Annotated in this window: 101 protein-coding genes and 2 pseudogenes (2 of these 103 running past the window's edge); 66 read left to right on the plus strand and 37 right to left on the minus strand. The window is 43.8% G+C overall.

The window, feature by feature from the left end:
• The 3 genes from J699_RS11495 to J699_RS11490 all read left to right on the plus strand — a co-directional run.
• Positions 1-2,422, plus strand: the 3' portion of a protein-coding gene (locus J699_RS11495; protein ID WP_032867673.1) for an acyl-CoA dehydrogenase. The gene continues 47 nt to the left of window position 1, outside the view; 2,422 of the gene's 2,469 nt are visible here — the last part of the coding sequence; its start codon lies beyond the left edge, outside the window; its stop codon occupies positions 2,420-2,422.
• Between the two features lie 215 nt (positions 2,423-2,637).
• On the plus strand, positions 2,638-2,748 hold the full coding sequence (locus J699_RS19625; protein WP_005229212.1) for a hypothetical protein: 111 nt from the start codon (positions 2,638-2,640) through the stop codon (positions 2,746-2,748).
• Positions 2,749-3,031: 283 nt separating this feature from the next.
• Positions 3,032-5,026: an esterase/lipase family protein gene (locus J699_RS11490; RefSeq protein ID WP_032867671.1), complete on the plus strand. Its 1,995-nt coding sequence runs from the start codon at positions 3,032-3,034 to the stop codon at positions 5,024-5,026.
• Here the strand turns inward: J699_RS11490 and J699_RS11485 are convergent.
• On the minus strand, positions 5,016-5,732 hold the full coding sequence (locus tag J699_RS11485; RefSeq protein WP_050441679.1) for a hypothetical protein: 717 nt from the start codon (positions 5,730-5,732) through the stop codon (positions 5,016-5,018). The genes J699_RS11490 and J699_RS11485 overlap by 11 nt on opposite strands.
• Positions 5,733-5,781: 49 nt before the next feature.
• Positions 5,782-7,953, minus strand: coding sequence for a TonB-dependent siderophore receptor (locus tag J699_RS11480; protein ID WP_032867667.1), 2,172 nt, complete (start codon positions 7,951-7,953; stop codon positions 5,782-5,784).
• 434 nt (positions 7,954-8,387) lie between these two features.
• Between J699_RS11480 and J699_RS11475 the strand changes: the two genes are divergently transcribed.
• Entirely contained in the window at positions 8,388-9,479 is a 1,092-nt protein-coding gene (locus tag J699_RS11475) for an amidohydrolase family protein (protein ID WP_032867664.1), read from the plus strand.
• Positions 9,466-10,308: an SDR family NAD(P)-dependent oxidoreductase gene (locus J699_RS11470; protein WP_032867662.1), complete on the plus strand. Its 843-nt coding sequence runs from the start codon at positions 9,466-9,468 to the stop codon at positions 10,306-10,308. Before J699_RS11475 ends, J699_RS11470 begins: the two co-directional genes overlap by 14 nt.
• Before the next feature lie 115 nt (positions 10,309-10,423).
• Here the strand turns inward: J699_RS11470 and J699_RS11465 are convergent, their stop codons facing one another.
• On the minus strand, positions 10,424-10,711 hold the full coding sequence (locus J699_RS11465; protein WP_032867660.1) for a DUF1330 domain-containing protein: 288 nt from the start codon (positions 10,709-10,711) through the stop codon (positions 10,424-10,426).
• 56 nt (positions 10,712-10,767) lie between these two features.
• Positions 10,768-11,429, minus strand: a pseudogene (locus J699_RS11460) (GntR family transcriptional regulator).
• A gap of 152 nt (positions 11,430-11,581) precedes the next feature.
• On the opposite strand from J699_RS11460, the gene J699_RS11455 reads away from it, so the two are divergent.
• From J699_RS11455 to J699_RS11410, 10 genes are all read left to right on the plus strand, one after another.
• Positions 11,582-12,184, plus strand: coding sequence for an amino acid synthesis family protein (locus J699_RS11455; RefSeq protein ID WP_032867656.1), 603 nt, complete (start codon positions 11,582-11,584; stop codon positions 12,182-12,184).
• Entirely contained in the window at positions 12,153-12,944 is a 792-nt protein-coding gene (locus tag J699_RS11450; RefSeq protein WP_032867654.1) for an alpha/beta fold hydrolase, read from the plus strand. The genes J699_RS11455 and J699_RS11450 overlap by 32 nt, the downstream gene beginning before the upstream one ends.
• 24 nt (positions 12,945-12,968) lie before the next feature.
• The gene (tgnA, locus tag J699_RS11445; RefSeq protein ID WP_032867652.1) at positions 12,969-13,901 is read left to right on the plus strand and encodes a flavin-dependent trigonelline monooxygenase reductase component; all 933 of its coding nucleotides are present in this window, start codon (positions 12,969-12,971) and stop codon (positions 13,899-13,901) included.
• A gap of 2 nt (positions 13,902-13,903) precedes the next feature.
• Positions 13,904-14,941, plus strand: a complete 1,038-nt coding sequence (gene tgnB, locus J699_RS11440; RefSeq protein WP_032867650.1) for a flavin-dependent trigonelline monooxygenase oxygenase component — start codon at positions 13,904-13,906, stop codon at positions 14,939-14,941.
• 11 nt (positions 14,942-14,952) lie between these two features.
• Positions 14,953-16,422, plus strand: coding sequence for a (Z)-2-((N-methylformamido)methylene)-5-hydroxybutyrolactone dehydrogenase (gene tgnC, locus J699_RS11435; protein WP_032867648.1), 1,470 nt, complete (start codon positions 14,953-14,955; stop codon positions 16,420-16,422).
• 312 nt (positions 16,423-16,734) lie between these two features.
• Positions 16,735-18,129, plus strand: coding sequence for a purine-cytosine permease family protein (locus tag J699_RS11430; protein WP_032867646.1), 1,395 nt, complete (start codon positions 16,735-16,737; stop codon positions 18,127-18,129).
• Between the two features lie 30 nt (positions 18,130-18,159).
• The gene (locus J699_RS11425; protein ID WP_032867645.1) at positions 18,160-19,329 is read left to right on the plus strand and encodes a hypothetical protein; all 1,170 of its coding nucleotides are present in this window, start codon (positions 18,160-18,162) and stop codon (positions 19,327-19,329) included.
• Between the two features lie 133 nt (positions 19,330-19,462).
• Positions 19,463-20,920 carry an NAD-dependent succinate-semialdehyde dehydrogenase gene (locus J699_RS11420; RefSeq protein WP_032867644.1) on the plus strand — a complete coding sequence of 486 codons (1,458 nt, stop codon included), beginning with the start codon at positions 19,463-19,465 and terminating at the stop codon, positions 20,918-20,920.
• Entirely contained in the window at positions 20,917-21,312 is a 396-nt protein-coding gene (locus tag J699_RS11415) for a carboxymuconolactone decarboxylase family protein (protein ID WP_032867643.1), read from the plus strand. Before J699_RS11420 ends, J699_RS11415 begins: the two co-directional genes overlap by 4 nt.
• Before the next feature lie 725 nt (positions 21,313-22,037).
• Positions 22,038-23,738 (plus strand): NAD-dependent malic enzyme, encoded by a 1,701-nt coding sequence (locus J699_RS11410; RefSeq protein ID WP_032867640.1) that lies wholly within the window; start codon positions 22,038-22,040, stop codon positions 23,736-23,738.
• A gap of 77 nt (positions 23,739-23,815) precedes the next feature.
• On the opposite strand, the gene J699_RS11405 is transcribed toward J699_RS11410, so the two are convergent.
• Complete coding sequence (locus J699_RS11405; RefSeq protein WP_004771166.1) at positions 23,816-24,238, minus strand: Lrp/AsnC family transcriptional regulator; 423 nt, start codon at positions 24,236-24,238, stop codon at positions 23,816-23,818.
• A 222-nt stretch (positions 24,239-24,460) separates the two neighbouring features.
• Here J699_RS11405 and J699_RS11400 point away from each other — a divergent pair, with 222 nt between their 5' ends.
• The 11 genes from J699_RS11400 (at position 24,461) to J699_RS11350 (ending at position 37,668) form a co-directional block, all read left to right on the plus strand.
• The gene (locus tag J699_RS11400; protein WP_104021888.1) at positions 24,461-25,735 is read left to right on the plus strand and encodes a Glu/Leu/Phe/Val family dehydrogenase; all 1,275 of its coding nucleotides are present in this window, start codon (positions 24,461-24,463) and stop codon (positions 25,733-25,735) included.
• A gap of 83 nt (positions 25,736-25,818) precedes the next feature.
• Entirely contained in the window at positions 25,819-27,024 is a 1,206-nt protein-coding gene (locus tag J699_RS11395; RefSeq protein ID WP_032882793.1) for an aspartate aminotransferase family protein, read from the plus strand.
• Positions 27,025-27,045: 21 nt separating this feature from the next.
• Positions 27,046-28,089: an arginine N-succinyltransferase gene (gene astA / locus J699_RS11390; protein ID WP_005229222.1), complete on the plus strand. Its 1,044-nt coding sequence runs from the start codon at positions 27,046-27,048 to the stop codon at positions 28,087-28,089.
• The gene (astD, locus tag J699_RS11385) at positions 28,089-29,558 is read left to right on the plus strand and encodes a succinylglutamate-semialdehyde dehydrogenase (RefSeq protein WP_032882794.1); all 1,470 of its coding nucleotides are present in this window, start codon (positions 28,089-28,091) and stop codon (positions 29,556-29,558) included. The genes astA and astD overlap by 1 nt, the downstream gene beginning before the upstream one ends.
• 32 nt (positions 29,559-29,590) lie before the next feature.
• Positions 29,591-30,931: an N-succinylarginine dihydrolase gene (gene astB, locus J699_RS11380; RefSeq protein WP_032867635.1), complete on the plus strand. Its 1,341-nt coding sequence runs from the start codon at positions 29,591-29,593 to the stop codon at positions 30,929-30,931.
• 33 nt (positions 30,932-30,964) lie between these two features.
• A complete protein-coding gene (gene astE / locus J699_RS11375; RefSeq protein WP_032867633.1) occupies positions 30,965-31,939 on the plus strand; it encodes a succinylglutamate desuccinylase in 975 nt (324 codons plus the stop codon).
• Positions 31,940-32,108: 169 nt separating this feature from the next.
• The gene (locus J699_RS11370; RefSeq protein ID WP_009514674.1) at positions 32,109-33,599 is read left to right on the plus strand and encodes an amino acid permease; all 1,491 of its coding nucleotides are present in this window, start codon (positions 32,109-32,111) and stop codon (positions 33,597-33,599) included.
• Positions 33,600-33,860: 261 nt separating this feature from the next.
• Positions 33,861-34,511: a paraquat-inducible protein A gene (locus J699_RS11365; RefSeq protein WP_032867631.1), complete on the plus strand. Its 651-nt coding sequence runs from the start codon at positions 33,861-33,863 to the stop codon at positions 34,509-34,511.
• 23 nt (positions 34,512-34,534) lie between these two features.
• A complete protein-coding gene (locus J699_RS11360; protein ID WP_416202134.1) occupies positions 34,535-35,278 on the plus strand; it encodes a paraquat-inducible protein A in 744 nt (247 codons plus the stop codon).
• A 36-nt stretch (positions 35,279-35,314) separates the two neighbouring features.
• Positions 35,315-36,973: an intermembrane transport protein PqiB gene (locus J699_RS11355; protein WP_376746141.1), complete on the plus strand. Its 1,659-nt coding sequence runs from the start codon at positions 35,315-35,317 to the stop codon at positions 36,971-36,973.
• On the plus strand, positions 36,973-37,668 hold the full coding sequence (locus J699_RS11350; protein ID WP_032867627.1) for a PqiC family protein: 696 nt from the start codon (positions 36,973-36,975) through the stop codon (positions 37,666-37,668). Before J699_RS11355 ends, J699_RS11350 begins: the two co-directional genes overlap by 1 nt.
• 222 nt (positions 37,669-37,890) lie before the next feature.
• On the opposite strand, the gene J699_RS11345 is transcribed toward J699_RS11350, so the two are convergent.
• Positions 37,891-38,655: a membrane protein gene (locus J699_RS11345; protein ID WP_032867625.1), complete on the minus strand. Its 765-nt coding sequence runs from the start codon at positions 38,653-38,655 to the stop codon at positions 37,891-37,893.
• A gap of 161 nt (positions 38,656-38,816) precedes the next feature.
• Here J699_RS11345 and J699_RS11340 point away from each other — a divergent pair, with 161 nt between their 5' ends.
• On the plus strand, positions 38,817-39,389 hold the full coding sequence (locus tag J699_RS11340; protein WP_032867622.1) for an undecaprenyl-diphosphatase: 573 nt from the start codon (positions 38,817-38,819) through the stop codon (positions 39,387-39,389).
• An 85-nt stretch (positions 39,390-39,474) separates the two neighbouring features.
• Here J699_RS11340 and J699_RS11335 read toward each other — a convergent pair whose 3' ends face one another.
• Genes J699_RS11335 through tssH form a run of 6 tightly spaced genes read right to left on the minus strand, consistent with a single transcriptional unit; the run spans position 39,475 to position 47,044 of the window.
• Positions 39,475-40,443 carry a M15 family metallopeptidase gene (locus J699_RS11335; RefSeq protein WP_165569294.1) on the minus strand — a complete coding sequence of 323 codons (969 nt, stop codon included), beginning with the start codon at positions 40,441-40,443 and terminating at the stop codon, positions 39,475-39,477.
• Between the two features lie 3 nt (positions 40,444-40,446).
• Positions 40,447-41,043, minus strand: coding sequence for a hypothetical protein (locus tag J699_RS11330; RefSeq protein ID WP_032867620.1), 597 nt, complete (start codon positions 41,041-41,043; stop codon positions 40,447-40,449).
• A gap of 11 nt (positions 41,044-41,054) precedes the next feature.
• On the minus strand, positions 41,055-41,864 hold the full coding sequence (icmH, locus tag J699_RS11325; RefSeq protein WP_005284332.1) for a type IVB secretion system protein IcmH/DotU: 810 nt from the start codon (positions 41,862-41,864) through the stop codon (positions 41,055-41,057).
• A 10-nt stretch (positions 41,865-41,874) separates the two neighbouring features.
• Positions 41,875-43,239, minus strand: a complete 1,365-nt coding sequence (tssK, locus tag J699_RS11320) for a type VI secretion system baseplate subunit TssK (protein WP_005229252.1) — start codon at positions 43,237-43,239, stop codon at positions 41,875-41,877.
• 16 nt (positions 43,240-43,255) lie between these two features.
• A complete protein-coding gene (tssA, locus tag J699_RS11315; protein ID WP_416202132.1) occupies positions 43,256-44,347 on the minus strand; it encodes a type VI secretion system protein TssA in 1,092 nt (363 codons plus the stop codon).
• A 24-nt stretch (positions 44,348-44,371) separates the two neighbouring features.
• Positions 44,372-47,044 carry a type VI secretion system ATPase TssH gene (gene tssH, locus J699_RS11310; RefSeq protein WP_032882795.1) on the minus strand — a complete coding sequence of 891 codons (2,673 nt, stop codon included), beginning with the start codon at positions 47,042-47,044 and terminating at the stop codon, positions 44,372-44,374.
• Between the two features lie 375 nt (positions 47,045-47,419).
• Here tssH and J699_RS11305 point away from each other — a divergent pair, with 375 nt between their 5' ends.
• The 18 genes and pseudogenes from J699_RS11305 to J699_RS11225 all read left to right on the plus strand — a co-directional run bounded on the left by J699_RS11305 (position 47,420) and on the right by J699_RS11225 (position 65,519).
• Positions 47,420-48,124 carry a hypothetical protein gene (locus tag J699_RS11305; RefSeq protein WP_032867612.1) on the plus strand — a complete coding sequence of 235 codons (705 nt, stop codon included), beginning with the start codon at positions 47,420-47,422 and terminating at the stop codon, positions 48,122-48,124.
• Between the two features lie 19 nt (positions 48,125-48,143).
• Positions 48,144-48,647, plus strand: coding sequence for a type VI secretion system contractile sheath small subunit (tssB, locus tag J699_RS11300; RefSeq protein WP_005229256.1), 504 nt, complete (start codon positions 48,144-48,146; stop codon positions 48,645-48,647).
• The gene (tssC, locus tag J699_RS11295; RefSeq protein WP_005229258.1) at positions 48,640-50,121 is read left to right on the plus strand and encodes a type VI secretion system contractile sheath large subunit; all 1,482 of its coding nucleotides are present in this window, start codon (positions 48,640-48,642) and stop codon (positions 50,119-50,121) included. Before tssB ends, tssC begins: the two co-directional genes overlap by 8 nt.
• 51 nt (positions 50,122-50,172) lie before the next feature.
• Positions 50,173-50,676, plus strand: coding sequence for an Hcp family type VI secretion system effector (locus tag J699_RS11290; RefSeq protein WP_004654761.1), 504 nt, complete (start codon positions 50,173-50,175; stop codon positions 50,674-50,676).
• Positions 50,677-50,750: 74 nt separating this feature from the next.
• Complete coding sequence (gene tssE, locus J699_RS11285) at positions 50,751-51,227, plus strand: type VI secretion system baseplate subunit TssE (RefSeq protein WP_004771197.1); 477 nt, start codon at positions 50,751-50,753, stop codon at positions 51,225-51,227.
• Positions 51,228-51,239: 12 nt separating this feature from the next.
• A complete protein-coding gene (tssF, locus tag J699_RS11280; protein WP_032867610.1) occupies positions 51,240-53,048 on the plus strand; it encodes a type VI secretion system baseplate subunit TssF in 1,809 nt (602 codons plus the stop codon).
• The gene (gene tssG / locus J699_RS11275; protein WP_032867608.1) at positions 53,012-54,007 is read left to right on the plus strand and encodes a type VI secretion system baseplate subunit TssG; all 996 of its coding nucleotides are present in this window, start codon (positions 53,012-53,014) and stop codon (positions 54,005-54,007) included. The genes tssF and tssG overlap by 37 nt, the downstream gene beginning before the upstream one ends.
• Positions 54,007-55,431, plus strand: a complete 1,425-nt coding sequence (locus J699_RS11270) for a hypothetical protein (RefSeq protein WP_032867606.1) — start codon at positions 54,007-54,009, stop codon at positions 55,429-55,431. The genes tssG and J699_RS11270 overlap by 1 nt, the downstream gene beginning before the upstream one ends.
• Positions 55,432-55,459: 28 nt before the next feature.
• On the plus strand, positions 55,460-59,269 hold the full coding sequence (tssM, locus tag J699_RS11265; protein ID WP_032867604.1) for a type VI secretion system membrane subunit TssM: 3,810 nt from the start codon (positions 55,460-55,462) through the stop codon (positions 59,267-59,269).
• A 37-nt stretch (positions 59,270-59,306) separates the two neighbouring features.
• Complete coding sequence (tagF, locus tag J699_RS11260; protein WP_009514829.1) at positions 59,307-60,266, plus strand: type VI secretion system-associated protein TagF; 960 nt, start codon at positions 59,307-59,309, stop codon at positions 60,264-60,266.
• Positions 60,267-60,268: 2 nt separating this feature from the next.
• Complete coding sequence (locus J699_RS11255) at positions 60,269-61,036, plus strand: OmpA family protein (RefSeq protein ID WP_032882796.1); 768 nt, start codon at positions 60,269-60,271, stop codon at positions 61,034-61,036.
• A gap of 33 nt (positions 61,037-61,069) precedes the next feature.
• Positions 61,070-61,333, plus strand: coding sequence for a PAAR domain-containing protein (locus tag J699_RS11250; protein WP_005229270.1), 264 nt, complete (start codon positions 61,070-61,072; stop codon positions 61,331-61,333).
• Between the two features lie 168 nt (positions 61,334-61,501).
• Complete coding sequence (locus J699_RS11245; RefSeq protein ID WP_032867600.1) at positions 61,502-61,954, plus strand: hypothetical protein; 453 nt, start codon at positions 61,502-61,504, stop codon at positions 61,952-61,954.
• Positions 61,955-61,984: 30 nt separating this feature from the next.
• Complete coding sequence (locus J699_RS0218620; protein WP_032867598.1) at positions 61,985-62,395, plus strand: NF045616 family extracytoplasmic (lipo)protein; 411 nt, start codon at positions 61,985-61,987, stop codon at positions 62,393-62,395.
• 58 nt (positions 62,396-62,453) lie between these two features.
• On the plus strand, positions 62,454-62,864 hold the full coding sequence (locus tag J699_RS11240; RefSeq protein WP_032867596.1) for a hypothetical protein: 411 nt from the start codon (positions 62,454-62,456) through the stop codon (positions 62,862-62,864).
• A gap of 571 nt (positions 62,865-63,435) precedes the next feature.
• A complete protein-coding gene (gene modA / locus J699_RS11235; RefSeq protein WP_032867593.1) occupies positions 63,436-64,206 on the plus strand; it encodes a molybdate ABC transporter substrate-binding protein in 771 nt (256 codons plus the stop codon).
• A 4-nt stretch (positions 64,207-64,210) separates the two neighbouring features.
• Positions 64,211-64,905: pseudogene (gene modB / locus J699_RS11230) on the plus strand (molybdate ABC transporter permease subunit).
• Positions 64,902-65,519 (plus strand): ATP-binding cassette domain-containing protein, encoded by a 618-nt coding sequence (locus J699_RS11225; protein ID WP_032867589.1) that lies wholly within the window; start codon positions 64,902-64,904, stop codon positions 65,517-65,519. The pseudogene modB and the gene J699_RS11225 overlap by 4 nt, the downstream one beginning before the upstream one ends.
• Here J699_RS11225 and J699_RS11220 read toward each other — a convergent pair.
• Positions 65,514-65,780, minus strand: coding sequence for a metal/formaldehyde-sensitive transcriptional repressor (locus tag J699_RS11220; protein WP_032867587.1), 267 nt, complete (start codon positions 65,778-65,780; stop codon positions 65,514-65,516). The genes J699_RS11225 and J699_RS11220 overlap by 6 nt on opposite strands.
• Positions 65,781-65,836: 56 nt before the next feature.
• On the opposite strand from J699_RS11220, the gene dmeF reads away from it, so the two are divergent.
• Positions 65,837-66,796, plus strand: a complete 960-nt coding sequence (gene dmeF / locus J699_RS11215) for a CDF family Co(II)/Ni(II) efflux transporter DmeF (RefSeq protein WP_032867585.1) — start codon at positions 65,837-65,839, stop codon at positions 66,794-66,796.
• Positions 66,797-66,842: 46 nt separating this feature from the next.
• On the opposite strand, the gene chrA is transcribed toward dmeF, so the two are convergent.
• From chrA to J699_RS11160, 11 genes are all read right to left on the minus strand, one after another.
• Complete coding sequence (gene chrA / locus J699_RS11210) at positions 66,843-68,195, minus strand: chromate efflux transporter (protein ID WP_032868256.1); 1,353 nt, start codon at positions 68,193-68,195, stop codon at positions 66,843-66,845.
• Positions 68,196-68,197: 2 nt separating this feature from the next.
• The gene (locus J699_RS11205) at positions 68,198-69,121 is read right to left on the minus strand and encodes a chromate resistance protein ChrB domain-containing protein (protein WP_032867583.1); all 924 of its coding nucleotides are present in this window, start codon (positions 69,119-69,121) and stop codon (positions 68,198-68,200) included.
• A gap of 106 nt (positions 69,122-69,227) precedes the next feature.
• Entirely contained in the window at positions 69,228-69,515 is a 288-nt protein-coding gene (locus tag J699_RS11200; protein ID WP_005284390.1) for a DUF971 domain-containing protein, read from the minus strand.
• Positions 69,505-70,497, minus strand: coding sequence for a HEAT repeat domain-containing protein (locus J699_RS11195; protein WP_032867581.1), 993 nt, complete (start codon positions 70,495-70,497; stop codon positions 69,505-69,507). The genes J699_RS11200 and J699_RS11195 overlap by 11 nt, the downstream gene beginning before the upstream one ends.
• A 12-nt stretch (positions 70,498-70,509) precedes the next feature.
• Positions 70,510-71,331, minus strand: a complete 822-nt coding sequence (locus J699_RS11190) for an ABC transporter ATP-binding protein (RefSeq protein WP_032867579.1) — start codon at positions 71,329-71,331, stop codon at positions 70,510-70,512.
• A 1-nt stretch (position 71,332) separates the two neighbouring features.
• Positions 71,333-72,175, minus strand: coding sequence for an ABC transporter permease (locus J699_RS11185; protein ID WP_032867577.1), 843 nt, complete (start codon positions 72,173-72,175; stop codon positions 71,333-71,335).
• Positions 72,176-72,303: 128 nt separating this feature from the next.
• Positions 72,304-73,713: an ABC transporter substrate-binding protein gene (locus J699_RS11180; RefSeq protein WP_032867575.1), complete on the minus strand. Its 1,410-nt coding sequence runs from the start codon at positions 73,711-73,713 to the stop codon at positions 72,304-72,306.
• A gap of 10 nt (positions 73,714-73,723) precedes the next feature.
• On the minus strand, positions 73,724-73,969 hold the full coding sequence (locus J699_RS11175) for a 4Fe-4S dicluster domain-containing protein (protein ID WP_005229296.1): 246 nt from the start codon (positions 73,967-73,969) through the stop codon (positions 73,724-73,726).
• 10 nt (positions 73,970-73,979) lie between these two features.
• Positions 73,980-75,719, minus strand: a complete 1,740-nt coding sequence (locus J699_RS11170; RefSeq protein ID WP_032882797.1) for a fumarate reductase/succinate dehydrogenase flavoprotein subunit — start codon at positions 75,717-75,719, stop codon at positions 73,980-73,982.
• A gap of 44 nt (positions 75,720-75,763) precedes the next feature.
• Positions 75,764-76,516 (minus strand): GntR family transcriptional regulator, encoded by a 753-nt coding sequence (locus J699_RS11165; RefSeq protein ID WP_032867572.1) that lies wholly within the window; start codon positions 76,514-76,516, stop codon positions 75,764-75,766.
• A 252-nt stretch (positions 76,517-76,768) separates the two neighbouring features.
• On the minus strand, positions 76,769-77,713 hold the full coding sequence (locus J699_RS11160; protein WP_032867570.1) for a LysR family transcriptional regulator: 945 nt from the start codon (positions 77,711-77,713) through the stop codon (positions 76,769-76,771).
• 92 nt (positions 77,714-77,805) lie between these two features.
• Here J699_RS11160 and J699_RS11155 point away from each other — a divergent pair, with 92 nt between their 5' ends.
• Positions 77,806-78,447, plus strand: a complete 642-nt coding sequence (locus J699_RS11155) for a LysE family translocator (RefSeq protein ID WP_032867567.1) — start codon at positions 77,806-77,808, stop codon at positions 78,445-78,447.
• A gap of 46 nt (positions 78,448-78,493) precedes the next feature.
• Here the strand turns inward: J699_RS11155 and J699_RS11150 are convergent, their stop codons facing one another.
• The 4 genes from J699_RS11150 to J699_RS11135 form a co-directional block, all read right to left on the minus strand.
• Positions 78,494-80,464, minus strand: coding sequence for a family 2A encapsulin nanocompartment cargo protein cysteine desulfurase (locus tag J699_RS11150; protein ID WP_032867565.1), 1,971 nt, complete (start codon positions 80,462-80,464; stop codon positions 78,494-78,496).
• A complete protein-coding gene (locus J699_RS11145) occupies positions 80,439-81,371 on the minus strand; it encodes a family 2A encapsulin nanocompartment shell protein (RefSeq protein ID WP_032867563.1) in 933 nt (310 codons plus the stop codon). The genes J699_RS11150 and J699_RS11145 overlap by 26 nt, the downstream gene beginning before the upstream one ends.
• A gap of 233 nt (positions 81,372-81,604) precedes the next feature.
• Complete coding sequence (gene epsC / locus J699_RS11140) at positions 81,605-82,561, minus strand: serine O-acetyltransferase EpsC (RefSeq protein ID WP_104021889.1); 957 nt, start codon at positions 82,559-82,561, stop codon at positions 81,605-81,607.
• A gap of 35 nt (positions 82,562-82,596) precedes the next feature.
• A complete protein-coding gene (locus tag J699_RS11135; protein WP_009514629.1) occupies positions 82,597-83,106 on the minus strand; it encodes a rhodanese-like domain-containing protein in 510 nt (169 codons plus the stop codon).
• Positions 83,107-83,513: 407 nt separating this feature from the next.
• Here J699_RS11135 and tauA point away from each other — a divergent pair, with 407 nt between their 5' ends.
• The 4 genes from tauA to tauD are packed head-to-tail and all read left to right on the plus strand — an operon-like array spanning position 83,514 to position 87,095.
• Positions 83,514-84,554, plus strand: coding sequence for a taurine ABC transporter substrate-binding protein (tauA, locus tag J699_RS11130; RefSeq protein ID WP_171070833.1), 1,041 nt, complete (start codon positions 83,514-83,516; stop codon positions 84,552-84,554).
• Positions 84,555-84,563: 9 nt separating this feature from the next.
• Positions 84,564-85,355, plus strand: a complete 792-nt coding sequence (locus J699_RS11125; protein WP_032867556.1) for a taurine ABC transporter ATP-binding protein — start codon at positions 84,564-84,566, stop codon at positions 85,353-85,355.
• Complete coding sequence (gene tauC / locus J699_RS11120) at positions 85,352-86,233, plus strand: taurine ABC transporter permease TauC (RefSeq protein WP_032867553.1); 882 nt, start codon at positions 85,352-85,354, stop codon at positions 86,231-86,233. The genes J699_RS11125 and tauC overlap by 4 nt, the downstream gene beginning before the upstream one ends.
• 16 nt (positions 86,234-86,249) lie before the next feature.
• Complete coding sequence (gene tauD / locus J699_RS11115) at positions 86,250-87,095, plus strand: taurine dioxygenase (protein ID WP_032867550.1); 846 nt, start codon at positions 86,250-86,252, stop codon at positions 87,093-87,095.
• A 287-nt stretch (positions 87,096-87,382) separates the two neighbouring features.
• Here the strand turns inward: tauD and J699_RS11110 are convergent, their stop codons facing one another.
• Positions 87,383-88,474, minus strand: a complete 1,092-nt coding sequence (locus J699_RS11110) for an AraC family transcriptional regulator (protein ID WP_032867549.1) — start codon at positions 88,472-88,474, stop codon at positions 87,383-87,385.
• Between the two features lie 62 nt (positions 88,475-88,536).
• On the opposite strand from J699_RS11110, the gene J699_RS11105 reads away from it, so the two are divergent.
• From J699_RS11105 to J699_RS11095, 3 genes are all read left to right on the plus strand, one after another.
• A complete protein-coding gene (locus J699_RS11105) occupies positions 88,537-90,285 on the plus strand; it encodes a neutral/alkaline non-lysosomal ceramidase N-terminal domain-containing protein (RefSeq protein ID WP_032867547.1) in 1,749 nt (582 codons plus the stop codon).
• Positions 90,282-91,568: a D-arabinono-1,4-lactone oxidase gene (locus J699_RS11100; protein ID WP_032867544.1), complete on the plus strand. Its 1,287-nt coding sequence runs from the start codon at positions 90,282-90,284 to the stop codon at positions 91,566-91,568. Before J699_RS11105 ends, J699_RS11100 begins: the two co-directional genes overlap by 4 nt.
• Positions 91,569-91,837: 269 nt before the next feature.
• Entirely contained in the window at positions 91,838-93,001 is a 1,164-nt protein-coding gene (locus J699_RS11095; RefSeq protein WP_032867542.1) for an alanine racemase, read from the plus strand.
• A 63-nt stretch (positions 93,002-93,064) separates the two neighbouring features.
• Here J699_RS11095 and J699_RS11090 read toward each other — a convergent pair whose 3' ends face one another.
• From J699_RS11090 to J699_RS11080, 3 genes are all read right to left on the minus strand, one after another.
• Positions 93,065-93,433 (minus strand): hypothetical protein, encoded by a 369-nt coding sequence (locus J699_RS11090; protein ID WP_032867540.1) that lies wholly within the window; start codon positions 93,431-93,433, stop codon positions 93,065-93,067.
• A 145-nt stretch (positions 93,434-93,578) separates the two neighbouring features.
• Entirely contained in the window at positions 93,579-94,820 is a 1,242-nt protein-coding gene (locus J699_RS11085; protein WP_032867538.1) for an OmpP1/FadL family transporter, read from the minus strand.
• 263 nt (positions 94,821-95,083) lie between these two features.
• Positions 95,084-95,524: a universal stress protein gene (locus J699_RS11080; RefSeq protein ID WP_032867536.1), complete on the minus strand. Its 441-nt coding sequence runs from the start codon at positions 95,522-95,524 to the stop codon at positions 95,084-95,086.
• Between the two features lie 248 nt (positions 95,525-95,772).
• Between J699_RS11080 and J699_RS11075 the strand changes: the two genes are divergently transcribed.
• Together J699_RS11075 and J699_RS11070 are read left to right on the plus strand one after the other, a co-directional pair.
• Positions 95,773-96,063 carry a hypothetical protein gene (locus J699_RS11075; protein ID WP_005284460.1) on the plus strand — a complete coding sequence of 97 codons (291 nt, stop codon included), beginning with the start codon at positions 95,773-95,775 and terminating at the stop codon, positions 96,061-96,063.
• A 107-nt stretch (positions 96,064-96,170) separates the two neighbouring features.
• Positions 96,171-96,662, plus strand: coding sequence for a DUF2505 domain-containing protein (locus J699_RS11070; RefSeq protein WP_005229336.1), 492 nt, complete (start codon positions 96,171-96,173; stop codon positions 96,660-96,662).
• A gap of 49 nt (positions 96,663-96,711) precedes the next feature.
• Here the strand turns inward: J699_RS11070 and J699_RS11065 are convergent, their stop codons facing one another.
• Entirely contained in the window at positions 96,712-96,915 is a 204-nt protein-coding gene (locus tag J699_RS11065) for a hypothetical protein (RefSeq protein ID WP_032867533.1), read from the minus strand.
• Between the two features lie 132 nt (positions 96,916-97,047).
• Between J699_RS11065 and def the strand changes: the two genes are divergently transcribed.
• The 3 genes from def (at position 97,048) to J699_RS11050 (ending at position 99,576) form a co-directional block, all read left to right on the plus strand.
• Positions 97,048-97,533 carry a peptide deformylase gene (gene def, locus J699_RS11060; RefSeq protein ID WP_032867531.1) on the plus strand — a complete coding sequence of 162 codons (486 nt, stop codon included), beginning with the start codon at positions 97,048-97,050 and terminating at the stop codon, positions 97,531-97,533.
• Between the two features lie 144 nt (positions 97,534-97,677).
• On the plus strand, positions 97,678-98,955 hold the full coding sequence (locus J699_RS11055) for a glutaminase (RefSeq protein ID WP_032867529.1): 1,278 nt from the start codon (positions 97,678-97,680) through the stop codon (positions 98,953-98,955).
• A 150-nt stretch (positions 98,956-99,105) separates the two neighbouring features.
• A complete protein-coding gene (locus J699_RS11050; RefSeq protein ID WP_005229340.1) occupies positions 99,106-99,576 on the plus strand; it encodes a hypothetical protein in 471 nt (156 codons plus the stop codon).
• 93 nt (positions 99,577-99,669) lie between these two features.
• Here J699_RS11050 and J699_RS0218625 read toward each other — a convergent pair whose 3' ends face one another.
• On the minus strand, positions 99,670-100,242 hold the full coding sequence (locus J699_RS0218625) for a hypothetical protein (protein WP_032867525.1): 573 nt from the start codon (positions 100,240-100,242) through the stop codon (positions 99,670-99,672).
• Positions 100,243-100,433: 191 nt separating this feature from the next.
• A complete protein-coding gene (gene metH / locus J699_RS11045) occupies positions 100,434-104,120 on the minus strand; it encodes a methionine synthase (RefSeq protein WP_032867522.1) in 3,687 nt (1,228 codons plus the stop codon).
• A gap of 438 nt (positions 104,121-104,558) precedes the next feature.
• On the opposite strand from metH, the gene J699_RS11040 reads away from it, so the two are divergent.
• The gene (locus J699_RS11040; RefSeq protein WP_032867520.1) at positions 104,559-106,187 is read left to right on the plus strand and encodes an inorganic phosphate transporter; all 1,629 of its coding nucleotides are present in this window, start codon (positions 104,559-104,561) and stop codon (positions 106,185-106,187) included.
• A 484-nt stretch (positions 106,188-106,671) separates the two neighbouring features.
• On the opposite strand, the gene J699_RS11035 is transcribed toward J699_RS11040, so the two are convergent.
• On the minus strand, positions 106,672-107,661 hold the full coding sequence (locus J699_RS11035; RefSeq protein WP_032867518.1) for a Tim44 domain-containing protein: 990 nt from the start codon (positions 107,659-107,661) through the stop codon (positions 106,672-106,674).
• A gap of 98 nt (positions 107,662-107,759) precedes the next feature.
• Positions 107,760-109,148 (minus strand): DNA repair protein RadA, encoded by a 1,389-nt coding sequence (gene radA / locus J699_RS11030; RefSeq protein ID WP_032867516.1) that lies wholly within the window; start codon positions 109,146-109,148, stop codon positions 107,760-107,762.
• A 361-nt stretch (positions 109,149-109,509) separates the two neighbouring features.
• Here radA and J699_RS11025 point away from each other — a divergent pair, with 361 nt between their 5' ends.
• The 6 genes from J699_RS11025 to J699_RS11000 all read left to right on the plus strand — a co-directional run.
• Positions 109,510-111,018, plus strand: coding sequence for an alanine/glycine:cation symporter family protein (locus tag J699_RS11025; protein WP_032882798.1), 1,509 nt, complete (start codon positions 109,510-109,512; stop codon positions 111,016-111,018).
• 283 nt (positions 111,019-111,301) lie between these two features.
• On the plus strand, positions 111,302-112,714 hold the full coding sequence (locus J699_RS11020; RefSeq protein ID WP_032871928.1) for an amino acid permease: 1,413 nt from the start codon (positions 111,302-111,304) through the stop codon (positions 112,712-112,714).
• Between the two features lie 143 nt (positions 112,715-112,857).
• A complete protein-coding gene (lptM, locus tag J699_RS11015) occupies positions 112,858-113,094 on the plus strand; it encodes an LPS translocon maturation chaperone LptM (protein ID WP_005229357.1) in 237 nt (78 codons plus the stop codon).
• A 22-nt stretch (positions 113,095-113,116) separates the two neighbouring features.
• Positions 113,117-114,367 carry a diaminopimelate decarboxylase gene (gene lysA / locus J699_RS11010; protein WP_032867515.1) on the plus strand — a complete coding sequence of 417 codons (1,251 nt, stop codon included), beginning with the start codon at positions 113,117-113,119 and terminating at the stop codon, positions 114,365-114,367.
• A gap of 6 nt (positions 114,368-114,373) precedes the next feature.
• Positions 114,374-115,228 (plus strand): diaminopimelate epimerase, encoded by an 855-nt coding sequence (dapF, locus tag J699_RS11005; RefSeq protein WP_032867514.1) that lies wholly within the window; start codon positions 114,374-114,376, stop codon positions 115,226-115,228.
• 77 nt (positions 115,229-115,305) lie between these two features.
• Positions 115,306-115,343, plus strand: the start of a protein-coding gene (locus J699_RS11000) for an ADP-ribosylglycohydrolase family protein (protein ID WP_032867513.1). The gene runs 886 nt beyond the window's last position; 38 of the gene's 924 nt are visible here — the first part of the coding sequence; it begins with the start codon at positions 115,306-115,308; its stop codon lies off the right edge, out of view.

Below are 115,343 nucleotides of genomic sequence, written 5' to 3' on the forward strand. Positions count from 1 at the left end.
GATTTGGGCTCTCTTTTATTTTGAAGCCAGTCGAACTGTCGGTAGTGTGCTGGCAATTGTCACTGCCATTTTGTGTAGTGTGCTGATTACCCCATGGAGTCTGTTACTGGGTGTACCTATTATCATCGCCAGTATTATTCTGCTGATTACGCCATTGCGTGATGCTTTGATTAGCCGACCTGCTTTTAAAGTGCTGTCCAATGCCATGCCGAGTATGAGTACCACTGAACGAGAGGCTCTGGATGCCGGTACCAGCTGGTGGGAAAAAGAACTGTTTATGGGGGCGCCGGATTGGGAAAAGTTTGATCAATATCCTTATCCCGTGTTATCGGCAGAAGAACAGGCTTTTTTAGATAACGAAGTACAACAGCTGTGCTCAATGTTGGATGAGTGGCAGATTCATCATCAGGACAAGGACCTACCGCCAGAGGTGTGGCAATTTATCAAGGACAATGGCTTCTTGGGGCTGATCATTCCAAAATCATTTGGTGGCAAACAATTTACGCCCTTTGCGCAAAGTCGCATCATGAGCAAAATTGCTTCGCGTTCACTGACTGCTGCGGTGAGCTGTATGGTACCCAATTCGCTTGGGCCAGGGGAGTTGCTGCTGCACTATGGTACAGAGGAGCAAAAACAACGTTATTTACCCGGGCTTGCTAATGGTACCGAAGTGCCTTGTTTTGGTTTGACCAGCCCTGAGGCGGGTTCGGATGCTGGGGCGATCCCGGATACCGGTGTGGTGTGTCATGGGCAATATCAAGGCCAACAAGTATTAGGCCTGAAAATGAATTTCTCCAAGCGCTGGATTACCCTGGCTCCGATTGCAACCGTGATTGGTCTGGCCTTTAAGTTATATGATCCGGAAGGTTTGCTGGGCGATAAAAACAAGGTGGAATATGGCATTACCTGTGCCTTGATTCCGGCTGACCATGAAGGCATTCAGATTGGGCCCCGCCATAATCCGGGTGCGCCTTTTATGAATGGTACGGTTGAAGGTCGTGACGTATTTATTCCTTTGGACTGGATTATCGGCGGTCAGCAAAATGCAGGTAAAGGCTGGCGGATGCTGATGGAATGTTTAGGAGTAGGACGTGGTATTTCATTGCCTGCCTTGGCAACCGCAGCAGGGGAAATGAGTTATCTGTTGGTGGGTGCATTTGCCAGTGTCCGTCAACAGTTTAAAATTTCGGTTGGGCATTTTGAAGGGGTACAAGAGGCGACCAGTGATATCGCCAGTGATGCTTATATGCTGGAGTCATTCCGTTATCTGGTGACCTGTGGTTTGAACCAGGGCGGAACCCCTGCGGTAATGACCGCCATGGCCAAATACTATGCCACCGAAACCATGCGTAAAGTGGTCAATCATGGCATGGACGTGGTGGGTGGCCGGGCGATTCAGTTAGGCCCACGTAACTTCCTTGCCCTGACTTATCAATCCATTCCCGTTGCCATTACTGTGGAAGGCGCCAATATTCTGACCCGTTCTCTGATGATTTTCGGTCAGGGCTCAATGCGTTGCCATCCTTATCTGTTTGAAGAATTGCAACTGTTACAAGCTGAAGATAAAGCGGCCGCTTTTAAGGAATTTTCGCCATTATTGTTTAAACATCTGGCCTATACCTTCAATCGTGCAGCCAAAGCACTGGCATTTTCGATTACGGGTGGCTCAGATGAGGGCTCAAAACATGCCGATGATTTTTCGAAAGCCTATTATAGTAAAATCAACCGTTTCAGTGCCGATTTTGCCTTAACCGCCGATATGGCGCTGGGAATTCTGGCGGGCGATTTAAAGCGTAAGGAAATGCTGTCTGGACGTCTGGCTGATATTCATGCGCATTTATTTATTGCGACGGCAATCCTGAAATATTATGAACAGGGCCAACGTACCGAGGCAGAACAGAAACATGCCGAATTGGCCTTGAATAAAGCCCTGTATCAGGTGCAAGAAGCCTTCTTTGGCTTCTATGATAATTTTCCGATGCCGCTTGCCGCTGCTATGGTAAAACTGATCTGTTTCCCATTTGGCCGTCCTATTGCAGCGCCGTCAGATCAATTGAAGCAAGAGGTCGCGCAATTGATGATGCAGGAACATGCATTCCGGGAGCAGTTGAAGCAACATGTCTATTACAATACGGATGCCAACGATGTGATGGGACGGATGGAGTCTACATTCCAAAGCCTGTTACAGCTACAGCCGTTGTGGAACAAGTTTAAAAAAGCCGAATCCAAAGATCAGTTTAGCGGTCTCACCTTTGAAGCGCATATTGCCAATGCAATCGAGACAGGTTTTATCAGCACTGCTGAGGCGGAGTCACTTTTAGACTACAATGCCAAACGTTATGACAGTATGTTGACGGATATTTTTGATGAGCATTTAGTCGATGACCTGCCGTTGGAAAATCCTCATCTTCGCAACTTATGATTGAATCGTGTAAGCACAGCTTGAAGCAGTCCTGAATGTATCTGAGATGAAGCGTCATCTACGCCTCTTTTGCTTATGTTCAGGGCTGTTTTCATAACAGTCTCGAGTTTTTAAGCTCATCTGTTATATTTTTTTTAGAAAACTCTGTGTCTTTTTTTGTTCTGTTACTTCCTGCACTATAACAGTATGAGTTGAGCAAAGCCAAAGGTGCCGATATGAGTTTTTTGAAAAAAAAGAATAATGCCAGTTTTGTATTTTTCATTATTACACTATATGCCTTTTTGGGCTTTGGTATTGGCTATGTAATCTGGGAATATCTGTTATAAGCTCATAGGCTTGAGCGCTGTCCGGTTTTTACATGCAGAGCTGGCTGATTCAGTTCCCAGCTTGAGATGGCATATTTCTATTCTTGTGATCCAGCTAAACCATCGAACCAGACCTTCGATGGTTTTTTTATATCTTTAATGGGTTGTTCTAAAATAAAAACGAAATGTTTTAACACGATGGCTGTGTTGTTGCTGAATCTTTGGCATATTAGAAGCAGATGCGCAAGAACAGGAAAACAGGTTGGGTGCGCGATGCGGCTTAATCAGTCTGGAGCTTGAGAAAATGGGGCGATATAAGCAACTATTGGCCAAATTGGTGCTGCTTGGCTTTATTCTTTTCAGCTTATCGGCCTGTCAGTTGGTGAAATTGCAGCAACGAAGTTTAGGTGCCTCCTTAACCGATAAAACCCAGACCATACTGACCCGATCCCAGTTGAGTGATGCCACACAAAATAGCTTGCTGCTGTCCGGAGTTCCGGTCGAAGCTTGTCTAAGTCAGCCTGAGCAATGCGTACAGAGATTACAACAGAAACTGGCCGACAGTCCTGAACAGCGTTATGCCGCAGCCAGTGAGATTTATCTGGCACGGGCCCTGCAACTCGGTCAGGAGAAAAATTGCCAGATTGCATTGGCTCAAACGTCGCATTCAGCACAGCAAAACCGCTGTCTCGATGAAGTCTTAAGTTTGCTTGATCAAAGTGTTCGCTTTAGCTTTGCCTATTTATTTGCAACGCCCTCTACACCACAGAAACGTATTTTTGATCAACGCCAGACCCAGGTTCGGCTTTTTTACAATGTTGCTCTGTCACGTTTGATCACTACGGCCTATTTACGGCATCGATTTACCCGCTTTCCTCAGCAGTTACAGATTAACCAGCGACATTATCAGTTCAATTTTGATCATTATCCGGAACTGGCGAACACCGATATCCAGTTATTGCAGTCTAGCTACAATATGCGGTTCTCCGGATTTTACAGCGTTAACCGACGCGATGGTCTGGGCTCGGAATTTGTTCTGGTGGCCAAAAATCAGCAGTCTTCAAGCCCTGATTATATTTATGATCCTGAAAGCTATTATGCCGGTAAAGAAAATCCTTATATTCATGTGGCCAGATATCTGTCGGTCACCGCCGTGGCTCAGCCTGCGCCCAATACTTCGGTCGAGCAGTTACTTGATGCGGCTCCCTTGCAGATCCAGCTGATCGATCCGTTCCGTTATGACCAGCTTCAGGTGGCACAGCAGGACTATTTACTTACTGCCAATTATTCAGCACCTTATGGTCTGTGGCTGGCTGAAAACAATCTGGGCGGAACCGGCTATAAAACCCTGATCGATCGCAAAGAGCAATTCAGCATGCCACATCTGTTCATGCTGGAACCCTATAATCCGGATAAAAAAATCATTATTTTTATTCATGGGCTGGCCAGTAGTCCAGAAGCCTGGATCGCCTTGACCAATGATATCCTGGGAGATGACAGCTTACGTCAGCACTATCAGGTCTGGCAGGTTTTTTATTCCACCAACATGCCGATTCTTGAGAGTCGTGCCCAGATTTATGCTTTGTTAACACAGGCTTTTGCCATGCATGATCCGCATGATGCTGCCATGCAGGATGCGGTACTGATCGGACACAGTATGGGGGGCATTATCAGCCGGTTACTGATGGGGCGGGGGGATATTCGCCAGCAGGCCGTCGAGGCAATCCAGAATGATCAGGCGCATGACTTTATTTTTTCTGCTGCGGTGAGCAAGCGTTTTATGTTCCGTCCGATTGAAAATATTAACCGGGTGATTTTTATTGCCACCCCGCATCAAGGAACAGCCTACGCAGATCGCTGGTTTACCTTGGCTTTGCGCAAGATAATTCATTTACCGGCCAAGTTCTTAACGGCGGCTGAGCTGGCGGGGGCAGACCACAACATCAATATTCATCAAATGAAGAAAAATCTGGCAGCGGGGATTATCGAAAACGGTCCCAGTGATTTAAGTTATCAGTCCAAATTCATGAACATGACTCAGGCCATCCAGCCGGTACAAGGGCTGGCTTATCACTCCATCATTGGCAATACCACCCGGCATCAGGAGCCAGATAAAATGACTGATGGCATCGTGCCGTATAGCAGTTCGCATCTGCCAGGCGCCATCTCGGAAAAAGTCATTCAGGGCGGGCATTCGATTCAGGAACAGCCCGAAGCGATTCTTGAGTTAAGACGGATTTTAAAACAGCATATGCAATTGCATCCGCTGGGGCCACTCGCACAGGCTGTTAAGGATTAACTGTTTTGGTATTTTTCCACTGAAGGGGCGGTTGATCGAGTAACCATTGAATGGCGGCATCGAACAGTTTGAGACCATCCTCTGAAAGATTGGTAAATGTCTCATTATTGAGAAAGAACATCAGCCGTTTTGCTGGTGCCAGCGATTCATAGTCCATGGTTGCACCTTTTTCATAGCCCCAGATGGCCACTTTTTCGGGCTGACCATAAATTGTCGCAATAATGGTCGCGCCTAAACCCGGCTTGCCCCAGCTCATGGGTGCCTGTGCTTGATAAACGTTGCGAGTTCCCGCAGGAAGATGCGCAGAGAGGGAATGCGGTGCATTGACCAGCCACAGGTAACGTTCTTTTTCGACTTCGCCAAAATCGGTATCAATTCTTTTACCGGTCATGGCCAGATCATCGAGATAATCATTTTCCCAAGTCATTAGTGGAATGGGGAGTTGGCGCCAGCCTGTTTTTAAATTTTTGGATGCAACCGTTGAAGAAAGGATTACCAGATCAGGCTGGTTTAACTTGCTCGGCGAAACTGATTGATCCAACATCTCGACATGGTAGCCTTTGCTTTGCAAGTATTTCTGAATGGCGATATCGGTACTCGCTGACGCACTGTTCAGTTGTGAGATCAGCACAATTCGGGTTTGGGCATACACAGTAGAGCTCAATAGCAGGCCAAGCAACACAAGGATGGAAAGAAACGTTTTCATCTTGATCTCAAACAAGGGCAGTGAACCCATCACTGCCTTGACTCCATAATTAGAATTTAAAAGTGGCACGCAATAGTGCTTGGCGAGCGTCACCTTGTGATACTGCCAGATTATTGACGCTGGCTGTATAGTAGGTTTTATCGAAGATATTATTTAAATTAAACTGGAAGTTCACCGCCTGTTTGGCAATGGTGGTGTCATAGCTGATAAAGGCATTAGCCAGTGCATATTCAGGTAGGTCAAAGGTATTCTCTGAGTTACCGGCACGTTTACCGACATAATTACCGCTCAAGCCCAAACGTAAATGACCATTGTAGAGTTCGCCATAGTTATAAGCCAATGCCAGAGACGCTGTATCTCGTGCTACATTATTTAAGCGGTTACCTTGCAGACCAGTTTCATCTTCAGTGACTTTGGCATCGGTATAGGCATAGGTCAGGGTGGCGTCGAGTTGATCGGTTATACGTCCTGTGAGGTCGAGTTCAACGCCTTTGGAACGGACTGCACCTGTGGTGTGTAGTTCTACCTCTTTGCTGGATGGGTTGGTGATTTTGGCAAGCACATTACGCTTTTTAATATCGTACAGCGCAAAATTGGCCTTAATACGATCATTGAATTCGTATTTTGCACCAACTTCATAGGATTTTGCCTGTTCCGGTTGGACATCCGAGTCAATCACAGCATTACCCCCTAAAGGCGCAATCGAGGAGTTCGGTTTGAGTGACTCGGTATAGCTGCCATACAATGAAAGCTGGTCATTCCATTTATAAACTAAACCTGCATGCGGTAGCCAGGCATCATCATTGGTGTTGGTATTTTCCTTAAACGGTCTGCCGCGGCCAGCATTTTGTTGATAATTCAGATAACGTCCACCGAGTACGGCAATCCATTTTTCATTTAAATGAATCGCATCCTGCAGATAAAAACCATAGGTATGCAATTTATCGGTTTGATCACTATCGGATGCAATGATATTACGTGATGCTTCCACAGCGCCAAAATCCGGATTTAAATAATCTAAAGTTGAGTTAGCTCCACGGACCATATCAGGACGGAAATATTTGCGGTACTCAATGTCTGAACCGATTTGAATATCATGTTTTAAACCGAGCAGATTGGCTGAGCCATTGAGATAGGCTTGGGCATTACTATCTACACTCTCTGCATTTAAGGTCGCATCGGTACGACGCTTCACCGTATGATTCTTGGTATCTAACGAGGTAACACGTAACTGGTTGGCATCATAGGTTTCATAATTGTAGGTATAGCCGAAATGAGCTGACCAAGTATCATTAATTTGATGATCAACCAGCAATTGTGCCAGATGATCTTCACCTTTCATCTGGTTAAAGGCTTCATCCAGACGCTGGTATTTTGAGATCGGCAACGCTTTTTTAGTGTTGGGATCAAAAATGGTGGAGCGATCAAAAGGAACATCAAAATGACGATATTGATAGCTGAGATTGACTTTGGTCTGACCATTGTCCCATGCCACCGACGGCGCAATTAAAGTCTGTTTGAGATTACCAAAATTACGCCAATAGTCTGCATCAGAATGATCGACAATAAAACGATAAGCAAAGTTACTATCATTAATTGCGCCTGTTGTATCCAGACTTGCACCCACACCATTTTTACCGGCCGCAAAGCCTGAACCATAAATGGCCATTTCGGTTTTCTGGGTTATTTCAGGTTTTTTAGTCACTACATTGACCACACCGCCGGGGTCCATAATACCGTAAAGTAGGGAGGCTGGGCCTTTTAACACTTCAACCTGTTCAACCGCCGCATTCATGGTACGACCTTGTACAATCGGCATGCCATTCACGGTAATTGAACCATCACGATTGTCACCAAAACCACGTTTCATCACCGTATCTTGGGTGCCGCCCAAGGTGTTGCCTTGGGTAATACCGCTGACTTGGGTCAGTGCATTATCCAGATTCGCAGGCAGATAATCTTTGACATATTGTTTGGAAACCACATTGACCGTTTGAGGCGCCTCTAGATTGTTGTGCTTACCTCTTAAGGTCGATGCGGTTTGTGTTCCGATATAGCTTGAGCTGGATTCCGCTTGTACTTTGATGGTGTCTAGCTGCGTGATTTCTGGCGTTGTTATGTCTGCCCAGCTCAGCACAGGAAGACAAGACACAAGCAATGAACCGCTATACTTTAAAATTTCAATCGTGATGAGATTTTTACGCGGAGAAAATGCAGACATAAGAATACCTGAGCGATAACGAAAAGCGGGTAGAGACTGAAAAGAAACGACTTTCAATTGAATGACAATGTTGGCCAATACAGCGATAAAAGCGTGCTCAGTATATTTAAATAGGAATCATTTACAAGAACTTGTTGGAAAGATATGCCCTTGGAAAATTAACAGATTGATAATGCATGAGTTATTTTTAGATTTTTATTCGGTCGTGTATCGACAATAGAACTAGATAATAAAATGATTTAATTTATTGAAATTCATCATAAATTTATATATTTAGAAAGGATGCGGTAAAAAATAAATGAATCGTATTCATACTGTTATATTGAAATAAATCATTTTATTCATACTGACTTGTTCGGTAGGCTACAGTGATCAAATAGGATAAGTTAGATAAAGCATCGCCATTTTTAAAAATAATGATATCGAGTGAACGCATGGAAGAATTAGGCTTTTCGATCATTGATCCGCATATTCATCAATGGGATCCTTATCACACACCGCATTCCGCTGCTTTATTGGTAAAAGCTTTAGGCAAATATCCTGCTGTTATGGATCGCGTAGTGCGTTTGGTCAAACCTAAGCCTTTATTAGAAACTTTAGGGATAACCCGATACGCATTGAATCCCTATTTACCCATGCAATATCAACAGGATAGTGCTTTATTTCCTGTAGAGAGCGTGGTGCATGTTGAAGCGAACTGGCACCATCACACAGGCTTTGGAGTAGTGGAAGAAACTCACTGGATCAAGCAATTAGAGTTTAATCGTCACGGTTTAAAGCTGAGTGCTATCGTTGCCGCGGCTGATCCCAGAGACCGAAAGTTCAAAGACATTCTTAAAGCTCATCAGCAGGCCAGCCCACTATTTCGGGGCATTCGTAAAATGGCGGCCTGGCATGAGGATAGTGGTATTTATCGATGGTATGATCGGCCGCATCTTTATCGTGACAAGAAATTCTTAAAAGGTTTTGAACAGCTGGCAAACATGGATCTATCTTTTGATGCATGGGGGTATTCCACACAGTTAGCAGAAATTACCAGTCTGGCGAAACAATTTCCTGACACCCGGATTGTGGTCGATCATCTGGCGACACCTGCTGGCCTGTTTGGGGCCGTGGGTAAGAAAACGGGAATTACAGCATCGCAGCGTGAGGCCATTTTTAAACAGTGGCAGCAAGACATAGCCATGCTGGCTGAACAGAAAAATGTCTATGCCAAAATTTCAGGCTTAATGATGCCGGTATTGGGACATCGCTTCTATCAACATAAACGTACTGCGACAACTGCTGAAATCTTCAATTTACTGTCACCCATGATTCAACATGCCGTTCAGGTCTTTGGTATCAACCGCATTATGTACGCGTCTAATTTCCCGATGGACAAAGTCAATGCAACACTCAGTGATCTGGTTCAGGCTTATGTCCAGATACTTCGTCCTTATGGTGAACAGGCAATGTATGCCATGTTTAGACAAAACGCAGCCCATTTTTATCAACTTCATCTAGAGTCTAGCCATGAAAAATTTTAATCAGAAAGTCGCAGCCATTACCGGTGCAGGTTCAGGGATTGGTCGACAACTTGCTGTTTTACTGGCACAGCAAGGCGCCCATTTGGCTTTGAGTGATGTCAATGAACAGGGCCTGCAAGAGACCAAGGCCTTGTTACAGCAATATCCTGTCAATGTCACCCTGACCCAACTCGATGTTTCAGATCAAAAAGCGGTAAGTGAATGGGCAGAACAGAGTTTTAAAGCACATGGCAAGATTAACCTGATTTTTAATAATGCCGGTGTAGCACTGGCGAGTACCGTTGAAGGGATGGATTATGAGGAACTGAAATGGATCTTAAAAATTAACTTTTGGGGTGTGGTTTATGGTACCAAAGAATTTCTGCCTTATTTAAAGCAAAGTGGCGAAGGGCACATTGTGAATATTTCCAGCCTATTTGGTTTGACGGCTCAACCGACCCAAAGTGCCTATAATGCAACGAAATTTGCGGTTCGTGGTTTTACCGAGTCATTGCGCCAAGAGCTCAAGCTGCAACACAATGGCATCAGCTCGACCTGTGTGCATCCTGGCGGGATTCGAACCAACATTGCCAATAGTGCACGTATGAGTGACAGCATTCGGGCTTTGGGCATGAATCCAGCTAAAGCCAGTCAAGCCTTTAACAAAGTGTTGAAAACACCACCTGAACAAGCTGCCAAAATTATTCTTGAAGCTGTGAAAGCAGATAAAGCACGGGTACTGATTGGAAATGATGCCAAAATCATTGACCTGATCCAGCGGATTACCCCGAGCCATTACTCACATGCATTGAGTTTCTTTAGCAAGAAGTCCAAGAAAAAACGGGCTTAAAAGTCGGGGTGATAGGGATTAAAGTGAAACTGATATCCAATTGGAGTCAGGTGACTTTGGTGTTGGAAACGGCATAAAAGAAGATGTAAAGAACGCTCTTTTATGCCGTTTCAGCTTAATTCAGACTCTCTACAATATTGATCATCACATCAGCACAATCTTTACGGGCCAGGCGTGCTTTCAAATATTCTTCTGAATGGTAACAAGCCTGCGCTGTTGCTAAGTCAGCAAATTCAATAATGACATGACGCTGATATTCTGAACCTTCCAGGCAAGTCGAATTACCGCCTCTGGCAAGAAACTTTGCTCCATATTTTTCAAAAGCATGCGGTGCCAAGGCCATATATTGTTGATATTGCTCCAGATCATGGATGGTAACGTGAGCAATCCAGTACGCAGACATGCTTATATCCTTATGTAAGTTAAGGCTTCATCGGCCTTAGGGTTCCGTTTTCGTGATTAACTATTCAAAATATTTTTTGCCACAGATGCGGCTTCTGCAATATGTTCCGCAACAGCTTGCTTGGCTTTATCGGCATCTTTATGTAAGTAGATGGCTTCACACATATTTTTGATACGTTGGTAACCTGAAATTTCACGTTTGCTGGATTTCATGGTCATGGCGCGAAGACGGCTAATGCGGCCATTCAAGCGTTGCACTACTTCCCAGGCAATATAATGTTTTGCGGTGGTAAAAATGGTTTCATAAAGCTTTGCAGAAGTGGCAATAATCAAATTGATATCATCTGCGGCAAATGCCTGTTCAAGCTCTGCCAATAAGTGCTGCAATTGCTGGGTGGTATGATCGGTCAGATTTTGGGTGCAATCTGCAACCGCACTTTGCTCGAGTAAAAGACGAATCTCATAGATTTGTGAGGCAATTTCCCAGTCCAGTAATGAAACAATCGGACCTTTATTGGGCAAAATTTCAACCAGACCTTCTGCTTCCAGATAGCGAATCACTTCCCGCACCACAGAGCGGCTTACACCCAGTTCTTCACAGAGTGTCCGTTCAACCAGTCTTTTTCCAGAAGGAAAATAACCTGTAATAATGGCATTACGCACTTTATCCAGACAGAGCTCGCGTAAAGTCACAGGCGGGTTTTAATTTTAAGATTCATAGAAATTCATCTTTCCATATTTCAGTAAGGCAGAATTTTGTTACATGTTCTTTGCTTAAAAAGAGCATAGCAAACTCTTGCTTTTTTTTCATTATGTATTATGGTATACCATAATACGAATGACAAGATAAATTCACACGCAAGGAAGAACAATGAATCTAATCCGTAAAACAGTGCTCCATGTGGAAACCACCTATATTGATGGTGGCAAAGCAGCACCCACACCTTTAAAAATGGTAGCAGCAGCAGCTGTGATCAAAAATCCTTGGGCAGGTCAGGGCTATGTTGAAAACCTTGCACCTGAAATCCGCCGTATTGCACCTATCCTGAGTGAACATTTGACCCAACTGATTCTTGACGAAGTTGGTTCTGGCGAAGCAGTACAAGCCTTTGGTAAAAGTGCTGTAGTCGGGCTGGAGGGTGAACTTGAACATGCCTCTGCACTGATTCATACCCTGCATTTTGGCAATACTTATCGCAGTGCAGTGGGAGCAAAATCCTATCTGGCATTTAATAATACCCGTGGCCCAGCCAATGCGCCGATCTTGATTCCAATGATGGACAAAAATGATGAAGGACGTCGTTCCCATTATTTGACTTTACAATTTGCAATTCCAGATGCACCTGCTGCTGATGAGCTGGTGGTGGTGATTGGTGCTGCGACAGGTGGTCGACCACATCATCGTATTGGAGATCGTTATCAAGATTTGGAAGAGTTAGGTCATGATCTCAAAAACCCTGCAGCTGTCAAATAACCGTATTGCTCATTATTTTGAGCAGGGCGAGGGAGAACCGCTGGTTCTGATTCATGGTGTTGGGATGCAAGCAGCAGCATGGTATCCCCAGATCGAATTCTTCTCGAAACACTATCGGGTGATTTCAGTGGATATGCCAGGCCATGGACAAAGTACCAAATTAGCAGATGATGCCCAGCTACAGGATTTTGTAGACTGGAGCATCGAATTGATTATCGCTTTGGATGTTGGCGCTGTGAATTTGGCAGGGCACTCCATGGGATCTCTAATTACCACAGGCGTCAGCGCAACCCGTCCTGATTTAGTCAAGCGTATGGCTGTGCTCAATGGGGTCTATAAGCGTTCAGCAGAAGCTAAAGATGCCGTGATTCAACGCGCCGAAGCGTTAAAAACAGGTCATATCGATATCGAGACCCCATTACAACGCTGGTTTGGTCAGAGTGAGGTTGAACGTCAGGCTGCCTCAAAGGTGAAATCTTGGTTACAGCAAGTGGATATGTCGGGTTATGCCACTGCGTATGCTGCCTTTGCACAAGGTGATGCAGTGTATGCAGATCAATGGCCAAAAATAGGATGTCCTGCCTTGATTTTAACAGGTACGGGCGATCCCAACTCTACTGCGGAAATGGCAATACAAATGGCCAGTCAGGCGCAAAAGGGTAAGGCGATCGTGATTGAGAATGAGCGTCATATGGTCAACCTGACGGCTCCGGATCAAGTCAATAGTGCAATGCAAGCGTGGTTGGAAACCAGCGTCTAAGTTGCTCAATGAAGGAATATGGCAATGAGTGAAATGGATACAATAAACAAGATACGTGAACTACGTGATGCTTTTGGCTCTTTTATGACGGGCGTTACCGTAGTGACGACCTGTAAAGATGATGGAATGCCATTAGGCTTTACCGCAAACTCTTTTGCTTCGGTGTCTTTGGACCCAGCTTTGCTACTCGTCAGCATTGCCAAGACATCAAGCAATTATCAATACTTTGCAAATACAAAACACTTTGCCATCAATATTTTGGCAGAAGAACAAAAGGATGTGTCGAATACCTTTGCCCGTCCAAGTGATGACCGTTTTGCAAATCTTGCATGGACAAAAAGTGAATACCAAAACCCGGTTATTGATCATGTCAGCGCATGGTTTGACTGTACCACCTATCAAATCGTTGATGCAGGTGACCATGCCATTCTGATTGGTAAAGTTGAAAATTTTGCTTCGGCAGGTTTTGCAGGTCTTGGTTATTATCGTGGTGCCTATTTTACGCCAGCGAAATCATCTACCGATGTCATTTCAAGCATGAAAGTGATGATGATGGCCTTGATTGGTCATGAGAACCAGATTCTACTGGAACAAACTGCGGACCATAAATGGACTTTGCCACATCTGGTGGTCGATAAAGATGGCGCGGAAAAAGCCTTGGAAAAAATCTTTGCAGCTTATCAACCTGATGCATCAGCAAGTTTTATTTATTCAGTGTATGACGATGTGACGACACAGCAGCAATATATTGCGTTCTTGTGTAATACCCCGGTTGCAACTGCATACAAAGGTCAATTCATCGATTTGAATGATCTTGAGCAGCTCACTTTTGTAGATGGCGCTTTGCAAAGCATGTTGATGCGTTATCGCAAAGAAAATTATCTTAAAACTTATGGTGTTTATTACGGTAATCAAACCAGTGGTACGGTTCGTCAAATTGTTAAAGAGGAAGTTTAACTATGCGTTTTTCATTATTTGTACACATGGAACGTGTTTCTGATCAGCAAACGCAGAAACAGCTTTATGATGAGATGATTGAACTGTGCCAGATTGCGGATCAGGGAGGTATGCATGCGATCTGGACGGGTGAGCATCACGCCATGAATTTTACCATTGCACCGAATCCGTTTATTAATTTGGCTGATCTGGCCAATAAGACCAAAAATGTGCGCTTGGGTACAGGCACAGTGGTTGCTCCTTTCTGGCATCCGATTAAGTTGGCAGGCGAAGCGGCCATGACCGATATTATTACCAACGGTCGTTTAGATATCGGGATTGCACGAGGCGCTTACTCATTTGAATATGAGCGGATGGTCCCGGGGATGGACGCATGGAGTGCAGGGCAACGTCTGCGTGAAATGATTCCTGCCATCAAAAATCTCTGGAAAGGCGACTACGAACATAAAGGCGAGTTTTGGCAGTTCCCAAAAACCACCTCTGCACCACAACCTTTACAACAGCCATTTCCTCCAATCTGGGTGGCGGCACGTGATCCAAATAGCCATGAATTTGCAGTACAGAATGGTTGTAATGTACAGGTCACACCGTTGCATTTTGGCGATGATGAAGTTGAGAAACTGATGGGGCATTTCAATGCCGCTTGTGAAAAGTTTGCTGATATTCCACGTCCGGAAATTATGTTACTCCGCCATACTTATGTAGCAGAGAGTGAGGCAGATGCACAAGTTGCAGCAGAAGAAATTAATGCCTTCTACAATTATTTTGGTGCATGGTTTAAAAATGAGCGTGAAATTAATCAAGGTCTCATCGCACCAATCAGTAAAGAAGAAATGGCTCAACATCCTTTCTATACGCCAGAAGCCATGCGTCAAAATAACGTGATTGGTGAAGCGCAGGAAGTGATTGAACGTTTAAAAGCCTATGAGGCGATGGGATATAACGAGTATTCATTCTGGATTGATACCGGAATGAGCTTTGAACGTAAAAAAGCCTCGTTACTCCGTATGATCAATGACGTGATGCCTGCATTTGCATAGGAGAGAAGAGCATGACTTCTCAATTCCAGTTATATATTAATGGTCAATTTGAAGATGGTGCTGCCCAGTTTGACAGTATCAATCCGGCAACAGGACAAGTCTGGGCCAAAATGCCGGAAGCACGCCGTGATGAAGTGAACCGTGCTGTGGCAGCTGCCACTCAGGCTTTACAGGATAATGCCTGGGCGGGATTAACGGCTTCTCAACGAGGTAAACTGCTTTATAAACTGGCAGAGCTGATTGAACAAGCGGCGCCACAACTGGCTCAATATGAAACCAGCGATACAGGCAAAATCATTCGCGAAACTTCAAGTCAGATTGCCTATGTCGCCGAGTATTATCGCTATTACGCAGGCATTGCTGACAAGCTTGAAGGCAGTTATTTACCGATTGATAAGCAGGATATGCAGGCCTGGACAATCCGTGAACCTGTCGGCGTGATTGCCGCGATTGTGCCGTGGAATAGTCAGCTTTTTCTTTCTGCGGTAAAGCTGGGGCCAGCTTTGGCTGCTGGATGTAGCGTGGTGCTGAAAGCGTCAGAAGAGGGTCCAGCACCGTTACTTGCTTTCGCGCGTTTGGTACATGAAGCCGGTTTTCCAGCAGGTGTGGTTAATGTCATTACCGGTTTTGGCCCCGAATGCGGTGCAGTGTTAAGCAGTCATCCAGATGTTGCACATGTGGCATTTACCGGAGGCCCTGAAACAGCACGGCATATTGTGCGTAATTCTGCTGAGAATCTGGCAAAAGTATCGCTTGAGTTAGGTGGCAAATCTCCGTTTATTGTATTTGCTGATGCGGATCTGCAAAGTGCGGTCAATGCTCAAGTTGCTGCAATTTTTGCGGCAACAGGGCAGAGTTGTGTTGCAGGTTCACGATTACTGGTTGAGGCAAGTATTAAGGATGAGTTTGTGCAGCGTCTGGTTGAGCGGGTACAAACCATCAAGATAGGTTTGCCTGAAGATATGGCAACGGAATACGGGCCCTTATGCACATTACGTCAACGTGAAAAAATTGAGCAGGTCGTGGCTAGCTCAATTCAGCAAGGCGCAAAATTATTAACAGGCGGAAAATCCTCGCCAAGAGCGGGATATTACTATCCGCCAACCATTCTGGATTGTAGTGATGTCCCACAAGCAGATTGCGTCATGACTGAGTTATTTGGGCCAGTCTTGTCTGTGGTGAGTTTTAGTAGCGAAGCAGAGGCGGTTCAAAAAGCCAACAATACCCCTTATGGACTGGCAGCAGGTGTGTTTACCAACAACTTGAGCCGCGCACATCGTATGATCAAAGCCATTCGTTCAGGCATTGTCTGGTTGAATACTTATCGCGCCGTTTCTCCACTGGCACCTTTTGGCGGTCATGGTTTATCGGGTCATGGTCGTGAAGGTGGAGCAGATGCCGTGCTGGATTACACCACCACAAAAACGGTCTGGTTACGGACCTCGGATCAACCGATTGATGATCCTTTTATAATGCGATAGCGCTACAAAAGGTCGAGTTCAGGATTGCTAAATTTCAAGGATGAAAATATGAAAATACAGAACGCTGAAATTCCATAATCTCATGCCGGGTGAGAAAAACTAGATTTTGTTGAGCATGTTTCATGTCTCGACTAGACCTCTTTTATCTTTTTTCCCGTGCTTCCATACCTATCGCTCAACAATGAGCTGAAAACAATAGAAATAAATGTCAGGTCATCCGGATATGGCACTGGCAAGGCAGGTTGTGAAACCTACGTTTACTCTCACGAATTGCTATTGAGGAAATGAGTTCCTCAAAGAGAGATTAAGGATATGAGCCAAAATGAGAAAAATGCTTTCGCGATAGAAAGTCATTCAATTGATTATGTGGGTCCTTCGGAACGTCACGGAAAAGTTCGGGATCTATTCACTTTGTGGTTTTGTACCAATATTGCACCTTTGGCTGTGATTACTGGTGCAATGTCCATGTTAACCTTTAACTTAAGCCTAGTTAGTGCATTGGCCGCGATTTGTTGTGGTCATTTTTTTGGTGCAGCTATTCTGGCACTGACTTCAGCGCAGGGACCACAGGTGGGTATTCCACAAATGATCCAGAGCCGTGCACAGTTTGGACGTTATGGTGCGTTACTGGTTGTATTATTTACCACGTTAATTTATCTCGGTTTTTTTATTTCTAATATTATTCTTTCCGGCAAGACACTGCATACCGTTGTGCCAGCGATCCCTGTGGCAACTGCGACGGTGATGGGTGCGATTGCTGCAACCACGATCGGTATTGTTGGCTATCACCTGATTCATAAGTTCAACAAGATTGGTACCTGGTTTATGGGCGGTTCATTGTTAATCGGTCTGATGATCATGATTCCGCATATTAATGCAGAGGTCTTGGCCAAAGGATCGTTTAACCTGAAAGGCTGGTTTGCCATGTTTGGCTTATGTGCGGTCTGGCAAATCAGTTTCTCACCTTATACCTCAGATTATTCGAGATATTTGCCTAAAAGTATCGGGATTTATAAACCCTTTATCTATACCTATTTAGGCGCGGCGCTTGGCACCATCTTTGCGATGAGCTTTGGAACGGTTGCAGTCAGTATTGGCTCAAGCACCGATGCCATGGAAGCCGTTAAATCTGGAACAGGGCTATTTGGCTATGTGCTGATGATTTTATTCCTATGCAATATTATCGGACACAATGCCATGAACTTATATGGTGCAGTGCTGTCTTGTATCACCTCGATTCAAACTTTTGCGGGGCAGTGGATGCCAAGTAAAAATGTGCGTATCAGTTTGTCCATTCTTGTTTTAATTCTGGCGACCTTTACCGCACTTTGGGCTTCGAGCAACTTTATTAGCTTCTTCCTTAATGTCATTTTTGCCTTGTTATTTATTCTGGTGCCTTGGGTATCGATTAACTTGCTGGATTTCTATGTCATCAACAAGAAATCTTATGATATTGCCTCTATTTTCGCTCAGGACGGTGGCATCTACGGTAAATTCAATGTCAAAGCCTTAATCGCCTATTTCTTAGGTATCGTGATTCAGATTCCTTTCCTCACCAATGCTTTCTTTACCGGGCCATTTGCCAATATTGTTCCTGATGTCGATATTTCATGGGTGATTGGTTTGGTGGTGAGCTTCGTGGTGTATTACGCCTTTAATCTCGGAAAGATTAAGTGTAATCGTCCTGCATTTAATGCAAATGCATAAGCGCAACTGGATGAGAAAGGAATCTGGAATATGAAAAAAATTGATTTGCAGTTCGCCCTAACCACGGTTTTGCTGGGCATGATCTCGTCAAGTTATGCGGGGATCAGTTTTGGAGATGCGACAGCCGATGCGGGCAAGTTGACGATATCGGGTTATGTCCGTGCCAATTATCAAGACAAGGATTTTGGTGAAGCAGCATCTGAACATAAAATACGTTTTGATGCAGCACAGCTCAAACTGGACTATGAACGTGGGCAGTTATTTGGACATGCTGAATATCGTTGCTATCAGTACGATACCTTATGTGATTTTTCGAGTTTGATTGATGCTTATGTTGGCTATCATCTGAATCAGACTGATCAAGTGGTGGTGGGTATGCAACCGATTGCTTTTGGGCCTGCACGGTTCTGGGGCAATAGTTTATATGGCAGTATCAATACCACAGCAGGTTTAGAAGATGTGCATAATCTGGGTTTAAATTACCACTTTGAATTACCGAGCGCGACTCAATTTGATGTCGGTTATTTTGCTACAGATGCAGGTCATTACGAAGGAAGTACGCGAGACTCTGGACGCTATACGGCCAATTATGTGAGCTCAAATGACAGTAGTAAAAGCGATCTACAGGAAAAAAATATGTGGGTGGGGCGTATAACGCAAGATATCTCTTTAGGGCTAACTGGCTTAAGCACCCAAGTTGGCGGCTCTTACTGGACTTCGGAAATTGAAAATAAAACCATGTCCAAAACAGGAAGACGTAACGCCTGGGCATTATTTAGCACATTTAATTATGGCAATCTGGGACTCACATTAACGGGCGGGAAAAATGATGTCACGAATAAAGACTCATTTGACTCTGTAGCTTCACTCATGGGTTCATACGACAGCGAATATTATGTTGCCAACAAAGCAACGTACTATACCGCTGATATTGGCTATGCCTTTAAAAATGTCAAACAGATTGGCAATATTACGCCTTATTTCATGCATAGCCGTTACAACAAAGATCAGGCTGGCGCACAAGATTCGACCCGTAATATTCTGGGTGTGGCAATCGACCATAAACAGCTTTCTTTGGTTGCTGAATATATCATGAGTAAAAATGATCCCTTTATTGGAGGAACTCAAGACTCGCTGGCGCTGGGCGATGATGGGAAATGGAACAAATTATTAAACCTGACATTGTTCTATTCTTTTTAGGATGAGTCATCAAATTCGGACGACCGAAAATTTTTTTCAAGATTTATTTGGTATGCCATAATACAAGATGGAATGGTTTCCAGATTTTTCATCATCTGTTGAACTATTCCAACGCCGATACAGGATAACGTGTATGCAACTTCAACAAATGCAATTATTCCACCAACAAGCGCTTATTGCTGGACAGTGGTGTGATGCTGACAACCAGCAAACTTCAGAGATTTATAATCCTGCGACACAAGAAATGATTGGTACTGTGCCGAATATGGGGAAAGCTGAAGCGGACCGTGCCATTCAGGCAGCTGTGGAGCATTGGGCAACATGGAAAAATAAGACCGCCAAAGATCGTTCCATTATTTTAAAGAAATGGTTTGATCTCATGGTCGCACATGCCGATGAGCTGGCATTTATTTTAACCAGTGAACAGGGCAAACCTTTAGCAGAGGCCAGAGGAGAAATCCTCTACGCCGCCAGCTTTGTAGAATGGTTTGCAGAAGAAGCCAAACGGGTCTATGGGGATACCATTCCAAGCCCATATCCTGATGCGCGTATTATTGTGAGCAAGCAGCCGATAGGTGTCATTGCCGCAATTACGCCGTGGAATTTTCCGGCAGCCATGATTACCCGTAAAGTTGCACCCGCTTTGGCAGCAGGATGTCCTTGTATTGTAAAACCTGCACCAGAAACACCTTTTACGGCGTTAGCTTTGGTTGATCTTGCTATTCAGGCCGGTATCCCCGCAGAAATTTTTAGTGTCATTACGGGGGATGCCGTAACCATTGCTGATGCGATTTTTGAAAGTGATGATGTACGCAAGTTCACCTTCACTGGCTCCACGCCTGTGGGGAAATTACTTTACCAGCGTTCAGCTCAGACCCTGAAGAAAGTCTCTCTCGAGTTGGGTGGCAATGCGCCGTTTATTGTGTTTGATGATGCAGATCTGGATGCCGCGATTGAAGGGGCATTGATTGCTAAATATCGCAATGCTGGGCAAACCTGTGTTTGTGTAAATCGTTTTCTGGTTCAGGACGGTATTTATGAACGCTTCATTACCGCATTAACTGCCAAAGTGAATGCTTTCGCCATTGGTAATGGACTCGAAGCTGGAAATGAAATTGGCCCTTTAATTAATAGCAATGCCGTGAAAAAAGTGGAAGCACATGTTGCAGATGCTTTAGCCAAAGCCGGACGTTTAATTACAGGAGGCAAGCGTCATCAGGCGGGCGAGCTGTTTTATGAACCGACCATTATTGCCGACGCGACAACGGAAATGGATGTTGCAACTCAGGAAACCTTTGGGCCTTTAGCCGCAGTTTTTAAATTTAAAACGGAACAGCAGGCGATAGACATGGCGAATGCGACTGAGTTTGGTCTAGCTGCTTATTGTTATACCAAGGATTTAGGACGAGCATGGCGCATGAGTGAGCAACTTGAATATGGTATGGTGGGAATTAATAAAGGCCTGATTTCCAATGAAGTTGCTCCTTTTGGCGGGATTAAACATTCAGGTTTAGGCCGAGAAGGCTCAAAATACGGCATCGAAGATTATCTTGAAATCAAATACACCTTATTTGGAGGATTGAATCCATGAGCAATGAAAAATTTGAAAAAGGTTTAGCAATCCGTAAACAGGTGCTTGGAGAAAGTTATGTCAATAATTCAATCAACAATGCAGATGACTTTAATCTACCTTTGCAGGAATTGGTAACCGAGTATTGTTGGGGTGCCGTTTGGGGGCGTGAGGAGCTAAGTAAGCCAGAACGTAGCATGATCAATCTGGCTATGATCTCTGCGCTCAACCGTCCGCATGAACTTAAACTTCATGTCAAAGGCGCATTACGTAATGGGGTGCCGAAAGAAAAGATCCGTGAAGTACTACTACAGGTTGCAATCTATTGTGGCGTGCCTGCTGCAGTAGACAGTTTCCGGATTGCCAAAGAAGCAATTCAGGAATTTGAACAAGAAAATAACTCGGGGTTATAGGGATTTTGTCTGCACTTCAAATCCAAATAATGATGAAGTGCAGATTAAATTATTGCGAATTTCTATAGGTATGGAGTTAATCGGAAGCTGAGTTTATTCTGACCAACAACGCCCTAATCGGTGTTTATATATGAATAATCTTCTTCGCTAAAACCAGTACAGGCTAACTCAACTTTAATATGTCTAATTTTATGGATGAAGGCATTGCCCATTGTAAACAAGGAGGATATATAGTGAGCAATGCTTTCGCTTAAGATCATATAAAACTGAACTTTATTTGCAAGAGATAGGGAAATATTGTCCCATATAGTATGCTTTTAAATACTTTGTGGGTTATGAAGGATGCTCATGCTATTTGCATAACAGTACATAGCTTGCAGTAACTAAGACTCAATAATTAAAACAACAGATTTACAGATGAGCTGTGCTTTCAGTGATTTAAGTCAGAAGAAAGTTGCACATCATCATAGTTAAAACGATTTCACAACAATTCTATGGTCGACTTAGAAGAAAAATAATTCAAAATGTTACGTGGTTGTTCAGAAAACGATCCAAAATAGGTACTACTATTTATTTAATAAATGTTTAGCCACTTTACATACGGTCAGATTATTCGGTTTTAAGCGCTGATTGGTGTAAATTATTCACTTCGCCAAAATTCTTTTTTTATAAGAATTTAAGCAACGAAATTTTATATATTTGACGGATAATCTCAAGAGTAAGGTATGCCTGCGAACCCGAGTAAAATCAAAAAACCTTTATATATTCCCTATGCGGGGAATGCTCTTTTAGAACTTCCGCTGTTAAATAAAGGCTCTGCTTTCTCTGAAGAAGAAAGAGAAAATTTTAATTTACATGGTCTGGTTCCATACAATATTGAAAACATTGAAGAGCAAACTCAACGCTCTTATCAACAGTACCTTTCATTTGACAGTGACCTAAATAAGCATATTTATTTACGAAATATCCAAGACACCAATGAAACCCTGTTCTATAGCCTATTGAGTCAGCATTTGGATGAAATGCTACCGATTATCTATACCCCAACGGTGGGCGAAGCTTGCCAGCGTTTCTCTGATATTTATCGTCGTCACCGTGGTATCTTTATTTCTTATCCAGAACGAAAATACATTGATCAAATTATTCACAATGTGAATAAGAAAAATGTCAAAGTCATCGTGATTACAGATGGCGAACGTATCTTAGGTCTAGGTGATCAGGGCATTGGCGGTATGGGTATCCCGATCGGCAAATTATCTCTGTATACTGCCTGTGGTGGTATCAGTCCTGCCTATACCTTGCCGATTACTATTGATGTCGGAACTAACAACGAAGAATTGCTGAATGATCCAATCTATATGGGCTGGAAACAACCGCGTATTCGTGGTGAGCAATACTATGAATTCGTTGAGCAAATTATTACTGCAGTGCGTCAGCGCTGGCCAGATGTACTGATCCAGTTTGAAGACTTTGCGCAAATGAATGCGATGCCGTTATTAACCCAGTATCGAGACAAGATATGCTGTTTTAATGACGATATTCAAGGCACGGCTGCTGTAACAGCAGCAACCCTGATTGCGGCTTCTCGTTCACAAGGCAAGCAGCTTAAAGACCAAACCATTACTTTTGTTGGTGCGGGTTCGGCAGGTTGCGGTATCGCAGAGCAGATCGTTCGTCAAATGATGGATGAAGGGCTAAGTGATCATGAAGCACGTTCACGTATCTTTATGGTGGATCGTTTTGGTCTGATGACCGACCAACAGCCAAATTTACTCGATTTCCAGCAAAAGCTGGCGACACCAACCAGTGCCATCAGTGACTGGGAATATACGGGTGAATATGTTGGTTTACTGGATGTAGTGAAAAATGCCAAACCGAGTATCCTGATTGGTGTTTCTGGTCAGGCGGGCTTGTTCAGTGAAGAAGTGATTAAAACCTTAGCGAAATACTATAAACATCCGATCGTTCTGCCACTATCGAACCCGACCTCACAAGTGGAAGCACAACCTAAAGATATTATCGAATGGACAGATGGCGCGGCGATTGTTGCTACAGGTAGTCCATTTGCGCCTGTTTATTATCAGGGCAAGGCCTATAGCATTGCACAATGTAATAACTCCTATATCTTCCCGGGGATTGGTCTGGGTGTCATTGCATGTGGCGCAACGCATATCAGTGACTCTATGCTGATGGCTGCTAGCACGGCTTTGGCAGATTGTTCGCCGCGCCTGAAGAACCCGGTAGCGGATTTATTGCCGAATATTAATGATATTCAGCAAGTGTCCAAGTTTATTGCCTTTAAAGTGGCAAAAGCGGCAATGGCCGATGGCTTGGCCGTTCCGATGAGTAATGATGTGTTGAAAACAGTGATTGATGATAATTTCTGGACACCAGAATATCGCAGTTACCGTCGTGTCACTGCTTAAGCGATAAGTGATTTTTTAAAGGGCGCATGATCATTTCGATTGTGCGCCCTTATTGATGTCGGCAATCTTTGACTTGATCAGGTTTTATAGGTCGACAGTAAAATACTGGTTTCGCTATTGTAAATACCTGAAATATTTCGGATTCGCTCCAAAGCCTTATCAAAATTTTCCAGACTGTCGGATTGTAACTCGACAAGAATATCCCATTTTCCATTGGTGGTATGCAGACGCTCTACCGCAGATTCGAGTCGCAATTCGCGGATCACGGCTTGGGCTTTGGTCCCTTCCACCATAATATTCATCCATGCCCGAATGATATTCTTCTCTGCACTGGGGCGGAAGCGCACCGTGTAACCGGTAATAACGCCAGTCGATTCCATATATTCAATTCGTTTCTGTACGGTTGCGCGTGACACCCGTGTTTTGGCCGCCAGATCGGTAATGGACATCCGTGCATTGTCTTTGAGTAATCCTAATATAATATGATCGATATTGTTCATTTTGATATTTACTATTAGCAAATTGATAAAAAATAATTCATTTTAATCATTATAACGAATTTTGTGAATCAATTTGATTCTTAATAATAATCTTATACAAAACCCCAAGCATTTTTGATTCAGTGAAAAGAAGCACAATGCCGATTAGGGAGGATGGGGTAGGACGCCCTGAAAAAAAGGGAATCTGTGAATAACAGGGACAATTGATTAATTAAGGAATAGATGATGTCTTTATCATATGCGGCTCAAAACGGTAGTGCTTGGCAAACCTTTCTCACTCAAGTTGATCGGGTAGCCCCTTATCTGGATGCCGACCTCAGCAACTTTATCAACACACTGAAAACCCCAAAACGTACCTTGATTGTTGATGTTCCAATCGTGATGGACGATGGTTCAATCCGTCATTTTGAAGGCTATCGTGTCCAGCACAATTTGTCACGTGGGCCGGGTAAAGGCGGTATTCGTTATCACCAAGATGTTGAATTAAATGAAGTCATGGCATTGTCTGCATGGATGACCATTAAAACGGCTGTATTGAATCTGCCATTCGGTGGCGCGAAAGGCGGTATTCGTGTGAATCCAAAAGAATTGTCGACACGTGAACTCGAGCGTTTAACGCGCCGTTTTACCAGTGAAATCAGCCCAATTATCGGTCCACAAATTGATATTCCTGCGCCAGATGTCGGTACCAATGCCAACATTATGGGCTGGATGATGGACACTTATTCAAGTATCAAAGGCCATACGGTTACAGGTGTGGTCACAGGAAAGCCCGTTCATTTAGGCGGTTCGCTGGGCCGTGTTCGTGCCACAGGTCGCGGTGTATTCGTAACCGGTATGCAGGTTGCAGAACGCATCAAATTACCAGTCGAAGGCAGTAAAGTGGCTGTACAGGGCTTTGGTAACGTAGGCAATGAAGCAGCCTATCTGTTCAGCCATGCAGGCGCAAAAATTGTGACCGTACAAGACCATACCGGCACCATCTTCAATGCAGAAGGCTTGGATGTGAAAGCCCTGCAAAAACATGTGGTGGAAACGGGTGGCGTAAAGGGCTTTGCCGATTCAACTGTGATTTCGGATGAAGAATTCTGGACAGTTGATATGGATATTCTGATTCCAGCAGCACTGGAAGGCCAAATCACGGTTGAACGTGCACAAAAACTCAAAGCCAAAATCGTGCTTGAAGGTGCCAATGGTCCAACTTACCCAGAAGCTGATGATGTTTTCGTGAGCCGTAATATTACCGTTGTTCCAGATGTAATCTGCAACGCCGGTGGTGTAACCGTCAGTTATTTTGAATGGGTTCAGGATATGGCGAGCTACTTCTGGAGCGAAGACGAGATCAATGAACGTCTGGACAAATTGATGATTCAGGCGATTGCGGATGTCTGGAATACCGCCGCACAGAAAGAATGCAGCTTGCGTACCGCAGCTTATATTCTGGCGTGTGAACGTATTCTGAAAGCACGTAAAGAACGCGGGATTTTCCCGGGCTAATCAGTCCCTCAAACAATAAGCGTAAAGGGCTTGTTGAGTATTCAACAGGCCTGAAGATTAAAAACAGGAAGTGAGTAAATAAAATGAGCGAAGTCGCAATTACACGTAGCAATTTTAATGATTGGATGGTGCCAGTTTTTGCCCCGGCAAATTTCATTTTAGTACGTGGTGAAGGTTCTCGTCTTTGGGATCAAAACGATAAAGAATATATTGATTTCGCAGGCGGGATCGCGGTAAACGCTTTGGGTCATGCACATCCTGTGGCAGTCAATGCCTTAACCGAACAAGCGCAAAAGTTATGGCATATTGGTAATGGTTATACCAACGAGCCAGTGTTACGCCTTGCAAAGCAACTGGTTGACAGTACCTTTGCCGACAAAGTCTTTTTCTGTAACTCCGGTGCAGAAGCCAATGAAGCGGCGTTGAAACTGGCACGTAAAGTTGGTTTGCTCAGCGGCAATGCTAACAAGAACCAGATTGTTGCGTTTAAAAATGCCTTCCACGGTCGTACTTTATTTACCGTAACGGCGGGGGGGCAGCCAAAATATTTTCAAGACTTTTCACCATTACCAGGTGGCATTGAACATACGGCATTTAATGACCTTGAAGCAGCCAAAGCCGCGATCACTGAAAATACCTGTGCCGTGATTGTTGAACCGATCCAGGGTGAAGGTGGTGTGCTGCCAGCAGATATCGAATTCCTGAAAGGCTTACGCGCGCTGTGTGATGAAAAAGGTGCGGTACTGATTTTTGATGAAGTCCAAACAGGGGTTGGCCGTACCGGTTCGCTTTATGCTTATATGAATACGGGTATAACGCCTGACATTTTGACCACAGCAAAAGCATTGGGCGGTGGTTTCCCGATTGGTGCCATGATCACCACAGATCATTATGCCAACATGTATGCCGTGGGTGATCACGGTACCACCTATGGCGGCAACCCATTGGCCTGTGCCGTGGCAGGTGCGGTATTTGAATTTATCAATACACCAGAAGTGTTAGACGGCGTAAAACAGCGTCATCAATATTTCATTGAAGCCTTAAATAAAATCAATGCGCAATATGGCCTGTTCAAAGAGATTCGCGGTCAAGGTTTATTAATTGGCTGTGTGCTGAAAGATGAACATGCTGGTAAAGCCAAAAATATTGTGACCTTAGCGGGTGAAGAAGGTTTATTGGCTTTGGTTGCAGGGGCTGATGTGGTTCGTTTCACACCATCATTGATCATTCCTCAACAGGATATTGATGAAGGTCTAAACCGTTTTGTTCGTGCATTAGCACGCCTCTAAGTCTGCTGTGAGCATCTAACCATGATGATTGTTAGACATGCAGCGCATCGGGACTTAGATGATATTTATCGTTTAGCGCAACGAGCGGGGGAGTCAGGCATTGGCCTGACCTCCTTACCACAAAATAGAGACATTCTGGCTGAACGTATTACACGCACCACGCGTACTTTAGCGGGACTGACCGAAAAGTGTGAGGCAAGTTATCTGTTTGTACTGGAAGACACCAGCATTCGCAAAATTGTGGGTGTGAGTGCAATTGAAGTTGCAGTCGGGCTCAATGAACCCTTTTACAACTTTCGTGTGGCAAAACAGGTGCATGCGTCTAAAGCCTTAAATGTGTATAAGACTCTGGATACCTTGTTTTTAAGCAATGACCACACCGGTTGCAGTGAGCTCTGCACCTTATTCCTTGATCCTGAATATCGTAAAAACCAGAACGGTAAATTTTTATCCAAGGTCCGTTTTCTGTTTATTGCAGCCTTCCGTTCTTTTTTTGAAGAGCGACTGATTGCAGAAATGCGGGGGTTTTCAGACCAGAATGGGCGGTCACCCTTTTGGGATTCACTCGGTTATCTGTTTTTCAATATGGATTTTGCCGCAGCGGATTATCTCAGCGGTGTCGGGCAAAAAGCCTTTATCGCGGAGTTAATGCCGAGATTTCCAGTCTATGTGGACTTGCTGTCTTCAGAGGCACGTGAGGTGATTGCAGAAGTGCATCCCCATACACTGCCAGCAGCCAAAGTGTTGATGTCTGAAGGTCTTAAATATCAGGGTCATGTCGATATTTTTGATGCGGGACCAACACTGGAAGCTAATACGGCCGAGTTACGGGCGGTGAAAGAAAGTCGGTTGCTTAAAGTCAGACTCACTGAGCAGGTCGAAAGTACCGAGACGCATTTTCTGGTTGCCAATGACCAATATAAAGATTACGCCGTGCTGCTGATCAATAACAAAGTCGATGATAGCGAGACTTTGCATTTAACCGCAGCACAAGCACAGGCACTGAATATTGCTGAACACGATGAAGTACGGGTTTTAGCATTAGAAAAAATGGAGAACAACTAATGTCACAAGGTGCATTATTAATTGATGGTGCTTGGGTACAAGGACAAGGAACCGCATTTCAAAAAACCAATCCGGTCAGCAATCAGCAAATTTGGGCGGGACATGAAGCCAGTCAGGCCAATGTCGAACAGGCATGCCATGCCGCACGTCAGGCATTTCCAGCTTGGGCACGCTTAGCACTAGAAGAACGTATTGCAATTATTGAGCGCTTTGCGGGCTTATTGGAACAAAATAAAACCCAGTTGGCTGAAGTGATTAGTCAGGAAACCAGCAAACCGCTTTGGGAAACCTTGACTGAAGTACAGTCGATGATTGGTAAAGTGGCGATCTCAATCCGCGCTTATCATCAACGTACAGGATTCAGCGAAACTGAAATGCCAGATGGCGTGGCGTCATTACGTCATCGTCCTCATGGTGTTCTGGCTGTATTTGGTCCCTATAACTTCCCGGGTCACTTACCGAATGGCCATATTGTTCCTGCGCTGATTGCCGGCAATACCGTGGTGTTTAAGCCAAGTGAACTCACCCCTTGGACAGCGGAAGAAACTGCAAAATTATGGCAGCAAGCAGGTCTGCCAAAAGGTGTGCTGAATATCGTACAAGGTGGACGCAGCACCGGTGAAGCACTTGCTGCGGCTGAACAGATTGACGGTTTGCTGTTCACGGGCAGTGCCAATACGGGTTATCACTTGCATAAACAAATGGCAGGTGCTCCTGAAAAAATTCTCGCCTTGGAAATGGGCGGCAATAATGCCCTGATCATTGATGAAGCAACCGATATTGATGCGGTGGTGAATTTAGCTATCCAGTCTGCTTTCGTTTCTGCGGGACAACGTTGTACCTGTGCACGCCGTATTATCGTTAAACACGGTGCCAATGGGGATGCCTTCATACAACGTTTTGTTGAAGTCGCTAAAAACCTGGTGGTTGGGGAATGGAATGCAGAACCACAACCGTTTATGGGCGGGGTGATTTCTGCACATGCCGCAGAACAGATGTTGGCAGCACAAAGCAAACTGATTGCTTTGGGTGCAAAACCATTGCTGCAAATGACGCGTCCACAAGCAGACAGTTCATTGCTTACGGCGGGGATTTTTGACCTTACCCAAGTGACCGATATCCCTGATGATGAATACTTTGGTCCATTGACCACGATTTATCGTTATCACAGCTTCGATGAAGCCTTGAACCTTGCCAATAACACCCGCTTTGGTTTGGCCGTGGGTCTGGTGTCACCTGACCGTGATTTATTTGATCGTGTATTGATTGAAGCGCGGGCAGGGATTGTGAACTGGAACAAGCCATTAACAGGTGCATCAAGTGCGGCACCATTTGGTGGAGTGGGTGCATCAGGTAATCACCGTGCCAGTGCTTTCTATGCAGCAGACTATAGTGCATGGCCAATGGCATCACTGGAAAGTGACAGCGTTACTTTACCTTCAAAATTATCACCGGGCATTGTGCTGTAAGTCGGCTTGTATCGGGACACAGGGAGAAAAAAATGTCAGGTTATGAAATTAATTTTGATGGTTTAGTGGGACCGACCCATCATTATGCGGGTTTATCGTATGGTAATGTCGCATCGACTAAAAACCGGAATAACGCATCCAATCCGAAATTGGCCGCAAAGCAGGGCTTGAAGAAAATGAAAGCGCTTGCGGATTTGGGACTCAAGCAAGGCGTGTTTGCCCCACAAGAGCGTCCGCATGTGCCAACGCTGCGCCGTTTGGGTTTTACCGGCAGTGATATTGACGTGATTACCCAAGCCATGCGCACTGCACCAGCATTGTTATCATCGCTCAGTTCAGCATCATCGATGTGGACGGCGAACTCCTGTACGGTGTCGCCTTCAGCGGATAGCGCGGATGGTCGCATGCATTTTACTGCGGCAAACCTGAATAATAAGTTCCATCGATCAATTGAGCATCATACGACCACACGTATCCTGCAAGCAATGTTCAACAATGATGTATATTTCGCGCACCATGAAGCATTGCCTGAAGCAGCACTGTTCGGTGATGAAGGTGCAGCCAATCATAACCGCCTCGGTGGTGCTTATGATCAGGCTGGTGTACAGGTCTTTGTTTATGGTCAGCAACAGCTCGGTGGAACTGTGGCACCGCAGAAATTCCCTGCCCGTCAAACCCGTGAGGCAAGTGAAGCGATTGCGCGTTTACATCGTCTAGATGCCAAACGCACGGTGTTCATTCAGCAGAATCCAGATGTGATTGATCAAGGTGTATTTCATAACGATGTGATTGCGGTGAGTAATCAACAGGTGTTGTTCCATCATCAGCAGGCTTTTTTAAATCAGGCCGATGCCTTGCATGAAATCCGTGAAAAAATGGCGGGGATCGGGCAAGACTTTATCTCGATTGAAGTGCCGGAAAATCGGGTGAGTGTCGATGATGCAGTTTCGACTTACTTGTTCAATAGCCAGATTCTGACCCGTGTAGATGGTGGCATGAGCATTGTGGTACCCGAAGAATCACGCCAGAACAAAGCCGTGTGGGACTATTTGAGTGACATGATTCAAATGGGTACGCCTATTGATGACATCAAGGTATTTGATTTGCGTGAAAGTATGCGTAATGGCGGTGGTCCTGCATGTTTACGCTTGCGTGTGGCGGTGAATGACGCGGAACTTGCTGCGGTGAATCCAAACCTGTTTATGAATGATGCATTGTTCAAAACCCTAAATCAGTGGGTCGATCAGCATTATCGTGACGAGTTAACCCAGGACGATCTGGCCGATCCAAATTTATTGATCGAGAGTCGTACTGCACTGGATGAACTCACCAAGATTCTGGGTTTAGGTTCGGTTTATCACTTCCAGAGATAAACATTTAATAACGGCTTTTAAGGATGAAAGTACATGGTTGATCTACTCGCATTGACTTTGGCGCAACAGCCACCTGAGCAAACGCAAGGTGAAACAGCTGGATTTACATGGCAATGGCTTGGTGAAGGGCTATTGCAATGTACGCCAAAAACGGCTTATCGAAAAACCATCGTACTTTCTGCCGGTATTCATGGCAATGAAACGGCACCGATCGAACTGCTGGCACAGATCATTCAGGATGTGTTTGCCGGTCAGCTGGCTTTGGCGGTTCGTGTGCTTTTCGTATTGGGCAATCCCGCTGCAATCCGACAAGGGGTTCGTTATCTTGAAAATGATATGAATCGCATGTTCTGCGGTGGATATCAGAATTTAATTCAGGATCAGGAAACTGCTCGGGCTGCACAATTGGAGCAGGCGGTAGCAGCGTTCTTTGAACAGGATCAGCTTGCGACGCAACGTTATCACTATGATTTGCATACCGCTATTCGCGCTTCGTTATTGCCCGTATTCGCCTTATTTCCGTATCAGACACGGCCTTATGATGACTTCCTGATTCAAAGCTTAAATGCTGCCAATCTGGATGCGTTGGTCTATCACAATGCGGCTGGAAAAACCTTCACCCATTTCAGCACTGAACGTTTTCAGGCCGCCAGCAGTACTTTGGAATTAGGCAAGGCCAAGCCGTTTGGTGAAAATGATTTGGCTGAATTTGCCAGCACTGACCTGATGCTGCGTGCTGTACTTGCAGAGCAGCCTTTACCGATCAGACAAAAATCTGCCATTCGCCAGTTTAAGGTGGTGGATTCCATTTTAAAGCAAAGTGACGATTTTCAGCTGAATCTGAGCGCGGATGCACCGAATTTTTCTACCTTCCAGCAAGGTGAAGAGATTGCAACACAACAAGCCGGGGCCTATATTGCGCATGATCAGCAAGTCTGGATTTTATTCCCGAACCCGAATGTGAAAACAGGGCTTCGGGCTGGGTTGATATTAAAAGAAATCAAATAAGCCCTCGCTAGTGCAGTGGCTAGATGCCGTTATGGAATAGTAATACATGGAGTTTGAATATGGATGTTCAGTAGAACAAAACGCCTCAAGCAATATCATCTAGATATTCGTTTTTATGAATCAAAAGCAAGGACAGGTTGTCATAAGAATACAGTTGGAGTGACCGTGTATGAGTAACAATAACGAAAAGACATTTCCATCAGGCCAGGCCCTGAGTGGACAATATGTACCACAGCAGGATGTCGCCAGTTTAGCGGGGTCTTCTAGCGCAGAGATTGAAGTCGGCAAACCATTGAAACGTGCCATGACCAAGCGTCATCTGGTGATGATTTCATTGGGTGGTGCAATCGGAACCGGATTATTTTTAGGCTCGGGCGATGTGATTTCTCAGGCGGGTCCCGTGGGCGCGATTTTTTCTTATCTGCTGGGGGGCGTGATTGCTTACATGGTGATGCTGTGTTTGGGCGAGTTGGCAGTACAGATGCCGGTTTCAGGTTCGTTTGGTGAGTATGCCAGAACCTATATTGGCCCAGGAACGGGCTATATGATTACCTGGTTGTACTGGCTGACCTGGACAGCAACGCTAGGCACCGAATTTACCGCTGCGGCCTTACTGATGCAGGAGTGGTTTCCTTCTATTTCCATGTGGACGTGGACCTTATTATTTGCAGGGCTGGTATTTACCCTGAATGTCAGCTCTACGCGGCTATTTGCGGAATCCGAATTCTGGTTATCTTTGGTCAAGGTCTTGACCATTATCTGTTTTATTGGCTTGGGCTTGGCAGCAATTTTTGGCCTGATTTCCTATCATGGGCATGAGTCAGCACCTTTATTTAGTAAATTGACTGAACATGGCTGGTTCCCGAATGGTATTTTCCCAATTTTTGCGACTATGCTGATTGTAAATTTTGCCTTCTCAGGCACGGAACTGATCGGCGTTGCGGCAGGGGAGGCAGAAGAGCCAGCCAAAACCGTACCAAAAGCCATCAATGCGGCCATCTGGCGTTTATTGATTTTCTTTGTCGGGACCATTGTGGTGATCTGTGCATTATTGCCTTATGAAATGGCAGGTTTAAATGCCAACAGCGTCAGCAATAGCCCATTTGTTACGGTCTTTAACTACATCGGCATTCCATATGCAGAAGACATTATCCGCTTTGTGATCATTACTGCACTTTTATCGGCTGCAAACTCGGGGTTATTTGCAGCTTCACGCATGATGTGGTCATTGTCTGCCAAGAATCAGTTGCCAAAAGTATTTTCAAAACTGACCCGTTCAGGCACACCGATTATTGCGATTATTGTCACCATGTTTGGCGCAATTCCGGGTTTATTGTCAGAACACTTTGCCCCTGAAACGATTTTCAAGAACTTACTCGGTGTTGCTGCTTTTACCATGGTGGTGGTGTGGATTTCGATTTGTGTGTGTCAATTTAACTTCCGCAGACAATGGATCAAATCAGGTAAAACCGTTAAAGACCTGAAGTTTGCTGCACCTTTGTTTCCGTTAACTCCAATTTTAGGCGGTTTATTCTGTGTGATCACCTGTATCAGCATGGTGACGGATCCTTCGATGCAGGTCGGTTTTGTCTGCTGTATCCTGTTCATTATTGCCTGTTATGCCAGCTACAATATTTTTTATAAAAACAAAATCAATTAAGTTATAAGTTTCATCTAAAAATTATATTATCGACGGAGAGCTGCTAGATATTTTCTAGTGCCTCTCCGTTTTTTATGGATCAACGTTTTAAAATGCAGTCAGTCACGCTTCGATCTGCTGATTGGATTTAATAAACAATTTAATTGCTGATATGTTTATATATTGTGTAACAATGATCGCCTGTGGTTGTGATTGTTAAAAGAAAAGGTATAACTGGTATACGTTTAAACACGAAAGAATTTTTACAATGGGCAGGGCATTATGGCGAATAAAAATAATCAGCCCTTAGCAATCGGTCAGCAGGTCAGACTGTCTGAACTGGCAGGTTGTGAAGAATGTGATGCGATTTACCGCAGGGTTGAGCTTTCATCTGGCGAACGGGCTTACTGTACCTGTTGCGGTGCAGAATTGTATCGTAGAGGTCAGTCCTTTTCCGCGCTGCTGGCTTTAGTGATTACGGCATTAATCGTGTTTGTGATTGCCAATAGTTTTCCCATCGTGATTGTGGAGTTGCAAGGCAATATCTCACAAACGACCTTGATCGGTGCGGCATGGACCATGTTCCATATCGATCGGGCACTGGTCGGGATATTGATCCTGATCACCACCTTTATTGTGCCTTTGGTCGAGCTATTATTGCTGAGTTATGTGCTGTCTTGCATTAGTCTCTTTCAGCGTCGACCAAAATATTTAACCCCAGCACTCCGAATGCTGTTTTTATTCCGGACTTGGGGCATGGTTGAGGTGTTTCTCATTGGGGTGCTGGTCACTTTGGTCAAACTGGTGGGGATGGTGACCGTGATTCCGGGGGTAGCGCTGTGGGCATTTACCTTATTAAGTGTACTGTTGGTCTATATTGCTTCGGTTAAGATCAAGGATCTCTGGGACGAAGTGGATCGGAGTCTTGGATGAACAACAACGAAGATGAAATTGGAATGATGGCGCCTCATCTTGCTGCCGCTGATTTAAAAGTTAAAAACTATCTCAGGGCAAAAGATGTTGGCTTGATCCAGTGCCATTGCTGTGGATTACTCAACGCTGCTGCGAATAAACAGGTGGCACAAGATCATCTACATTGTTGCAGATGTAATAGTCGCTTGCATGTACGTAAGCCACAAAGTTTAAATCGTACCTTCGCTTTGGTGATCGCAGCTGCTATTTTATATATTCCAGCCAATGTAATGCCGATGACCGTCACAGATTCATTATTGGGTCGCCAGCAAGACACCATTATCAGTGGGGTCATTTACTTTTGGCAAAATGGCGATTATCTGGTGTCTGTGGTCATTTTTATGGCCAGTATCTTTATCCCGATTTTAAAATTACTGATTCTGGTTTTTTTACTGGTTGCCGTCTCTATGCAGTCTTCGGCAAAACTGCATTTTTCACCTGAACATTGCGCATTGCTGTACCGGATTGTTGAGTTTATTGGACGCTGGTCCATGATTGATGTATTTGTGGTGGCATTATTGACTGCCTTGATCCAGATTCAGTCGCTTGCCACCATTCTGGCTGGGCCGGGTGCTGTGGCTTTTGGGGCGGTGGTGGTACTCACCATGTTTGCTTCCATGAGTTTCGATCCGCGGATTATCTGGGATAATTATTTCAAGGCAAATGCGGTGCATGATCCACAGGCTGAGCATTTAAAAACAAGCACGCTTCATCAACTGAAAAGTTAAAACTGTAAAACCCTGTTTTTGACCCATAAAAGAACGATCACTATGTCAGAAAATACACACAATAGCCAAGATTCTGAAGAGAACCTGACCGAGTTAACTCAGCAGGATCCGGTTCTCGCGGAACCTGAAAAAAAGAAAGGCCGCTGGAGACCTGCGCTGATCTGGCTGGTTCCTTTTATCGCCCTGTTAATCGCGCTTTCACTTGCTGCCAAAGCGGTGCTGGATACTGGCCCAACCATTCAGGTGTCATTTCGTACAGCTGAAGGTTTAGTCGCTGGAAAAACCACGGTGCGCTATAAACAGGTGGATATTGGTCTGGTGCGCCAGATTGATTTGTCTGATGATCGTTCCCATGTCATTGCCAAAATTGAGCTGCGCAAAGATGCCAGTAATTTTGCGGCCAAAGATTCACGTTTCTGGGTGGTACGACCGCGTATTGGCACAGGTGGAATTTCCGGCATTGATACCTTGCTTTCGGGTGCCTATATTGGTGTGGATGGCGGCAAGGCAGAAGAAAAGCAGGAAAATTTTATCGGACTTGAGGTGCCTCCAGTAGTGTCCTCAGATATTCCCGGAAAAGTCTTTTTCTTAAAAGCACAGGATTTAGGTTCACTGGATATTGGGGTGCCGATTTACTACCGCAGAATTAATGTCGGGCAAATTACCGCATATAAGCTGGCGAATGATGGCAAAAGCGTAGAACTGCAAACATTTATTCAATCACCTTACGATAAGTTCGTGACCACCGATGCACGGTTCTGGCAAGCCAGTGGGGTGGATGTCACCCTGAATGCTTCAGGCTTTAATTTAGACACGCAATCTCTTGCCAGCATTGTGGCGGGCGGTATTGCATTTGGCTATCCAGAGAACTCTACCGGTGCGATTGCGCCGAATCACAGCTATTTTAGTTTGTCTGACTCCCGAAAAGAGGCGATGAAAGAACCGGATGGTAAACCTCGCCCGATTATCATGTATTTTGATCACTCGCTACGCGGCTTAAGTGCTGATGCGCCGATTGATTTCATGGGGATTGAAATAGGCAATGTCAAAGCCATCAATGTAGAGTTTGACCAGAATTATACCCAGTTGCGTATGCGCGTGGATGCGGTGATTTATCCATCACGTTTGGCGCATGGTAAAGAACTTGATCCGGATGGCGAAATTTTCAGGAAATTCATTGCAAAAGGCTGGCGTGCTCAAATGCGTACCGGCAATCTGTTAACGGGTCAAAACTATATTGCATTTGATAAATTTCCAAAAGCCAAGCCTGCTGCTTTGATCATGCGTCCAGATGGGCGGGCCGAGGTGCCAACCACTGCGACAGAGCTGAGTGGATTACAGGCACAAGTGTCACAGATTGCCGATAAGGTGAGTAAGTTCCCGCTTGAAGAGATTGGTCAGGATGTGCGTAAAACCTTAAACAATATGAATACCACCATCGAATCAACTGACAAACTGGTAAAACAGCTGGATGGCAAAGTGGCCCCTGGTTTACAGGCCACCCTGAATGATGTGCGTAAAACCATGCAATCCAGTGAATCGATCCTATCCAGTGATGCACCAATGCAGCAGGACGTGCGTAAGGCATTGCAGCAAATGACCAGAGCAGCGGCATCTTTGCAGTTAATGGCCGATTATATTGAACAACATCCTGAATCGCTGATTCGCGGAAAAAAAGCAGAGAGCAATAAATAATGATGACACTATCTAAACAAGCATTCACTGCTCAAAAGATGATACGTGGTGCGGGCATCGTTGCTGCGACTTTATTGATTGCTGCATGTTCTGGATCACCTACGCCGAATTATTATACCTTGGCCAATAAAGTTACGCCTTTGCCGAGCTCCAGAGTGAAGGTGATTGAAGTCTTGCCTGTAGGCTTACCGGATCGAATCAATCGCGCACCGCTGGTGATACAGGAAATTAATGGCCGTTCAAATATTCTGGATAATGAGCGCTGGACCTCAACCTTAGGGGCAGAGCTCAGAGATAATTTATCGGCAGGCTTACAGCAAAAGCTTGGTGCGGTGGATCGCTATAACAGCGGCATGATCGGTGGAAAGGTATCTTATCGTGTGGCAACCGACTTTTCCCATTTTGATATTGTGAATACTACTTCTGCCAATACCAAGAATGTTGAAGTTTCGGTGGCATGGATTATTAAACGTAACGATCCGAATATCACCATCGATCAAAACTCTACCCAGAATCAGCAGTTGGCTTGCCGCATGACATTCAGCCAGCCTGTCAGCGCCAGCAATAACCAGATTGCACCGATTGTAAGCACGGCAAGTACGTCACTGGGTCGTGTGATTGATGCCATGGCTGTTTCGATTGCTGCATTGGACAGCAAAGTGCTCGTCAGTGTAGCAGGGGCGGTGTGTTCTTAAACTACCCGGAAAAATACATCCAGAGGGCAGTGATCCAAGAAAGATGCTTGCTGCTCAAGCGCATCCATAATTTTACAGGAGGCTGGGTATTATTTTATACAATATCCCATCTGAGCGCTGAGGCAGTGTTAAAATCTCTGTATCTGATAAATAAAGGCATCAGACAATATGTGCGCTGGTGCCTTTTCTATGGCTTTTTAGTGTAGACGGCGCTGTAATGGTTTAATGCGCGGTCGAGGCAGGTTTTGATTTAAAACAGACCAGGCAAACAACAATAAAAGTCAATAACACGAATGAGGCCCCGAATCGGCTTAAATCCAGACCGCCGTGGTTCAGCGGCTTATCGAGAAAATCACCCAGCACAGCGCCGAGAGGTCGGGTTAAAACAAAAGCTGACCAGAACAGAAAGGTTTTGGAAATTTTAGTCCAGTAATAGCCACCCACCAACAGTAACAGTAATGAACCGAAGATCAGCGCTGCCGCTGTATAACCGAGGCCTTGGGTATCAGCTGTCCAGTCACCAAGCGCTGTCCCTAGCGTTTGAGAGAACATAATGGTGACCCAGTAAAAGACCTCGGTCTTTGCGGACTGAACACTGTTTACTGCAATATTTCCACAACGCCAGTACCAGACAGCGAGCGTGCTGATTAATAAGGTGAACAGGATGAGACTTCCACCAAGATAACCGATACCTAAGGAGCGATCGACAAAATCGGCAATCGTAGTTCCTAGGGTTGTGGTTGAAATAATGGTTGCCCAATATAACCACGGTTTATACTGTTTCGCTTTTATCTGCAATGAAACAAGCGCAATAAAAATAACAGTAAAGATACATGAGCTGAGGATATAACCTAAATTCATCGACATCGATAAAGCATCGCCAGCCGTTTCTCCAAGCGTCGTCGCTGCAATTTTTACAATCCAGAAGAGCAGGGTCAGCTCAGGTACTTTACTGAGCGTTTCAGATATCATCTTTGGATTATTCATAAGGTATTCCAAATTGTATTTAGATAAAATTTAAGCGTCTTTTATTAATAAAGACTTAAATAAAATTTATGATTTACTTGTGCATTCATAGAAAAAATTAATTTTGTTTTAAGCTACTTTTTTTATTGTGCCGATATCAAATCATCATGGATCGATTGGCAATGTCAATTGAAGATGTCAATATTGCTTTGTTTCAGTGGGTTAATGCAGCTGCGACTCAAAATTCATTTTTGGATAAAATCGCTATATTTGCTTCGCATAATCTGATTGGCGGTTTATTCGGATTTCTGATTGTTTCTGTCGTGTTTAAGGATAAAAAATACAGAACGCAATTTATAAAGACCTTAATGTTCATATTGGTCGCCTTGCTATTTAGCCAAGTGATCCATGCTTTGTATTATCATCCTCGCCCATTTGCGATGGGGTTAGGACATACGTTGGTGGGGCATGGTTCAACCTCATCGTTCCCGAGTATGCACACACTTACCGTGGCGGCGATTGCCTTTTCTTATCTGTTGTCTGGCTTTAAAAAAATTGCAACTGTCGGGTTATTCCTGGGGGGTATTGTGGGCTGGTCCAGAGTATATGTCGGTGTGCATTTTCCTTTTGATATCGCCGCTTCATTTATTTTCGCCTTTATAATCGTTTCGGTTACAGATTATATTTATGAGCTATGCAAAGCAAAATTGAGCAGAATCGTATCTATTCCGGTATTTGGTGAAAATATAATTTAAATCATATGATTAAAGACTTATGGTGATTTTGGTTTGAAATAAAGACAGATAGGCATGTAGATAATCTGTCTGGATATGTTAATCACTATGAATCACCTGTTCGCGCTGTTAATTGACCTTCAGCAATCAGTTGATCTGCCATTTCCTTGGTTTTCTTTAAACCAGGCATACGATATTCGGTATGACCATAATCCTGAATTGATTTCCAGCGACCGCCCCAGGTCAGGCCAACCGATTCGGCAACCTGGCCATAGAGTTGATAACCCCGCATTGCCCACGGGTCCCGTTCACTAATCACTACTTTACCATTGCGCTTAAAGGCCACATCCGCAGCCAGACCAAACTGGTGGTAACTTTGATAGCCTTTTGCACGCGTGGTATTCGGGTTGCCTGCCAGCATGTTTTGTCGATTCGGACTACGATAACCTTCGAGTAAGACCAGTTCATAGCCATGCTGTTCTTTCATGATTTTAAAGACCATGAGTAAACGCTGTTTATAACGTGGATTAATTTTATCCCATTTACGATCCACCATTGATGAATCCAGACTGCCATGAGAATGAGTCAGCGGCACTTCAATTTGTGACGCGTCGATACTCGGATCAGCTGTATGTTGAGCCTGATAGGCCTGTTCTAAACGGGTTGCCTCTACAATCGCATCTTGAATCAGGGTCTCGTCCACATCTGGTGGAGGGCTCAGCATTTCGCCATTCAAGAGGGCATAGACCTGGGGATCAGTTTCCTTTAAATATTCAGCTTCAATACGTGTAGAACTGATCGGACGGGTAAACGCAAAAATCAGAATACTGGCAAATAAAAAGAAACCTGCAATCAGGATCCACCATTGTTGCAAATGCCAATGCGACTGTAATTTTTCCGGAGAGGCTGCCTGATGCATATGCTCTGCAAATTGCATGGCATTGGCGATTTTCTTTTTCCCGCTTGGGAGTAGCGATTGTAAAAGCTGCGTACATTTGTACCGCAGCTCATAGGACATCAGTAAAGTCAGCCCAATTGTAACCCCGACAAAGCAGAGAAAAATAAACCAGATCATCTGTTATTTGAGTTCATTGACAGCAAAAGGCTTCTGGGTGACTTTAATCTGCACGGTCGCATCAGGTGCTTCAGCTTCAGGTTCTTTTACTGGTGCAGCTTTCGCGGGTTGAGCAGCGGGTTTAACCACTTTGGCTGGTACTGCTTCACTTTTTGCAACGGGTGCTTTTGCTGGAGCTGCCGGTTGAGCTGCTCTGACATGCGGTTCGTTGGCAAAAGGTGAGGCATGTTGCGCTGCTTGGGCCGGTGCAGCCGCTGGTGGTGGCGTGCGCTGGAAGAACTTGTTCAGGTCATTGCTGCCTGGCTGGGTAAAGTTACTGTCTTCTTCTGACTCAGTCGATTCATATTGAACAGGAGCAGCGGCTTCAGTTACCTGTGTGGTCTGTTTGGCGCCAGGAAGTACCGTGGTATTTTCTTCTACAACCTGAGTCGGTTCGACATATTCACTGGATGATCCTGTTCCGGTGGACAGCATAAAGAAAAACAATGTAGTTAAAATAATCCCCGAAATAAATCCGATCAGTAAATAGATCACAGGAGATAACGTTTTTTTCTTATTTGTCTGTAAGATGCGTAAAGAGGTAGTTCTTTCCTGACTCATACTTCAATCAACTAAGGCAAATGGATAGTAATATGTGCTTCTTCCGCTGGCGCTGAAATCACATTTTGATAAGGTGTTAAAGCATTATGATTTTGTTTATTCAGCATAAACTTTAACCCTGCAAAGGCGAGTGCTGCGAATAACAATAAGAAAATCAGGATCCAGAAAAATGGCAGCTCATGATGAATAATATGCTTGATCTGGTCAGGAATCGCGGCAAACGGAGAGAACGCGGCTTTCTTGCCTTTGAGATAATCAATTTCATCACCGACACGTGCCACCAGATGATTGAGGCTTTCCACCGATTCGAGACGATATTTACCTTGGAAGCCTAGCAGTAAGCAGTAATGAAACACTTCAAGCGAGGCCAGACGTTCTTTGCCGCGGCTACGGAGCTGTTCCAGAATTTCAAAAAAGCGATAACCGGCCAACTGCGAGCCAAATAAGCTCAATTGTAACGGGCTGATCAGCCAACTATTTTGCAAGTTAAAGTAAGCTGCATCCTGCTGCGTGGCAATGGTTTCATCAATCAAGGCACAAAATGCATATTTCGCGTCATGAATATCCTCTGCAGAAAATTGCAAACGCTTCGCCTGTTGCTCAAAACGGTTGAGTAAATCCAGAATTTTTTCACGAAAATCACCCGGATTTGAGGGGATATAACGGTTACGAAGCAAGAACACCAAATAAAATCCATCGTGTAACAGATCGATCAGATTCGTTGCTTGGGCCTTATTTTGTGGCTGGTCAGTACTAGGTAAGCCTGAACCGATTTTGCCATCATCAAATAAAGAAGGAATACCCGCTGGATGTTGAGTCATTGTGATTCTCTTAACTATTCATTACAGCAATGAGTTCAATACTAATATCTTGGAAACCGGCTGGTACATAGACACAGATGGATTCTGACTCAAGCATACGTTGATAGAGTTCATGATGCGGTTCAATTTCAAAGTAACTCACGCCGGAACGCACTGGAATTGCGGTTGGGACTTGCATCAAATGATGCAGTGGAACTGCAGGCAGGGCGGCAATCACACGTTGCTCAACGTCAATGGTACTACCCACTTTAAAGCGTAACGGCACGATCTGGATCAGTTCATGGGTTTGCATCATGCTGCTCGAAACTGCAATATAAAGACGTGTATCACGGGTAATCTTGTCAGACTCAAGGCTGCCGACCCAGTAGGATGGACGTGTTTCTTTCAAGGCAATACTGAAATAACGGCTTGAAATAATGGTATCCAGCAAATCTCTCAGAATAACATCGAGTTGCTGGAAACTATCCTGTAGCTGATGATGCTTGTAATGCGGTAAATGGTCGACATCATAAGCGGTTGAGAAGGTCAGCAGGGAACCGGTCAAACGCAATAATTCAGAGAATAAACGTTCTGGATGAATTTGCGGATAATGCAGTAAATGATTCAATCCCGCATAAGCGGTATTCAAGGCATTGATCAACCAGAATGAAACAATATCGCCGGAACGGAACTCGATCAGTTTCTGTTCGTTTTCACGGTTGTTGCTTTGAATGGTTTTAATCTTGGCCTTAATTACATTCAAGGTACGTTTTAAGTTATTGATTAAAGATTCTGACGCAGCCACATGTAAAATCGGTGGAATGAATTTGCTATCCAGCTCGAAAGTCCCCGAACTTTGGCGTTTTAATCGTCCTACCGCCAGATACAGGAAGCCATCCAGGTTCTGGGTCGGTTGAATATGCGGATCAAGCAGTTTGAATTCAGCACGACGACGCAACAAACTCAGCTCAGCAGGGCTGGCATCGGTAAACAGGTCATGGGTTTCTGACAGATAGTTATGATAACGGCTCGACAGCGAGCGGGTTTCATCGGCAATATTTTTCTTATTCGCCTGTAAAATAGGCAGGGCAAGGTAAACAATCATTTCACCTTGCAGATTTAAATCGTCCAGCAACAAGGGTTCTGGTAACAGATCCTGTGCAGGTGCATGGTAGATTTCACCATCCTGCCAGATGATTTCAGCCTCTTCTAAAGCCAGAATATGGGTTGAAAGCTGTACTTCATCAAATTTGAGCTTTTGAACGCCATACGCATGCGGAATTAACGCCCGAACCGTATGGTTCAAGCGTTGCTCGTGGTAGGTGTCCTGAATCTGGAAATGCTGAGGACGTAAAAACAGGCCCTCACCCCAAAGAATTTTCTCTGCTTTAAACATATCGATTTACCAACAATTATTCGTATTCATTCTTTGGTTGCACACCGAGCGTATCCTGCAGCATTTGTAACGGATGCTCATCTTTAATCACTTGGGTTAACCATTCATGTAGTGGCATTTGGCTCCACTTAATGGTTTTTTGCAACATATAGCTCACGGGACTATGCGGTTCATTTTTCTGAAAATAAGTCGCGATTTCCTGTAAAACGCGCATTGCTTGCTCACGATTTTCAACGTGCGATTGAACTTGTGGCTGAAAGGTCGGTTGCGCTTGAGCTACAGTCGGCTGAGCGGTCAGATTGTGTGGTGTCGTGGTCATAGCGGTTTCACTGTCAGTCGCCACGGTTTGAGTTACTTGCTCAAACTGTTCTGTTTTATAAATTTTCTTCAGACTAATATGAATATGATCGAGGCTAGAGTCAATTGCGGCAAAGCTTGGTGAATCCAGACCAAGTAAACCATCCAGCACATTTTTCAGGGTCGACCACTGTTGGAAAATCTCACTGAAATGTTGATAGTTCTGACGTTGGAAAGCTTTGTCTGTATTCAGTAAAGCTTGTTCAAACTGCTCTAGCTCACTGGTACTGCTGGTACTTTCATAATCATCACTCTGTTTACGACGAATATTTTCATGGTAAAGAAAATTATCATAGTCGAGTAAATGATAAAAAGGAGCGTGATTGATCAGTGGGACTTTTTTAATCAGTAGGGGTAACTGGTTAATTAAGCCCTGTAATAATCCAATCCGTTGATCCAGATCATCATCTTCCACTTCTGGATGCAGTGTCAGCCAGTATTGTTCAAGCAAGCGATGACTGAGTTCAAGGCTCTTGGCAATTCCTTCGAAGCCATAGAGATTGGCCCAGGCTTCAGACAGCCAGGTGAGGATACGGATATCTTTACTTTTGCTTTGCAGTAAATCAATTGAGGTGGCTGCAACAAAGTCCCAATCGGCCTGTTTCGGTTCTGTGACCCAATCGCCTTGATCAAGCAGTAGATCATCTTGAGTCCGGGCCTTTTTAATGGCATGGAACTCATTTGAAAAAGAGTAATCTTCACCGCAAGGCGACTGCTCATTAATCGGGTTCAGTAATGGGTTAATATCCATATGTATCACAGTGTTGGCTCAATCTTAAAGTTCAGCTTTCGCTTTTTTGCTGGTACGCTTTTTCGTGGTTTTGGCAACAGGATCAAGTTGATAGATGATTTCATCATCTTTGGTATCAATATTGATCAGTTTCGGCAATTTATGCTCAGCTAAAGCCACCAGAATTTCTGTCGCAAGGGCTGGTAAAACGGTCGAGTTTAAAATGTTATCTACATTGCGCGCGCCGCTATCCACTTCGGTACAACGACTTAAAATCAGTTCAATCAAATCGTCTGAATATTGCACCTGAGTTGCATATTGTTTTTCAATACGTGCAACAATCTTTCCGAGCTTATGTTTGATGATTCGAACCAGTAAATCATCATGTAAAGGGAAGTAAGGCACAATGCGCATACGGCCAATAAATGCGGGCTTGAACTGTTTATACAAGCTTGGCTTTAAATGCTCGATCAAGTCATCCGCATCCGGCCACTCTTCAACAGGCTGATTTAAGCAGGCTTGCATGATGGCGCTAGAACCCGTATTCGAGGTCAGGATAATGGTGGTGTTTTTGAAATCGATGACACGGCCTTCACCATCTTCCAGGGTACCTTTGTCGAAGACCTGATAAAACAGTTCCTGAACGTCGCTATGCGCTTTTTCAATTTCGTCCAGAAGCACAACACTATAAGGGTTACGACGTACCGCCTCAGTTAATACACCGCCTTGGCCATAACCGACATAACCCGGAGGCGCGCCTTTTAAGGATGAAACCGTATGCGCTTCCTGATATTCAGACATATTAATGGTAATGAGATGCTGTTCGCCACCATATAACTCATTGGCCAAGGCAAGGGCAGTTTCCGTTTTACCTACACCACTTGGACCGATCAACATAAATACACCTTGCGGTTTATTTGGATCTTCCAGCTTGGCTTTAGACGTCTTGATGCCTTTGACCAATTGATTCAATGCATAATCCTGTCCCATGACGCGCTCACCGAGCTTATCTTCAAGGCTTAGAATCTGTTTGATTTCATCATTGACCATATTGCCAACCGGAATACGGGTCCAGTCGGAAATGATCTCATTGATGATGCGTGCATTGACACGCTCGAAGACCAATGGGGTCTGACCTTGTAACTGAGTCAGTTGATCTCTTAAAGCAGCGACCTGAGTGCTATGTTGTTCTTTCTCATCTTGCTTGCTCAGTTGCTGGATCTGTTTGACCAAATCCAGTTCTTGCTGCCATTTCACTTCAACATCCTGTATTTCTTTATCTAAAGAAGCCAGTTGCTGATTGAGCTCTTCCAGACGTTCATGATGAATCGGGAAGTGCTGATGTTCATTGCTTAAAATCTGCTGTTCTAATTTCAGGTTATGCTGTTGCGCTTTTAACTGGTCGAGCACCACCGGCTGCGCATTTTGGGTTAAGGCAACACGAGCAGCTGCAGTATCGAGTACACTGACGGCCTTATCTGGAAGCTGGCGCCCGCTGATATAACGGTGAGAAGCCTGAACAGCAGTAATGATGGCCTGATCTTCGATTTGCAGATTGAAATGCTTCTGCATCACCGGAATCATGGCACGTAACATATCAATCGCGACTTCTTCAGTCGGCTCTTCAACCTTGACCACCTGAAAGCGACGACTTAAAGCCGCATCTTTTTCAAAGTACTGTTTATATTCAGCCCAAGTGGTTGCGGCGATGGTTCTTAGTTCACCACGTGCCAAAGCCGGTTTCAGCAAGTTGGCAGCGTCATTTTGCCCCGCCTGACCACCCGCGCCGATCAGGGTATGTGCTTCATCAATAAACAGGATAATCGGGTGTGTTGAAGATTGAACTTCCTGAATCACCTGTTTTAAACGATTCTCGAATTCACCTTTAACACTGGCACCGGCCTGCAACAAACCCATGTCTAATACATGCAGATGCACATGTTTAAGTGCATCTGGTACCTGACCTTGTGCAATCTTTAACGCAAGACCTTCTACCACAGCTGTTTTACCTACGCCAGGTTCACCGGTCAAAATCGGATTGTTTTGACGGCGACGCATCAGGATATCGAGCATCAAGCGAATTTCAAACTCTCGACCAATGACCGGATCAATGCCGCCTTTCTTGGCTTTCTCGGTCAGGTTAATCGTATATTGATCAAGTGCCGGGGTTTTTATGCTGCTTGTTGTGGTCGCCGGATTTTCTTCCGAGGATAGATCCGCAGCGGCAGACGGTTCGGAAGCTGGTTGTTCCGTGCTGTTGCCGCAAATATCCAGAAACTTGTGTTTCATGGTATCAATCGGGAACAGTTCAAATAGACTGGAAGCCCTGAACGCAATCTGTTGTAAATCTGGCGCGGTGAGTAGGGCAATCAGTAAATGACTGCTACGAATCACGGGGGTTTGTTCAGCAGATGCTAGCAACCAGGCCTGTTCAAATAATCTTACAATTGATTTGGCAAAAATAGGGGTACGGGTATTGCCTTTCGGTAAAGAACCTATAGTTTCTTTTAAATCATTAATTAAGGCTTCAGCAGAGATATTATTTTTTTTTAGTAAAATGTGTAAATCATTGGCAGGATTTTGATTTAATAACTCAACCAGCAAGTGTTCAATCTCAATCTCATAATTTAATTGGTTAATACAGTAATTTGCTGACTTTTCTAATGCAGTACGAGTAGGAGGTGATAGTTTTGTAATTAAAACCTTTAAGTTACTCATTTAATACTCACAGTAATTTTTAAATACCAAGTTCTATTCGGTACGTATTAACTTGATATGGTTGTTTTCTCTTAAAAATATTTTTTGAATAAAATCAAAAACTTAACTAAACTCTACACGAGTATACAGATTATTCTACAACAAAAAATGTCACTTTTAAACAAAAAATGCACGTTATTTAAGTTTTTTTTTACAGGAATGTCTGTCATGGAACTTTAATAATGTTAATAAACGTAACTGGTATTGACTTTGTGTGTGTTTTTTTTGTTAAATTCGCGGAAATGATGTAAATGTACAAAAATTGACGAGTAAGAGGGTTTTTTAACAATAATTGTCAGCTCTTCAATTATAAGTTAAATAATGACGAGGCATATTTTGAAAAAAGGTATTGTAATATCAATTCTTTGTATAGCGACTGGTTTAATCGGCAATTCAGTTTATGCTGAAGAGCAGGCTGCGAAACCAATTAAATTAAAAAGCAAATGTATTAAACAGAATCCGTTGGTGGCAGGCCAGACGGATCAAACGCTATTGGGAATTTATCAACAGGTTTGTGATAAAGATAATGCTTCGCGTGTCAATGACCTGTTAGCTCAAGCTGCAATGCGCATGTATGAAATTAAACAGCCGATGAATGCCTTAAAACTGGCGACACAATTACAAGAGCAGAATGTCCGTGGTGTAGCGTTAACCGATGTTGCTTTCTTGGCTAGTGTTGAGCTGGCGAATCAATCGCTTCAGCACATGCGCTCAAGTGAAATGCGTTATTTAAGCAATGAGTTGACGTACCCACCTGCAAAGCAGTTGAGTGACAATATCCGTGCAGCAGTGCCCGCACCTGATACCTCAACCAGCAAAGCCATTACTGACGAATCTTTAAAGAAAGAAGTTCGAAATACTATGTCGAATACAAATACTCGACGTACAACGAACAGAAAAGCACCTACAACCCAACCAGCACGTAATAATGTAACTCGTACTGCTGCACCTAAGCGACCAGCAGCTGCAGCAGCACCAGCGACTAAACAACCAAATACTGTTCAAAAGACAGGCTCGAATCCTTTTGATTCGTTGAAATAATAAGCAAGGGGAGAAAGTTATGGCAAAGAGAGAAAGCGTACAGAAGAAACTGCAACGCATACGTCCTCCTCGTGTACAGCTGACATATGATGTTGAAGTTGGTGACGGTAAAGAGTCAAAAGAATTGCCTTTTGTTGTCGGCGTCATGGGTGATTTCTCTGCTGCATCCGAGTTAGAGAAAACCAAATTAAAAGATAAGAAATTCATCAATGTAGACCTCGATAACATTGATGAAGTCATGGAATCATTGGCACCACGTGCAGCCTTCCAGGTTGAGAATACCTTGACTGAAGAGGGTGGTCGCATGTCTGTTGACCTAACGTTTAACTCGATGGAAGATTTCCGCCCAGAGCAGGTGGTACAGCAGGTTGATCCATTACGCAAACTGGTTGCGGCGCGTGAGCGTTTAACGGATTTGCGCAACAAGATTTCCAATAGTGAACGTCTGGAAGACTTGTTGGATGAAGTATTGAAAAATACCGATCAGGTTCGTCAATTAAGTGCGGAGGCTGACAATGAGTAATTTACAGGCAGCTACTGCTGCAAGTGTAGAAGCTGAATCAGCGAACCTGCTTGACTCCATCGTTGAGCAAAGCCGTATTGCACGTAATGATGATGAGCATGTTCGTGCAAAAAGCCTGATTGGTGAGTTGGCAAAAGAAGTGATGGCCGGAACCATTACGGTTTCTGAAAATATGACCTTGTCGATTGATAAGCGTATTGCCGAGATTGATGCATTAATTTCAAATCAATTGAGTGAAATTATGCACCATGAGCAATTCCAGAAAATTGAATCGACCTGGCGTGGTCTTTACTATTTCTGCCAAGAAACACCTTCTAACTCGATGATCAAGATTCGTATGTTGAATACGACCAAAAAAGAGTTGGTGAAAGACTTTCAGGGTGCAACTGATTTCGATCAAAGCACATTGTTCAAAAAGATTTACGAAGAAGAATATGGCTCATTCGGTGGTGCACCGTATGCGGCCCTGATTGGTGATTTCGAGTTTGATCGTACACCGTCAGATATGTATTTACTGGAACAGATCTCTCATGTGGCTGCTGCGGCTCATGCACCTTTTGTTTCAGCGGCAAGCCCAAGTATTTTAGGCCTTGAATCATTTACAGATATTGATCGTCCACGCGATGTTTCAAAAATCTTTGAAACAGCCGAATACGTGCAATGGCGTTCTTTCCGTGACAGCGAAGACTCACGTTATGTTGCATTGACCATGCCTCACGTGTTGGGTCGTCTGCCATATCATCCAAAAGAGGGAACTGCGACTGAAGGTTTCAACTTCATCGAAGATGTCTCTGGTGAAAACCATGATGATTATTTATGGATGAATGCGGCCTATGCCTTCGGTACCCGTTTAACCAATGCATTTGATATGCATGGCTGGTGTGCGGCGATTCGTGGGGTAGAGGGTGGTGGTCTGGTTGAAGGCTTGCCAGTACATACCTTCAAGACTTCAGATGGCGAAGTGGTATTTAAATGCCCAACTGAAATTGCCATTACAGACCGTCGTGAGAAAGAACTGAGTGATCTTGGTTTCATCCCGCTCGTTCACTGTAAAAATACAGACTATGCTGCTTTCTTTGGTGCGCAATCGACGCAAAAGCCGAAGAAATATGACAGCGATACGGCCAATGCCAACTCTGCACTTTCGAGCCAGATCCAGTACATCATGGCAGTATCACGTATTGCGCATTACTTAAAAGCAATGATGCGTGACAAAGTTGGAAGTTTTGCATCTGCAGGCAATGTTGAAGCCTTCTTAAATGAATGGCTATCTCAATATGTCTTGCTAGATGATGGTGCATCTCAGGAAGCAAAAGCACAATATCCGCTTCGTGAGGCATCTGTAAAAGTTGTAGAAGATCCAGCTCAGCCGGGTCACTACAAGTCTGTGGTTTTCTTAAGACCACATTTCCAGCTGGATGAGTTGTCTGTTTCTTTACGACTCGTGACTGAACTACCTCAGTCCTCAAATTAACAATGAGATCAGCTAGATAATAACTTTAAATAAAATAGAGGTAATGTTTAAATGAAAGATATATATGTTGAGTTTCGTGGCAAGTACAAGGTAGACGGAGAATCTCGCGATTCTGAACACAAAGGTTGGCTTGAAGTTAACTCTTGGTCTCATAACATTCGTCAACCAAAATCTGCGACTTCTAGTAGCGTTGGTGGTCACACTGCTGAACGTGTTGAACACTCAGACATGATTTTCGTTAAAGATTTGGATGCAACTAGTCCAAAACTTTGGGAAGCATGTTCTGCGGGTTACACTTTTGATGAAGTACAAATCGATTACTACCGTGCAAATGGTGACAAGCGTATCAAGTACTTACAAATCAAATTGAAACACGTTCTTGTTTCAAGCGTAACGCCAACTGTCAATGAGGAAGGCGTTCCTACTGAAACATTTGGTTTGAAATATGCTGCTGTTGAGTGGACATATAACCAACAAGACATTAACGGTACTGCGAAAGGTGCTGTTACGAAGAAATGGTCACTTTCTAACAACACAGCGTCATACGCTGCGTAATAGAAACCGTGATGTTCTAGTAGAGGTTAATAGTTGCCTATTAGCCTCTATTTTTCCAAGATTTTTTCTTAAAAATGAATTTAGATCATTTATATCCATACGGCTTCCGGTCAACTTTATTTGATCGTCTGGTGCCTGAGCAGGAAGATTATTTAAGAGGCATGTCGATTCAGCAATTACGAGAGTCTGTTGCTCGGGATCTGGAAGACTTGCTCAATAGTCGGATTGCACAATTTGATCGTGATATGGATGAATATCCACTCGCCAAGAAATCGATCTTGCAGTTTGGAATTATTGACTTCGTTGGCCTGTCAACCGCCAACCCGCTGGATCGGGATAAAATTTGCCAGTCAATCGAGCAGTCAATTGCTGCACATGAGCCAAGATTGAGACAGATAAAAGTCGAGATGCTATTAGATGGTCACAATATGGGTTCACTGTGTTTGAGTATTCAAGCTTACTTAAATATCCATCCTTTATATGAGCCTGTGTTTTTTGACGCTTTACTCAAACCGACAACACAACAATATGTTATTTCTGCCAGAACCTAGTGTGAGCGAACTGTGATAGAGCAACTTTTACCGTATTATGAAAAACAACTACAAGAATTCGGTCAACAGTCCAGAGAGTTCGCGCAGAAGTATCCCAAAATTGCGCAGCGTCTTTCCTTAAATCAGGAACAGATTGATGATCCGCATATAGAACGGTTAATCCAGGCTTTTTCCCTGATCGCTGCGCGTATTGATAAAAAACTAGAAGATAGTTACGACGTATTTACCCACTCACTGTTTGAGGTGATGTTTCCTCAATATTTACGTCATTTCCCTGCCTGTACAGTGGTCAGCTTTGAAGATATTAATAAACTGAAACAGCTCACGGCAGCACATGTCATTCCACAAAAAACAGCCTTGAAATCGCGTAGCTTTAAAGGCGTGCAATGCGAGTTTAATACCACCAATGAAGTTCGCTTATTGCCGATTTCATTGACGCAGCTAGAGTTTCAAACCTCACCCAGTATTCATATGCATTTGAACCAAAATGCGACTTTAAGCCTGAAATTTGAAATTTTTAATGAGGCGCAAAAGTGGATGCTGGATGAGAAACTGTCGATTTATCTGGATGCGATTTCAAACTTTCCATTACAGGTGCTGGACAGTATTTTCCGTAAAGATACCGGCTTTGCGCTCCGTGTCGGGCCGCGCGTGGTAGAAATCAGCAATCCGTTTGAGGTGATGGGGTTTACCGAGCAGGAAAGCCTGTTACCGATTGATCAGCATACCCATCATGCTTATCGTTTATTGATGGAGTATTTCTGTTTTCCTGAAAAATTTAACTATCTCAATCTGGATTTAAGTCGCTTAAAAGGCTTGCTGGGTCAGCAGAATCAGTTTGAAATCCTGATCCATCTCAAGCTCAATTTAAACGATCAGGCGGTGGTACGGAATTATTCCGAGCTGAATGTCGCAAACTTTAAGTTGTTTACCACACCTGCAATCAATCTGTTTGAAAAACAGGCCGAGCCGCAGAAAATTTCTCATACCCAATTACAATATCCACTCATCACCGATGCACATCATCCCGAGCTTTATCAGGTTTATTCGGTGATTGAAATGAATATGGTGCGGGAAAAAACCAATCAGGAACAGACCCATCTGCCGGTATTGCCGTTTTTTGCAATGAGTCATTATCATAATGATAAAGTACAGTTCTTTTATTCGCTGAATTATGTACCCGCACAAAATAAAACCACGCAAATGGGCTATTCAATCGTTTCAAAACATTTGAAACCTTATGAAATTAAATCGGATTTTATTAGTACCCGTTTACTCTGCTCAAATGGCGACTTGCCGCATGAAGCATTAAGTCAAAGTAATAATATCCTGAACCTGAATGACAGCAGCCTGGCACGACGTGCATTAATTTTAAAACGTCCGACTTCGCCTTTCTATTTTGATAAGAATAAAAATGAGCAGTGGCGGATTATTTCTCATCTTTCATTGAATACGCTGGCCTTGATGAAAGGGGATGCCCTGAGTCATGTGAAAGAGCTGTTGGCTTTATATAATTTGCCGCACTCAAAAGAAAATATCTTATTGATTGATGCACTCAAGCAATTGAGCTTTTCAACCACCAATAAACTGGTTAATTCCAAGCCTTTCCCGATGTTCATTCGAGGGGTGAAAGCTGAACTTGCAGTCAACAAGAGTGTGTTTAGAGGGCATAGTTTATATATTTTCAGTCAGCTGCTCAGCCATGTGTTTAATTTGAAAGTTCAGATTAACAGTTTTGTCGATGTGGTCGTAAAAGACAGTCTTAATCAGCAGGAGATATACCAATGCGTGCAGAACGTTGGTGGCAAGACTCTTCTGTAGTCGACCAGATTTTTAAAAAAGCCGGCTCATTTGAGTTTATTCAGTCGACACGGTTATTACGGCATTTACCTGCACCATCCCGTCAGCAGGACTGGTCAGATGATTTCAAATTTGGAACCTCATTTAGTTTAAGTTTCCCTGCCACTGAAATTGAGGAACTAAGTTATCAAGATCAGCGGATTCATTTGACCAATCTGGTGGTCGGTTTAACCGGTACCCAGGGTGCACTGCCTTATACCTATACCAATAAACTCAAGCAGAGTTCCCGCCAGCAACGTCTCGAAATCAAAGCCTTTCTGGGATTGTTTAATCATAAACTCACGACCAAATATGTCGATGCCAGTATTGCCTATAATTTACCGGTACGTTATGAGATTGAACAAAAGAATCATTATCTCGATATTTTACATGCCTTAAATGGTTATATTCGCTCCCAGCATCAGCAGCATGATCTGGATGAATATTTTGCCGAATTTTCTGGTTTGATGCAGGGACAGAATAATACTGCCCATGCCTTGAAAACCATCTTAGGACGGGTGTTTGATACTCAGGTACAGATTCAGGAGTTTGTTAAAGAGAAATTCCAGTTGGGCGATGAACAGAAAACCACTTTGGGCGGCAGTCACCCAAGTTTACTGGGCATTAATACCTTCTGCGGAGATACTGTTGAGCAGATTGACGGAAAAATAGAAATTCAAATTGGCCCATTAAACCGCGAACAGTATCTGGCTTTTTTACCGAATCAGCCGCTGAATAAAAAATTAAAAGATCTGATTCAGACCTGGTGCAGTCCGACCTTGTTTATTGATGTGCGCTTGATTCTCGACAAAAATGAAATTCGCCCGATTTCGCTGGATTCATCGCATGCAATGGGCTTGGGACAAGGTGCATTTTTAATGCCGTCAGAACAATTACAACATAACAGTGAAACGCGTTATGCGCTTTTAGGAGCCGCATAATGATCAAGAAAATCCTGGCGACGTTAATTACCTGTTTTATTCTGGTGGCACTGATTGTGATCTTCTATTGGAGAGATACGCAATATTTACCTGAATCTGCAGACCTGATTAATTACTTCCTGATTCTGCCTGTTGTCATTACCTTTATTTTACTTTCGCCCTGGCTCATCTATAAGGGCTATCAAACATATAAAGAGAGAAAAGAACAGGCTTTGGCCGCTGAGCAAAATAATCATCAGGCAGAAGATGAGCAAGCGCCGATTGCTCAGGCAAGTAAATGGTTGAATGTTAATCTGTATTCTGCTGCGGTCTATAATGCATTGGGTGAAAATGATGCGATCCTGACGGGGATTAAAGAGTTTGCCAGCCCGAAACTGGATCCGCATTTATTGAGCTTTCAGGGATTACCGATTTTATCCTATCGTATTGAGGAGCTGGATCAGCTGTTGGGTCCGGATGACGAGGATGAGTCACAGTTTTTAGCTATTCGCCAACAACGCATCATGGCATTGATTCGACATCAGATCGAACAGCACCATGATGTACTCGTTTCCATCTCTGATCATTTAAAGCGCTCCAGCCTGTTTTACGAAAGTCAGAACTTGCATGAATACCGGATGCATCCTGCATGGATTGATCCCGGATTTTCCGGGGAAGAACAAAGTGAAGAGCTGCAGATCGAGCAGGTCTATCGTTTAGATAAGTTAAATTTACATATTTTGCTGTCTGAGGATGTGGTACATACCTGGAATGACCAAAGTAGTAATGAAATGCTGCAGCGTATTTTTTATGATCTGGGCATCATTCCACAAAAATTCCATATTGAATATCATTTTATCAGTGCCGCATCGACAGAGCAGCAGATGGTCGAGTTAGTGGAGCGCATCCAGAAACAGGCGCATGAAATTTCCTTGATTATTGCTGCAGACTCAGAAATTGATCAGGAAATCGTGGATGAAAAGGTGTGGGGAATGAGTGCCTATACACCTGCCGAGTTTGTCGGTAGCAGTTGTCTGGCGCATCCCGAAGTGCAGCTGATGCAACAACAGCCTTTAAAAAGCTTAAAGCTGGTCGCTCATCAAAATAATTTAGATCAAATATTCAAAGAGCTAGAAATACATGATTTACCACAATATCAAGATGAACAACCTTTTGTACTGGTGGTCGAGGATGCGACCGATATCAAGGCGGTCAAAAAGCTGGAACAGTTTTTTGCACAAAGCCCGGTAGAGCAGCATCACTACCTGTATTGTAAACCGGCTGCTGGACATACCCAGAACGTGGCAAAAGTTTTTGGATTGATGTTGGGGGCACACCTTCCAGATCAACAGGTTGCCTTTGTTTATGGACAAAATTTAAAAGCATTTATTCAAACTTTCCCAGAGATCTCACCGGATCAGGAAAGTGTAGCAATTGCTGATTGATTAACTTTATTAAGAATTTGAGAACTCAATGTATACCATTTTAGGTTATCTGTGGCAGTACATCACTAATCCTAAGGCAATCATTGCTTTGTCCTTGTTTGTGGCGCTTATTTCTTCATATTCGTCCATTCCGCGTCATATCTTCTGGGCGTTGGCAGCGACTTATGCGTTGGGCCTGATTGTGTATGGTATTTACTGGTTGATCCAGCGTAAACGCCATGCTGAACAGGGTGAAGAACTGGCCAATGCGATCGAGCAGGACAGCAAGGCTGAGTACGGACAACAAAAAGATAAAGCCGAATTACAGTTAATCCAGCAACAGATGAAAGAGTCGATCCAGTTGATTCGCAAATCCAAACTGGGCGATAAAAAGGGCAATGCGGCTTTATACGAATTGCCTTGGTATATGGTGATTGGTAACCCAGCTGCAGGTAAGAGTTCGGCGATTTACAATTCCGGATTAAAGTTCCCATTTGAAGAAACCCATCAAAAGATGGTCTCTGCAGGTTTGAGTGGTACACGTAACTGTGACTGGTTCTTTTCTACCGAAGGGATCTTGCTGGATACTGCAGGCCGTTATTCGGTGTACTCGGAAGACCATTCTGAATGGTTGGGTTTCCTCAATATCCTGAAGAAAAACCGTTCTAAAGCCCCGGTGAATGGTCTGATCGTGATTGTCAGTATTGCTGAACTGATCAGCCAGAGTCCTGAAAACTCCTTGAAACTGGCCAAGAATTTACGTGCCCGTATTCAGGATTTAACCGAACGACTTGAAGTGGTGGTGCCGGTTTATCTGGTGTTCTCGAAAATGGACCTGATTGCGGGCTTTACCGAGTTCTTCGATTGTTATGAGTCGCAAGAATACAATCAGGCTTGGGGCGCAACCTTGCCTTACGAGCAGAACTCATCCCAGAATGCGGTTGAATTATTCGAAAAACATTACACGATTCTGTATGACGGTTTAAAGAGTGTAAGTACGACGCATTTAAGCCGCCGTCATTCGCAAAATATTTCTCCAAGTGTGATGACCTTCCCGCTGGAATTCAAAACCCTGAAACCGGCATTAAAAAGCTTTATTGGCACTTTGTTTGAAGATAACCCTTATCAGTTCCAGCCGGTATTCCGTGGTTTTTATTTTACCAGTGCTTTGCAGGAAGGTATTATTGAAAGTCCAATGACGGAAAATATTGCACAGGAATTCCAGCTTCAGCAGGTTCCGCTCAATGGTCAGGACGGTCCGAGTCCATCACTTGCACCGAATCATGGCTATTTCTTGCAAGGCCTGTTTTCGAATGTAATCTTACGCGATAAGGATTTGGTGAAGCAGCATATCAATCCTGCGAAAAAGCGTCAGCGCTATATCGGCTTCATTGCAGCATTGGTCGGTGTTTCACTGGTCTTGGGCGTATGGGTCTGGTCATATCGCAATAACCAGCAACTGATTGCCGATGTGCAGGCAGATCTGGATAAAGTGGTGCATCTGGAAAAAGCTTCTGGACAACAGCTTTCCACCCAGCTTGAAGCTTTACTGATCTTGCAGGAACGCTTGCAACAACTGGATGAGTTCAATGACCATCGTCCACTCAAATTCAGCTTTGGTTTGTACCAAGGCAATCAGTTACGTGAGAGCTTAAAAGCAGAATACTTAAAAGGGATCAAGCAGATTGTTCTGACTCCGACCCAACAGAATATTGCACAATACCTGCAACGCGTTAAGAACAATGAAGCAACCCTGAAAGCCAACCATGCCAATGTGGAAATCAAACAGGTTGCCAAGACACAGCAGTATCTGGAGCCTTCGGATACCAATCCGCAAGATGCCTATAATGCATTAAAAGCCTACTTGATGATGAGCAATCCGGAATATATGGATAGTAGTCATTTAAGTGATCAGGTGTCGCGTTTCTGGCGTTCTTGGCTAGATGCCAACCGTGGCCAGATGCCACGTGGTGAAATGATTCAGGATGCGGAAAAAATTCTTTCTTATGCCATGACCTTGGCCAATCAGGAAGGCTTCCCGATCCTTGAAACAGATGCGCAAGTGGTTGATCAAACCCGTCAGGTACTCTTGTCTGTCATTCGTGGCATGCCAGCGCGTGATCGTGTCTATAACGAAATCAAGATGCGTGCAGCGGTACGTTTCCCGGCGGTGACCGTTGCACAGATTGTGGGTGAGCAAAACCGTTCAATCGTGCTGGGCAGCTATGCATTACCAGGTGTATTTACGCAAAAAGCCTGGGATGAATATGTCGAAAAAGCGATTGATGAAGCGGCGAATAAACCAACAGACAGTAAAGACTGGGTGTTGAATAGCCGTCAATCTGATGACTTGACCTTCTCGGGTAGCCCTGAGCAGATTCGCAAGCAACTGGTTGCCTTGTATAAGCAGGAATATGTGACGGAATGGAAGAAGTTCCTGAGCGGTATTTATTATGCTAAAGCCGATCAGTTTAGCCAGCAGGTCAAGACCATTGATATCTTGGGTGAACCTCAAAACTCACCGATCCGTACCCTGTTACAACGGATCGCGATCGAGACCAACTGGGATAACCCGATTGTTCAAGCTGAGCTTGCTGTCCCTGAAAAAGGCTTTGTGGCCTGGTTCAAGCGTAAAGTCTTGAATAATTCGGATGATAGAGCAGCGGCTCAAGCTATGGACCGTGCGCAAGGTGCAATTTCTCAAGAGTACCAGATGTTCTATCAATTGGTGCGTAAGCGTGATGATTTGCAGGATAAGTCGCTATTTGATGAGTACATGAATAATCTTGCGCAAGTCCGCAGCAAGTTTAATGATCTGAAAACCGCAGGCGAGATTGGCCCAAGTGCGATGGCTTTAGTGAAACAGACCATCAATGACCAAACCTCGGTTTTCAACATCACTCAGAAATATGTGGATGAGAAAATGATGGTAGGTCTGAAGGATACTGACCAGCAGTTATTGCAAAAGCTGTTGATGGGACCGTTAACTCAATCATTTGCCAGCTTGATTGCACCGACACAAGATGAATTGAACAAATTGTGGGGCATTCAGGCCTATCAACCATTCAAAACCAATTTGAGCCAGAAGTATCCATTTAACTCAAGTGTGACTTTACAGGCAACCAGTAATGAAATCGGTCAGATCTTTGGTGAAACAGGTAGTATTGCACGCTTTGTCAAGGAAGCCTTGGATCCATTTGTGATTCGCCGTGGCTATGTGTTGACTTCTAAAACCTGGAAAGATCTGGGCATTAGCCTGAACCCGCAATTTGTAATGGCGTTCCAGCAATATGTGGCGCCAATCAATGGGATGGCGACCGGTAGTCTGGATCAGCCAGCTGCTGCACCTGTATCAAATCAGTCGAACTTCCAGTTCTATCCATTACCGAATCCACAGTATTTGTCGTACACCATTGATATTGATGGTCAGCGGATGGTGTTTGAAAACGGCATTCAGCAATGGGTGAACTTCGTATGGCCGAATCAGGGTGCGATTCCAGGTGCGCGTATTACGGCTGTCGACCTTGAGGGCAAGACCCATACCATTTTCGAAGAGCCGGGTGAATATGGTATTAACCGTTTGATCGATGCGGCACAGCGTAAAGAGCAAAACGGTAGCTTCGAAATGACCTGGACCAGCAAAGCTGAACCATCATTAACCTTAAAAGTGAACTTCCGTCTGATTAGCGGTAATAGCTCAGGCAATATCGGTTCGAGCCGTGGTTATGCTGGCTTGCAACTGGTTGATAAAGTGGTGACAGAGAAAGCGGTACGTGTGGTTTCTGCGCAAGCAACCCCTGCGGGTGCTGCACCAAAGCCACAACCGGCTGCACCTGCTCAGCCAGGAGTCACACCGTAATGTTAGGGACAATCACGGAACATCAGGAGGGGCTGGGATGCAACAAGTGAAGACCACACCTTTGTATTACGGAAAGACACCCGCACGGGGTGACTTTCTGAAGTCCAAAGGGCAATATGCGTTGATTCAGGTGCTTGATCAATGGATCACTGAAGCACTTGAACATGCTATGCGAGCGCCTGACTTCAAACAACGTTATGAGTCTTTACCAGCGCTGGATTTCTTTATCGCCAATCCTGCTGAACCGATGTTTCTGGCAGCCAACCTGATCGCCAGTCAGGATAGCTCAGGGCGAGCATTTCCAATGGTGTTAAGCCAACTGCTGGAAGTCGAACAACCTTATCAGAATCTGTTGCTGGCGCCGTATTATTACAAGTCGGTACTGGTTGATCTGTTCCAGCGTAATCGGGTACTTCGCAGTATCCGTGATACCAATATCATGCTGGAAAAGCTGAATAATCTACCCAACGTGGTTCAGTTATTTACCTCGACCGAATGCAATGGTTTCTATGAAAATCATACCATGCACTCATTTGCACAATTGATGAAGATCAATGTCTATGAACTCGCACAAAGCATGATTGGCTTGGGATTGTTATTGCAGCCGATTTTAAAGAATGGTACCAGTCGCTTAAATAAGGTGTTGATCCTGCCGATCAATAACCATATGTATTGTTATGAAATTGCTGCCTTCTGGGTTGGCATGATTGGACGATTCTTAGGCATTAACAATACCGAAATCCTGATTGGCATTTTGCACCGAGAGGAGCCGATTCTATTTATCGGTTTCCAGGGCGCAGATATCATGGCATTGAGCGATATCTTTACCCAGAATATGCAGAGTGAACATTGGGTTTCATTGATTCAGGCGCAATGGATTGATGCTTATCTGGAGCAAAATGCAGGCCTTGCAACACTCGAACAGTCACTTTGTCAGCGTCAGATGAGCCTGAATCAGGGCTTAAAGCTATTCCGACAAACTTTTTTAGATGAATAAATATGAGAAATAATTTGAAATCTGTATCGGCGGGTTGGGTCTTTGCTTTAACACTCTTAGGCCAAAGTACTGTGCTCAATGCAGCTCCGATCGTGGTGGAAGGCGTAGTGCCGAACGATGCCAGTAAACAGGCAATTCTGGTCAAGATGCAGTCGGTGTATGGCGCCGATCAAGTGGTCGATAAAATTCAGGTCCGTCCAGTGTCAGCACCGAATGGATGGAGTGATTCCGTAACACGTGTGATTACACCTGACTTGAAAAAGGTCAAGCAGGGGCAATTGCGAGTCAGAGGAACACAGGTTGAATTAACCGGCAAAATGACAGACCCGAATGACATTCAACCGACCACCAATAATTTTCAGGCTTTGGTCCAGCAGCCTTATCGTTTTAATGCACAGCTTTCTGTGAATCAGGCAGAGCAAAAAATTATTGATGATGCATTGAAAAACCGAATTATCGAATTTGAATCAGGCAGTGCAATCCTGACAGCGGCAGGACAACAGATTCTGGACGAAATGGCGGTGGCTTTAAACAAGGTGGGCGGCAAGAAAGTCAAAATTATTGGGCATACCGATAGTTCTGGTGATGCTACCAAGAATACGGTATTAAGCCAGCAGCGTGCTGCAGCGGTACAAAGTTATCTGGTCAGTAAAAGTATTGCTGCTGACCGTTTGAGTACGGAAGGCAAGGGCTCTAGCCAGCCTGTTGCGGATAATGCAAAGGCAGACGGGCGTCGGAAAAACCGTCGAATTGAATTTGAAGTGCTTTAACAGTTTAAATACCTACATGTGAGGGATGTGATTATGGCAACACCCTATATAGTTGTTGGTTGTCCAACCACAGGCGGTGGACAGGTGATTAGTGGTAACAGTAGCTTCTTGATTGAAGGGATTCCAATTGCCTGTGTCGGTGACAAGGCCACCTGCCCAAAACATCAAACTGTTGCGACCATTGTCGCTGGCGATCCGAATATGCAGGTGATGGGTAAAGCAGCAGCGCGTGTCAATGATCCTTTATCTTGTGGTTGTAAGTTATTACCGAAGCAGAACTTAGCTGTGAGAGGTTAAAACTTTTTTAAAGCTCTTTGAATAAATAAAGGGCTTTAAAATTTAATCTATTTCGGCAAGGTCGCTGGTTAGAGCAATAATTTGGTCGTTGCATCAGGCTCAACTAAACTGTGTATTTCGCATTTTACTGGACAGATCAATGCTTGATTTTTTAGATGAGCATAGCTGATGTTAAAACAATTGCCTATACTCTTATTGATGGCTTTTCTTGGAGGTTGTAAGGAAAAGCAGACCGAAAATTTTAATTATGAATTTTCAGGTCATCAGCTTTGTGCTCTAAAAACAAGTGAGATGAGCGCTGCTAATGAGTTTGGATTGTTAGATAGTTCATTTAAGTATAAAGAAAATGTTTTTGATGAAAAATTATCGATTGATATATATGAAGAAATTTTAAAAAAATTATCGAATAAACAAAGTAAGTATATTTTCTGTATTGATACTTCAAGCATAAAAGCAGGTACTCTGGAGACACAGATCAGATTGGAAATTAAAAAAGGAAAGTATCTGAGGCAGTATGAATTTATAAATTATTCATGCCTATCGGCACGTAATTCTAAGTTGAATCTATCAAAAAATGAAATTATTAAATGTAATGAAAGTGATTGGGGAAATGATAGGTGATAGATTTTAATTATCTTTTAGAGTTTGAATATGAATAACTATAAATTATTTGTTTTTATTGCTGTTTTTTGTGGGTGCTTAACAGGATGTAATCCACAAAGTAAGGATCTTGATGTAAAACTTATTCAGGATTATTTATGTATATTCACGAACAATCCTAAAACCCATTATGGATATGATAATAGTATTGTAGTATCTGCAGGGAAAATAGATCATACAAGACAATTTAAAAGTAATTATGAGCAGCTTTATAAAAATGGAGTATTGCCTATAAATGAAAAAAGCTGTGCTCAGATACCTATAGATATTTTTGAGAAAAATGTTGTATATGGAATTACTTTGGAAACAAATAAAATTTATCACAGAAAAATTTGTCTGCTTAAGAGTAATGGCCGGATAGTCATAAAATATATTAACTCTAGTAAAAATAATTGTGAGTAATTATTTTAATGATATAAAATTATTTATTTGTCAAGACTTAAAATTCAAAGAGACTATTATGAGTTTTTTGAAGTTTTTTATATATTCAATTATTTTTTTATTGGCAGCTTGTACTAGACAAAAAGTATACTTAGCACCAAGTGCCGAAGGCTATTTATACAATGCTGTTACTAAAGAGCCTTTACGGAATCTCGAAGGTTATGCAAGCTATGCTTCTGGAAATGATCCTTATAATTATGTAAAAACAAATAATGTTGGGAAATTTAAAACGAAACCTATGACATATACTTATCGTATCAATAAGCCTAATTATAAAAACTGGAATCAACCTTTAAGTATATTTATTGAATTTCCAAATTATGAACCAGTTATATTCCAGATTGATAAATTTGTACAAGATCAAAATGCGATCAACCTAGATAAAGAAACTACAGTTAATGTAGGAAGAATTTATCTCAATCCAAAATAAATTATTTTAACTTTTCTCTGCTTACTTAATTTTTTTATTATTTATTGGGTTGGTTAAATAATTTATATGCAAATAAATAATGGTTCTGTTTCTGCTCGAGATATTTTAAGGTGTCTTAAATAGCAAAGATTATTTTTTAATTGAATTGGATAAACGGGATGTAATGAAGGGATAAAGGGAAGGCCTAGTTTTGACTTCTATCAGAATGTTGATATAGGTATTATTCATTTAGATCCAAAATATTAACCTGTTCGGCTTTATTTTGGTTAATAGTATATTTAAAAATATATAATGATAAAATTCTATATATTTTTCTGTCTCATTCCTAAGATAACAATTTATGTTATCTGTTCAAGATAGACAACGACGCCTATTCAATATCATTAACTTGATGTTTGAATAGGCTTTTTTTTGTACCAAAAAGCTGCTTTTAGTACAAATCTTTCAATTGTTGATGGCGTTACAAAGAGATGAAGGATAAAGCCTAACTAAACTGGCGAAATGTTATTTTTAGTGTATCTTTATTCAGCGATATATTTTTAAAAACATATCGAAATCTGAGGACAGGATGATGACAATAACGATGAAAAAATTAGGTCTATACAGTGCCATTTTCGGGGCGGGATTATTGTTTCAGACCCCTGCATTTGCTGCCGAATCAGTTACAGTATATGCCGCTGCCAGCTTAACCAATGCGGTCAATGAACTCGATGTAATCTATCAAAAGAAGAATAAAACCCAGATCAAGACCTCATATGCCGGTTCCTCAACTTTAGCCAAACAGATTGAAGCAGGTGCGCCAGCTGATGTATTTATCTCGGCTGATACACAGTGGATGGATTATTTACAAAACAAACAATTGCTTGCAGCAACAGATCGCATCAATTTATTGGGTAATCGTTTAGTGATGATTACCCCTAAAGATCGGCCGATTAAATTAAAAATGGATAAAGGCTTTGATCCAGGTAAGGTGATTCAGGGCAAGCTGTGTACAGGCGATACCAAAAGTGTGCCTGTAGGGAAATATGCCAAGCAGGCATTGACCTCACTGGGCTGGTGGGACAAGGTTCAACCTCGTCTAGTGGAAACAGAAGATGTCCGTGCTGCCTTAAACTTTGTAGCCCGCGGTGAATGTCAGGTGGGAATAGTTTACGCAACTGATGCTGCCATCAGCAAAGATGTGGTTGTAGCCGGTATCTTCCCTGAAAATACCCATCCAGCGATTATTTATCCTGTAGGCCTGATCAAGAAAAATACCGAATCGATTAAATTCTATAAGTTTTTACAAAGTGGGCAGGCTAAAGCCGTATTTAAAAAATATGGGTTTAGCGTGTCGCAGTAATTGAATGATGATCCTCAGTCCCGAAGAAATTGAAGTCCTCAAGCTATCGTGTAAAGTGGCAGCCGCATGTCTGGTGTTTAGCCTCATTCCTGCAACGTTAGTGGCTTGGGTATTGGCCCGAAAAGAGTTTTGGGGAAAAAACTGTTTGAGACCTTGGTATTCTTGCCTTTGGTTTTGCCACCTGTGGTGCCAGGCTACTTGTTACTGCAATTGTTTGGTAATCGCGGATTATTCGGACAATATCTGGCACCTTTCGGTTTAGAGTTTGCCTTTAACTGGAAAGGGGCAGTATTGGCCTCGGCGGTCATGGGCTTTCCCTTGTTGGTACAATCGATTCGACTGGCGATTGAACTGGTGGATCAACGTTTGGAAATGGCCGCGAAAACCTTGGGCGCATCCTCCCTTGGCGCTTTTATACAGGTGACCTTGCCATTGGCCAGTAGTGGTATTTTGGTGGGTGCTATTTTATGTTTTTGCCGAAGTTTAGGCGAGTTTGGTGCAACCATTACCTTTGTTGGTAACATTGCTGGTGAAACCCGGACCTTACCGCTGGCGATGTATAGCTTGATGCAGCAGCCAGATACCGAAGCAGCGGTGTGGCGACTGATTATGTTGTCTTTATCGGTGGCGTTCTTTGCGCTCTGGTTTGCACAGTGGTTTAGCCGATATCAGAAAAATAAGCGTGGGTATTCAGCATGATTGATTGTCATATACAACTGCAACAAGGGCAATTCTCTCTGGATCAACGTTTTCAATCCGATCAGTTGGTGATTGGCTTGTTTGGGGCTTCCGGTTCGGGGAAAACCACGATATTGCATAGCATTGCCGGATTAATCCGACCGCAATCGGGTTGGATTAAGATTCAGGATCAGATCTGGTTTGATCAAGCTCAAAATATTCATCTCAGTACGCAGCAGCGTCGCGTGGGCTTGGTTTTTCAGGATGCACAACTGTTTCCGCATAAAAACGTCAAACAGAATTTACTGTTTGGTTTTAAGCATATTGCACCACAACAACGTCAGTTTGAAGTGGACTATATTGTTGAGTTACTCAAATTGGGACATTTGCTGGAACGTATGCCGATTAAGCTGTCTGGAGGCGAAAAACAGCGAGTGGCTTTGGGACGAGCATTATTATACTCGCCACAATTACTGCTTTTAGATGAGCCACTGTCTGCACTGGATACGGCGCATAAAGCCGAGATCATTCCTTTTTTTCAACGTGTCAAACAGGAAATCAAGATCCCGATGTTATATGTGAGTCATGATCATGCCGAGATCGAGCAACTGAGCAAGACGATCTGGTATTTATAGATAGCGTTGTAATAAGGTGAAAAACTTTTCTACTTCTTCCTCATCGACATGATCAGCACCTTTTAATACATGTTCTTTTAAGTGTTGTTCGATCAACTGATTCATTAAACCATTCACCGCACCTTTGACTGCTGCGACCTGCTGTAGAACTTCTATGCAGGAACTTTCAGGATTGGTGAGCGATTTCTCGACTGCTGTGAACTGTCCCTGAATCCGCTTAAGACGATTTAAGATTTTCTTATCTTGATGTAGGTGAGACATACTTTTTTCCTAAAAAAAATATATACTAGGGGGAGTATATTGGAAGACTAAAATAAATGCAGCATAGTAACCTAGAACGACGTCATTCTCATCAGTTTGATCAAGGAAATCCCTTGGCGCAAAAAAGAATTTTAATTGCCACCCTTCTAACTGCGGTGATGATGGTCCTGGAAATTCTGGGCGGCTGGTTTTTTAATTCGATGGCTTTACTTGCCGATGGCTGGCATATGAGCTCGCATATGCTGGCCTTGGGACTGGCTTATTTTGCTTATCGTATGGCACGACATTATGCCCACGATCCACGTTTTAGTTTTGGGACTTGGAAAATTGAAATTCTGGCGGGGTATAGCAGTGCGATTTTATTGATGGTGGTCGCGCTGTTGATGGGGATTCAGTCACTGGAGCGCTTATTCAATCCGGTCACCATTCATTTTAATGAGGCGATTCCGATTGCGATTATTGGCCTGATGGTCAACCTGATTTGTGCTTGGCTATTACATGAAGGTGGTCATGATGATCACCATCACCATCACCATCACCATCACCATTCGCATAGCCACCACCATGAAGCACATCAACATGCTCATGACCATCATGATTTAAATCAAAAAGCTGCATTTCTGCATGTGGTTGCCGATGCGGTAACCTCTGTTCTGGCCATTATTGCCTTATTTGCAGCCAAATATTTCGGCTGGAATTTTCTGGATGCTTTGCTTGGAATTGTGGGTGCATTGCTGGTGGCGAAATGGTCTTGGGGGCTGATGGAGGAAACCGGAAAAACCTTGCTGGATGCCGAAATGGGTCATCCTGTGGTCGAGGAAATACGGGAGGTGATTGCCGGGTTTTCACAGGTTGACATTACCGATCTGCATGTGTGGAAAGTGGGGAAAGGCAAGTTCTCGTGTATTGTCGGTCTGGAAACGCCATTGACCGATCTTAATCCTGATCAGGTCAAAGCCGCACTGGCGATTCATGAGGAAATTGTGCATGCCTCAGTCGAAATTCATCATATTTAAGATTGAGTGGCATCGAGTAGGATTTTGCGCTACCCGATGCATCTGCTTAAGCACCGATATATAAGATCAGGCCACAAAAGGCTGAGGCAAATATCACATACAATACATTGATCTGGAATTTGAATAAGGCAATCAGCGCTGCAAGGGTAATACAGGCTGCTTCATAATTAAACGGGTGGTTAAAGCCCTTTGGCCACAGTACATGATAGCTAAAGAATAAAGCCAGATTTAAAATCACCCCGACCACGGCGGCCGTAATGGCGGTGAGGGGGGCTGTGAATTTCAGTTCATTATGGGTTGATTCAATGATTGGTGCGCCTGCCAGAATAAATACAAATGAAAATAAGAAGGTAAACCATGTGACAATTACAGCGCCGAGTGCACCTGCCAAAAACAGCTGTTCAGTACCCAAGACAGCATGATTGTACGTCCCTAGAAAACCCACGAATGCCACAACCATGATCAGAGGACCGGGAGTACTTTCACCCAGTGCCAGACCATCAATCATTTGAGTGGGACTTAGCCATGCATAATGATTGACCGCACCCTGATAGACATAGGGCAATACGGCATAAGCACCGCCGAAAGTGAGTAAGGCGGCCTTGGTAAAGAACCATGCCATCTGGGTATAAGCATGTTGCCAACCCAATCCCAAAGTTAAAAGCAGCATCGGCACACACCAAAGTAATGCTGCAATGAGCAGGATTTTGACGAGATTGCGCCAGCGGAAAATGGCATGGGCTGGCGTTGGGGTATCATCATCAATCAGGGCCGTTCCATAGCTTTTATGACTTTTTTGATGGGCTGCCTGAGCCGTAAATAAATCCGGTTTTTTCCTGCTGAGCAGATAGCCGGTCAAGGCAGCTGCTAAAACGATCAGGGGAAAAGGGACATTAAACACAAAGATGGCAATAAATGCCGCAGCGGCGATCCCCCACATAAACGGATTTTTAAGTGAGCGACTGCCAATACGATAAGTCGCATGAAACACAATCGCCGTGACTGCGGGTTTAATGCCATAAAATAGTCCTGCAATGATCGGTACATTACCAAACTGTACATAAATCCAGGACAGGGCAATCAGGATAAACAGCGAGGGAAGTACAAACAGAATCCCTGCCACCAGCCCACCCGCTGTTCGATGCATGAGCCAGCCAATGTAGGTGGCCAGCTGTTGCGCCTCGGGACCGGGCAGAAGCATGCAATAATTCAATGCATGTAAGAATCTTTTTTCAGAAATCCAGCGTTTGTTTTCGACCAGTTCCTGATGCATCACTGCAATCTGGCCTGCCGGTCCGCCAAAACTGATAAACCCCAGTTTCAGCCAGAACAGCAAGGCTTGCCAAAAGGGTACAGCGGCGATGGGCTGATCGAGCTCATTGATTTTTTTTTGTTGCATGATCATTCTCGAGAAAAATTGGCATAGAGGCCATCAAAGACATAATTAGCGAGTTCAAGTAACTGATGATCATCCGTAATTTTAGTTCTTAAGCCCTGGATGACTTTTTCAATTCCGATTGCTTCGGGTGGCTCCACACCACCAACATCAAGAAAATGCACAATTTCCGCAATCTGCTTTAAAGCAGACTGTTGATGCAGAGCAAAGCTGTGCAATAAGGTTTCAAACGTGACCCAATGATCGATATGACTAAAGCGGGCGCCATCAAAATCAAATCCTAGGGCAGTGGCTGGACAATCGTTTGGTGTGTCTAACCAGATGAAGGTTGCCTCAGGGTCAATAAAATTCTGGATGAGCCAGGCGGATGCTAAACGATCAATCCATAGGCGTTTTCTGGTGGCCCAAACCTTATTTTGAAAGTCCTGTTTGCTTAGTATTTGAATATCGCCATATAGGGCATGCGGTTCATCGGTTTCACCGCAACGTAAAATGCTCTGTTCAACTGCATTCAGTTCCCGAACCGTTTGCTGCTGTGCTTCGGTTGGGAAATAGTCAATTTCAATTAATGCATCGAGCTGCTTGCGTAGCTTGCGGATCTGTTTTAGCAGTTCTTTTTTATCGGTCTGGTTCAGCGCCTGCCGCAGCTGGCTGAGCTGCTGATAGAGTGCCTCATAGTCTTCTTTCCGGTTAAATAGCTGTACGAGATCCAGATGTTCTGAGGCAATGGTTTGAAATAGATAGGCACTGCCATGTTCTGCAATTAAATTTTCAGCAATCGCATCAAACTTTTCTGAATGCTCTACCGGCAGAATATATACCCCATCTCTTAGTGTGGCTGCACCGCAGGCTTTGAGTGATCGCCATACCCGCATCCGTGTTGTGGTGTTCTGGGTGGGGAGGGAGGAAATGAGTAAGGTTATTTTCATGTAATATACTCAACTTATTTGTTAAATATATTACACTTAAATTTTGTTTTATAAATCTAAAAAATTCATATCCTTTTAGGGTTTATATATAAGTTATTTGAATATTTTATGACAGATTCAAGGCTTTTAAAAATGCCCAGGGAAAGATACCTTGGTCATGTCCATCATCAAAACAGATTTGAATGCCGTAACCCTGGGAGTAGATCGCAGAGATGGCAACATGCTCTGGATATTGAATTTCTTGCTGACGTAGGCGTTTGGCTCGACAAAAACCACATGGGCAACTGGCCCTTAGCTGGGCATGGCTAAACTGCTTTTCTGTACCATCCTGCCAAGACAGCAACAGGCGTTGCTGTTCGGTATCGACTTTAAGCTGATCTGGTTCAAGCGACATTTTGTTTCTCCTGAATCAGCGCCAGCCCGATACGAATCGATTTACGTACTTCGGGATCCGGATCTTCTGCATGCTGCAATAAAATATGCTGGGCCTGTTCTCCACCAATTTCCCCTAAGGCGATCGCCACTTCTTTGCGCAGGTTACTGATGTCATGCTGGAAATTTTCCTGAAGTTTGGCAATCGCAGCTTTGGACCGAAGTAAGCCTAAACTGCGGGCCACCGCAATCCGTACTTGCCAGTAAGTATCATCCAGCTGTTGCAACAGTGGCTGTTCTAATTCGAAGGCTTTTAGTTTTCCAATGGTCAAGGCAGCTTCGACCCGCAGTTGCCATGCTTCGGCGGTAAGAGAACTGTGTAAGGCCGATAAAATTTCGGACGTTAAAACTTGACTGGCTGCCAAACCGCCTGTGGCGATACGACGGATTTCAGTTTCAACATCAAACTGGGCAATCTGTGCCAAAGCAGATAATCCTTCAGCTTTCTGCAACCAGCTTAAGCTGCTGACAGCTTCCTTACGTACCAAAGGATTGGCATGTTGTAGCTGTTGCAAAATATCATCAAACAGCTGCTCAGCACGTAATTCCCTGATGGCCCTTAGCACTGAAGCAAGCACAAAGTCATCTTGATGCTTTAAATAACTTGCCAAATGTCCAGCAGATTCGGGATATTTAATTTCACTTAAGCTTTGCGCAGCTGCAACACGCACATTTTCATGGGGATCGCTCAAGGCTCGGGCCAAGGTATTTAAAGACGTTGCATCTTCCCAACCCTCTAAACGGGTGGCTGCCAACTCACGCACCTTGCTGGCAGGATCATGTAACACTGCATGCTGTAACCAGCTTAACAATTCAGTTTGTTCCTCATCAGCAATATTCATCATTGCGACAAAGCGGATATTTTCATCGTCCTGATTCAGTTGAAGGAGATAATCGGCATAATCCGCATCAATATCGGTCAGGAGCGGGTAATTTAAACTCATCTTTTATGCTTCCTAAACAGCGGCTTTCTGATTTAAACCGAGTGGATTTAACCGGCTCAGTTCGGCTTGGGTGGCCTGTTTTAATACTTGAATGCAATGTTTTTTAATTTGGGTAAATTCAGTCGAAGTCACCAGATCAACATGTCTTGGGCGGGGGAAATCCAGTTTGATTTCTTCAATAATACGTCCCGGACGATGACTCATGATCAGGACCCGATCCGCCAGAAACAAGGCTTCATCAATATCGTGGGTAATGAACAGCACCGAGGTCTGAATGCTTTGCCAGATTTCAAGTAGCAGTTCCTGCATCTTTAAACGGGTTTGCGCATCCAGCGCGCCAAAGGGTTCATCCATCAGCAAGACACGCGGTTGATTAATCAGCACCCGTGCAATTTCAACCCGCTGTTGCATGCCACCGGATAACTCGGCAGGATATTGATGTTCAAAACCTTTTAAGCCGACCAGTTCAATCATTTGTGCTGCTTGTTCTTGTCTTTGGGCTTTGGACATTCCTTTCATTTTCAAGCCAAAGCAGACATTGTCCAGTACACTTTTCCAAGGAAAGAGCGTGTGCTGCTGAAATACCAAACCACGATCCGAAGAGGGTTTTTCAATGATTTTTTGATCGAGTAACATGCTGCCCGAGCTAATCGGTAAATGACCTGCCAGTGCACCGAGCAGCGTTGATTTACCGCAACCCGAAGGACCCAGTAAACAGACAAATTCACCCGCCTGAACGTCAAAAGAGACCTGATCCAGTGCCTGAAAGCGTTGTTTATCCTGACCCAGATGCAGGTTGATATTGTTTAAATGAATATGACCGTACTGACGCATGTTATGCCTTCCTTAACTGATACCAAGGGGTAAGTTTTTTACCGAGATAGCGCAGAAAAGCACTGCTGAACATGCCTAATGCGCCAATCAAGAGCATGCCGACAATAATGTCTGCGTAGTTTTGCAAGGTGAAGGATTCCCAAGTGAAATAGCCAATCCCAAGCTGACCAGAGATCATTTCAGCCGTAACCAGACAGAACCAGCAAGTGCCCATGCCAATTGCAAGACCCGTGGTGATACTGGGTAAAGAGCCTGGAATAATCACCTCGCGCAAAATGGCAAACTGACCCGCACCCAGACTTTTGGCAGAAGCAATCAGACGTTGATCCACGCCTTCAACGCCATGAATGGTATTGAGCAGGACTGGAAACAGCGCACCTAAAAAAGTGATGAAAATCATCGAGGCCTCTGAGGAGGGAAACATCAGAATCGCCAAGGGAATCCATGCAACGGCCGGAATCGGACGCAAGATTTCTAAGGGTGGCATCAACAGGGCCGCCAAGGTTTTGGAATAACCAATCAATAATCCTAAAATAACCCCAATTACTGATGCGAGTAAGAAGCCAATCAGCACTCGAGCAATACTGGCTTTGACATGAGCAAGCGCGCTATCCAGTTCGGCAAAAGCAACTAAAGACTGAATCACCTCACGTGGCGAAGGCACATTGGCAAAATTGATTAGCCCTAAATTCAAATGATGCTGTGAAGCCAGTTGCCAAAATACCAGACTAAACACCAGTGACAAGGCACCTAAGCTGTATGAAATGATACGACTTTTTGAAAATATCAGCACAGGGCGGATTGCCTTAGACTGAATCGGTTGGGTATCCGCTAAACTATTCATATTGTTTTCTCCTGAATCTTAAAATCCCCCTAAATCCCCCTTTAAAAGGGGGACTTTTCACGAGTCTAAAGACTGACTAAGATTCGTGAGGCTCCTCCCTTTCTAAAGGGAGGTTGGGAGGGATTTGATCACTTCACCAACTTTTGAGCATTATTAAAGTCATAGACTTTGCCGCCATGTGCTTTGGCCCAATTGTTGGCATCTCCACGCAGTAAGAAGGCACTGATCTGACCGTTTTTATCGGTGGCATACCATGCCAGATTCGCCAGTAATTTGATTTTTAAATTACGGTCTTGGTTGTACACCACACGGATGTTTTTACCGCTCTGCTTTAATTTATTTAAATCTGTAAAGGCCGTTTCAGGTGTAGCATAACTACGCACTTGGGCTTCGCCTTTGACCCAAATTTGTGTAACGCGATCAAAACTTTGAATCGGTTTTTGCGTCAGGGCATCTTTGGCAACGAGAGGCGATTGAGCGTAATTTTTGAGTTGTTGCGCGTAATTCAAGCCCGCACTTTGAAAGGCTTTTTTAATGTATTGATCATCAATGAATTGATTGACATTAATATCAACATCATCACGTCCCAGATATTTCAAGGTGTCGACTGCGGTTTGCGTAGCGCGTTTATATTCAGGTTTCCAGCTCAGGTCACGAGTTTGTACACCGAGAGGTCCATGAAATAAATACACCACTTCGGCAGGGATGCCGGTTTTAGCTGCAATCAGTTCACTATATTTTTCCGGTTGTTTACGGATCAGTTGATCGGCTTCAATGGTCGCGCGTAAATAGGCCTGAATAATTTCCGGATATTGCTGGGCATAGGATTTGCTGGCTAAAGAACCATGAAAGGTTGGGGTCTTGGCCTGTGCGCCGTCGTAAATTTTGCGGGCAAAACCTTGGTAGGGAAATAATTCGGCAAAAGGAACAAAGTCGGCATGGGCATCAATCTTGTTACTTTTCAGGGCTGGGCCTGCCACTTCAGGCGCTTGGGCAATAATTTTAACATCCTTTTTCGGGTCCCAACCTTGTGCAGCAACGGCACGAAGTAATAGACCATGTGCGGTTGAAGCAAAAGGGACCGAAATGGTTTTGCCTTTGAGTTCCTGAATCGAAGTGATTTCCGAATCCACAGGAACTACAATGCCGTTACCACTTCCCGTGGTGCTGCCAGAGAGCACACTCAGGAAAATACTTTCTTTGCCTGTCTTTTTAAAGGCGACACTGTTATTCACCGCGGGGAAGTCTGCCATGGCGCCGATATCCAGACGACCAGCCACCATTTCACTGGTTAATGGCGCGCCAGAGCTAAAGTTTTTCCAGACAATATCGTATTTGGCATCTTTGTATTTACCTGTTTTTGGCAAATATTTAGGCAGTAGATTTAATTCGCGAATCAGCAAGCCGCCAGTAGCACAGTTAATGGTGGTATCTTGGGTACCAATGGCGATGCGGATATTTTCTGCATGTGCCGGGCTAAAGATCAGCAGTAAACTACTGCTCAGAATCAGGCTTTGGGCCAAGTGGTTAAGTCTCATGTAGTTCCCCTCATTTAAGTAAATATGGAATGTTGACCTGAATGGCATCGGTCGGGCAGTCTTTCTCGCATGGCATGCAATACCAGCATTCATCAAACTGCATATAGGCTTTGTTACTTTCTGGATGAATCGCCAATAAGTCCATTGGGCAAACATCAACGCAGACGGTGCAGCCTTTGTCGGCAATACATTTATCTTCATCCACCAATACAGGTGCAGCAGTGCGGTGGGCAATTTCTTTAAAAATAAAAGCCATGTGATGTTCCTTATTCGACTGTTTCAGCGACTAATTTTTTATTGATACGTAGCAGGTTGTAGGAGTTGGCTTCATCTTGTTCAATCGGGATCAGATAGGGCTCAACTGCTTTTTTAAAGCTGACCATATTGCCGTGCAGATCTTTTTTCAGGTGGGCATGACAGAACCAATCCTGATCATTTTTTTCAGGGCAATCTGCACGGTAGTGATAGAGTCCCCAACGGCTTTCTTCACGGAATAGCGAAGCACGCGCGGCCATTTCAGCACAGTCACGAATCACCGCGACTTCAGCAACACGCATCAATTCATGTGGATGGCTGGCATTGATCTGGGCAATATCGGTTTTGATTTCTTCAAAGCGTTTCAGTGCAATTTCAATTTTTTGTCGGGTTTTCGGTGGCTGTAAGTAGTCATTGACCATACGACGCAACTTGTATTCCACTTGTTCTGATGACAGCCCTTCTGGACGGTGTAAGGGTGCAAAAATACGGGCTTTTTCAGCTTCTATTTCATTGGTATTCAATTCTGAATCGGCTTGTGCTACGACATATTCAGCGGCATTGCCCCCAGCAAACCAGCCATAGGTAAAGGCACCGAGCATGTAGTTATGCGGAACGGCTGCCATATCGCCCGCGCTATACAGGCCTTTGACGGAGGTTTCGGCTTTTTCATTGACCCACACCCCAGAAGCACTGTGACCACTACAGAAACCAATTTCTGAAATCTGCATTTCCACCATATCTTGTCGGTAATCGGTGCCACGGCCTTCATGGAAACGGCCACGACTTGGGCGTTCATTGCTATGCAGAATTTCTTCAATGGTTTGAATGGTTTCTTCGGCCAAATGATCCATTTTCAGGAACACTGGACCATTGCCACTTTGCAGTTCTTGATAAAATTCCCACATCATTTGGCCTGACCAGTAGTCACATTCAATAAAACGTTCGCCTTTGCTGTTGGCGGTATAACCACCCAATGGACCTGTCACATAGGCACAGGCAGGGCCGTTATAATCTTTAATCAGTGGATTAATCTGGAAGCATTCCAGATTGGACAGTTCAGCCCCTGCATGGTAAGCCATGGCATAGCCATCACCGGCGTTGGTCGGGTTTTCATAGGTGCCCATCAGATAGCCAGATGCAGGTAGGCCCAAACGTCCGGCAGCCCCACAACACAAAATCGCAGCCTTGGTCTTGATCACATAGAAATCACCCGTACGGCAGTCAAAACCGAGTACACCATTGATGGCACCTTCGGCATTTTTCAGCAGACGGGTGGTGACAATGCGGTTATTGATCTTGACCTGAGCACGTTTCAGCTGGCGATACAGGACTTTTTTAATGTCGTGGCCTTCAGGCATAGGCAGCACATAAGCACCCATGTGATGGACTTTTTTAACCGCGTATTCACCGGTTTGGTCTTTTTCAAATTTCACCCCCCACTGATCCAGTTGCTGAATGGTGGTGAAACTATGCTTGGCATAGGCATAGACGGTGGCTTGATTGACAATGCCATCATTGGCAATGGTAATTTCCTTGGTGTATTGCTCAGGTGTGGCATAACCTGGAATGACGGCATTATTCAGGCCGTCCATGCCCATTGAAATTGCGCCACTGCGTTTCACATTGGCTTTTTCAATCAGTAAAACTTTCAGGTTGGGGTTGGCTGTTTTGGCTTTGATGGCTGCCATTGGGCCAGCCGTTCCCCCACCGATGACGACAATGTCATAGTCCAGTGTAATCGTATTCATGTTGTGCCTTTTTGAGTGCGTTTTAATTCACACGGTTGCTGATGTTAGGTATTTCTTTTTCGATCGACTCTTAAACGGTATTGGAAGGTCTCTCCCGAGAAGTAGAGATATTCGAAGTCAATTGGATGTCCAGCATGATCGTGAGTCAGTCGCTCCACTCTTAACAGCGGTGCGTTGATATCGACCTGTAGCAGTTCACTGAGTTCTTCATCAGCCAGGGTGGCATCAATGTTTAAATCGGCATGTCCCAGGGCAATGGATAAATCCTCTTCGATTGCTAAAAACACATCGCGGGTAGAAAGGTTGATCTGTTGCAAAGCTAAACCAATCGCTTCGGGTAAATAGGTCAGTTCAAATGAAACCGGTTTACGGTTAAGCAGGCGAATACGTTTGATTTCCACCACGGTACTGTTCACTGAAACTTTTAATTTCGATGCAATTTGCGGTGTGGCGGGAATAAAGCGAAATTCTTTGACTACGTTAAACACCTCATGTCCCATATTGGTCATGGCTTCTGCAAAGCCTTGTAACTGGGAAATGTTTTGGAAGGTTTTCGGTGCGCTGACGAAAGTACCTTTGCCTTGAATCTTGTAAACCAGGTGTTCGAGCTGAAGTTGATTGAGTGCCTGACGAATGGTGATACGACTGACATTAAATAATTCACTCAGTTCTTTTTCAGATGGCAATTGCTGATGAATCTGATAGCTCCCCTCGACGATCTGCTGAAGCAGGGCCTGATAGACTTGATCATACAATGGGCGTTCGCCACTTACTTTATTCACAATCGGTTGGTTCATTGAACTTAAACTTGTTATAACAACTTGGTTGTTAGATTAGCGATTATGCAAAATGAAGAAAAATAACTTATGCAGCAAAAAATATCTGTTTTTGTGCATTGTCTATTGCGCAGGATGAAAATAAAGATGCTTTTTATCGTTTTATGAATGGATGATTTCTATTGAGATATAAATGAAAATCAAGATCTTAAGATACATTGATTTTCATTTGGTTTGCTATTGTCACTAGATTTATAAATGAAAGTGATCGTTTTAGCTTGGCGTATTTTGCGGAAATAAGACTGGTTCTGCGGCTAATTTTTCCGCCAGATATTGAATGAACACACTCAATTTAGGTGGAACATGACGGGTAGGTGGATAGAGCAACCATGCACCACCACTGTAATGGGTCTTAAAATGCCAATCAGGTAAAACCTGAACCAAACTCCCTTGTTCTAAGGCATGGCGTGCCACGAAGTAAGGCAAACTGGCAATGCCTAGATGCTGTAAAGCGGCACTGAGACGCACGCCGGTATGATTGGCCGCATAACGACCACGGACTGGCACCGTAATCGATTTCTGTTCCTGCTGGAATTTCCACTTCGAATCATTGGGCTGTTCACCCAAATAAATACATTGATGCTGCTTTAAATCATGTGGATGTTGCGGGATGCCATGTTGCTGCAGATATTCAGGCGTGGCACAAATTAAATGATCAATATCAATCAGTTTTCGTCCCATCAAGCCACCTGGCGGCTGTTCGGTAATACGAATCGCCAGATCGACACCATCATCAATCAAGTCAATGTAACGGTCTTCCAACAACAACTGAATATCAATTTTTGGATACAGTGCCAGGAATTCGGGCAAATGTGGGTGCAGCATAAAATGCCCAACGGCTTTGGGCACACTGATCCGAATTACGCCTTGTGGTTCAATATGAAACTGTCCCGAGCTTTCCATTACCGCTTGTGCCGCATTGACCATGTCGACACAGCGTTCATACACCTGTTGACCACTTTCACTTAAGCGCAGTTTACGTGTGGTGCGATGCAATAAACGTGTACCTAAGGCCCGTTCTAAACGGGCAATGGCGCGGCTCACGGCAGAAGGGGTAGAACCGAGCTGTCGTGCCGTTTCAGAAAAGCTTTCCGTTTCGACAACTTTGACAAAAGTTGCCATTTCATTTAACAGAACCAGACTTTGATTTGTGCTCATGAAGCAAAAGTTATTTGGATTTTGATTGGATTATCGCGCTTTAAAAATCGCAATACAATCTTTTTCCTGTAGTCATGATGGAGATAAATCAAATGTGGCAGTTGTATGGACATGAGTTTCTGGCCTTGGCATTGATCCATTTTATGGCAGTCGTTTTACCGGGTCCTGATTTTATTATTACAGTACGACAAAGTGTGCGATATGGTTATCTAATTGGCTGTATCACTGCAATCGGCATTGGTGTCGGCATTTCGGTGCATGTGTTTTACACCTTGGTGGGTGTGGGTGTGCTGATCCAGCAAAGTGTCTGGTTAATGTCGGTATTGCGCATAGCTGGGGCGGCTTATTTGATTTATTTGGGCTGGCAATGTTTACGCAGTCAACCGAATGCCAATCTGGATATTTTGGCTGGTGAGGCGATGGGTAAACCGAGCTTAATTCAAGCCTTTAATATGGGCTTTTTGACCAATGCACTGAACCCCAAAGCGACCGTTTTCTTTTTGGCGATTTTTACTACCATTGTGAATCCCGCAACGCCGTTAAAGGTTCAAATTGGTTATGGCGTCTGGATGTGTCTAGTCAATGCCGTATGGTTTATTTTGGTCAGCATTATGTTTGCTCAGCCTGTTGTACGGAAACGCTTTTTAGAGTTTGGCGTGTATTTCGAGCGAGTTATGGGCGTTATCTTGAGTGCAGTGGCAATACGATTGATCTGGAGCGTTGCCTTTGCCTGAATAGAAAAAAGACTGCACTGAGGCAGTCTTTTTTATTGGAGTGCGTTTAAGTACTTCGTTTGTTTCTGCTCAGTTGATGTAATACAGACACCAGCAAATCAATTTCTTCCGTGGTGTTGTAAAACGCCAAAGATGGGCGCACCGTCTGTTCCACTCCAAAACGACGCAAGATCGGCTGAGCACAATGGTGTCCTGAACGTACTGCAATGCCATGTTGATTCAGTGCCTTACCCACTTGCTCGGTTGAATAACCTGCAAGGGTAAAGGACATGACACTGGCTTTGTTTTTCGCCGTGCCAATCGGTCTCAAACCTGCAACGCTGCTTAATGCATGTTGACCATATTCCAGTAAGTCATGTTCATAACGGGCAATATTATGAATGCCGAGGCGTTCCACATATTCCAGCGCAGCACCTAAACCCACGGCATCGGCAATATTACCCGTGCCTGCTTCAAACTTGTTTGGAGCCGGTTGATAAACCACTTGTTCAAAGCTCACATCCTGAATCATATTGCCGCCACCTTCCCACACTGGCATGGTTTCCAGAATTTCAGGCTTGGCATAGACTGCACCAATGCCTGTCGGTCCAAACACTTTATGCCCTGAGAATACAAAGAAGTCAGCGTCAATCGCCTGAACATCGGTTGGCATATGCGAAACAGATTGAGCCCCATCAACCAAGACCCGTACACCTTTGGCATGCGCGATTTTGATCACCTCGGCGACAGGAGTGACCGTCCCTAAGGCGTTGGACACCTGGGTAATCGAGATCAGTTTAGTCCGTTCATTAATCAGTTTTGGCAGTTCTTCCAGAATGATTTGACCGGTATCATCCACTGGAATGACACGGAGTTTGGCACCGATTTTTTTGCTGAGCTGGAACCACGGTACGATGTTGGCATGATGCTCAAGATGCGACACGATGATCTCATCACCTTCAGCAATATTCTGCTCTCCCCAGGTCTTGGCAATCAGGTTAATCCCTTCAGTGGTGCCACGAACAAAAATGATCTCTTTGGATGATTTTGCTCCAATAAAACGGGCCACCACATTACGCGCATGTTCATAGGCATCAGTTGCACGTGCTGCCAGTTCATGTGCAGCACGATGAATATTGGAATTTTCGTGCTGATAAAAATAAGCTATACGATCAATCACGCTTTGTGGTTTCTGCGTGGTCGCTGCATTATCAAACCAGACCAGAGGTCGACCATTGACGCGTTCTTGCAGAATGGGAAAGTCACGACGGATCGCTTGAATATCCAAAGGTTGCGCTGCATTGGCAACAAACTGCGGTTGCGAAGGTTGATAATTGCCATAACCTGTGTTGCTTTGTGGCAAATCAAGAAAGTAGAAACCTGATGAGGCATTATTTTGTGCTTGAGTTGAAGCTTGAGAATCTTGTTGCAACAAACTTTTTAGCGCATTGCCATGCGGCAATTGAAATGATTGTGCAGTCGCAAAACTGGCAGCATCAAAGTCAGAGCTAGATGAGCTGGGTGCTGCAAAATCATTTAAAAAATAAAACGGCGATGCCTCGCTTGTTGATGGACGAGACGGTTCAACCAAAGGCACATTCGGTGCGCTATGAATGGCCTGTGGAAAATTTGGTTCAATCGGTGGGCGAGGTAAATTTGCCCCACCGACCACGGGCGCAGAGGCAATGGCACGACGTTCAGGATAATCGGGATAGTTTGGAATATGCTCAGGATATTCAGGATTCAAACTTTTTTCATAGGCAATATGGGGCGCACGACCACTTAATGCTGCTAAAGATTCAGCAGGTTGGGGTTGATGGGGTGGAGTACCGATATTGGGCAGGTCCAGATTCAAACCAGAAGGATGGCCACTGCCAGAGCTTGGCAATGCAGCAAAAAATTCAGTGGCAAGCCTTGAAAGTGTTGCTTCATCCGGGAAGTTGGACGGTGGTTGAACACCGGCCACTTCAGAACCCGTCGGATGACCTTGCCCAGCAGCTGTAGATGAAAGCTTACTTGTAGTTAACTGGGTAGTCATGATATTTGTCCACCTCCACATCTTCGAGTACAGCCAACGCATCCTCAGTCAATACTGCCAATGAGCAATACAGTGAGATCAGATAAGACGCAATTGCATTGCGGTTGATACCCATAAAGCGTACGGAAAGACCAGGGGACTGCTCGCCTGCCAAGCCCGGTTGGAACAAGCCCACCACACCTTGACGTTTTTCACCTACACGGAGGAGCAGGATTTTGGTTTTACCATCTTCCACTGGAATCTTGTTGGATGGAATCAGTGGCACACCACGCCAGGTAATGAACTGAGAACCGAATAAACTGACGGTTGGCGGTGGCACGCCACGACGGGTACATTCACGGCCGAATGCAGCAATCGCATCTGGATGTGCCAGAAAGAAACCAGGCTCTTTCCAGACTTTACGCAGTAAATCATCAAAATCATCTGGTGTTGGCGGGCCATTTAAAGTTGAGATACGCTGTTCATCTGTAACGCTGGCCAATAAACCATATTCGGGATTATTGATCAGCTCGCTTTCTTGGCGTTCTTTAATGGTTTCAATGGTTAAGCGCAATTGTTCTTTGATTTGATCGTGCGGGCTGCTGTAAAGATCGGCAACACGAGTATGGATATCCAAAACGGTAGACACACCATTTAAGAAATATTCACGCGGTTGCGCATCATAATCAACAAAGGTTTGCGGCAATGTAGCTTCATCACGTTGCGTACATGCCACTTGGATGTCATCGGTATTGCTGACACGGTTAACACGATAAATACCTGCTTCAACAGGAATCCATTGTAATAAATGTGTGAGCCAGCGCGGGGTAATGGTCGAAAGTTGTGGAACGGTCTTGGTGGCGTTGGCAAGCTGTCTGGCTGCATGATCGCCAAGTGCAAGTTGGGCTTTGTCGTTGGTTTTTGCCATGAATCAATTTTCCTGTTGTTTTTTGGCTTTGTTAATAAAAAGGGTTGGTTTTATTACAATGTGGTTTAATCATTTATTGAGTTAGACTAGAGCTGATTTATTATTTTTAAAAATATTAATATGAGATAAATAATGCTGAATTATTCTATGCCTCATAAGAATATATTTATAAAAAATAAATATAAAATACGAATAGAGATGTTTTAATTTAAATAACGATCTACTTCATTTAATTAAACTTTACTGTTATGCAAGGACTCGCTGGGGGATTGTAAAATCTGGCTACCTGCTGCAACGCTATGGATGAGCCAGACATTGCCGCCAATAATGGAGCCTTTACCAATGGTGATGCAGCCTAAAATGGTTGCACCCGCATAAATCACCACGTGGTCTTCAACAACCGGATGACGGGCATAATCTTTTTTCAGTGCGCCATCTTCATTGACTTCGAAGCGTTTTGCGCCGAGCGTGACCGCCTGATAGATGCGGACATATTCACCAATCACCGAGGTTTCACCAATCACCACGCCGGTACCATGATCGATAAAGAAGCCTTTCCCAATTTGCGCTCCAGGATGAATATCAATCCCGGTGGCTGAATGGGCCAGTTCAGAAATAATCCGTGAGAGCAGCGGTACACTGTGATAGAGCTGATGGGCGACACGATGATGAATAATCGCTAAAATCCCTGGATAGCAGAGCAGTACTTCATCGACGCTATGTGCTGCGGGATCGCCTTCATAGGCTGCACAGACATCGGCATCCAGTAGACGACGGATGTCCGGCAGGGTGTTGGCAAAGTCCTGCACGATGGTCTGTGCCAAAGCCACCTGCTGTTCATATAGCAGCCTGTCATTATTCGAAATGGGAACCGGTTTGACTCGACTTTTGGCTTCATAATTTAAAGCCAGTTTGACCTGTGCAAACAGGGCATTCAAAACCCGGTCAAGCGTATAGGCAATATAATAATCTTCTGTTTCCTGACGCAGCTCACTGGGTCCAAGCCGCATTGGAAATAGAATGCCGCACAGATCATCCAGTATTGATTTAAGCGCCTCTTTGGAGGGAAGTTCGCGTCCACCAAATTCCTTGATACGGTGTTGCCGCTCCCGCCATTCGTGTCGTGCTTGTTGTAAGCCTTCGACCACCGGCTGTATTTTCCATTGGCTCACGAGAGTTCCTTGCAAAATGAGGGGTTAAAAAACATCAAGCTTCAAAGGTCATATCAATCTTGTAGCCAAGGTAATTGATGAATACGCCAGCCATTGCTTTGATTTCGTTGTTGCTGTTCGTTCAGATCGCCTTCGAAGCCTTCTAGCACGTTATAGACTTGGGCAAATCCGGCACTAAAGGCCGCAGTCGCGGCCAAAGCCGAGCGTTTACCACTACGGCAGAGTAAGAGAATGGTTTTGTCTTTGCCGACCTTGCTATCCAGTTCTTTCAGGAAACGTGGATTTCGGTTGAATGAGGTACCGGTTGCCCACGCGACATGGACACTTTCAGGCACATAACCGACAAATTTACGTTCTTCATTGGTGCGGACATCCACTAAGATGGCATGACCTTGTTGAACCAGAAACCATGCTTCAGCAGGCGGAATACTGCCGGTAAAATCAAGTTCATTGTCTTCTGCATATTGTTGTGCGCGTTGCAGGATATCTTGTGGGTCGTTTGAAGAACCGTCTGAAGTGAAGTTGGATTCTGCAGCTTGAGCAGAATCAAATTGAGCATTCATTGTTATAACCTTTATATACATCAGCGGGATGATGTTTTTATCTTAGGACTGTTTTTATATTCAGGAAAATAATCAAAATTTATTTATATATCTATTTTTGATAAATAATGGGTATTTATTAACTTATTCAGAATATGATTTAAAATGGTTTTTTTAATAAATATATTTATTAGATTTAAAGATGAAATTATCAGGAATAAATATTTTACTTTTCCATTAAGTTACATCATAAATATTTAAAAAGGGGAGTTTGGAAAATTAAATGCAAGAGCACTGAAAAATATCGCTATTGATGATAAAAACAGCATAAATTGTCTAAGACTTATTCTTATCTCATAAAGGAATAAGTAACTCACTTTTTCTTATTTTTAATCATAAGGCATGCCGCATACCATAAGCCTATATTGTTGAAAGATCATCTAATTATGGGCATCAAGAACACCAAGCCGCTAATTGTTACAGCGATCGTCCTTGTGGCGATTGTTGCTTTTATTGTCTATCAAAATCAAAAAGATGCTGCGCCTATTCAGTCTAAAAACAACAAGGCAGTGGTGATTGCCTATCAGACGGGTGTTGATCCAACCAAGGTTGCACAGGCCAATGGTGATTATGAACGTGACAGTAAGCAAGCCATTCAATGGCGTAAGTTTGATGCAGGTTCAGATGTGGTCAATGCATTGGCTTCGGGTGATGTGGTGATCGGCAATATCGGTTCCAGCCCGCTGGCCGCTGCAGCAAGCCGTGATTTACCGATTGAGGTCTTTCTGGTGACGGCGAAATTAGGTGGTTCGGAAGCATTGGTGGTGAGTAACAAATCCGGTATCAAGAACCCGCAAGACCTGATTGGCAAAACCATTGCCGTGCCATTCGTTTCAACCACACATTACAGCTTATTGTCAGCACTCAAGTATTGGAATATTGCCGATAATCAGGTCAAGATTATTAACTTGCGTCCACCTGAAATCACGGCTGCTTGGGAGCGTGGTGATATTGATGCCACTTATGTCTGGGAACCTGCATTAAGCAAAGTCAAAGCTAGTGGGCATGTCTTGACCGATTCGAAACAGGTCGGCGAGTGGGGTGCACCAACTTATGATTTATGGGTGGTACGTAAAGATTTTGCTGAAAAAAATCCAGAATTCTTAAAAGCCTTTGTGCAAACCAGCTTAAAACAAGTTGAAGCGTATCAGCAAGATCCGAAAGCATTTGAACAAAATGCCGATAATATTCAGAAAATTGCTCAGCTGACAGGCTCTGATGTGAAAGATATTCCTTTACTGTTATCTGGCAATATTTATCTGAATGGCCAGCAACAACACGCGACTTTAGCGGGTGAGTTTGCCAAAAATATTTTTGATACCGCAACATTCCTAAAAAGCCAAGGTAAGGTGGATCAAGTCAAACCTGATTATCAAGCGAATGTCACCACCCAATTCTTACAGCCATAGGAGATCGAAATGAGCGTATTAGCTGCCGAGCATCTTCATTTAACCTTTCCCAAACAGACCGTGCCTGTTCTTCAAGATATCAATCTTAAGATTGAGGAAGGCACCTTGACTGTGGTTTTGGGTGAGTCTGGCTGTGGTAAAACAACATTGCTGAATATCTTGGCGGGCTTTCAACAGCCAAGTTCAGGCCAGATTACACTGGATCATGAAGTGGTGACTGCACCCGATGCACGTCGTGCGGTGGTGTTTCAGGATCATGCGCTGTTACCTTGGTTAAATGTCTCTGAAAATATCGGTTTTGCTTTACAGCTCAAAGGCTTGAAAGCGCAAGAAATTCAACAGCAAGTCGATGCAATCCTGAAAATTGTGGGTTTAAGTCACGTGGCTCAAGCCAATATCTGGGAATTGTCAGGGGGCATGAAACAACGCGTCGGTATTGCACGTGCCTTGATCAGCCATGCGGCATTCATTTTGCTGGATGAGCCTTTTGCTGCGCTGGATGCCTTTACCCGTGAAACCATGCAGCAGTTGGTACTGGATTTATGGATTGAACAAAATAAATCGTTCTTCCTGATCACACATGACATTGAGGAAGCGCTTTTGCTGAGCAATCAGCTGGTGTTGATGACGGCGCGTCCTGGAAAAATCATCGAGACTTTAAAACTGGATTTTGCAGAGCGTTATAAGCAAGGTGAATCAATCCGTGCGATTAAGTCGGATTCACAATTTATCCAGTTACGTGAGCAACTGTTTGAACGCTTACGCGTACAGAAACAGGCAGGACATGAGGTGGCTGTATGACCGGTCAAGCAAAAAACACCACTTATGAGCTGAGCAAGGCAGAACAACTGCAAGCGACCAACAATGCACAGCCGGATTCAATCTTGAATTCAATAGGAGCTTTTGTTGCTCGTCATCGCAGTTTGGTACTCAGTCTTTCCAGTGTACTGAGTGTATTGGTGATCTGGTATCTGATTACGGCATTAAAAATTGTCCCAAGCCTGTTTTTACCAAGTCCACAAGCGGTATGGCAGAAGTTTCTTGAAGTCAGCCAGCAAGGCTTTATGAAAGCCACCTTATGGCAGCATCTGGCTGCGAGTATTTCTCGGGTCTTATTGGCCTTGGTTGCCGCGATTGCGATTGGGGTACCTTTAGGTTTATGGATGGGACTGAATAAATGGGTGCGTGCCGTGCTTGATCCATTGGTTGAGTTATTGCGTCCGATTCCACCTTTGGCTTATTTGCCACTCTTGGTGATCTGGTTCGGGATTGGTGAAACCACCAAAGTGCTTTTGATTTTCTTTTCGATTCTTGCACCTGTGATTATCAGCAGTACCCATGGCGTATTGAGCCATCAGCTCAATCGTGAGCGTGCAGCTTTATCTTTGGGAGCAAGCCAGTCGCAGGTATTCTGGCATGTGATTCTGCCGACGGCATTACCGCATATTTTAACGGGTGTCCGTATTGGTTTGGGTGTAGGCTGGTCAACCTTGGTGGCTTCGGAATTAGTTGCAGCAGATCGGGGCATTGGTTTTATGGTGCAGTCGGCGGCACAATTCCTGATTACCGATACCGTGGTTCTCGGCATTATTGTCATTGCGATTGTCGCAGTAAGTTTTGAATTGTTTTTGCGTTGGTTACAGAAGCAATTATCTCCTTGGTATGGCCAACAGTTATAAGTGTGAGTAGTAGAAGATGACGTTAAATATTGAAGTTATTAAACCAACAATCGGTGCCATTATTCACGATGTTGATTTAAACACGGCTGATGAAAATACTACACAACAAATTCAACAGGCTTTGCTGGATCATCATGTGATCTTCTTCCGCAATCAGCAGCTTGCCCCTCAGGCACAAGCTGAATTGGCGCGTGGTTTTGGTTCTTTGCATATTCATCCGATCTATCCATCGGTAGACAATGTCCCTGAAATCATTGTGCTCGATAGCTGGAAACAGGACTTGCGTGACAATGAACTCTGGCACACTGATGTGACTTTTAGCCAGAAACCGCCATTGGGCTGTGTATTGCAAGCCATCAAGATTCCACCTGTAGGCGGTGATACCCTGTGGTCGAGTGGCGCGGCGGCATTTGCTGCCTTGGATCAAGACTTGCAGCAAAAGTTAAAAGGTTTAACCGCAACCCATGACATCCGTCAGTCTTTCCCGATTGAGCGTTTCGCGCATAATGATGTTGAACGTCGAAAACTGGAAGAAACCTTTAAGCGTAATCCTCCTGTGGTTCATCCTGTGGTGAGAACGCATCCGGTCACGGGTCAACCGATTTTGTTTGTGAGTGAAGGTTTTACTACCCGTATCAATGAGCTGGATGAAACTGAAAGCGCTGAATTGCTACAGTATTTATTTGCGCATGCCACCAATGAGCAGTTCCATTTGCGTTGGCAGTGGCAGGCAGGGGATGTAGCGATTTGGGATAATCGTTGTACGCAGCATAAGGCCTTATTTGATTATGGTGATGCGCATCGAATTATGCATCGTGCCACGATTAAAGGTGATGTACCATTTTATCAAGCGGCAAGTTAAAATTTAGTTTTGATTTTTTGCTTCGGTGGAATCTTACAGAGATCTCATCTTATTTTTGGATAAGCCTTCAGCTGGAGTTACTTTTGTTTCGGCAAAAGTAACCAAAACCATTGTCATCCACAAAACCTGTTTACTTCCATCATCTTTTTAAATTAATCGCAGAAATGGCATTTGATTAATCTCACGCAGGTTGTGGATGACCTGTAGCACCAGTGATTCCTGAGAAAAGTTCTATATAAAATGGTAGATAGCAACAATTAATCCAAAATTTTCAAAGTGTTATTTAATTAAAAATGAGCCTCTTGTTTATAGATCGAAGGCGCTTGTCCGGTCCAGCGTTTAAAGGCACGTCGGAATTCACGTAATTCGCTAAAACCCAGTTGCAGGCTAATCTCACTCATCGACAGGTTCTGTTCAATCAGTTGCTTGGCCTTGCGTTCCAGTACATTCTGCCGGATTTGTTGAAAACTCAAGCCCTCTGCTAATAATTGCCGTCTTAAATGGCGTTCGCTGATCCGTAAATGTTCAGCAGCGTGTTGCATCTCAAAACGCTCAGGTAAATGCTGTTCAATCAAATGATCAAGTAAATGCACATAGCCAACCTGATTGAGTCGGTCGATTTCTTTTAGGGCTTGTTCACAGATCTGGATGGCAGTTGCATAGTTAGCGGGGCTGTAATTTTTTAAGCTGCGTTGCAACAGGCGGTGACTAAAACGCATGATATTTTTATCACGGTTAAACTGGATCGGGCAGCCAAACAGATCGTGATATTGTTGTTGATAGTCGCTTGGGAAATAGCTGAGTTCAAGGCTGATCACATCCTCATGATCACCCAGCATTGCATTTAAACAGGTAATGATACTGCTAAATAATTCATCATAGAAAAAGGCTTTGAGTGCATTGCAGGGATAGGGTTCAGTGACTTCCAGCTCACACAGATCAGCATGGATGGAAAAGTTGATATTCAAGACGCTGCCAGAAATCCGATGGTAGCGCAGCGCAATGTCCAAAGCATCTGCCACGGTTTTACACGATTGCATGGCAAAGCCCAAAATTCCCATCGAAATTAGACCTTCACTACTGCCAAGTTTTAAACCGAGGTCGGGTTGCTGATAGGTGGTTATGGCTTGCCGAATAACATCACAGAGTTGGGTAAAACGAACCACCCCTTGGGTTTGCCGTATTTGTGCAATGTCCAAACCTGAATCTTGAAACCATGCGGCATAATCCCACTGCTGTTGCTCTGCATAATGAATCAGGCTCGCCAGAATGGTGGGTAGAATAAACTGTTGTTGCTCATTTTTATCGCTGCTGTGTATAGACATAAGTCCGTTTAGCCCCCCAAAGAAAAGTGTCTTTAACCCTGTTGGGTATCGCATAATTTTGATTAACTTTCAACATGCTTTAAGACAGTTAGAAAAAGAATCGAAAGGAAGTCGTAATGTATCAGGTGGGTTGGGACAAGCAGAAAATCAAAATCACAGCGAAAGGCTATGCCATGTTTGGTTATGGGCAATGGTCACATCGGGCCTATGAGCAGCGTACAGCTTTATTTGCCAGAAGTGTCAGTATTGTCGATCAGCAGCACAACCGACTGTTGATCTGCTGTCTGGACGTAGGTTGTATTACCCATGCCATACGCAGCCAAACTGTAGCGCAACTTACACAAATTCTAGATTCGCAATTTGATGAAAATCAATTGGTCCTCATGGCAACCCATACCCATTCTGGTCCTGGCGGTTGTGGCTATGAAGCTTTATACAATATGCCGACCCCTGGTTTTGTACCTGAACATTTAAACGCAATAGTAGAGGCGATTGTACAGAGTATTCAAAATGCAATTGCATCTGAACAAGATACCGAGATTTTTTTAGCGACTCAGCATTTTCCAGAACAGACGCCTGTGGCGTGGAATCGTTCGATCAAAGCTTATAATCATAATCCTGAAGTTCAGCCATGTACCGAAGCTGAAACGCATTTAGCTTTGAATCGTGAAATGCAACTGATTGGTTTCTATCGGGAACAAAAACTACAGTCCTTTATTTCCTTATTCGGGGTACATGCAACCTGTTTGGGGAATGCCTTAAACGCCTATGATGGCGATAATAAAGGTTATGCAGCCGCATTTTCCGAGCAGGCTTTAACTGAGCAAGGGATTCAAAATCCAGTGACGATTTTTGCTCAGGCAACTGCAGGGGATGTATCACCGCATTTTCATGGCAAAGACCAACTCAAGATTCGCAATAAGATCAAAGGCGAGCAGGAATATCAGTACGCGCAACAAAATGGTCGTTATCAAAGTGAATTGGCTCTGAATGGCTTACAGCAGAATATCCCTAAAAATTTGCAAAAAGTTGAAGGCAAGATCGATGCTGTTTTGTCCTATGTCGATCTGAGTAATATTGAAATTCCAGATGAGTTCGCAGCGGGGCAAAAGTATGCCAAGACCAGTCAGCCTTGTCATGGCACCGCATTTTTTGCAGGCACACCTGTCGATGGTTTAGGCGCACCCAAACCCTTAATTATGGGGATGCAGTTTTTAGCCGATCAATTTCGCAAACAGAAAACCAGGCATTCCAATGCAGCTGATTTTGTAGTGTATCAGCAACTGTATGCCTCTCAAGGGCCGAAACAGATTGTACTGGAAGCGGGTGCCAAAAAGATTTTAGGTCAACCGATTGGTTTTCCGCCCGGTATTCTTGATCCGTTGATTGCAGAAATGAATCGACAAGTGAAAGCAGGAGCGATTCAGCACAGCCCTTTAGTTCCCAGTGTAGTTCCATTACAGATCGTGCGATTAGGTCAATTGGCTTTGATTTGCTGTCCAGGAGAATTTACCACTATCGCAGGACAGCGTGTGGTTGATACGGTTAAACAGACGCTTGCCGCACAGGCTTCAATTGAAAGCGTCTGGTTAGCATCCTACTGCAATGATTATATGGGCTATGTCACCACCTATGAAGAATACCAGGTGCAAGCCTATGAAGGGGGACACACCTTATTTGGTCAATGGACACTGGCTGCCTGTCAGAGCAAATTCAGAGCATTAGCAGAACAATTAGGATTAGAAAAAAACAAACGTCATTACGATGAAATGACAAGACCACAACCGATTCCAGTGCAGGAACTCGCAAAACGCAGCAATCATGGCAATGTAAAAACTGCCGTTAGCCAAGGAGAGGCAGTATGAGTAATCTAAAACAAGGCATCTGGACGAACTGGTCAGGTTTCCAAAAGTCTATGCCGCAACAGATTTTACAACCAGCCAATGTGCAAGAGTTACAGTCGATTGTTAAATCACAGCAAAAAATACGGGTAGTCGGTGCAGGACATTCTTTTACGCCGTTGGTGTGTACCGATGCCACCTTGTTGTCTCTGGATCATATTGCAGGCATTGCATCGACGGATCTTGACCGATGCCAGAGCAGTATTTATGCAGGGACCCGTTTATATGATCTAGATCAGCACTTACAGCAGCACTCGATTAATCAGGCCTTGATGAATCAGGGCGATATTGATCAGCAAAGTCTGGCAGGTGCGGTTTCTACAGGGACACATGGCACAGGTGCAGATTTACATTGTATTTCGGCCTATGTTGAAGCTTTTGAGCTATTGACGGCTTCTGGTGAAATCCTGCAATGCAGTCGAACAGAGCATCCTGAAATCTTTGCCGCAGGACGGGTGTCTTTGGGGAGTTTGGGTATCCTGACTCAGATCACCATGCAAAATCGGCCGCGTTATAAACTGAAAGAGCATATTCAATTGTGTCCAGTAGAAGACATGATGCAGCATATTCAGCAATGGAAGCAGCAGCATCGACATATCGAGTGCTTTGTGTTTTCCCATGAAAAGCAGTTGATGCTGAAAACCTTGGATGAGACCGATGAAGCGGTTTTGCCGCGTAAGGAAAATTTCCCGTCTGACGATACGCTGCTGACCCTTTGTTCCGAGTTAACCAGAAGCTTTCCTGCACTGAATCCGTATTTACAGAAGTTATTAGGTATTTTTGTTAAACCGACCACCTATGTGGATTGGTCGAGTAAAATCTTTCCGACACCGCGTAATACCAAGTTCAATGAAATGGAATATCAGATTCCTGTAGATCGTGGAGTTGAATGTCTGGATGAAATACTGCATGCCTTAAGAAAGTATAAAGTGGCCACCTTTTTTCCACTCGAATTTCGCTTTGTGAAGGGGGATGATATCTGGCTCAGTCCGTTTTATCAGCAAGATTCCATTTCAATTTCAGTGCATCAATATCACAAACAAGATCCGAAGTTAATTTTTGAGGTAGTTGAGCCGATTTTGCAGAAATATCGGGGTCGTCCGCATTGGGGGAAAATGCATACCCTGAAAACGACTCAATTACGGACTTTATATCCAAAGTGGGATGATTTTATGGCGTTGCGTCAGCAGCTGGACCCAGAAGCTAAGTTTTTAAATCCTTATCTGGAAAAGCTGTTTTTAGGTTAGTTCTAACTTGGGTTGGACTTAAATGTTTATTGAATTTATTGAAAAATAATTAACTTTACGGAGTCTTACCGAGTTTTTATCTATTTTAAGATAAGCCTGCGGCTTGCCTTACTTTGGTTTCGCCCTAAGCAGCGTTTCAAGCCTCGTAAGATGTATTTTTCTTGCGCTTTGCCAAAGCTTTAGTCGCTTTGGCTTGCTCAGGTTGTAGATAACATTCCCTCATATCGGATGGTTTTATAGAATCACGATTAAATAAAAAAGGTATAGCCATGTTGGATCATTATTTTAAACAACTCAATCTGGACCTGAAAAAACAGGGGATTGCGACTCCACAACTGATTGTCGATGAAGCCGCGTTAAAACAAAATATCCAGCATGTTCAGATTCGCCTTGCTCACGCCAAACATTTAAAAGCACGCCTGGTGGTGAAGTCATTAGCCAGTCTGGATTTACTCAAGTTGTTATCTGCCCAGATCAACACCCAGCGTTTTATGGTATTTCATCAACCGCATATTATTTCGATATTAGAAAATTTTGCCGAAGCCGATATTTTGTTGGGCAAACCGATGCCGGCTCAAGCGGTACGCCATTTTTTTCAACAACATGCAGCATGGTCGAATGCCAATATTCAGTGGCTGGTGGACACCCAGCAACGTGTGCAGCAATATCTTGAGATTGCCCAGACCTATTCGCGCTGTCTAAAGCTGAATATCGAGATTGATGTCGGTTTACATCGTGGCGGAGTTCAGTCGACCCAACAACTGATCGAAATCTTAAAGCTGATTGAGCGAAATCCACAGTATTTAAAACTTTCTGGCTTGATGGGCTATGATGCGCATGTCACCAAAATCCCTGCCATCATTAAAAAACCTGAACTGGCTTATCATAGCTCCCAACAGACTTATGCGCATTATCAGCAGCTGATTAAAAAACAGTTCCCAACCTTGTGGAATGAGGCGTTGTGTTTTAATGGCGGTGGCAGTCCAACCTTTAGCTTGCATACCACTGCAAGTGTCTGCAATGACTTGTCTTTTGGTTCAATGTTGTTAAAACCAAGTGATTTTGATAGTGATTTTTTACAGGCATTGCAACCTGCATTATGGATCGCTGCACCTGTGCTTAAGGTATTGCCATTTACCCAACTGCCTTCGATGTCGTTACTGGATAAATTGCCGCATAAATGCAAGGCGCTGTTTATTTATGGCGGCTACTGGCTGGCTGATTATGTTTATCCTAATCAGTGTCATACCCATGCCTTATATGGGCGCAGCAGTAATCAGGAGCTGGTCAATGTACCGAAGAATTGTGATATTCAGGTCGATGATTTTGTGTTTTTAAGACCCACACAGAGTGAGGCGATTATTCCTCAATTTTCCGAGTTAAAACTGTATCGCACACATGCTTTTGAGACATGGCAAACTTTTAGTGAGTGACCATGAGTCACCAAGCTTTGCTCATCAATATTTGAGCTAAAAGCTTGCCGTGTACCCTGAATTTTAAAACAAATCGGCCAAATGACAGCTTTTTGCTTCAGTCAGGTTTTCAATGGAATCGACCAATAGAATATTGATATCTTTTTCACTTTTATACGCCGCGATCACTTCTGCATAAATCGGTTGTTTTAGTTTGGTGGCGTTGGAGAGAAAATCTGATACCGCCTTTTGCTTAGACCAGTCGGCATCTTGTAACACATATTCATTTTGCGCGATATCGCATCGCGTTAACATGGCCTTGTTATTCTGAATAGTTAAGGTACCCATAAAAATATCCATGCTCTCTTTGGGATCAGGCGAATTGGCAAAAGTTGTGAAAGGAAAAACTAAGCCAGATATAAATGTTGCAAAGACAACAGCGATTTTTTTCATTGGATTTTCCTGAAGATGACATTCATTATTAAAATAATACTTTGAGATTTTAATCTCATAGGTGGATTGAATGCCAGAAAATAGCCAAGTAAGCCCAGGAATTAAATCGGATCATGCGCCTACTTGGCTGGATAAGACTGAATGACTAAAAGCGATAACCCATCTTCAAACCATAGCCAATGGCGCTGTTATCTTTAAAATCGGCTTGTTCAGCAACCGGTTTGATTCCCGGTACAGGAATGTAATAGGTACCGTCTTCGGCCACCACATCGCCTAACCAGAAGTATTTAACGCCTGCGGCAATAAAGTAGTTCGGGGCAGGATTAAACTGGGCACCTAAGCCAATCCCCCAAGAGCCTTTGGTGGGGTTCAAGGTGGAGGCCGGATCGCCTGTACCCGAGTCCCAACTGACTTCTGTGGAGGCACTCCATTTTTCAGTAAATTGATGTCCGAGTCCGAGATTGACCGTCCATTGATCTTTTTGGTAGCTATCCAGATCAAAACCACCGCTATAGCTGCCTTCGCTGATCAAGTCAGTCAGGTATTCGGTGACTGCGCCAAACTGGGTCGGGCGGATGTGAAAATCTTTCCAGTTGACCCAACGTAGATTGCTATAGAGCAATGTGTCTTTATACACACCCGTCTGAAAATCAATATTCACGGACTGTGGTGTGCTAATTTTAGTCTTGCCCGGTGTGGTGACTTCCAGAGGTTCACCAAACATGGTTTCAGTCACCTGCATATCGTGGTCGATCTTGGAGCGATAGGTCACTGCGGCTTTTAAGGCAATATCCGGGATCTGATAACTCAACCCTGCCAGCCAGCCCACCGCGTGATCCTGTTTAAATTTGGCATCATAACCATTAAAGGCTTCACTGTATGAGTTACCACGCAGCGCGACATTACCTTTGACCGATTGATAGACAGCACCGCCATAGAGTTGAAAGTTGCTAAATGGACTGACACCCAAAAGCATGCTAATGCTTTCAGTATCAACATTGACCGATGTGCCTTGATGGGTGAATTCATTGTCCGAGAAGGTATTATTGGACTGCATCGGATAAGTAATGTCCGCACCAAAAGGCTGGTCATAGAGCAAGCCAAAGCTGATCCGGTCGGTCAGTTGCAGCTTCAGCGCAGCAGCATAATATTGAAAGCTGTTGCCCATATTGCCTGAGTTCAGGTTTTGCGGATCATTGACCAGTTCAGGACGATTACGGATTTTTCCTGAAATATCAGGATCGACTGCTGTGGCACTAACCTCGACATAATTGCCATTTTCCAGAAAGGGTAAAATAGATTGGCCGGATTGATCCAGTGCCGCAGCATGATTGAGGGTGGCGGCAAATAGGCTACAGATGCCGATTAAAATTGGATTGCGTTTCATAGAGATCATCCTTGGAAAACCGTGTCTTATTTTTAGCGCTGATATTTTTATTAACGGTCATTTTTTCTATTAGCAGTAAATTGATTTCACTCAATATTTTTAAATAGAAAAGCAATGTCCATGCTTGTAGTGAAGCATTTTTTCAAGAGCGGGAATAGGGTTGTAAATGTTCAGGATGGGGGGCTAAGCGGTCAATTTTTCTTTATTTTGATAAGAAAAAAACCTTGTGATCGGGCACAAGGTTTATGAAGCAAATGGGGGGATTATTGCTTGACGATGAGTACCGGAATATGTGATTCAGTTAAAACTGCACGGGCCACACTACCGAGCAATAAACGTTTGACGCCTGTACGTCCATGTGAGCCCATCACAATCAGGTCGGCACCGACTTCGTCGGCAACAAAAATAATGCCTTCACTGGCGGAACCATGATGGATTTTGGTCTCGACCTGAATACCGTCTCGCACAAAGGACTGGGCAATATCCTGCAACTGGGTTTTAGCGTGTGCTTCAGCCTGCATAAAATAATCGGTTACTGCAGGGGCCAACTGGTAAAAATCAACGCCTACAAAAGGGTCAACCACAACCACACTCAGAACGGTCACTTTTGCTCCGGATAGTTTGGCTAAAGATAATGCATGTTGAACCCCTGCATAAGAAATTGGAGAATCGTCGACCGGGACTAATATATTTTGATAGGACATCTTATAGTGCTCCTTTATGGTTATAAAAAATGATAAAGCATAAGATGTTGATAACATATTGAGCTGGCGCGAGCAAATCAGTACAGACTGAATCTGTATGATAAAACTGAAAATAATCTACAAAAACAGCAGAATCCTCCGCAAAATAGAGCGATAAGAAAATCTCTGTATTTTTGTAAGTCAGCTTAAGATGAACCTGAGTGCCAGCGACAACCTTTCAACTGTATTTGAATGAATAAGGAATTTTTGTGTTATTGAGTCTAGAGGCATTTAAGCAACAAAAATTTGACCAGATGGCTGCGAAAATCATGGCTGATCCAGACGTGTACCTGGATTTTGATTCGGTTTCAGATTTTTATAAAGCGGCATGGTTAAATGAGTTTCCGCAAGGCACCACATGGTCAGCCACGGGGCTAGATGACGGGGCCGAACAATTTTATGCAGTGATCGAATATGGAGATCATTATCTGTATATCAGCCGAATGGAACGTGTTACGGTCAAGTTAGGCATACGTCATCATTACAATAAAAATAACTAATCCGAGCAGTCATCTGTTTTTAACGGCTCAGACTTTGAGATATTGCCTTGAATGTTATACTTTTGCGCAATGATGAAATCCTAATAAAACAAAATGGACATTTAAAAATGGCACATCAATTTACGGTGAATGAAACAATTCATGGTGTTTCAATTGAGGACTTTTCTAGACTGGTAGCAGATACATCATTGCATGAAGCGGTGTGTAAACGTATTCCTGGGGAAAACCTGGAAATTATTGAATCGGCGGTAAATGGCGATATTTATACCTTGCGCCGTGAATATAATCTGGATGTGAATATTCCTGATGTGGCAAAAAAATTATTAAAAAATGCATTCCGTTTAAAACGTGCTGATGTGACCCATTTAAAGAACTTAACTTCTACGGTTGAACTGGGCGCAAACCTGCCTTTGGAAGCCAAAGGTGAACGTAGCGTGACTGGCGACAGTGAAAAAGTGAATATCTCTTTAACATGGACGGTTAAAGTCAAAGTGCCATTGATTGGTGGCATGTTAGAGAAGCATGCGGAGGGTGAAATCCGTAAATTCAGCAATCTTGAAATCGAGATTGTTGCTGATGAATTAAAGAAACATCTTTAATTTTTTTCAATGAATAGAAGACTCTCCAATCGGGGAGTTTTTTATTTTTTTAGAAGCGCAGAAAATAGGGAATAACCGAAATGATGATCCCCATGATGCTGATCAGCGCCGTACTTTCAATCAAGTAGGTGAAAAACATCAGGACCAGACCACAGACCAAAGGCACGGTCATCTTCTGCTTTTTGCCATACAAAAAATAGCCTAAGCCAATCGAGCTAAAGATCACACCTAAAAACAGTTGCGTTGCATTCATTGGGATTTGCCCGTGTTATTTTTTTCGCAAATATATTATGACAAGATTCTTAAATGAAAATTATGGTAACTCGATAAAATATCCAATACGATAATATCCACTATTTGGTCAAAACAATTATAAGGGCGTGGGATGAGCGTAATTCTACCTGTAGCACAACGTGGTGAAGAGATTTTAAAAATTAAAGCGGCGGCAGTCGCGAACGGGGAATTCAATAGTGAATGGTTATTGCAACTGGCGTCTGCCATGCATGCGACCATGCTGGAACGCAATGGTGTCGGTATTGCAGCACCTCAAGTCTATATTTCTAAAAGATTAATTATTGTGGCCTCACGCCCGAATCCACGTTATCCCGATGCACCTGAAATGGATGCGGTGGTGATGGTCAATCCCGAAATTTTAGCCTTTTCTGAAACCACCTGTTTCGGGGAAGAAGGCTGTCTAAGCGTGCCGAATGAACGGGGACAGGTCGAACGGGCACAAGCGATCAAGGTCCGTTATTACACCTTACAGGGTGAAGTGATTGAAACCGCGTTTGAAGATTTTCCTGCCCGCATTGTGCAGCATGAGGTTGATCACCTAAACGGGATTTTATTTGTTGAAAGAATAAATGAGTAGCTATAACTGGTAGCAAGCGGATTGTAGTTGCAGCAATCCCGCCAGAGCTAAAATCATTACAAAAGCTATAATTTCAATATTATCAGTGTTCTGTATTATAAATTTTCACTAGATTAAAATTCGACTGTTGTAAGGCGACTGAACATGAAAACTCCGCTTCCTGATTATTTGGCTCATGTGATTGAAGCCTGCGATACAGATAACAGCGGACATCTCGCCGATTATATTCCTGAACTGGCCAATGCAAATCCAGACCGTCTGGCGCTGGCATTATCGACTGGCGATGGTGAAATCTACTCCGTAGGAGACGATGAGATTGAGTTCACCATTCAATCGATGTCTAAACCATTTACCTATGCCTATGTGTTGCAACAGTTGGGTATTGATGCCGTATTAGAAAAAGTCGGGGTTGAACCTTCAGGTGAAGCCTTTAATGAAATTTCATTGGGAAAAGATCGCCGTCCCAAGAATCCGATGATTAATTCGGGTGCCATCACCACACATTCCTTGATTCCAGGCAAAGACGACTTGTCAGGTGCAGAAATTTTACGTCAGTTTATGAGTGAGCTGGCAGGACGTGAACTACAATTTGATGATGCGGTATATGAATCAGAAGTAAAAACCGCTTATCGCAATCTTTCGATCGGTTATATGTTGCGAACTGTAGGAATTTTGGAGTCCGATCCTGTTGATATTGTGAATGGCTATATCCGTCAATGCGCGATCTTGGTGACGGTCAAAGATCTGGTACGGATGGGCAGTGTTTTTGCCAATGGTGGAGTTGATCCTAAAACTGGAAAGCGGTTATTGAATCGAGCTGTGGTACGCCAAGTCCTAAGCGTGATGATGAGCTGTGGGATGTACGATGCAGCGGGGGACTGGCTCACGACGGTTGGTATACCGGCTAAAAGTGGTGTCGCAGGTGGAATCTTGGGTGTGTTGCCGGGTCAGGTCAGCATAGCGGCTTTTTCTCCTCGACTCGATGAGCATGGCAATAGTGTACGCGGCATTGATATCATGGAAAGACTCTCTCGTGATATGGGGCTGCATTTGATGGAAGGCACACCTTCCGCACAAACCATTGTGCAGAGTCATTATCGGACTGGAAAAGATGCTTCTTTGAGTGTCTACGTACTGCGTGGTGTATTGAAATTTACTGAAGCCGAAATGTTGTTACGGACTTTGCAATGTGAGCCAGATGATAACAGTAGTATCGTGATTGATTTATCCCAGATTTCCCTCATTCATGATGTCGGAAAAAGGATGTTTTTAGAAGGCATTGATCGCTTGATAGATGATGGTCATAGTTTGCTGTTGGTTGATCCTGAGCAGCGTTTGGATAACGCGCGAACGCATAAAGATCGGGTGTTGCATGTTTATCAGAATCTTGAGGATTTGATTGAGAAGCATAAAGAGCTATAAGAGTGGAGGGTCTATATTAAAATGATATAGATTCTAAATAGCGTTTATATATTATGCTAAATATCGTTGGATGGATTTTCTTTTATGGGGGGAGAATTTAATTTAAATTGTATTTATAATGAACCGATTAGTTTTTGAAGAATATCTAAAATGAAAAATAAAATCTTTAGTTTAGCTTTGATGTGTGTGATTTCCTCTCCACTCCTTGCTGCTCCATTTGTGCAACCTGTCATTCAGGGCAAAACTTATAGTAATGGGGAAGTACCGATACGTTCCTTAGGTAAACCGAAAAGCATTATTAAAGGTAAACCAGATGAATGTAATGGAGGTAATTTTCCTGATGAATATGATTATGGCAGTTTTAAGCTTTTAGACACGGGTGTTATTAAAGAGGTTTATTTAAGTCAGAACAATGGGCTGCTGTTCCACGGACAAAAAATTCGTGGTGGGATAGATCAGAAGAGTTTTATGCAACAGTTTAAAAAATATGAATTGTGGGGAGACTCTGAAAACAAGAATATTGTTTATAGTGGGCTTGCCGAGAGTGGGAATGATTCAATAGAGTTCATCTTTAAAAATGGAAAACTTCTAAAATATAAATTGTTCTTTGATGATTGTTAATTTTTGAGAATGGCGAGTTAAAAGATCAACTAAAGGCTAAAATATAAGTGTTTTAGCCAATTTTAAAAGTATTTTAGGAACTACAGAAACAATTCAAACTGAGTCGAGTCTTTTTAAAATAGATTTATAAATATGACCCCAAAGGATTATAAACAAACCTCCACAAGTGAAAGCTAAGAAGATAGCTATCGTTACATAAGAGGTTTTACTATTCGCTTCATATATTTCCAAGAGCTGGTGATCTTTCAATGTATGTTGAAATTGCCTTTTGGCAACGGAATCCACCCAAACCATATTTTTAATTATAAATTTATCGTTTATTTTTATAATATCTGCTGTTTTTATTTGGTGGTTTAAAGCTTTATCGAGATCATGCGTACAGATAGTTTCCAAATAGTTTGAGCAGTCAAAAAGATAGATTCTTTTTTGATTTTCAATGATGAATATCGTATCTGACTTATTAAATTTTTTAATCCTGAATTCATAAGTCATGTGCTTATCTGTTTCCAGATGCTGATACGGTATTGGTTTAATTATCTTCGTTGGTGAGAGCAGTTTGTGAATGCTCAGGGCTATTATAAAAAGAAAAAATGCTGTAAAGATTAAAGCAAGAGTAGTCGCTAACTTATTTTTATGTTCTTGATTTAGTTTGAAATCTTTGATCATTTAAAGCTGGATATAGACGAATTTTATGAATATCAAATTTTACTACAATTCCTCAAATTTAAAAAATTAAGCTGGCGATTTTTAATGGTTAAATCTATTTAGAAACTGATATCCTAGCTATATAACTTCTATAATATTTAATTATAAGTAATAAAAAATCCCCTTGATCGAGGGGATTTTTCTTTTAAAACTTACGCAATCGAATCATCTAAATTCGGTGCTAACCAACGCTTTGCTTCATCCAGTGTCCAGCCTTTACGTTTTGCATAATCCTCAAGCTGATCTTGAGAAATCTTGCCCACGTTAAAGTATTCACTTTCAGGATGCGAATAATAGAAACCACTGACCGAAGAAGGTGGCATCATCGCAAAGTGTTCAGTCAACTTGGTGCCGATCTTCGCTTCCGAACCTAACCAGTCAAATAACACCGCCTTTTCAGAATGCTCTGGGCAAGCAGGATAACCTGGTGCAGGGCGAATACCGACATACTTCTCTTTGATCAATTCTTCATTGCTCAAAGTCTCATCGGCTTTATAGCCCCAGAACTCTTTACGGATACGCTCATGCAAATGCTCGGCAAATGCTTCGGCAAAACGGTCAGCCAACGACTGAACCAAGATTGCTGAATAATCATCACCTTTGGCTTTATATTCATTGGCCAATTCTTCTGCACCAAAGATTGATACAGTAAAACCACCGAGATAATCGGTATGGTCTTTAGAGGTACTAATAAAGTCCGCGAGAGATAAATTCGGTTTACCTGTCACTTTGTCAGATTGCTGACGGATATGCTCAAAGGTATGGGTAACCTTTTGACCCGCTTCATCAAACACGCTGACCGTATCCGCACCGGTACGTTGTGCAGGGTATAGACCAAATACAGCACGGGCATCGAAACGATGATTCTCGATAATGTCTTTCAGCATCGCTTGCGCTTGGTTATACAAATCAGTAGCTGCTTCACCGACCACTTCATCTGTCAGGATTTTCGGGAATTTACCCGCCAAGCTCCAAGAGATAAAGAACGGCGTCCAGTCAAAATATTCAACCAGTGTTGCCAATGGATAGTTGGTAATGACTTGCGTACCTAAGGTATTTGGAATAGGTGGCACATAGTTATCATCCACCTTGAAACCATTTTCAATCGATTCGGCATAGCTGAGTTTGGCGGCTTTCGGTTGCTTGTTAGCTAGACGCTCACGAATCTTGGCATATTCAGCACGATGCTCGGCAATAAAGTTGCCACGCATTTCTTTCGACAGCAGGGTGGTTGCAACACCGACTGCACGTGAAGCATCGGCCACATAGATTACTGCATCATTTTGATACTGAGGATCAATCTTTACGGCGGTATGTGCTTTCGACGTGGTTGCACCACCAATCAATAAAGGAATGTTAAAGCCTTTACGTTGCATTTCTTTGGCAACAAACACCATTTCATCCAGAGATGGGGTGATCAAACCGGAAAGGCCGATGATGTCACATTTCTCATCAATTGCGGTTTGCAGGATTTTTTCTGCTGGTACCATCACGCCAAGGTCAACGATGTCATAACCGTTACAACCCAAGACCACACCCACGATATTTTTACCAATATCGTGTACGTCACCTTTTACCGTCGCCATCAACACCTTACCTTTAGACTGGCTACCGGTTTTTTCAGCTTCAATGTACGGGTTGAGCCAAGCGACAGCTTGTTTCATCACACGTGCAGATTTCACCACTTGTGGCAGGAACATTTTACCTGAACCGAACAGATCACCGACCACGTTCATACCATCCATCAAGGCGCCTTCAATCACATCGAGTGGACGTTTGGCTTTTAAACGCGCTTCTTCGGTATCTTCATCAATATACGTGGTGATGCCTTTAACCAGTGCGTACTCCAGACGTTTTTCAACCGACTCGTTACGCCATTCCAGGTTTTCAGCTTCGCGTTGCGCGCCACTATGACCGCGGTATTTTTCAGCCACTTCAAGCAGTTTCTCTGTGGCGTTTTGACCCGATTCACCTTGGTTCTGGTTTAGAACGACATCTTCAACAGCTTCTTTCAGTTCTTTTGGAATATCGTCGTAAATCGCCATTTGACCTGCGTTCACAATACCCATGGTCATGCCTTGCTTGATGGCATGGTACAGGAATACCGAGTGAATCGCTTCACGGACAGGCTCATTACCACGGAAGGAGAAGGAAACGTTCGATACACCACCTGAAATCATGGCATGTGGCAAGTTCTGTTTAATCCAGCCCGTAGCCTCAATAAAGTCAACGCCGTAGTTGTTGTGTTCTTCGATCCCGGTTGCGACTGCAAACACGTTCGGGTCAAAAATAATATCTTCGGCAGGGAAGCCGACATCATTGACTAACACATCATAAGAGCGTTTACAGATTTCACGTTTACGTGCCGCGGTATCAGCCTGACCGGCTTCATCAAAAGCCATCACAATAATGGCAGCGCCATATTGACGGCACAGGCGTGCTTTTTCGACAAACTCGTCATAACCCTCTTTTAGGGAAATCGAGTTCACCACAGGTTTACCTTGTACGCACTTCAAGCCCGCTTCAATGATTTCCCATTTTGATGAGTCAATCATGATCGGCACGCGAGAGATATCCGGTTCAGACGCCACCAGATTGAGGAAATGTACCATCGCGGTTTGCGAATCGAGCATCCCTTCATCCATGTTGATATCGATGATCTGTGCACCGGCTTCAACCTGTTGCTGAGCCACTTCTAAAGCTTCGGCAAAGTTTTCTTCACGAATCAGGCGCAGGAATTTTTTTGAACCGGTGACGTTGGTACGTTCACCAACGTTGACGAACAAAGAGTTTTCATCAATGTTAAATGGCTCTAAACCACTTAAACGGCAAGCCGGAATGGTTTTCGGCACTTGGCGTGGCTGAATATCTTTGACCGCATTGTAAATAGCACGAATGTGGTCGGGTGTAGTACCACAGCAACCACCGGTAATATTGATCAAACCGCTTTCAGCAAATTCCTTAATGAATGCTGCGGTTTGTTCCGGAGTTTCATCATATTCACCGAAGGCATTGGGCAAGCCAGCATTCGGATGGGCAGAAATAAAGGTATCTGCAACATCAGCAATGGTTTTGATGTGTGGACGCATTGCGTCTGCACCCAATGCACAGTTAAAACCGATCGAGAGTAAATCACCGTGACGCACCGAGTTCCAGAATGCTTCTGCAGTCTGGCCGGTTAAGGTACGCCCTGAGGCATCGGTAATAGTCCCTGAAATCATCAATGGCAGTTCATGACCGATTTGCTTGAAGACCTCTTTTACTGCAAAGATCGCGGCTTTACAGTTTAAGGTATCGAACACGGTTTCAATCAGCAGGATGTCTGCTCCACCTTCGATCAGCGCATGAGCAGCTTCAATATAGTTTTCTTTTAGTTCGTCAAAGGTAATGTTACGAAAGGCCGGATCATTAACATTGGGTGAAATCGAACAGGTACGTGATGTCGGACCAAGCACACCGGCAACAAAACGCGGTTTATCTGGAGTCGAATATTTGTCACAGGCTGCACGTGCCAAACGTGCTGCTTCACGGTTGATCTCAGGAACCAGATCTTCCATGTGATAATCCGACATGGAAACACGTGTGCCGTTAAAGCTATTGGTTTCAATAATGTCCGCGCCAGCATCCAGGTAGGCTTCATGAATGCCCTGAATAATCTGTGGTTGTGTCAGAACTAATAAATCATTATTGCCTTTCAGGTCTGATGCCCAGTCTGCAAAGCGTTCACCACGATAATCTGCTTCTTCTAGTTTATGGCGTTGAATCATGGTTCCCATTGCACCATCAATAATCAGGATGCGTTGGGCAAGAAGTGATTGTAGGGTGGTAAGCGTGGACATTCAGAAACCCCGGTCGATGATGAAGATAAAAAGCAGGGGCATTGTAACAGAAGCTAGGTCAAAGCGTGTATTTTCAACAACTCAGAACAGTGATTCATCGGGTCATTTCGAAAATGTCATAAAATGTTCATTCAATTGTCATAATCGAACGGAATAATGCTTAAAAAGCCAACAAATTAATCAGAATGTGACAAAAATATGTCATCTTTCGTAGCATTTGTTGCAAAATCAGACAAACAGTTTGGTTGGATATTACATGTTTGTAAGGTATTGTTTTTATTTTATTAAATTTTAAAACAGGACAAAATTATCGTAAAAAAAACCTAAAAAACGCTATAAAAATATGAAATTTTGGCTTTATATGACAGTCCTTTGTCATATAATTGTCATAATTTAATTAAACAATACAGAGGATTTTATTATCCTCTCACCGTCTACATGAATTCTAATCTTCCTCCTGTTTCGGATTCACCGCTTGCCAGTTCTCAGGCAAAATCGACGAATGTACATGTACCTACACCGAAATTTTTTATGCCGGTGTTTTTGACAATTATTGTTGCAACACTGGTTTATATCGGTTTTCAGTTAAGTGCTGATCTGGCACATGTACCGCCGTTAAGCTTATATTCAGTTATTCTTTTATCGACGGCACTTTTCATCGCTTTAGGCTTTGAATTTGTAAATGGTTTTCACGATACGGCAAATGCTGTAGCGACGGTTATTTATACCAATGCTTTGCCTGCACCAGCAGCAGTCATGTGGGCTGGCTTCTGTAATTTCCTTGGGGTTATGGTGGCGAGTGGTGCGGTTGCATACGGTATTATTGCATTACTTCCTGTAGAAATGATCATGAATGTCGGCAGTGGTGCTGGCTTTGCGATGGTTTTTGCATTGTTAATCGCGGCGATTCTGTGGAATCTGGGCACATGGTTCTTGGGAATTCCTGCATCAAGTTCACATACTTTAATCGGTTCGATTTTAGGTGTGGGCATCATGAATCATATCTTGAATGCGTCTGCTGGGGCGACCAGTAGCGGCATTGATATTGATCAGGTAATTAAGGTGGGTAAGGCGTTATTATTCTCGCCATTGATCGGTTTTGCCTTTGCAGCCGTTCTATTCTTACTGGTGAAAAAAGTCTTTAAACGTCAAATGGAGCTGTTTCAGCCACCAGAAGGCAATAAGCCACCACCACCACTAATTCGTGCAATCCTGATTTTTACCTGTACAGGCGTAAGTTTTGCGCATGGTTCAAACGACGGTCAAAAGGGCATGGGTTTAATCATGTTGATCCTGATCGGCTTGGTACCATTGGCTTACTCATTGAACAAAAATCTGGATGCACAACATTTACAGTCTTTTGAGCAACTTTCTGCTCAGACTGCAGTCGTTTTGAATGTGAATCAAATCGAGCTGACTGATGAAAAAGCACGTGATGTATTAACCAAATATATCCAGACCAAAGAACAAACCGCTGAAGTTGTTCCTGCACTTGCAAGCATGACTTCTCATATCGGTACACGTGTTGCAGGCTATGGTGATCTTAAATTGATTCCAGAAGCGGCAGTGAGTGAAATCCGTAATGACATGTATTTGAGCACCACGACTTTCAAACGTTTAGACAAAGCTGAAGCTTTACCAGCAATGGATGAAAGTCAGGCCAAAGTGGTTAAAGAATATCGTAATAGCCTGGATTCATTCCTGCAGTACATTCCAAACTGGGTTAAAGTTGCAGTAGCACTGGCACTGGGTCTGGGTACGATGGTGGGCTGGAAACGTATTGTAGTGACTGTGGGTGAACGTATCGGTAAGAACCATATGACCTATGGTCAGGGCATGTCTGCTGAACTTGTGGCAATGAGTACCATTGCTGCGGCTGATGGTTTAGGTATGCCGGTATCAACTACTCATGTATTAAACAGTGCGGTTGCGGGGACCATGGTTGCGAATAAATCCGGTTTAAACTTCAATACTGTGAAAACCATTCTTTCTGCATGGGTGTTCACTTTACCGGCAACGATTGCATTGTCTGGTGGTCTGTACTGGTTGTTCTTACAGTTTGTCTAATGATGCTAAGTCATTAGATTTGAATAAAATTTAAAGGCTTTGCTACGGCAAGGCCTTTTTTTATGGGTGTTGTTTGATGATATAGACAAACATGTGCTTCTGAAGGCTCTATCAAAGCCTACAAGGCGATTTAACCTGAGCAGCACAAAGGGATAGTGATCTGGTGAAATGGCGTAGGAGCGGCTTTAGGTGGGGATGTTTCAGGTAAAAATTCACTAACGTCTAGGTTTCGACGGCTATTCTTGAAAATGGCCCCAACAAAAGCGTTTTATTCCCCAAAAGAGGAATATTTTTTAAAGCATTTATCCGTTAGTATCAATAGACAGATCGTGCCAGGTTGTGCTGACCTATCTCAATAAGAACGATAATTTTGTTGTTTTACACTCCGCCATTCTCTAGGGAATGGCTTTTTTTGTTCCTGTTAAAATAAGCGCCATAAAAAAAAGAGCTATCGAAATAGCTCTTTTTTTAATACTCAAGACAATTAAGCTTGTTGAATTCCTGCAACCACCCAGTCTTGTTGTGAACCGGCAGGTTTTACAAAATGCCAGATCTCAGTAAAAGGTTGTGGCAAGCTGTTCAAATCTTCACTTACTGTGCCGGTAAAGCGTACGCTCACCACATATTGACCATTTTCAGTCGTACTTTCGACCACCATCGCATTCAGATTGCTAAACTCGGCAACATCCTGATCCTGATTGGCCATGATATCGCTGTGCATTGAACTATAAAGCTCAGGGGTTAAATAACGACGGATTTCCTCAATATTGCTGGCGCTGTTAACCGATTGAATATGATTAAAACGCTGACGGGCAATACGTAAGAAGGCAGCAGGTTCAGTGCCATCTGGTAATTGATTGCCACTGCTCATAGACGCACCACCAAATGGCGCTTGAGGCGCAGCGCTACCACCAGCGACAGACTGACCAAAGATATTGGTATTATCCGCTGATTGACGTGGTGCTGCTTGAGGTGGAACCTGACGGCCAAAGTTGTTTTGACCGCCATTGTTAGGTGCGTAAGGGTTATTGCTGGCTAATTTTTTTTTTGCGCCCAATTTGCGGAACACAAAGAAGGCGATGGCAGCAGCAAGAAGGACCCAGATCCAGCCAGGAATTCCACCTTTTTCTTCCTGTTGCTGTTGTGCTTGCTGAGCAGCTTGTTCTTGCTCGGTTGTAGTCGGGTTATGTTGTTTTTCATCCGCCAATGCATTGGCAGCTACAGCACCAACCGCTGCGCCTGCGACACCCGCAGCAACCATAGAGCCCACACCTGGACCTGATCGTTGAGGCGCAGTTTGTTGTTGAGGCGCTGGCGCTGCTTGACGTGACGGCTGGTAAGATTGGCTAGATGAACTAGATCTGCTCATGCCATGGCTTTTACCGCCACCTACACGTTTTGCTTCCGCAAGCGGTGCAGCGACCAAAGTTGCCATCAAAAGAGCTGCCATCAAGCCACGCTGGTGTACTTGCATCGAAATTTCCTATTTAAATTCAATTTGTAAATGTATTTATGAAGGTATTTACATCGAATTTCAACTAGAAAAGTATGTTTTTTTATGTCAGACGCGGGTTATAGCTCATCACTGAGCTGCATGGCTTCGGTTAAGGCTTCATGCAAACGTGCCACAGCAATGATTTGGACCCCATCAACCGATTTTTGTGGGGCATTGCCTCGCGGTAAAATTACATACTTAAAGCCATGTTTGGCCGCTTCTTTTAAACGTTCCTGACCATTCGGTACAGGGCGAATCTCGCCGGATAAACCTACCTCGCCAAAAACAGCCAGTTGTTGTGGTAAGGCTTTGCCTCTTAGGCTGGACGCACAGGCCAGTAATACCGCCAGATCAGAACCAGTCTCGGTAATTTTTAAACCGCCCACCACATTGACATAAACGTCTTGTCCTGAGGTTTGCACACCTCCATGGCGGTGCATCACCGCCAAGAGCATGTTTAAACGGTTTTGTTCCAAACCGAGTGCCACGCGACGTGGCTGCCCATGCGCATCATCCACCAGTGCCTGAACTTCGACCAGAAGTGGGCGAGTGCCTTCACGGCTAATCATCACGATTGAACCCGGAATGGCTTCATCATAACGACTCAGGAAAATTGCGGAAGGATTGGCAACTTCACGTAGACCTTTATCGGTCATGCCGAATACGCCCAGTTCATTGACTGCACCAAAACGGTTCTTGACCGCACGGATCATACGGTAACGTGAGTCGGACTGGCCTTCGAAATACAGCACACAATCGACCATATGTTCTAAAACACGTGGACCTGCCAGCGCGCCTTCTTTGGTCACGTGACCCACAAGGAATAAAGCCGTGCCGCTATTTTTGGCAAAACGGGTTAATAAAGCTGCAGATTCACGAATTTGCGATACGCCGCCTGGCGCTGACTGTAAGGTTTCGGTATACAGCGTCTGAATCGAATCCAGAATTGCAACAGCAGGGCGTTCTTGAGCCAGTACTTCACAAATCCGTTCGACACAGGTTTCAGCCATGACTTTCAGCGAATCGGTCGGCAGATCGAGGCGCTGGGCACGCAAGGCAACCTGTGATAGGGATTCCTCACCAGTGACATACAGCGCAGAGCTTTTCTTACTGGCCATATGCGTTGCGGTTTGCAGCAGGATGGTTGACTTACCAATCCCCGGGTCACCGCCAATCAAGACCACTGAACCCGTCACCAGTCCGCCACCCAAGACCCGGTCAAACTCGCTAATCCCGGTTTGGAGACGGGTTTCCTGTGAAACCGAGATCTGGTTAAGTGTAGTCAGATTCGCCACTTGCCCGGCATAACCTCCGCCCATCTTAGGCTGGCCACGATGTGTCACCACCGGTTCAACACGGACTTCGAGCAGGCTATTCCATTCACCACACTCTGAACATTGACCTGCCCATTTCGGATGATCTGCACCACATTGTTCACATCTGTAAACGGATTTAATTTTTGCCATAAGATAAAATTGAAAACTTTCTTAAAATTAGATAAAAAAGAATCAGGACGAAAAATTTCTAAACATGTCCATCGTTGTTTAAGGAATAACAAAACGAAGACGGCATGATTTCGTCGCAGATTGGTTAAAGGGAAGTGCTCAGAAAAATAACATGATATACGACTTTTACAAGTTATAGACCGTGTGTTTTTAGCAATCGCTTTTTTTGTTCAATTCACTTTTTCCATGGATGGTGTTGGTGTATTTGCTTATTTGTTGTCAGGAGATTTTGATCGAATGGCATAGATATTGCTCATGCTCAGACGAATGAAAAATTCAACAGTGACTATCTTTTCAAAATATATAATAAAGGTTGATGTCTATGAGTGCAGCAGAGATTGTAAATTGGGTAAATGGAATTATCTGGAGTCCAGCGCTAATCTATTTATGCCTCGGTGCTGGTTTATTTTTTTCTATTTTAACTCGGTTTGTACAGGTTCGTCAGATCAAGGAAATGGCGAAACTGTTAATTAATGGTTCCTCCTCCGCACAGGGAATTTCTTCATTTCAGGCCTTGTCGGTCTCCTTATCGGGACGGGTCGGGGTCGGTAATATCGCCGGTGTGGCAGCAGCGATTGGCTTCGGTGGCCCAGGCGCGGTGTTCTGGATGTGGCTGGGGGCATTTCTCGGCGCCAGTACTGCCTATGTCGAGTCCACCCTCGGTCAAATTTATAAGGTTGAATATCAGGGGCAATATCGTGGTGGTCCTGCTTTTTACTTTGACCGGGGTTTAGGCCAGCGTTGGTTAGGGATTCTGTTTGCGATTGCTGCCATTGTTTCTTGTGGTCTGTTTTTGCCGGGAATTCAGGCCAATGCCGTCGGGAACGCCTTTACCCAGATTACCGGCCAGGGTGCCATTGTCTTTGGCGATATCGGTGTGTTCAAATTGCTGGCGCTGATTGTGGTGGTGTCTTTACTGTCGATTATTATTTTTGGCGGCATTAAACGGATTGCGCGCTTTGCAGAGCTGGTGGTACCTTTTATGGCACTGGGTTATATCCTGATGGCGGTAATTATTGTAGTCATGAACATTCAGGAATTGCCTGGGGTAATCAAGCTCATTTTTACAGATGCTTTTTCACCGATGGCCGGGATCGGTGCTGCAATTGGTTGGGGAGTAAAACGTGGTGTTTATTCCAATGAAGCGGGGCAAGGCACAGGGCCACATGCTGCTGCAGCTGCAGAAGTGCAACATCCGGCACAGCAAGGCTTTGTACAGGCTTTCTCGATTTATGTAGATACCCTGTTTGTATGTTCAGCAACAGCCTTTATGATCCTGATTACAGGTATGTATAACGTACAAGGCACTTTAGAAGCCGGGCAGTTTATTGTGCAGCATGTTTCGCCGGCAACCGAAATCGGTTCACCTGCATTTACCCAAATGGCAGTCAGCACAGTTTTTGGAGGTTTTGGTCAGATTTTTGTAGCGCTGGCTGTATTCTTCTTCGCCTTTACGACCATTGTCGCTTATTACTATATTGCAGAAACCAATATTACCTATCTGAGCTATATCACCAAAACACCTTCACTGCTCTTTATTACCAAGTGTTTTATTATTCTTTCAGTTGCCTACGGCATTATCAGTGCAACCGGTTATATCTGGGGTATCGGTGATATTGGGGTAGGCCTCATGGCCTGGATCAATATTATTGGTATTATCGTGACCTATTTTGTGTGGAAACCGACCATCAAAGCCTTGAAGGATTACGAAGAGCAACAGAAAGCAGGGGTTAAGGAGTTCGTTTTTGATCCGGTAAAACTCGGCATCCGTAATGCAACCTTCTGGGAAGAGCGTCTTAAACGTAAACAGCAGTCAAGATCTGATGATTAAGTTATAAATTCATTTTTGCATAGCTAAGAAGTGGCCTTTATTGCCACTTCTTTTTTTTATTGCTTCTTCAGGGTGACCAAGTTGCCCGCACAAGTTCATTGTATTGTTTTGGCCTTGTGCGTATGATCGAATTCAATTGTATTTTGACAAATACAGGTACAACATTACTTAGCTAAAACAAGCCCAAGCATGGATAGCGAAAAAAGATACTGAAAAGGGTATGTATCGTTATAAACAGCTGGTTTTAGCTAAGGGATTAAAAACACTGGAGAGTTTTTGTAAAATGTCGAATCAAAATCTGAGTGAGGCTGCTGAGCAAAGCGGACTTCACCGTAGTCTATCTAATCGACATCTACAGTTGATTGCGATTGGCGGTGCAATCGGAACAGGATTGTTCATGGGGTCTGGTAAAACCATCAGTTTGGCTGGGCCATCTATCCTGTTTATTTATATGACCATTGGTTTGATGGTGTTCTTCGTAATGCGTGCATTAGGGGAACTGTTACTGTCTAACCTGAACTACAAATCTTTTATCGATTTATCGACCGATCTGATCGGCCCTTGGGCAGGTTATTTTGTTGGCTGGACCTACTGGCTCTGTTGGGTCACCATCGGTATCGCTGATTTATCGGCCATTATTTACTATCTGGAGTTCTTTAATGGCGGAGAGTCGTTTACCCCATTAGGCGGATTGCTGATTAGTACGGTCGCGATCATGTTTGTACTGGGCCTGAATCTGGTCACCGTTAAATTATTCGGTGAAATGGAGTTCTGGTTTGCAATGGTGAAGATTACTGCAATTATTGTGTTGATTGCGGTGGGCCTATGGATGATCTTTACCGGCTTTACCAATGCTTCAGGAACAGTCGCAAGTGTTTCAAATCTCTGGACCCATGGCGGCATGTTCCCGAAAGGTCTGGAAGGGTTTTTAGCGGGCTTCCAGATTGCAATTTTCGCCTTTGTCGGGGTGGAACTGGTCGGTACCACGGCTGCTGAAACGCAAGATCCAAAACGTAACCTACCGAAAGCGATTAACTCGATTCCGATCCGTATCATTATTTTCTATGTATTGGCCTTGTTTGTGGTGATGTGTGTGACGCCTTGGGATCAGATCAATCCTAAAGTCAGCCCATTCGTTAACATCTTCTCACAAGCTGGTATTGCCTCGGCTGCGATTATCATGAATCTGGTGGTATTGTCTTCGGTGATGTCATCCATGAACAGTGGTGTTTTCTCGACCAGTCGTATGTTGTTTGGTCTATCGACAGATCAACAAGCGCCTAAACTGTTTGGAAAACTGTCTAAATCGGCTGTTCCATCAAAAGCATTGATCTTCTCGTCAATCTGTATCTTTATCGGTGCATTTGTGCAGTTTGTTTATAAGTTGCAGACCGGTACCAATGATGAAGTAACAGCATTTACGCTCGCAACAACGCTCTCAACCATTCTGTTCATCTGCGTATGGATCATTATCATGTGGAGTTATATTAACTACCGCAGAAACCGTCCAGAGTTGCATGCGCAATCAAGCTTTAAACTTCCAGGTGGAGTGTTCACTTGCTGGGTCGTGATTTTATTCTTCCTTGCAACGATTTACTTCCTTGCACTGGATGAAACCACATTAGAATCGCTCAAAGTCAGCCCGATCTGGTTTGTCATTCTGGCGATTGGTTATTTCTTTTATAGAAAAAAATAAGCAGTAACCATGTTGATTGCTAAAAACGCCGACCTCGAGGTCGGCGTTTTTTTATGGTTATTGCCTGATTCATTCAAGTTTAGACTTTAGCCAATCCAATGATCACGCTATACTGCTCCGAATTGTAAAAGTTAGGTGCTCAGATGCTTAAAGTCATTTGTTCGATCAGTTTATTATTAAGCAGTATTGTTTTAACTGCCTGTGGCCAGACGGGTGAATTGCATTTGCCATCTGATCCAAACCAAGACAAACGCGCAAAATATCTGCTTTATAAAAATGAAGCAACTCAGGCTAAAACCTCATCTGATGTAAACACTGATGAAGTAGAACAGGACAGCCAGGCAACATCATTGCCGCAATCACAGACCATCTCACCTTAAGTTTGTAAATAAGGACATCTTCATGAGTTTCACTCGCATTAATGGAGTATTGCACGCTGAGCAATGTTCACTGGATCAGCTCGCACAGCAATATGGCACACCTTTATATGTGTATTCAAAAGCCGCTTTTGAAAAGCATTATTTGGATATGCATCGTGCTTTTGATTTTATGGATCATCAAATCTGTTTTGCAGTGAAGTCAAACTCAAATCTGGCTGTTCTTCGTGTATTGGCAAAAGTGGGTGCGGGTTTTGACATCGTAACAGGTGGCGAATTGGCACGGGTACTGGCAGCAGGTGGTGAACCTTCAAAAATTGTTTTCTCGGGTTTGGGTAAATCTGAAGCCGATATCGAAAAGGCTTTAAATGTTGGGATTGCCTGCTTCAATGTGGAGTCGCATGCCGAACTGGACCGCATTCAGAAAGTCGCAGCAAAACTTGGCAAAAAAGCTCCGGTTTCGTTACGTGTAAATCCTGATGTAGATGCCAATACGCATCCTTATATCTCAACCGGTTTGAAAGAAAACAAGTTTGGCATTCCAAGCGATACGGTGAATGAAACCTATCAATATGCAGCGTCATTGCCGAATCTAGAGATTGTCGGAATCGATTGCCATATCGGTTCGCAGTTGACGGAAACGCAACCCTTTGTCGATGCACTGGATCGTGTCATTTTAATGATCGAGCAGTTGAAAAGTCTGGGGATCAACCTCAAACATATTGATATTGGCGGTGGTTTGGGTGTGCGTTATAAAGATGAAACGCCGCCAAGTGTTGAAGAATATGCCAATGCCATGCGTCCAGCTTTAGAAAAGCTGGGCCTCAAAGTCTATATGGAGCCGGGGCGTAGTATTTCTGCCAATGCGGGCGCATTATTAACCAAAGTGGATTTACTCAAACCAACCAGCCACCGTAATTTTGCCATTATTGATGCGGCCATGAATGACTTGATTCGCCCAGCTTTATATGAAGCTTGGATGGATATTCAATCGGTGAATCCGAGTGCTGATGTTGAAGTGAAAACATGGGATTTGGTCGGTGCGATCTGTGAAACTGGCGATTTCCTCGGTAAAGAGCGCGACTTGGCGCTTCAGGAAAATGATGTACTGGCGGTGCTGGGTGCAGGTGCATACGGTTTTGTGATGAGCTCTAATTACAATACCCGTGGCCGAGCTGCCGAAGTGATGGTCAGTGGTGATCAAGCCTATTTAATTCGTGAGCGTGAAACCATAGAATCACTTTGGGAAAAAGAACGTTTATTGCCTGAGGAATAAGTTGAGATGTATTTAGAATTTACCAAAATGCATGGTTTGGGCAATGATTTTATGGTCGTTGACCTGGTGACCCAGCGTGCTTATTTAGATACAGTCACGATTCAGCGTTTGGCAGATCGTCATTTTGGGGTGGGTTTTGATCAGCTATTGATTGTTGAGCCACCTGATTTACCGGACGTTGATTTTAAATATCGAATTTTCAATGCCGATGGTTCTGAAGTGGAACAATGCGGTAATGGGGTGCGTTGTTTTGCCCGTTTTGTCCATGAGCGTCAACTGACCACCAAAACCAAAATCCGTGTGCAAACCAAAGCAGGGATTGTTGAACCTGAATTGGGTGCTAACGGTTGGGTGCGTGTCAATATGGGGCAACCGAAGTTTCTTCCAGAAGAGATTCCGTTTGTGACGCAAGCGCATGAAGATACTGAAGGCTTATATACACTGGCATTGGCAGACAATCAAAGCATTAATATTGATGTGGTGAACATGGGGAATCCGCATGCAGTAACCATTGTTCCAGATGTACTGACTGCAGATGTGGAGCGTATCGGTCCGCAAGTGGAATCACATGCGCGTTTCCCTGCACGTGTTAATGCGGGGTTTATGCAAATTCTGGATGAAAAGCATATCCGTTTACGTGTGTATGAGCGTGGCGTTGGCGAGACGTTGGCCTGTGGTACAGGGGCTTGCGCTGCCGCAGTCAGTGGTATGCGCCGTGGTTTACTTGCCAATGAAGTTGAAGTTCAGCTTGCGGGCGGTAAATTACACATTGCTTGGCGTGAAGGGGATGTGGTGTGGATGACAGGTCCAACCACGCATGTCTATGATGCCCGTCTGGATTTAAGATATTTTCAGGGCTAAATTAGACTGATTATAGGTAAAAAGTCTGAGCTTGGACTTTTTACCTTTTATTTTTACAATAATAAAATGAGAGAAAAATGAAAAATAAGATTCGTGGTGCTATTTATGGTTTATT

This window comes from Acinetobacter sp. 1000160, assembly GCF_000588715.1.
Lineage (GTDB): Bacteria > Pseudomonadota > Gammaproteobacteria > Pseudomonadales > Moraxellaceae > Acinetobacter > Acinetobacter courvalinii.

Bases quoted from the DNA above. Each gene is read 5' to 3' on its own strand.
- J699_RS11110 (WP_032867549.1), bottom strand. From the start codon at position 88,474: ATGCGATACCCAACAGGGTTAAAGACACTTTTCTTTGGGGGGCTAAAC.
- J699_RS11020 (WP_032871928.1), top strand. From the start codon at position 111,302: ATGTCGAATCAAAATCTGAGTGAGGCTGCTGAGCAAAGCGGACTTCAC.
- J699_RS11145 (WP_032867563.1), bottom strand. From the start codon at position 81,371: ATGGCAAAAACCAACGACAAAGCCCAACTTGCACTTGGCGATCATGCA.
- J699_RS11100 (WP_032867544.1), top strand. From the start codon at position 90,282: ATGAGTAATCTAAAACAAGGCATCTGGACGAACTGGTCAGGTTTCCAA.
- J699_RS11195 (WP_032867581.1), bottom strand. From the start codon at position 70,497: ATGAGTTTAAATTACCCGCTCCTGACCGATATTGATGCGGATTATGCC.
- tssA (WP_416202132.1), bottom strand. From the start codon at position 44,347: ATGGATATTAACCCATTACTGAACCCGATTAATGAGCAGTCGCCTTGC.
- J699_RS11240 (WP_032867596.1), top strand. From the start codon at position 62,454: ATGAGTTTTTTGAAGTTTTTTATATATTCAATTATTTTTTTATTGGCA.
- tssH (WP_032882795.1), bottom strand. From the start codon at position 47,044: ATGAGTAACTTAAAGGTTTTAATTACAAAACTATCACCTCCTACTCGT.
- J699_RS11340 (WP_032867622.1), top strand. From the start codon at position 38,817: ATGTCAATTGAAGATGTCAATATTGCTTTGTTTCAGTGGGTTAATGCA.
- J699_RS11425 (WP_032867645.1), top strand. From the start codon at position 18,160: ATGAAAAAAATTGATTTGCAGTTCGCCCTAACCACGGTTTTGCTGGGC.
- J699_RS11190 (WP_032867579.1), bottom strand. From the start codon at position 71,331: ATGCGTCAGTACGGTCATATTCATTTAAACAATATCAACCTGCATCTG.
- J699_RS11025 (WP_032882798.1), top strand. From the start codon at position 109,510: ATGAGTGCAGCAGAGATTGTAAATTGGGTAAATGGAATTATCTGGAGT.
- J699_RS11200 (WP_005284390.1), bottom strand. From the start codon at position 69,515: ATGTCGCTTGAACCAGATCAGCTTAAAGTCGATACCGAACAGCAACGC.
- astE (WP_032867633.1), top strand. From the start codon at position 30,965: ATGGTTGATCTACTCGCATTGACTTTGGCGCAACAGCCACCTGAGCAA.
- J699_RS11070 (WP_005229336.1), top strand. From the start codon at position 96,171: ATGGCACATCAATTTACGGTGAATGAAACAATTCATGGTGTTTCAATT.
- def (WP_032867531.1), top strand. From the start codon at position 97,048: ATGAGCGTAATTCTACCTGTAGCACAACGTGGTGAAGAGATTTTAAAA.
- lptM (WP_005229357.1), top strand. From the start codon at position 112,858: ATGCTTAAAGTCATTTGTTCGATCAGTTTATTATTAAGCAGTATTGTT.
- J699_RS11165 (WP_032867572.1), bottom strand. From the start codon at position 76,516: ATGAACCAACCGATTGTGAATAAAGTAAGTGGCGAACGCCCATTGTAT.
- J699_RS19625 (WP_005229212.1), top strand. From the start codon at position 2,638: ATGAGTTTTTTGAAAAAAAAGAATAATGCCAGTTTTGTATTTTTCATT.
- metH (WP_032867522.1), bottom strand. From the start codon at position 104,120: ATGTCCACGCTTACCACCCTACAATCACTTCTTGCCCAACGCATCCTG.
- tgnC (WP_032867648.1), top strand. From the start codon at position 14,953: ATGACTTCTCAATTCCAGTTATATATTAATGGTCAATTTGAAGATGGT.
- J699_RS11080 (WP_032867536.1), bottom strand. From the start codon at position 95,524: ATGTCCTATCAAAATATATTAGTCCCGGTCGACGATTCTCCAATTTCT.
- J699_RS11270 (WP_032867606.1), top strand. From the start codon at position 54,007: ATGATCAAGAAAATCCTGGCGACGTTAATTACCTGTTTTATTCTGGTG.
- dmeF (WP_032867585.1), top strand. From the start codon at position 65,837: ATGCAGCATAGTAACCTAGAACGACGTCATTCTCATCAGTTTGATCAA.
- J699_RS11485 (WP_050441679.1), bottom strand. From the start codon at position 5,732: ATGAAAACGTTTCTTTCCATCCTTGTGTTGCTTGGCCTGCTATTGAGC.
- icmH (WP_005284332.1), bottom strand. From the start codon at position 41,864: ATGACTCAACATCCAGCGGGTATTCCTTCTTTATTTGATGATGGCAAA.
- J699_RS11245 (WP_032867600.1), top strand. From the start codon at position 61,502: ATGTTAAAACAATTGCCTATACTCTTATTGATGGCTTTTCTTGGAGGT.
- J699_RS11050 (WP_005229340.1), top strand. From the start codon at position 99,106: ATGAAAAATAAAATCTTTAGTTTAGCTTTGATGTGTGTGATTTCCTCT.
- tssE (WP_004771197.1), top strand. From the start codon at position 50,751: ATGAATTTAGATCATTTATATCCATACGGCTTCCGGTCAACTTTATTT.
- J699_RS11415 (WP_032867643.1), top strand. From the start codon at position 20,917: ATGAGCAATGAAAAATTTGAAAAAGGTTTAGCAATCCGTAAACAGGTG.
- astB (WP_032867635.1), top strand. From the start codon at position 29,591: ATGTCAGGTTATGAAATTAATTTTGATGGTTTAGTGGGACCGACCCAT.
- J699_RS11040 (WP_032867520.1), top strand. From the start codon at position 104,559: ATGAATTCTAATCTTCCTCCTGTTTCGGATTCACCGCTTGCCAGTTCT.
- J699_RS11155 (WP_032867567.1), top strand. From the start codon at position 77,806: ATGTGGCAGTTGTATGGACATGAGTTTCTGGCCTTGGCATTGATCCAT.
- J699_RS11360 (WP_416202134.1), top strand. From the start codon at position 34,535: ATGATGGCGCCTCATCTTGCTGCCGCTGATTTAAAAGTTAAAAACTAT.
- dapF (WP_032867514.1), top strand. From the start codon at position 114,374: ATGTATTTAGAATTTACCAAAATGCATGGTTTGGGCAATGATTTTATG.
- tgnB (WP_032867650.1), top strand. From the start codon at position 13,904: ATGCGTTTTTCATTATTTGTACACATGGAACGTGTTTCTGATCAGCAA.
- radA (WP_032867516.1), bottom strand. From the start codon at position 109,148: ATGGCAAAAATTAAATCCGTTTACAGATGTGAACAATGTGGTGCAGAT.
- J699_RS11290 (WP_004654761.1), top strand. From the start codon at position 50,173: ATGAAAGATATATATGTTGAGTTTCGTGGCAAGTACAAGGTAGACGGA.
- J699_RS11180 (WP_032867575.1), bottom strand. From the start codon at position 73,713: ATGAGACTTAACCACTTGGCCCAAAGCCTGATTCTGAGCAGTAGTTTA.
- astD (WP_032882794.1), top strand. From the start codon at position 28,089: ATGTCACAAGGTGCATTATTAATTGATGGTGCTTGGGTACAAGGACAA.
- J699_RS11470 (WP_032867662.1), top strand. From the start codon at position 9,466: ATGAAAAATTTTAATCAGAAAGTCGCAGCCATTACCGGTGCAGGTTCA.
- J699_RS11095 (WP_032867542.1), top strand. From the start codon at position 91,838: ATGTTGGATCATTATTTTAAACAACTCAATCTGGACCTGAAAAAACAG.
- J699_RS11480 (WP_032867667.1), bottom strand. From the start codon at position 7,953: ATGTCTGCATTTTCTCCGCGTAAAAATCTCATCACGATTGAAATTTTA.
- J699_RS11085 (WP_032867538.1), bottom strand. From the start codon at position 94,820: ATGAAACGCAATCCAATTTTAATCGGCATCTGTAGCCTATTTGCCGCC.
- J699_RS11370 (WP_009514674.1), top strand. From the start codon at position 32,109: ATGAGTAACAATAACGAAAAGACATTTCCATCAGGCCAGGCCCTGAGT.
- J699_RS0218620 (WP_032867598.1), top strand. From the start codon at position 61,985: ATGAATAACTATAAATTATTTGTTTTTATTGCTGTTTTTTGTGGGTGC.
- J699_RS11090 (WP_032867540.1), bottom strand. From the start codon at position 93,433: ATGAAAAAAATCGCTGTTGTCTTTGCAACATTTATATCTGGCTTAGTT.
- lysA (WP_032867515.1), top strand. From the start codon at position 113,117: ATGAGTTTCACTCGCATTAATGGAGTATTGCACGCTGAGCAATGTTCA.
- J699_RS11330 (WP_032867620.1), bottom strand. From the start codon at position 41,043: ATGAGTCAGGAAAGAACTACCTCTTTACGCATCTTACAGACAAATAAG.
- J699_RS11175 (WP_005229296.1), bottom strand. From the start codon at position 73,969: ATGGCTTTTATTTTTAAAGAAATTGCCCACCGCACTGCTGCACCTGTA.
- J699_RS11160 (WP_032867570.1), bottom strand. From the start codon at position 77,713: ATGAGCACAAATCAAAGTCTGGTTCTGTTAAATGAAATGGCAACTTTT.
- J699_RS11105 (WP_032867547.1), top strand. From the start codon at position 88,537: ATGTATCAGGTGGGTTGGGACAAGCAGAAAATCAAAATCACAGCGAAA.
- J699_RS11255 (WP_032882796.1), top strand. From the start codon at position 60,269: ATGAGAAATAATTTGAAATCTGTATCGGCGGGTTGGGTCTTTGCTTTA.
- tauC (WP_032867553.1), top strand. From the start codon at position 85,352: ATGACCGGTCAAGCAAAAAACACCACTTATGAGCTGAGCAAGGCAGAA.
- J699_RS11220 (WP_032867587.1), bottom strand. From the start codon at position 65,780: ATGTCTCACCTACATCAAGATAAGAAAATCTTAAATCGTCTTAAGCGG.
- J699_RS11430 (WP_032867646.1), top strand. From the start codon at position 16,735: ATGAGCCAAAATGAGAAAAATGCTTTCGCGATAGAAAGTCATTCAATT.
- tssK (WP_005229252.1), bottom strand. From the start codon at position 43,239: ATGTTTAAAGCAGAGAAAATTCTTTGGGGTGAGGGCCTGTTTTTACGT.
- tssM (WP_032867604.1), top strand. From the start codon at position 55,460: ATGTATACCATTTTAGGTTATCTGTGGCAGTACATCACTAATCCTAAG.
- J699_RS11125 (WP_032867556.1), top strand. From the start codon at position 84,564: ATGAGCGTATTAGCTGCCGAGCATCTTCATTTAACCTTTCCCAAACAG.
- J699_RS11150 (WP_032867565.1), bottom strand. From the start codon at position 80,464: ATGACTACCCAGTTAACTACAAGTAAGCTTTCATCTACAGCTGCTGGG.
- J699_RS11365 (WP_032867631.1), top strand. From the start codon at position 33,861: ATGGCGAATAAAAATAATCAGCCCTTAGCAATCGGTCAGCAGGTCAGA.
- J699_RS11065 (WP_032867533.1), bottom strand. From the start codon at position 96,915: ATGAATGCAACGCAACTGTTTTTAGGTGTGATCTTTAGCTCGATTGGC.
- J699_RS11405 (WP_004771166.1), bottom strand. From the start codon at position 24,238: ATGAACAATATCGATCATATTATATTAGGATTACTCAAAGACAATGCA.
- tgnA (WP_032867652.1), top strand. From the start codon at position 12,969: ATGAGTGAAATGGATACAATAAACAAGATACGTGAACTACGTGATGCT.
- J699_RS11250 (WP_005229270.1), top strand. From the start codon at position 61,070: ATGGCAACACCCTATATAGTTGTTGGTTGTCCAACCACAGGCGGTGGA.
- J699_RS11490 (WP_032867671.1), top strand. From the start codon at position 3,032: ATGGGGCGATATAAGCAACTATTGGCCAAATTGGTGCTGCTTGGCTTT.
- J699_RS11455 (WP_032867656.1), top strand. From the start codon at position 11,582: ATGAATCTAATCCGTAAAACAGTGCTCCATGTGGAAACCACCTATATT.
- chrA (WP_032868256.1), bottom strand. From the start codon at position 68,195: ATGCAACAAAAAAAAATCAATGAGCTCGATCAGCCCATCGCCGCTGTA.
- J699_RS11400 (WP_104021888.1), top strand. From the start codon at position 24,461: ATGATGTCTTTATCATATGCGGCTCAAAACGGTAGTGCTTGGCAAACC.
- tauD (WP_032867550.1), top strand. From the start codon at position 86,250: ATGACGTTAAATATTGAAGTTATTAAACCAACAATCGGTGCCATTATT.
- J699_RS11395 (WP_032882793.1), top strand. From the start codon at position 25,819: ATGAGCGAAGTCGCAATTACACGTAGCAATTTTAATGATTGGATGGTG.
- modA (WP_032867593.1), top strand. From the start codon at position 63,436: ATGACAATAACGATGAAAAAATTAGGTCTATACAGTGCCATTTTCGGG.
- J699_RS11035 (WP_032867518.1), bottom strand. From the start codon at position 107,661: ATGCAAGTACACCAGCGTGGCTTGATGGCAGCTCTTTTGATGGCAACT.
- J699_RS11420 (WP_032867644.1), top strand. From the start codon at position 19,463: ATGCAACTTCAACAAATGCAATTATTCCACCAACAAGCGCTTATTGCT.
- J699_RS11465 (WP_032867660.1), bottom strand. From the start codon at position 10,711: ATGTCTGCGTACTGGATTGCTCACGTTACCATCCATGATCTGGAGCAA.
- J699_RS11205 (WP_032867583.1), bottom strand. From the start codon at position 69,121: ATGAAAATAACCTTACTCATTTCCTCCCTCCCCACCCAGAACACCACA.
- J699_RS11225 (WP_032867589.1), top strand. From the start codon at position 64,902: ATGATTGATTGTCATATACAACTGCAACAAGGGCAATTCTCTCTGGAT.
- tssG (WP_032867608.1), top strand. From the start codon at position 53,012: ATGCGTGCAGAACGTTGGTGGCAAGACTCTTCTGTAGTCGACCAGATT.
- J699_RS0218625 (WP_032867525.1), bottom strand. From the start codon at position 100,242: ATGATCAAAGATTTCAAACTAAATCAAGAACATAAAAATAAGTTAGCG.
- tssB (WP_005229256.1), top strand. From the start codon at position 48,144: ATGGCAAAGAGAGAAAGCGTACAGAAGAAACTGCAACGCATACGTCCT.
- J699_RS11185 (WP_032867577.1), bottom strand. From the start codon at position 72,175: ATGAATAGTTTAGCGGATACCCAACCGATTCAGTCTAAGGCAATCCGC.
- J699_RS11335 (WP_165569294.1), bottom strand. From the start codon at position 40,443: ATGATCTGGTTTATTTTTCTCTGCTTTGTCGGGGTTACAATTGGGCTG.
- astA (WP_005229222.1), top strand. From the start codon at position 27,046: ATGATGATTGTTAGACATGCAGCGCATCGGGACTTAGATGATATTTAT.
- J699_RS11350 (WP_032867627.1), top strand. From the start codon at position 36,973: ATGATGACACTATCTAAACAAGCATTCACTGCTCAAAAGATGATACGT.
- J699_RS11475 (WP_032867664.1), top strand. From the start codon at position 8,388: ATGGAAGAATTAGGCTTTTCGATCATTGATCCGCATATTCATCAATGG.
- tagF (WP_009514829.1), top strand. From the start codon at position 59,307: ATGCAACAAGTGAAGACCACACCTTTGTATTACGGAAAGACACCCGCA.
- J699_RS11170 (WP_032882797.1), bottom strand. From the start codon at position 75,719: ATGAATACGATTACACTGGACTATGACATTGTCGTCATCGGTGGGGGA.
- J699_RS11410 (WP_032867640.1), top strand. From the start codon at position 22,038: ATGCCTGCGAACCCGAGTAAAATCAAAAAACCTTTATATATTCCCTAT.
- J699_RS11135 (WP_009514629.1), bottom strand. From the start codon at position 83,106: ATGAATGCTCAATTTGATTCTGCTCAAGCTGCAGAATCCAACTTCACT.
- tssC (WP_005229258.1), top strand. From the start codon at position 48,640: ATGAGTAATTTACAGGCAGCTACTGCTGCAAGTGTAGAAGCTGAATCA.
- J699_RS11055 (WP_032867529.1), top strand. From the start codon at position 97,678: ATGAAAACTCCGCTTCCTGATTATTTGGCTCATGTGATTGAAGCCTGC.
- J699_RS11450 (WP_032867654.1), top strand. From the start codon at position 12,153: ATGATCTCAAAAACCCTGCAGCTGTCAAATAACCGTATTGCTCATTAT.
- J699_RS11345 (WP_032867625.1), bottom strand. From the start codon at position 38,655: ATGAATAATCCAAAGATGATATCTGAAACGCTCAGTAAAGTACCTGAG.